This window comes from Atlantibacter subterraneus (assembly GCF_007570865.1).
Lineage (GTDB): Bacteria > Pseudomonadota > Gammaproteobacteria > Enterobacterales > Enterobacteriaceae > Atlantibacter > Atlantibacter subterraneus.
The window spans coordinates 1-115,343 of the sequence record NZ_VLPS01000006.1 but is presented as its reverse complement, the minus strand read 5'-3'; the positions used below and the strand labels follow the sequence as shown (position 1 = coordinate 115,343).

Annotated in this window: 99 protein-coding genes and 1 pseudogene; 50 read left to right on the top strand and 50 right to left on the bottom strand. The window is 55.2% G+C overall.

Going from position 1 to position 115,343, the window contains the following annotated elements; all coding sequences use genetic code 11:
• Positions 1-180 precede the first annotated feature (180 nt).
• Together FND52_RS12475 and FND52_RS12470 are read left to right on the top strand one after the other, a co-directional pair.
• Positions 181-516 carry a zinc ribbon domain-containing protein YjdM gene (locus tag FND52_RS12475; RefSeq protein ID WP_125294686.1) on the top strand — a complete coding sequence of 112 codons (336 nt, stop codon included), beginning with the start codon at positions 181-183 and terminating at the stop codon, positions 514-516.
• Between the two features lie 340 nt (positions 517-856).
• The gene (locus tag FND52_RS12470) at positions 857-2,401 is read left to right on the top strand and encodes a methyl-accepting chemotaxis protein (protein ID WP_144131128.1); all 1,545 of its coding nucleotides are present in this window, start codon (positions 857-859) and stop codon (positions 2,399-2,401) included.
• Here the strand turns inward: FND52_RS12470 and FND52_RS12465 are convergent.
• Entirely contained in the window at positions 2,398-3,606 is a 1,209-nt protein-coding gene (locus FND52_RS12465; protein ID WP_144131126.1) for a phospholipase effector Tle1 domain-containing protein, read from the bottom strand. The two genes, FND52_RS12470 and FND52_RS12465, sit on opposite strands and share 4 nt — an antisense overlap.
• Positions 3,607-4,014: 408 nt before the next feature.
• Here FND52_RS12465 and phnC point away from each other — a divergent pair, with 408 nt between their 5' ends.
• The 14 genes from phnC to phnP are packed head-to-tail and all read left to right on the top strand — an operon-like array spanning position 4,015 to position 14,706.
• Positions 4,015-4,803 (top strand): phosphonate ABC transporter ATP-binding protein, encoded by a 789-nt coding sequence (phnC, locus tag FND52_RS12460; protein ID WP_125294689.1) that lies wholly within the window; start codon positions 4,015-4,017, stop codon positions 4,801-4,803.
• A 17-nt stretch (positions 4,804-4,820) separates the two neighbouring features.
• On the top strand, positions 4,821-5,837 hold the full coding sequence (phnD, locus tag FND52_RS12455; protein WP_144131124.1) for a phosphonate ABC transporter substrate-binding protein: 1,017 nt from the start codon (positions 4,821-4,823) through the stop codon (positions 5,835-5,837).
• A gap of 49 nt (positions 5,838-5,886) precedes the next feature.
• Positions 5,887-6,666, top strand: a complete 780-nt coding sequence (gene phnE, locus FND52_RS12450; protein ID WP_125294691.1) for a phosphonate ABC transporter, permease protein PhnE — start codon at positions 5,887-5,889, stop codon at positions 6,664-6,666.
• 20 nt (positions 6,667-6,686) lie between these two features.
• Complete coding sequence (gene phnF / locus FND52_RS12445; RefSeq protein WP_144131122.1) at positions 6,687-7,412, top strand: phosphonate metabolism transcriptional regulator PhnF; 726 nt, start codon at positions 6,687-6,689, stop codon at positions 7,410-7,412.
• The gene (gene phnG / locus FND52_RS12440) at positions 7,412-7,873 is read left to right on the top strand and encodes a phosphonate C-P lyase system protein PhnG (RefSeq protein WP_125294693.1); all 462 of its coding nucleotides are present in this window, start codon (positions 7,412-7,414) and stop codon (positions 7,871-7,873) included. The genes phnF and phnG overlap by 1 nt, the downstream gene beginning before the upstream one ends.
• A complete protein-coding gene (gene phnH / locus FND52_RS12435; RefSeq protein ID WP_144131120.1) occupies positions 7,870-8,454 on the top strand; it encodes a phosphonate C-P lyase system protein PhnH in 585 nt (194 codons plus the stop codon). Before phnG ends, phnH begins: the two co-directional genes overlap by 4 nt.
• Entirely contained in the window at positions 8,454-9,524 is a 1,071-nt protein-coding gene (locus FND52_RS12430; protein WP_144131118.1) for a carbon-phosphorus lyase complex subunit, read from the top strand. The genes phnH and FND52_RS12430 overlap by 1 nt, the downstream gene beginning before the upstream one ends.
• Positions 9,517-10,362: an alpha-D-ribose 1-methylphosphonate 5-phosphate C-P-lyase PhnJ gene (locus tag FND52_RS12425; RefSeq protein WP_125294696.1), complete on the top strand. Its 846-nt coding sequence runs from the start codon at positions 9,517-9,519 to the stop codon at positions 10,360-10,362. Before FND52_RS12430 ends, FND52_RS12425 begins: the two co-directional genes overlap by 8 nt.
• Complete coding sequence (gene phnK / locus FND52_RS12420) at positions 10,359-11,117, top strand: phosphonate C-P lyase system protein PhnK (RefSeq protein WP_125294697.1); 759 nt, start codon at positions 10,359-10,361, stop codon at positions 11,115-11,117. Before FND52_RS12425 ends, phnK begins: the two co-directional genes overlap by 4 nt.
• Positions 11,118-11,126: 9 nt before the next feature.
• On the top strand, positions 11,127-11,825 hold the full coding sequence (phnL, locus tag FND52_RS12415) for a phosphonate C-P lyase system protein PhnL (RefSeq protein ID WP_125294698.1): 699 nt from the start codon (positions 11,127-11,129) through the stop codon (positions 11,823-11,825).
• Complete coding sequence (gene phnM, locus FND52_RS12410; RefSeq protein ID WP_144131116.1) at positions 11,812-12,948, top strand: alpha-D-ribose 1-methylphosphonate 5-triphosphate diphosphatase; 1,137 nt, start codon at positions 11,812-11,814, stop codon at positions 12,946-12,948. Before phnL ends, phnM begins: the two co-directional genes overlap by 14 nt.
• Complete coding sequence (gene phnN, locus FND52_RS12405) at positions 12,948-13,517, top strand: ribose 1,5-bisphosphokinase (protein WP_144131114.1); 570 nt, start codon at positions 12,948-12,950, stop codon at positions 13,515-13,517. The genes phnM and phnN overlap by 1 nt, the downstream gene beginning before the upstream one ends.
• Positions 13,507-13,938, top strand: coding sequence for an aminoalkylphosphonate N-acetyltransferase (gene phnO, locus FND52_RS12400; protein WP_144131112.1), 432 nt, complete (start codon positions 13,507-13,509; stop codon positions 13,936-13,938). Before phnN ends, phnO begins: the two co-directional genes overlap by 11 nt.
• A gap of 9 nt (positions 13,939-13,947) precedes the next feature.
• Positions 13,948-14,706 carry a phosphonate metabolism protein PhnP gene (phnP, locus tag FND52_RS12395; protein WP_144131110.1) on the top strand — a complete coding sequence of 253 codons (759 nt, stop codon included), beginning with the start codon at positions 13,948-13,950 and terminating at the stop codon, positions 14,704-14,706.
• On the opposite strand, the gene yjdP is transcribed toward phnP, so the two are convergent.
• Positions 14,703-15,026, bottom strand: a complete 324-nt coding sequence (yjdP, locus tag FND52_RS12390; RefSeq protein ID WP_144131108.1) for a DDRRRQL repeat protein YjdP — start codon at positions 15,024-15,026, stop codon at positions 14,703-14,705. The genes phnP and yjdP overlap by 4 nt on opposite strands.
• Positions 15,027-15,102: 76 nt before the next feature.
• Positions 15,103-17,673: an ATP-binding protein gene (locus FND52_RS12385; RefSeq protein WP_144131106.1), complete on the bottom strand. Its 2,571-nt coding sequence runs from the start codon at positions 17,671-17,673 to the stop codon at positions 15,103-15,105.
• Between the two features lie 182 nt (positions 17,674-17,855).
• Here FND52_RS12385 and FND52_RS12380 point away from each other — a divergent pair, with 182 nt between their 5' ends.
• The 11 genes from FND52_RS12380 to FND52_RS12330 all read left to right on the top strand — a co-directional run bounded on the left by FND52_RS12380 (position 17,856) and on the right by FND52_RS12330 (position 30,139).
• Positions 17,856-19,379, top strand: a complete 1,524-nt coding sequence (locus FND52_RS12380) for a sugar ABC transporter ATP-binding protein (protein ID WP_125294706.1) — start codon at positions 17,856-17,858, stop codon at positions 19,377-19,379.
• A gap of 22 nt (positions 19,380-19,401) precedes the next feature.
• Positions 19,402-20,391 carry an ABC transporter permease subunit gene (locus FND52_RS12375; protein WP_125294788.1) on the top strand — a complete coding sequence of 330 codons (990 nt, stop codon included), beginning with the start codon at positions 19,402-19,404 and terminating at the stop codon, positions 20,389-20,391.
• Between the two features lie 28 nt (positions 20,392-20,419).
• The gene (locus tag FND52_RS12370; RefSeq protein WP_144131104.1) at positions 20,420-21,361 is read left to right on the top strand and encodes an ABC transporter substrate-binding protein; all 942 of its coding nucleotides are present in this window, start codon (positions 20,420-20,422) and stop codon (positions 21,359-21,361) included.
• 80 nt (positions 21,362-21,441) lie between these two features.
• Complete coding sequence (locus FND52_RS12365) at positions 21,442-22,125, top strand: D-lyxose/D-mannose isomerase (protein ID WP_125294708.1); 684 nt, start codon at positions 21,442-21,444, stop codon at positions 22,123-22,125.
• A 15-nt stretch (positions 22,126-22,140) separates the two neighbouring features.
• The gene (locus tag FND52_RS12360; protein WP_144131102.1) at positions 22,141-23,001 is read left to right on the top strand and encodes a ketose 1,6-bisphosphate aldolase; all 861 of its coding nucleotides are present in this window, start codon (positions 22,141-22,143) and stop codon (positions 22,999-23,001) included.
• A 9-nt stretch (positions 23,002-23,010) separates the two neighbouring features.
• Positions 23,011-24,021: a carbohydrate kinase family protein gene (locus FND52_RS12355; RefSeq protein ID WP_144131100.1), complete on the top strand. Its 1,011-nt coding sequence runs from the start codon at positions 23,011-23,013 to the stop codon at positions 24,019-24,021.
• Between the two features lie 664 nt (positions 24,022-24,685).
• Positions 24,686-25,222 (top strand): fimbrial protein, encoded by a 537-nt coding sequence (locus FND52_RS12350; RefSeq protein ID WP_125294711.1) that lies wholly within the window; start codon positions 24,686-24,688, stop codon positions 25,220-25,222.
• Positions 25,223-25,311: 89 nt separating this feature from the next.
• Positions 25,312-26,022, top strand: a complete 711-nt coding sequence (locus FND52_RS12345; protein WP_144131098.1) for a fimbrial biogenesis chaperone — start codon at positions 25,312-25,314, stop codon at positions 26,020-26,022.
• 11 nt (positions 26,023-26,033) lie between these two features.
• Complete coding sequence (locus tag FND52_RS12340; RefSeq protein ID WP_144131096.1) at positions 26,034-28,523, top strand: fimbria/pilus outer membrane usher protein; 2,490 nt, start codon at positions 26,034-26,036, stop codon at positions 28,521-28,523.
• Positions 28,523-29,500 (top strand): fimbrial protein, encoded by a 978-nt coding sequence (locus tag FND52_RS12335; RefSeq protein ID WP_144131094.1) that lies wholly within the window; start codon positions 28,523-28,525, stop codon positions 29,498-29,500. The genes FND52_RS12340 and FND52_RS12335 overlap by 1 nt, the downstream gene beginning before the upstream one ends.
• Before the next feature lie 105 nt (positions 29,501-29,605).
• Positions 29,606-30,139: a fimbrial protein gene (locus FND52_RS12330; protein WP_167509354.1), complete on the top strand. Its 534-nt coding sequence runs from the start codon at positions 29,606-29,608 to the stop codon at positions 30,137-30,139.
• Between the two features lie 101 nt (positions 30,140-30,240).
• On the opposite strand, the gene FND52_RS12325 is transcribed toward FND52_RS12330, so the two are convergent.
• Together FND52_RS12325 and FND52_RS12320 are read right to left on the bottom strand one after the other, a co-directional pair.
• Entirely contained in the window at positions 30,241-30,972 is a 732-nt protein-coding gene (locus tag FND52_RS12325; protein ID WP_125294716.1) for a response regulator, read from the bottom strand.
• Positions 30,973-31,143: 171 nt separating this feature from the next.
• Entirely contained in the window at positions 31,144-32,247 is a 1,104-nt protein-coding gene (locus FND52_RS12320) for a glycerol dehydrogenase (RefSeq protein WP_144131091.1), read from the bottom strand.
• Positions 32,248-32,581: 334 nt separating this feature from the next.
• Here FND52_RS12320 and FND52_RS12315 point away from each other — a divergent pair, with 334 nt between their 5' ends.
• The 3 genes from FND52_RS12315 to FND52_RS12305 are packed head-to-tail and all read left to right on the top strand — an operon-like array spanning position 32,582 to position 36,581.
• Positions 32,582-33,913, top strand: a complete 1,332-nt coding sequence (locus tag FND52_RS12315) for an MFS transporter (protein WP_125294718.1) — start codon at positions 32,582-32,584, stop codon at positions 33,911-33,913.
• Positions 33,910-35,625 (top strand): dihydroxy-acid dehydratase, encoded by a 1,716-nt coding sequence (gene ilvD / locus FND52_RS12310; RefSeq protein ID WP_144131089.1) that lies wholly within the window; start codon positions 33,910-33,912, stop codon positions 35,623-35,625. Before FND52_RS12315 ends, ilvD begins: the two co-directional genes overlap by 4 nt.
• 50 nt (positions 35,626-35,675) lie before the next feature.
• Positions 35,676-36,581: a dihydrodipicolinate synthase family protein gene (locus FND52_RS12305; RefSeq protein ID WP_144131087.1), complete on the top strand. Its 906-nt coding sequence runs from the start codon at positions 35,676-35,678 to the stop codon at positions 36,579-36,581.
• Positions 36,582-36,621: 40 nt separating this feature from the next.
• Here the strand turns inward: FND52_RS12305 and FND52_RS12300 are convergent, their stop codons facing one another.
• The gene (locus FND52_RS12300; protein ID WP_144131085.1) at positions 36,622-37,377 is read right to left on the bottom strand and encodes an IclR family transcriptional regulator; all 756 of its coding nucleotides are present in this window, start codon (positions 37,375-37,377) and stop codon (positions 36,622-36,624) included.
• A 139-nt stretch (positions 37,378-37,516) separates the two neighbouring features.
• Positions 37,517-38,830 carry a glutamate/aspartate:proton symporter GltP gene (gene gltP / locus FND52_RS12295; RefSeq protein WP_125294722.1) on the bottom strand — a complete coding sequence of 438 codons (1,314 nt, stop codon included), beginning with the start codon at positions 38,828-38,830 and terminating at the stop codon, positions 37,517-37,519.
• Between the two features lie 424 nt (positions 38,831-39,254).
• Here gltP and acs point away from each other — a divergent pair, with 424 nt between their 5' ends.
• From acs to FND52_RS12265, 6 genes are all read left to right on the top strand, one after another.
• Complete coding sequence (acs, locus tag FND52_RS12290) at positions 39,255-41,213, top strand: acetate--CoA ligase (protein WP_144131083.1); 1,959 nt, start codon at positions 39,255-39,257, stop codon at positions 41,211-41,213.
• Between the two features lie 139 nt (positions 41,214-41,352).
• The gene (locus tag FND52_RS12285; protein ID WP_125294724.1) at positions 41,353-41,667 is read left to right on the top strand and encodes a DUF485 domain-containing protein; all 315 of its coding nucleotides are present in this window, start codon (positions 41,353-41,355) and stop codon (positions 41,665-41,667) included.
• A 17-nt stretch (positions 41,668-41,684) separates the two neighbouring features.
• Entirely contained in the window at positions 41,685-43,322 is a 1,638-nt protein-coding gene (gene actP, locus FND52_RS12280) for a cation/acetate symporter ActP (protein ID WP_125294789.1), read from the top strand.
• A 306-nt stretch (positions 43,323-43,628) separates the two neighbouring features.
• Positions 43,629-44,960 carry an SLC5/6 family protein gene (locus FND52_RS12275; RefSeq protein WP_144131081.1) on the top strand — a complete coding sequence of 444 codons (1,332 nt, stop codon included), beginning with the start codon at positions 43,629-43,631 and terminating at the stop codon, positions 44,958-44,960.
• A gap of 25 nt (positions 44,961-44,985) precedes the next feature.
• Positions 44,986-46,296 (top strand): L-cysteine desulfidase family protein, encoded by a 1,311-nt coding sequence (locus FND52_RS12270; protein WP_144131079.1) that lies wholly within the window; start codon positions 44,986-44,988, stop codon positions 46,294-46,296.
• A 130-nt stretch (positions 46,297-46,426) separates the two neighbouring features.
• Positions 46,427-47,320, top strand: a complete 894-nt coding sequence (locus tag FND52_RS12265) for a LysR family transcriptional regulator (RefSeq protein ID WP_125294727.1) — start codon at positions 46,427-46,429, stop codon at positions 47,318-47,320.
• 3 nt (positions 47,321-47,323) lie between these two features.
• Here FND52_RS12265 and FND52_RS12260 read toward each other — a convergent pair whose 3' ends face one another.
• The 4 genes from FND52_RS12260 to soxR form a co-directional block, all read right to left on the bottom strand.
• Positions 47,324-48,970, bottom strand: coding sequence for a Na+/H+ antiporter (locus FND52_RS12260; RefSeq protein WP_125294728.1), 1,647 nt, complete (start codon positions 48,968-48,970; stop codon positions 47,324-47,326).
• Between the two features lie 141 nt (positions 48,971-49,111).
• Complete coding sequence (locus FND52_RS12255; RefSeq protein ID WP_125294729.1) at positions 49,112-50,458, bottom strand: NCS2 family permease; 1,347 nt, start codon at positions 50,456-50,458, stop codon at positions 49,112-49,114.
• Between the two features lie 330 nt (positions 50,459-50,788).
• A complete protein-coding gene (locus tag FND52_RS12250) occupies positions 50,789-51,457 on the bottom strand; it encodes a glutathione S-transferase family protein (protein ID WP_144131077.1) in 669 nt (222 codons plus the stop codon).
• A gap of 266 nt (positions 51,458-51,723) precedes the next feature.
• The gene (gene soxR / locus FND52_RS12245) at positions 51,724-52,188 is read right to left on the bottom strand and encodes a redox-sensitive transcriptional activator SoxR (protein WP_125294731.1); all 465 of its coding nucleotides are present in this window, start codon (positions 52,186-52,188) and stop codon (positions 51,724-51,726) included.
• A gap of 83 nt (positions 52,189-52,271) precedes the next feature.
• Here soxR and soxS point away from each other — a divergent pair.
• A pseudogene (gene soxS, locus FND52_RS12240) lies at positions 52,272-52,589 on the top strand (superoxide response transcriptional regulator SoxS); the annotation flags it as partial.
• Here soxS and FND52_RS12235 read toward each other — a convergent pair.
• Positions 52,586-54,190 (bottom strand): EAL domain-containing protein, encoded by a 1,605-nt coding sequence (locus FND52_RS12235; protein ID WP_144131075.1) that lies wholly within the window; start codon positions 54,188-54,190, stop codon positions 52,586-52,588. The pseudogene soxS and the gene FND52_RS12235 sit on opposite strands and share 4 nt — an antisense overlap.
• A 288-nt stretch (positions 54,191-54,478) precedes the next feature.
• On the bottom strand, positions 54,479-55,876 hold the full coding sequence (locus tag FND52_RS22040; RefSeq protein WP_125294734.1) for a GGDEF domain-containing protein: 1,398 nt from the start codon (positions 55,874-55,876) through the stop codon (positions 54,479-54,481).
• A 569-nt stretch (positions 55,877-56,445) separates the two neighbouring features.
• On the opposite strand from FND52_RS22040, the gene FND52_RS12225 reads away from it, so the two are divergent.
• Complete coding sequence (locus FND52_RS12225; protein ID WP_125294735.1) at positions 56,446-56,724, top strand: YjcB family protein; 279 nt, start codon at positions 56,446-56,448, stop codon at positions 56,722-56,724.
• A gap of 32 nt (positions 56,725-56,756) precedes the next feature.
• Here FND52_RS12225 and FND52_RS12220 read toward each other — a convergent pair whose 3' ends face one another.
• Both FND52_RS12220 and ssb1 read right to left on the bottom strand, forming a co-directional pair.
• Complete coding sequence (locus FND52_RS12220; protein ID WP_144131073.1) at positions 56,757-57,101, bottom strand: hypothetical protein; 345 nt, start codon at positions 57,099-57,101, stop codon at positions 56,757-56,759.
• A 242-nt stretch (positions 57,102-57,343) separates the two neighbouring features.
• The gene (ssb1, locus tag FND52_RS12215) at positions 57,344-57,883 is read right to left on the bottom strand and encodes a single-stranded DNA-binding protein SSB1 (protein WP_144131071.1); all 540 of its coding nucleotides are present in this window, start codon (positions 57,881-57,883) and stop codon (positions 57,344-57,346) included.
• A gap of 260 nt (positions 57,884-58,143) precedes the next feature.
• Between ssb1 and uvrA the strand changes: the two genes are divergently transcribed.
• Positions 58,144-60,978, top strand: a complete 2,835-nt coding sequence (gene uvrA / locus FND52_RS12205) for an excinuclease ABC subunit UvrA (protein WP_125294738.1) — start codon at positions 58,144-58,146, stop codon at positions 60,976-60,978.
• Here uvrA and FND52_RS12200 read toward each other — a convergent pair whose 3' ends face one another.
• From FND52_RS12200 to dnaB, 5 genes are all read right to left on the bottom strand, one after another.
• Positions 60,979-61,332: an MmcQ/YjbR family DNA-binding protein gene (locus FND52_RS12200; RefSeq protein ID WP_144131069.1), complete on the bottom strand. Its 354-nt coding sequence runs from the start codon at positions 61,330-61,332 to the stop codon at positions 60,979-60,981.
• A 256-nt stretch (positions 61,333-61,588) separates the two neighbouring features.
• The gene (aphA, locus tag FND52_RS12190; RefSeq protein WP_125294740.1) at positions 61,589-62,302 is read right to left on the bottom strand and encodes an acid phosphatase AphA; all 714 of its coding nucleotides are present in this window, start codon (positions 62,300-62,302) and stop codon (positions 61,589-61,591) included.
• A 207-nt stretch (positions 62,303-62,509) separates the two neighbouring features.
• Positions 62,510-63,703 (bottom strand): aromatic amino acid transaminase, encoded by a 1,194-nt coding sequence (gene tyrB / locus FND52_RS12185; protein WP_144131067.1) that lies wholly within the window; start codon positions 63,701-63,703, stop codon positions 62,510-62,512.
• A gap of 113 nt (positions 63,704-63,816) precedes the next feature.
• Positions 63,817-64,896, bottom strand: a complete 1,080-nt coding sequence (gene alr, locus FND52_RS12180) for an alanine racemase (RefSeq protein ID WP_144131065.1) — start codon at positions 64,894-64,896, stop codon at positions 63,817-63,819.
• 153 nt (positions 64,897-65,049) lie between these two features.
• A complete protein-coding gene (gene dnaB / locus FND52_RS12175) occupies positions 65,050-66,456 on the bottom strand; it encodes a replicative DNA helicase (protein WP_125294743.1) in 1,407 nt (468 codons plus the stop codon).
• Between the two features lie 139 nt (positions 66,457-66,595).
• Between dnaB and FND52_RS12170 the strand changes: the two genes are divergently transcribed.
• Complete coding sequence (locus FND52_RS12170) at positions 66,596-67,579, top strand: quinone oxidoreductase (RefSeq protein ID WP_125294744.1); 984 nt, start codon at positions 66,596-66,598, stop codon at positions 67,577-67,579.
• Positions 67,580-67,756: 177 nt separating this feature from the next.
• Here FND52_RS12170 and pspG read toward each other — a convergent pair whose 3' ends face one another.
• From pspG to FND52_RS12155, 3 genes are all read right to left on the bottom strand, one after another.
• Entirely contained in the window at positions 67,757-67,999 is a 243-nt protein-coding gene (gene pspG / locus FND52_RS12165) for an envelope stress response protein PspG (RefSeq protein WP_144131063.1), read from the bottom strand.
• Between the two features lie 137 nt (positions 68,000-68,136).
• Positions 68,137-69,135 carry a tRNA dihydrouridine(20/20a) synthase DusA gene (gene dusA, locus FND52_RS12160; protein ID WP_125294745.1) on the bottom strand — a complete coding sequence of 333 codons (999 nt, stop codon included), beginning with the start codon at positions 69,133-69,135 and terminating at the stop codon, positions 68,137-68,139.
• 93 nt (positions 69,136-69,228) lie between these two features.
• A complete protein-coding gene (locus FND52_RS12155) occupies positions 69,229-70,521 on the bottom strand; it encodes a conjugal transfer protein TraF (protein WP_144131292.1) in 1,293 nt (430 codons plus the stop codon).
• A 275-nt stretch (positions 70,522-70,796) separates the two neighbouring features.
• Between FND52_RS12155 and zur the strand changes: the two genes are divergently transcribed.
• Positions 70,797-71,312, top strand: coding sequence for a zinc uptake transcriptional repressor Zur (gene zur / locus FND52_RS12150; RefSeq protein ID WP_125294747.1), 516 nt, complete (start codon positions 70,797-70,799; stop codon positions 71,310-71,312).
• A gap of 71 nt (positions 71,313-71,383) precedes the next feature.
• Here zur and FND52_RS12145 read toward each other — a convergent pair whose 3' ends face one another.
• The 4 genes from FND52_RS12145 to FND52_RS12130 form a co-directional block, all read right to left on the bottom strand.
• On the bottom strand, positions 71,384-71,593 hold the full coding sequence (locus FND52_RS12145; RefSeq protein WP_002438376.1) for a CsbD family protein: 210 nt from the start codon (positions 71,591-71,593) through the stop codon (positions 71,384-71,386).
• Between the two features lie 223 nt (positions 71,594-71,816).
• Positions 71,817-73,151, bottom strand: a complete 1,335-nt coding sequence (gene dinF / locus FND52_RS12140) for an MATE family efflux transporter DinF (protein WP_144131061.1) — start codon at positions 73,149-73,151, stop codon at positions 71,817-71,819.
• A gap of 86 nt (positions 73,152-73,237) precedes the next feature.
• Entirely contained in the window at positions 73,238-73,846 is a 609-nt protein-coding gene (lexA, locus tag FND52_RS12135) for a transcriptional repressor LexA (protein WP_125294750.1), read from the bottom strand.
• Between the two features lie 108 nt (positions 73,847-73,954).
• The gene (locus FND52_RS12130; protein ID WP_125294751.1) at positions 73,955-74,323 is read right to left on the bottom strand and encodes a diacylglycerol kinase; all 369 of its coding nucleotides are present in this window, start codon (positions 74,321-74,323) and stop codon (positions 73,955-73,957) included.
• 132 nt (positions 74,324-74,455) lie between these two features.
• On the opposite strand from FND52_RS12130, the gene plsB reads away from it, so the two are divergent.
• Entirely contained in the window at positions 74,456-76,885 is a 2,430-nt protein-coding gene (plsB, locus tag FND52_RS12125) for a glycerol-3-phosphate 1-O-acyltransferase PlsB (RefSeq protein WP_144131059.1), read from the top strand.
• A 33-nt stretch (positions 76,886-76,918) separates the two neighbouring features.
• On the opposite strand, the gene ubiA is transcribed toward plsB, so the two are convergent.
• The 5 genes from ubiA to malK form a co-directional block, all read right to left on the bottom strand.
• Positions 76,919-77,791, bottom strand: a complete 873-nt coding sequence (gene ubiA, locus FND52_RS12120) for a 4-hydroxybenzoate octaprenyltransferase (RefSeq protein WP_125294753.1) — start codon at positions 77,789-77,791, stop codon at positions 76,919-76,921.
• Positions 77,791-78,300 carry a chorismate lyase gene (ubiC, locus tag FND52_RS12115; RefSeq protein ID WP_125294755.1) on the bottom strand — a complete coding sequence of 170 codons (510 nt, stop codon included), beginning with the start codon at positions 78,298-78,300 and terminating at the stop codon, positions 77,791-77,793. Before ubiC ends, ubiA begins: the two co-directional genes overlap by 1 nt.
• 176 nt (positions 78,301-78,476) lie before the next feature.
• Positions 78,477-79,448: a maltose operon protein MalM gene (malM, locus tag FND52_RS12110; protein WP_144131057.1), complete on the bottom strand. Its 972-nt coding sequence runs from the start codon at positions 79,446-79,448 to the stop codon at positions 78,477-78,479.
• A 119-nt stretch (positions 79,449-79,567) separates the two neighbouring features.
• Complete coding sequence (locus tag FND52_RS12105) at positions 79,568-80,878, bottom strand: maltoporin (RefSeq protein ID WP_144131291.1); 1,311 nt, start codon at positions 80,876-80,878, stop codon at positions 79,568-79,570.
• 96 nt (positions 80,879-80,974) lie between these two features.
• Entirely contained in the window at positions 80,975-82,084 is a 1,110-nt protein-coding gene (gene malK, locus FND52_RS12100) for a maltose/maltodextrin ABC transporter ATP-binding protein MalK (RefSeq protein ID WP_125294758.1), read from the bottom strand.
• Between the two features lie 369 nt (positions 82,085-82,453).
• Here malK and malE point away from each other — a divergent pair, with 369 nt between their 5' ends.
• From malE to malG, 3 genes are all read left to right on the top strand, one after another.
• Positions 82,454-83,644 carry a maltose/maltodextrin ABC transporter substrate-binding protein MalE gene (gene malE / locus FND52_RS12095; protein ID WP_144131055.1) on the top strand — a complete coding sequence of 397 codons (1,191 nt, stop codon included), beginning with the start codon at positions 82,454-82,456 and terminating at the stop codon, positions 83,642-83,644.
• Between the two features lie 71 nt (positions 83,645-83,715).
• The gene (gene malF, locus FND52_RS12090) at positions 83,716-85,260 is read left to right on the top strand and encodes a maltose ABC transporter permease MalF (protein ID WP_144131053.1); all 1,545 of its coding nucleotides are present in this window, start codon (positions 83,716-83,718) and stop codon (positions 85,258-85,260) included.
• Between the two features lie 11 nt (positions 85,261-85,271).
• Entirely contained in the window at positions 85,272-86,162 is an 891-nt protein-coding gene (gene malG, locus FND52_RS12085) for a maltose ABC transporter permease MalG (protein ID WP_125294761.1), read from the top strand.
• Between the two features lie 93 nt (positions 86,163-86,255).
• Here the strand turns inward: malG and psiE are convergent, their stop codons facing one another.
• Positions 86,256-86,675, bottom strand: coding sequence for a phosphate-starvation-inducible protein PsiE (psiE, locus tag FND52_RS12080; protein ID WP_125294762.1), 420 nt, complete (start codon positions 86,673-86,675; stop codon positions 86,256-86,258).
• Between the two features lie 449 nt (positions 86,676-87,124).
• Between psiE and FND52_RS12075 the strand changes: the two genes are divergently transcribed.
• Positions 87,125-88,144, top strand: a complete 1,020-nt coding sequence (locus FND52_RS12075; protein ID WP_167509353.1) for a substrate-binding domain-containing protein — start codon at positions 87,125-87,127, stop codon at positions 88,142-88,144.
• Here the strand turns inward: FND52_RS12075 and FND52_RS12070 are convergent.
• The 8 genes from FND52_RS12070 to pgi all read right to left on the bottom strand — a co-directional run bounded on the left by FND52_RS12070 (position 88,141) and on the right by pgi (position 97,411).
• Positions 88,141-89,085 (bottom strand): isoaspartyl peptidase/L-asparaginase, encoded by a 945-nt coding sequence (locus FND52_RS12070; RefSeq protein WP_125294764.1) that lies wholly within the window; start codon positions 89,083-89,085, stop codon positions 88,141-88,143. The genes FND52_RS12075 and FND52_RS12070 overlap by 4 nt on opposite strands.
• Positions 89,070-89,822: a glucosamine-6-phosphate deaminase gene (locus FND52_RS12065; RefSeq protein ID WP_144131048.1), complete on the bottom strand. Its 753-nt coding sequence runs from the start codon at positions 89,820-89,822 to the stop codon at positions 89,070-89,072. Before FND52_RS12065 ends, FND52_RS12070 begins: the two co-directional genes overlap by 16 nt.
• A gap of 3 nt (positions 89,823-89,825) precedes the next feature.
• Positions 89,826-91,409, bottom strand: a complete 1,584-nt coding sequence (locus FND52_RS12060; RefSeq protein WP_144131046.1) for a PTS transporter subunit EIIC — start codon at positions 91,407-91,409, stop codon at positions 89,826-89,828.
• A 214-nt stretch (positions 91,410-91,623) separates the two neighbouring features.
• Positions 91,624-93,720: a YjbH domain-containing protein gene (locus FND52_RS12055; RefSeq protein WP_144131289.1), complete on the bottom strand. Its 2,097-nt coding sequence runs from the start codon at positions 93,718-93,720 to the stop codon at positions 91,624-91,626.
• Entirely contained in the window at positions 93,720-94,457 is a 738-nt protein-coding gene (locus tag FND52_RS12050) for a capsule biosynthesis GfcC family protein (protein WP_144131045.1), read from the bottom strand. Before FND52_RS12050 ends, FND52_RS12055 begins: the two co-directional genes overlap by 1 nt.
• Positions 94,454-95,092 carry a YjbF family lipoprotein gene (locus tag FND52_RS12045; RefSeq protein WP_144131043.1) on the bottom strand — a complete coding sequence of 213 codons (639 nt, stop codon included), beginning with the start codon at positions 95,090-95,092 and terminating at the stop codon, positions 94,454-94,456. Before FND52_RS12045 ends, FND52_RS12050 begins: the two co-directional genes overlap by 4 nt.
• Before the next feature lie 61 nt (positions 95,093-95,153).
• Positions 95,154-95,399, bottom strand: a complete 246-nt coding sequence (gene yjbE / locus FND52_RS12040) for an exopolysaccharide production protein YjbE (protein WP_144131041.1) — start codon at positions 95,397-95,399, stop codon at positions 95,154-95,156.
• A gap of 362 nt (positions 95,400-95,761) precedes the next feature.
• Positions 95,762-97,411 (bottom strand): glucose-6-phosphate isomerase, encoded by a 1,650-nt coding sequence (gene pgi / locus FND52_RS12035; protein ID WP_125294771.1) that lies wholly within the window; start codon positions 97,409-97,411, stop codon positions 95,762-95,764.
• A gap of 338 nt (positions 97,412-97,749) precedes the next feature.
• Here pgi and lysC point away from each other — a divergent pair, with 338 nt between their 5' ends.
• The 3 genes from lysC (at position 97,750) to FND52_RS12020 (ending at position 100,627) form a co-directional block, all read left to right on the top strand.
• On the top strand, positions 97,750-99,111 hold the full coding sequence (gene lysC / locus FND52_RS12030) for a lysine-sensitive aspartokinase 3 (protein ID WP_144131039.1): 1,362 nt from the start codon (positions 97,750-97,752) through the stop codon (positions 99,109-99,111).
• A gap of 190 nt (positions 99,112-99,301) precedes the next feature.
• Complete coding sequence (panS, locus tag FND52_RS12025) at positions 99,302-100,249, top strand: ketopantoate/pantoate/pantothenate transporter PanS (protein ID WP_144131037.1); 948 nt, start codon at positions 99,302-99,304, stop codon at positions 100,247-100,249.
• A 105-nt stretch (positions 100,250-100,354) separates the two neighbouring features.
• Positions 100,355-100,627 carry a YjbD family protein gene (locus FND52_RS12020; protein ID WP_125294774.1) on the top strand — a complete coding sequence of 91 codons (273 nt, stop codon included), beginning with the start codon at positions 100,355-100,357 and terminating at the stop codon, positions 100,625-100,627.
• A 1-nt stretch (position 100,628) separates the two neighbouring features.
• Here the strand turns inward: FND52_RS12020 and rluF are convergent, their stop codons facing one another.
• The 5 genes from rluF to metH form a co-directional block, all read right to left on the bottom strand.
• Positions 100,629-101,504: a 23S rRNA pseudouridine(2604) synthase RluF gene (gene rluF, locus FND52_RS12015; RefSeq protein WP_144131034.1), complete on the bottom strand. Its 876-nt coding sequence runs from the start codon at positions 101,502-101,504 to the stop codon at positions 100,629-100,631.
• 98 nt (positions 101,505-101,602) lie between these two features.
• The gene (locus FND52_RS12010; protein ID WP_144131032.1) at positions 101,603-101,920 is read right to left on the bottom strand and encodes a CcdB family protein; all 318 of its coding nucleotides are present in this window, start codon (positions 101,918-101,920) and stop codon (positions 101,603-101,605) included.
• Positions 101,920-102,213 carry a type II toxin-antitoxin system CcdA family antitoxin gene (locus FND52_RS12005; RefSeq protein ID WP_125294777.1) on the bottom strand — a complete coding sequence of 98 codons (294 nt, stop codon included), beginning with the start codon at positions 102,211-102,213 and terminating at the stop codon, positions 101,920-101,922. The genes FND52_RS12010 and FND52_RS12005 overlap by 1 nt, the downstream gene beginning before the upstream one ends.
• Before the next feature lie 152 nt (positions 102,214-102,365).
• Positions 102,366-103,994 carry a Na/Pi cotransporter family protein gene (locus FND52_RS12000; RefSeq protein ID WP_125294778.1) on the bottom strand — a complete coding sequence of 543 codons (1,629 nt, stop codon included), beginning with the start codon at positions 103,992-103,994 and terminating at the stop codon, positions 102,366-102,368.
• A gap of 336 nt (positions 103,995-104,330) precedes the next feature.
• Positions 104,331-108,014 carry a methionine synthase gene (metH, locus tag FND52_RS11995; protein ID WP_144131030.1) on the bottom strand — a complete coding sequence of 1,228 codons (3,684 nt, stop codon included), beginning with the start codon at positions 108,012-108,014 and terminating at the stop codon, positions 104,331-104,333.
• Positions 108,015-108,256: 242 nt separating this feature from the next.
• On the opposite strand from metH, the gene iclR reads away from it, so the two are divergent.
• The gene (iclR, locus tag FND52_RS11990; RefSeq protein WP_144131028.1) at positions 108,257-109,093 is read left to right on the top strand and encodes a glyoxylate bypass operon transcriptional repressor IclR; all 837 of its coding nucleotides are present in this window, start codon (positions 108,257-108,259) and stop codon (positions 109,091-109,093) included.
• A gap of 19 nt (positions 109,094-109,112) precedes the next feature.
• Here iclR and aceK read toward each other — a convergent pair whose 3' ends face one another.
• From aceK to metA, 4 genes are all read right to left on the bottom strand, one after another.
• Positions 109,113-110,864 carry a bifunctional isocitrate dehydrogenase kinase/phosphatase gene (gene aceK / locus FND52_RS11985; protein WP_144131026.1) on the bottom strand — a complete coding sequence of 584 codons (1,752 nt, stop codon included), beginning with the start codon at positions 110,862-110,864 and terminating at the stop codon, positions 109,113-109,115.
• A gap of 55 nt (positions 110,865-110,919) precedes the next feature.
• Positions 110,920-112,242, bottom strand: a complete 1,323-nt coding sequence (gene aceA / locus FND52_RS11980) for an isocitrate lyase (RefSeq protein WP_144131024.1) — start codon at positions 112,240-112,242, stop codon at positions 110,920-110,922.
• A 24-nt stretch (positions 112,243-112,266) separates the two neighbouring features.
• Positions 112,267-113,865, bottom strand: a complete 1,599-nt coding sequence (gene aceB / locus FND52_RS11975; protein WP_144131022.1) for a malate synthase A — start codon at positions 113,863-113,865, stop codon at positions 112,267-112,269.
• A gap of 249 nt (positions 113,866-114,114) precedes the next feature.
• Positions 114,115-115,044 (bottom strand): homoserine O-acetyltransferase MetA, encoded by a 930-nt coding sequence (gene metA, locus FND52_RS11970; RefSeq protein WP_144131020.1) that lies wholly within the window; start codon positions 115,042-115,044, stop codon positions 114,115-114,117.
• Positions 115,045-115,343 lie beyond the last annotated feature (299 nt).

Genomic DNA, 115,343 nt, shown 5'->3' with positions numbered 1-115,343 from the left:
TAGGTTATTGACAACCTTCGTGAAGTGCCACCACCGAAGTTACACTGAGTTGCGCCAGTGCCCGAATAATCCCTGATAAGCCCAGGGATTTAGGTTATAATCCTCGGTTTTTGCGGGTGACTACCCGTTTTTCACATTATTGCGGCTTACAGCACGCCACCGTTTTAAGAGGAAATCTCCATGCAACTTCCCCACTGCCCTCAGTGCCAGTCCGAATACACCTATGAAGATAACGGTATGTTCATTTGCCCGGAGTGCGCGCACGAATGGAACACCGCTGAAGAAGCGCCAGAAGCCGATACGCTGATCGTGAAAGATGCTAACGGCAATCTGCTGGCCGATGGCGACAGCGTTACCGTGATCAAAGACCTCAAAGTCAAAGGCAGCTCTTCGATGCTGAAAATCGGCACCAAAGTAAAAGGCATCCGCCTGGTAGAAGGCGACCATAACATTGATTGCAAAATCGATGGCTTCGGCCCGATGAAGTTAAAATCGGAATTCGTTAAAAAGAACTGATGCTGACTCTGCGCCACTATGCCGCGCAGAGTTTTTCTTTCCCTTTATTATGCATTACATCCGCTTATTGTCTCTCAGCATATTTTTGGCTGTCATAGCCATAACTGCCGTATTTTCAAGTCGCTTTTATAATATATTTAATCGCGTTGACGACAATCACAAATTTAAATTTATTCCTTTATTTATCAGTCAGTTAATAATTGTTCATTATTTGTATTATTTTAAAACTATGTATTTTTGGACATTACTTAAACGCATTTAAAACCTAAAGTTAATACTTCCCCCACCGATAAATATTAAATCCGTCCGAAAACCGTATCCGTTTATTAAGGGTAAGTTTATGCGTCATTCACCTCACACAACTGATAAAGAATATATTCTTGCTGATAATGATACGTTGATGTCCACCACCGACCTGCAAAGTTATATTACTTATACTAACGACAGTTTTATTAGCGCCAGCGGTTTTAGCAGCGATGAATTAGCCAATCATCCCCATAATGTTGTACGTCATCCTGATATGCCAAAACAGGTATTTGCCGACATGTGGCAGACGTTAAAACGCGGTGAACCCTGGACCGGGCTGGTGAAAAACCGCCGTAAGAATGGCGATTTTTATTGGGTGCGCGCCAACGCGATACCCATCGTGCGAAATAACCAAACGTGCGGTTATATGTCGATTCGTACTAAAGCCCACCCGGAAGAAATTGCCCATGCCGATGAGTTGTATAAAAAAATTACCCAAGGGAAATTAACCCGCTTCCGGTTTTACAGTGGATTACTGGTGCGCCGTGGCATGGGCCGAATATTTAATTTGTTTAAAACGCTGCCGCTGCGCTGGCGTATCCGCCTGCCGCTCTTAATGCTGTTGCCCTTTACTGCGCTGATGCTCTGGGCTCTCGCGCTGCCGCTGAATAGCGCGCTGACAGTGATGGGCTTTCAGGCCGTCTGCAGCCTGGTGATTTGCCTGTGGCTGGAGGCGCAGGTATCCCGTCCGATGGAAAAGGTTTGCAAACAGGCATTACAGGTGGCGACGGGGGCCAGCCATAGCGTGGATCATATGCAGCGCGCCGACGAAATCGGTACTACGCTGCGCGCGATTAGCCAGCTTGGGCTGATGTTTCGCTGGCTGGTTAACGATGTCAGCAGCCAGGTGGTTACCGTCCGCCAGGGCAGCGACGCGCTGGCGCAGGGCAATGACGATCTCAGCGAGCGCACCCGCCAGACGGCGGTCAACGTCCAGCAAACACTTGCCACCATGAATCAACTCGCCACCACGGTTCAGCACAATACCGCAACCGCCAGCGCCGCCGATAAGCTCTCGCTTTCAACCTGCCACGCGGCCACCCACGGCGGCGAAGTGATGGAAACCGTCATCGCCACCATGGATCAGATTGCGCAAAGTACCTCGCAAATCAGCAGCATTACCAGCCTGATCGACAGCATCGCCTTTCAGACCAATATTCTGGCGCTGAACGCCGCCGTCGAAGCGGCCCGGGCGGGGGAACAGGGGAAAGGTTTTGCCGTAGTGGCGGGGGAAGTTCGCAATCTCGCCAGCCGAAGCGCAACCGCCGCCAGCGACATTCGCAAGCTGATCGAGGCCAGCACCCGTAATGTAGAGTCGGGTTCAGAACAGGTGCAGGTAGCAGGTAAAACCATGCGGGAGATTGTGCAACAGGTAGAAAACGTCACCAGCCTGATTGCGCAAATCAGCGATGCCACGGCGCATCAGGCGCACGGGCTGACTGAATTAACCCGCGCCGTGGATGAGCTGGATAAAATCACCCAGCAAAATGCCAGCCTGGTTGAGGAAGGTGCCGAGGCGTCTGCTACCGTGAAACACCAGGCGACGCGGCTGGTGGATGCCGTGGCGGTTTTTCGCTAGTAAGCAATAGACCAGTTCTTCGGGATACCGCCAGCGGTCATATGTTTTCTCAATGACGCTGGCTGGTATTCACCGAGCTTCCATAGCCCATCGACTGGCGACTGAAACGGCAGCGCGCTGCCGCCATAGATCCGGTCAATCACCGACTGGTGGATCATCAGCGAAGCGTGCACCGGTGCAGAAAACCGCCGTGGCGCGATCTGCTGCCAGGGCGTCGGCGGGAACCAGTTACAGTGCAGCGGCCCTAAACCGTTGCTGATAATTGGTCGTTGATCCAGCGGCAACCCCAGATCGCTCAGCACATCACGCATCCAGCGTAATGTCGTATTGGCCAGCGCGCTTTCTTCGCTCTCCTGGTCGTAGCCGCCACCAATATCTTCATGGATACCGGCAAATAACACCTGCAAAATACGATCGCGGAAATCCCACAGTACCGGCTCAAATTCAATGCGTTCTTCATCTATCGCCAGCGCCTGTAAACCGTACTTTATCCGGGTACCTAACGCCGATGACTCGAAGCGAAACACATCGGTGCGGACATCCTCATAACAGGTGGGAATGCCCCTTTTCCCCACGGTTTCAAACGCAGCGACCGCTTCTACCGGGACATCGGTAATCAGCTCATCATGCCTGGGCGGCTCGCAAAAATAGCCCGGTAGATCGCCGATCACCTGCCCAAGCAACTCGCCATCCATATGAGCAGCATGGGCACGATACTGGGTCCAGACCGCCGCCGCACGCCGCCAGGCATCGGGTTTGTTATGCTCGTTCAAACGTAAACGCGCGCTGTCCAGCAAACCGCGGCTGAGGATCATGTCAGCCAGCGCCCGCACCGTATACGCGCCGCGGCTAAATCCGATCAGCCAGATCCGATCGCCTGGCTGATAATGACGGCTGATAAAGGTGTAACCCCTGACAACGGGAACGATAAGCCGGGCACCAAACGCCCCATCCAGACTGTTCGCAAACGGATTATTCGGGTCGCCCACCCCATGAATATACTTTGCGACCTGTAAGACTTCCCCGTCGGGATCCCGCCAGGTTTTCTCCTGTTCATTGGCCAGCAGCAGGCTGTGCTGATCCACTTCCCCCCGCAGCGCCACAAACAGCTGGTAAACATTGCCTGCCCGCACCGGGCTGTGTTGAACGTCAAGGTCCGGCCCGCCCCAGACCCCATCCGCACAAAAAACAATGTCTTTGCTCATCGTTGATTCCCGCTGCCAGAGGTTAATTTCGCGTCGTGTTATGTGAGGTTAATCGCCCGCATAAAGTACTCCCGCAGCCTTACCCGGAAAAAGCGCACAATCCGCACCCCATAAGCTAAGAAAATCCCATCCCACCTTGCACTACGACAAAAGTGGGTAGCTGAATGCATTCTCTAATATACCCGTCATACTTCAAGTTGCAGATGCGTTGGCTGCGCTCGCTCACCCCAGTCACTTACTTATGTAAGCTCCTGGGGATTCACTCCCTTGCCGCCTTCCTGCAACTCGAATTATTTAGGGTATAAATCCTTTGCATAACGGCCAATCTTCATCCGATTGCCATATCTCGTTAACAGAATCGTCACATTACCCGGTCAACATGAGGCCACTTTTCATGGAGACCGTGTAATGCAAACGATTATCCGCGTCGAAAATTTGACCCGAACTTTCCATAACCATCAGGCGCTGAATGGGGTGAGTCTGGAAGTCAATAATGGCGAAATGGTCGCCCTGCTGGGGCCGTCAGGCTCCGGGAAATCTACCCTGCTGCGCCATCTCAGCGGGCTGATTACCAGCGACAAATCCCCGGAAATTCATATCGAAATGCTGGGCCGCACCGTTCAGCGCGCAGGCCGTCTGGCCCGCGATATCCGCCAGACCCGTGCCCAGACCGGTTACATCTTCCAGCAGTTCAACCTGGTTAACCGCCTGACGGTAATAGAAAACGTGCTGATCGGCGCGCTCGGCGCAACCCCGTTCTGGCGCACCTGTTTCAGCTGGTTCAGCCGCGAGCAGAAGCAGCGCGCGCTGCACGCGCTGTCCCGCGTGGGCATGGCGCATCTGGCGTATCAGCGGGTTTCCACACTGTCCGGCGGCCAGCAGCAGCGCGTGGCGATTGCCCGCGCGTTGATGCAGCAGGCCAAAGTGATCCTCGCGGATGAACCGATTGCCTCGCTTGACCCGGAATCGGCGCGCATCGTGATGGAAACCCTGCGCGACATTAACCGTCAGGATGGCATCACCGTCGTGGTGACGCTGCATCAGGTGGATTACGCCCTGCGCTACTGCGAACGCATTGTGGCGCTGCGCCAGGGCAATGTCTTTTTCGATGGTGCCAGCAGCGCCTTCGACAGCGAACGTTCCGACCATCTCTACCGCAGCCTGAATCGCGTCGAGCAGAACGCGCAGGCCGCCTAACTTACTGAGGACTTTTCATGAATTACAAAGCGGTTGCCGCTCTGGCCTTTACTAGCATGTTCAGCGTGAGCGCCCTGTTAAGCCCGGCGCAGGCGCAGGAGCAGGAAAAGGCAATTAACTTTGGCATCATTTCGACCGAATCACAGCAAAACCTCAAGCCGCAGTGGGACCCGTTCCTCAAGGATATGGAGAAGAAACTGGGCGTGAAAGTGAATGCCTTCTTCGCGCCGGATTACGCGGGCATTATCCAGGGCATGCGCTTTAACAAAGTGGATGTGGCCTGGTACGGTAACCTCTCCGCCATGGAAGCGGTGGATCGCGCCAACGGCCAGGTGTTCGCCCAGACCGTGGCGGCAGACGGATCGCCGGGCTACTGGAGCGTATTGATCGTCAACAAAGACAATCCGATCAAGGACGTTAATGAGCTGCTGGCGAAGCGCAAAGATCTGACCTTCGGCAACGGCGATCCTAACTCGACGTCAGGTTTCCTGGTACCGGGCTACTACGTATTCGCGAAGAACAACATCGCGCCGACCGACTTCAAACGCACCCTCAACGCCAACCACGAAACCAACGCCCTGGCCGTCGCCAATAAGCAGGTGGATGTGGCGACCAATAACACCGAAAACCTCGATCGTCTGAAGGCCACCGCGCCGGAAAAATTCAGCCAGCTGAAAGTGATCTGGAAATCGCCGCTGATCCCAGGCGATCCGATCGTCTGGCGTAAAAACCTCTCCGACGCCACCAAAGACAAGATCTACGACTTCTTCACCACCTACGGCAAAACCGCCGAAGAGCAGCAGGTGTTGAAAGGCCTTTCATGGGCACCGTTCCGCCCGTCCAGCGATCTGCAACTGGTGCCGATCCGCCAGCTGGCGCTGTTTAAAGAGATGCAGAGCGTCAAAGCCAACAAGACCCTGAGCGAGCAGGATCGCGCGGCCAAAACCGCCGAACTGCAGGCGAAGCTCGACGATCTCGATCGCCTGAACGCGGCGCTCGGCGCGATGACCAACGTCACCACCGCCGCACAGTAATCCTCTGTCCTCACGGGTTCGCCCGTGAGGACGCATTACGGAGTTCCTTATGCAAACCATTACTGTTGCGCCCCCGAAGCGAAGCTGGTTCACCCTGCTGAGCTGGGCCGTGCTGCTGGCGGTGCTGATTGCCTCGTGGCAGGGCGCGGAGATGGCACCGCTTAACCTGTTCCGCGACGCGGGCAATATGGCGACCTTCGGCGCGGATTTCTTCCCGCCGGACTTCAGCCAGTGGCAGCACTATTTAGGCGAAATGCTGATTACCCTGCAAATCGCCGTCTGGGGCACCGCGCTGGCGGTGGTTCTGTCTGTTCCGTTTGGCCTGATGTGCGCCGATAACCTGGTTCCCTGGTGGATTTATCAGCCGATGCGCCGCCTGATGGACGCCTGCCGCGCCATCAACGAAATGGTGTTCGCCATGCTGTTCGTGGTGGCAGTGGGATTAGGGCCGTTCGCAGGCGTGCTGGCGCTGTTTATTCACACTACCGGCGTGCTCTCCAAGCTGCTGTCCGAAGCGGTGGAAGCCATCGAACCGGGTCCGGTTGAGGGCGTGCGCGCGACCGGTGCCAACAAAATCGAAGAAATTCTCTACGGCGTTCTGCCGCAGGTAATGCCGCTGCTGATTTCCTACTCCCTGTACCGTTTTGAATCCAACGTGCGTTCCGCCACGGTGGTCGGCATGGTCGGCGCGGGCGGGATTGGCGTGACCTTGTGGGAAGCGATTCGCGGGTTCCAGTTTCAGCAAACCTGCGCCCTGATGATTGTCATCATCATTACCGTCAGCCTGCTCGACTTCCTGTCGCAGCGCCTGCGTAAGCACTTCATCTGAGTTGCGAGGCTTTGATTGCTATGCACTTATCCAGACATCCGACCAGTTACCCCACCCGATATCAGGAAATTGCCGCAAAGCTTGAAGAGGAGCTGAAAAATCACTACCGCTGCGGTGATTATCTCCCGGCGGAACAGCAGCTGGCGGACCGCTTTGCGGTTAACCGCCACACCCTGCGCCGCGCCATCGACCAGTTAGTAGAGCGCGGCTGGGTGCAGCGCCGCCAGGGCGTCGGTGTGCTGGTGCTGATGCGTCCGTTCGATTACCCGCTCAACGCTCAGGCGCGCTTTAGCCAGAATCTGCTGGAACAGGGTAGCCATCCCACCAGCGAACGTCTGCTGGCGGTGCTGCGCCCGGCGTCAAATCAGGTCGCCCAGGCGCTGGACGTCACCGAAGGGCAGAACGTTGTCCACCTGCGCACCCTGCGCCGGGTCAACGGCATCGCCCTGTGCCTTATTGACCACTATTTTTCCGAGCTGGCCTGGTGGCCTGCGTTGCAGGGTTTTAGCCAGGGCTCGCTGCACGATTATCTCGACCAGCAGCTCGATATTCGCCTGCTGCGTACCCAGACGCGTATCAGCGCGCGCCGCGCCCAGGCCAAAGAGAGCAAATTGCTGGAGATCCCCAACATGGCGCCGCTGCTCTGCGTGCGCACCCTTAACCATCGCAACGACGTGGCGGCACCGGCGGAATACTCCGTCAGCCTGACCCGCGCCGACATGATTGAATTCACCATGGAGCACTAATGGACGCGGCACATTACACCCTCGCCCAACGCCAGCGCTGGATGGCCGTGCTGGCCCACAGCCTGCCGGAGGAACTGGCGCGCTACGTTGATACCCTGCATATCGCGCCGGAATACCAGACCCTGCGCCCGGCGGAAACCGGCCTGGTGCAAATCCAGGGCCGCATGGGCGGCACTGGCTCGCGCTTTTATACCGGTGACGCCACCCTGACCCGCGCCGTTATTCGCCTGAACAACGGGCTGTGCGGCTACAGCTGGGTGCTGGGGCGCAACAAACCCCACGCCGAACGCTGCGCGGTCATCGACGCCCTGATGCAGGACCCACAGCACTATCCGTCGCTGCTGGAAACCCTTATTGCCCCGCTGGAAGCCCACCGCGCTGCCCGTCTACAGATGCGTGCCGAACAGGTGAACGCCAGCCGGGTCGACTTTTTCACCCTGGTGCGTGGAGATAACGCATGACCTTAACAACCGCTTTCGCTACTCCGGTTCACGACGCCCAACACAGCTTTCGCCGCCTGCTTAAAGCCATGAGCGAGCCGGGCGTGATTGTGTCCCTGCATCAGCTGGCCCACGGCTGGCCGCCGTTCGGCCAGGCCACCACCAGCGTGCTGCTCACCCTTGCGGATAACGATACGTCGGTATGGCTGAGCGCCAGAATGAGCAACGATATTGTCCGTCAGAATCTGCGTTTCCATACCAACGCGCCGATCACTGACGATCTCGCCAGCGCGCTGTTCGCGGTGGCCGACGAAACGCTAACTTCCACGCAGTTGAATTTGCTGTCGCAGGGCAGCGCCGTTGCCCCGGAAACCAGCGCCACGCTGATTATGCAGGTCGCCAGCCTGAGCGGTGGGCGGATGCTGCGCCTCACCGGCGCGGGCATTCATGAGGAGCGCATGGTCGCGCCGCAGCTGCCGGAGTGCGTGATCCACGAACTGACCGAACGCCCGCATCCGTTCCCACTGGGCATCGATCTGATCCTTACCTGCGGCGATCGCCTGCTGGCGATCCCGCGCACCACCCACGTGGAGGTGTGCTGATGTACGTTGCGGTGAAAGGGGGCGAGAAAGCGATCGACGCCGCGCACGCCCTTCAGGAACACAAACGCCGGGGCGACAGTGCGATCCCGGAACTGAGCGTGGCGCAAATTGACGCCCAGCTGAATCTGGCCGTGGACCGCGTGATGACCGAAGGCGGCATCGCGGATCGCGAACTGGCCGCGCTGGCGCTCAAGCAGGCCAGCGGCGACAGCGTGGAGGCGATTTTCCTGCTGCGCGCCTATCGCACTACCCTGCCGCGCCTGGCGGTCAGCGAGCCGATAGATACCGCCGCCATGCGCCTGGAACGGCGGATTTCGGCGGTGTACAAAGACGTGCCCGGCGGACAGCTGCTCGGCCCGACCTACGATTACACCCATCGCCTGCTGGATTTCACTCTGCTGGCGAATGGCGAAGCGCCCACTCTGGCGCAGGCCGACGGCGAGCAGCCGCATGCGCCACATGTGTTTAGCCTGCTGGAATCGCAAAAGCTGGCGAAGCCGGAGCAGGACAGCGGCGCACAGCCAGATGACATCACCCGCCAGCCGCCGGTTTACCCGTGCTCCCGCGCCTCGCGACTCCAGCAGCTGGTGCGCGGCGACGAGGGTTACCTGCTGGCGCTGGCTTACTCCACCCAGCGCGGCTACGGGCGCAACCACCCGTTTGCCGGGGAAATCCGCAGCGGCTATGTTCCCGTGGAACTGGTCCCCGAAGAGCTGGGCTTTGCGGTTAACGTCGGCGAACTGCTGATGACCGAATGCGAAATGGTTAACGGCTTTGTCGATCCGCCAGAAGAGTCCCCGTACTTTACGCGCGGTTACGGGCTGGTATTCGGCCAGAGCGAGCGTAAAGCCATGGCGATGGCGCTGGTGGACCGCGCATTGCAGACAGTGGAATACGGCGAAAACATCGCCTCCCCCGCCCAGGACGAAGAGTTCGTGCTGGCCCATGCCGATAACGTTGAAGCCGCCGGGTTTGTCTCGCACCTGAAACTGCCCCACTACGTCGATTTCCAGGCCGAACTGGAACTGCTTAAGCGCCTGCAACGCGAACAGGAGACCCGTCGTGACTAATCTTGCCGGCTACAACTTCGCTTATCTGGACGAGCAAACCAAGCGCATGATCCGCCGCGCGATTTTAAAAGCGGTGGCAATCCCCGGTTACCAGGTGCCGTTCGGTGGCCGTGAAATGCCGATGCCTTACGGCTGGGGAACCGGCGGCATTCAGATCACCGCCAGCATCATCGGTGAAGCCGACGTGCTGAAAGTGATCGACCAGGGCGCGGACGACACCACCAACGCCGTGTCGATCCGCAATTTCTTTAAGCGCGTCACCAACGCCGCCACCACCGAATCCACCGAAAACGCCACCCTGATCCAGACCCGCCACCGCATCCCGGAACTGCCGCTGGTGGAGGATCAGATCCTGATTTACCAGGTGCCGATCCCGGAGCCGCTGCGCTTTATCGAGCCGCGCGAAACCGAAACCCGCACCATGCACGCCCTGGAAGAGTACGGCGTGATGCAGGTGAAGCTGTATGAAGATATCGCCCGCTTCGGCCATATCGCCACCACTTATGCCTATCCGGTGAAGGTCAATGACCGCTACGTCATGGACCCGTCGCCCATCCCGAAATTCGATAACCCGAAAATGGACCAAATGCCCGCGCTACAGCTGTTCGGGGCCGGGCGCGAAAAACGCATCTACGCGGTGCCGCCCTATACCCGCGTTGAGAGCCTGGACTTTGACGACCACCCATTCAGCGTCCAGCAGTGGGATCAGCCCTGCGCCATCTGCGGTTCCCATGACAGCTATCTTGACGAAGTGGTGCTGGATGACGCGGGCAACCGCATGTTCGTCTGTTCCGATACCGATTTCTGCCGCACGGTTTGCGAGGCCAACAACCCATGACTCAACCTCTGCTTTCGGTTAATCACCTGACCCACCTGTACGCGCCGGGCAAAGGCTTTAGCGACGTGTCCTTTGATTTATGGCCCGGTGAAGTGCTGGGGATTGTCGGGGAATCCGGCTCCGGTAAAACCACCCTGCTGAAGTCGATTTCTGCCCGGCTGGCCCCCCAGGCGGGCGACGTGATGTATCAGGATCGCTCGCTGTATGGCATGAGCGAAGCCGAGCGCCGCCGCCTGCTGCGCACCGAATGGGGCGTGGTGCATCAGCATCCGATGGACGGCCTGCGCCGCCAGGTCTCCGCCGGGGGCAATATCGGTGAACGCCTGATGGCCACCGGCGCGCGTCACTACGGCGAGATCCGCGCCACCGCCGCGCGCTGGCTGGAGGAAGTCGAAATCCCCGGCTCGCGCATTGACGATTTGCCTACCACCTTTTCCGGCGGGATGCAGCAGCGTCTGCAAATCGCCCGCAATCTGGTGACCCATCCCCGACTGGTGTTTATGGATGAGCCCACCGGCGGGCTGGACGTGTCGGTACAGGCGCGGTTGCTCGACCTGCTGCGCGGCCTGGTGGTGGAGCTGAACCTGGCGGTGGTGATTGTCACCCACGATCTGGGCGTGGCGCGACTGCTGGCCAATCGCCTGCTGGTGATGAAGCAGGGCCAGGTGGTGGAAAGTGGGCTAACTGACCGGGTGCTCGACGATCCGCACCATCCATACACCCAACTGTTGGTTTCATCAGTATTGCAAAACTAGAGGCGCGCCATGACGGTTTCATTACGGGTTGAACAAGTCAGTAAAACCTTCGTTCTTCATCATCAAAACGGCATTCGCCTGCCGGTGCTGGAAAGCGCCACCCTTGAGGTTAACGCGGGGGAATGCGTGGTGCTGCACGGCCACTCCGGCAGCGGTAAATCCACCCTGCTGCGCTCGCTGTACGCCAACTATCTGCCGGACCAGGGGCATATCTGGGTGAAACATGACGAGCAGTGGCTGGATATCGTCGCCGCCCCGGCGCGGGAGGTGATGGCGGTACGCCGCAAAACCATCGGCTGGGTGAGCCAGTTCCTGCGGGTAATCCCCCGCGTATCAGCATTAACGGTGGTGATGCAGCCGCTGCTGGATTTGGGCGTCGATCGCGAGGTGTGCCGCGCCAAAGCCGCCAGCCTGCTGACCCGCCTCAACGTCCCGGAGCGCCTGTGGCATCTCGCGCCATCGACCTTTTCCGGCGGCGAACAACAGCGCGTCAATATCGCCCGCGGGTTTATCGTCGATTACCCGATTCTGCTGCTCGACGAGCCTACCGCCTCGCTGGACGCCAATAACAGCGCCGCCGTGGTGGCGCTGATCGAAGAAGCCAAAGCGCGCGGCGCGGCCATTGTCGGCATTTTCCATGATGACGCCATTCGCCAGCGCGTGGCTGACCGTCTGCACCCAATGGGGAACACGCATGATCATCAATAACGTAAAACTGATCCTCGAAAACGAGGTGGTAGACGGCTCCATCGATATCAACGATGGGGTCATTACCCACTATGCCGACAGCCACAGCCGCCTGCCGGGCGCGCTGGACGGCGAAGGCGGCTGGCTGCTGCCAGGGCTTATTGAGCTGCATACCGACAATCTGGATAAGTTCTTCACCCCGCGCCCGAAAGTGGACTGGCCCGCCCACTCCGCCATGAGCAGCCACGATGCGCTGATGGTGGCGAGCGGCATCACGACGGTGCTGGACGCGGTGGCGCTGGGCGACGTGCGCGACGGCGGCGATCGGCTGGAGAATCTGGAAAAGATGATCAACGCGGTGGAGCACAGCCAGCGGCGCGGGGTCAATCGCGCCGAGCATCGTCTGCATCTGCGCTGCGAGCTGCCGCATCACACCACGCTGCCGCTGTTTGAACAGCTGATGCACCGCGAACCGGTAACCCTGGTGTCGCTGATGGACCATTCGCCGGGCCAGCGTCAGTTCGCCAACCGGGAAAAATATCGCGAATACTATCAGGGCAAATACCAGCTCAATGACCACGACATGGCGTGTTATGAAGAGGAACAGCTGGCGCTGGCCGAGCGCTGGTCGCAGCCGAACCGGGAAGCCATTGCCGCCCACTGTCGGGCGCGCAATATTGCGCTGGCGAGCCATGACGACGCCACGGCGGAGCACGTGCTGGAATCCCACCAGCTTGGCAGCGTGATTGCCGAATTCCCGACCACATTCGATGCGGCGCAGGCGTCGCGCCAGCACGGTATGAGCGTGCTGATGGGCGCGCCAAATATCGTGCGCGGCGGCTCGCATTCCGGCAACGTGGCGGCCCACTCGCTGGCCCAGGCCGGGCTGCTGGATATTCTTTCTTCCGACTATTATCCGGCGAGCCTGCTGGACGCGGCGTTTCGCGTGGCGCTGGACGAGGGCAACGCCTTTACTCTGCCCCAGGCGATTCATCTGGTGACGCGTAACCCGGCGTGGGCGCTGAATCTCGACGATCGCGGTGTGATTGGCGAGGGCAAACGCGCCGATCTGGTGCTGGCGCACTGGCACGGCGAGCACGTCCATATCGGCAACGTCTGGCGTCAGGGAAAACAGGTGTTCTGATGGGGCGCATCATCTGGTTAATGGGCGCTTCCGGGTCCGGTAAAGACAGTCTGTTAAACGCCCTGCGCGAGCGGGAGCGCCCGACGCTGCTGGTGGCGCATCGCTACATTACCCGCCCGTTTAACGCCGGCAACGAAAACCACATTGCGCTAAGCGAAGGCGAGTTTTTACAGCGCGAGGCTCAGGGACTGTTTGCCCTGAGCTGGCAGGCCAACGGCCATTACTACGGCATCGGCCAGGAGATCGATCTGTGGCTGGAAGCCGGATTCAACGTGGTGGTGAACGGCTCGCGTGCACACCTGAAACAGGCGCAAACGCGTTATCGGGAGCAGTTGCTGGCGGTGTGCCTGTACGTTTCCCGTGACGTCTTGCAGGCGCGTTTACAGGCGCGGGGACGGGAATCCGCCGGGCAAATCGCCGCCCGGCTGGCGCGCGCGGCGCAGTACGCCAGCCTGCCGCCCGGTTGCCAGGTGCTGAATAATGACGGGAGTCTGCTACAGTCAGTCGAGACATTATTAACGCTGGTCGATGAACACCCACAGCCACGGGAGCCGCAACATGCTTTATGACATTCAGCGCGCCGATATCACCCACAGCGACGCCATCTACGCGCTGGTTTGCGAACTGAAACAGGCCACGTTTGACCGCGCCGCGTTCGACGTTGGCCTTGCTGCGAATCTGCGCGACGCCAACTATCACCTGGCGCTGGCCTGGCTCGACGGCAAACCAGTAGGGCTGATTAGCCTGCATCTGCAATTTCATCTGCATCATGCCAACTGGATTGGCGAGATCCAGGAGCTGGTGGTGATGCCGGAAGCGCGCTGCGCGGGCGTGGGCAAGGGCTTGTTAAGCTGGGCGCAGACGGTGGCGCAGCAGCACGGCGCGGAAATGACCGAGCTATCCACCAATGTGAAACGCATCGACGCTCACCGCTTTTATCGTCGCGAAGGCTACGAGCCGAGCCACGTCCGGTTCACCAAACCGCTGTAAGGAGCCGCGATGACCTTAACGCTGACCCTCACCGGCACCGGCGGCGCGCAGCTGGTCCCGGCGTTTGGCTGTTGCTGCAAAGCCTGTGAACGGGCGCGCAGCGATGAGGCTTTTCGCCGCCGCCCCTGTAGCGCGGTGATAAACTGCAACGATGCCATTACGCTGCTGGATGCGGGAATTCCCGACCTGATGGATCGCTGGCCCGCCGGGAGTTTCCGCCAGTTTCTGCTGACCCATTACCATATGGACCATGTGCAGGGGCTTTTCCCGCTGCGCTGGGGCATGGGCGACAAAATCGCGGTGTACGGCCCGCCAGACCAACAGGGTTGCGACGATCTGTTTAAACATCCCGGCATTCTCGATTTCAGCCATACCGTCGAGCCGTTCGTGGTGTTTAGCCTCCAGGGGTTGCAGGTGACGCCGCTGCCGCTCAACCATTCAAAACTGACGTTTGGCTATCTGCTGGAAACCGCCCACAGCCGCGTGGCCTGGCTGTGCGACACCGCCGGTCTGCCGGAGAAAACGTTGAAGTTTTTGCAGGCGGGGCCGCCTGACGTGATGGTGATTGATTGCAGCCACGCGCCGCGCGACCAGACGCCGACTAACCATTGCGATTTAAACACGGTGGTGGCATTGAATGAGGTGATAAAAAGCCCGCGGGTAGTGCTGACCCATATCAGCCACCAGTTTGATGCATGGATGATGGAAAACCCGCTGCCGGAAGGGATTGAAGCGGGTTTTGACGGGCAGGCAATCACTTTTGCTTAGCGATCGTATTCATCTTCCAGCCGCCGTTCTTCCTCTTCCAACTGCTGGCGCTCGCGATCCAGTTGACGCTGACGCTCATCTAACTGACGGTGCCGGTCCTCAAGTTGCCTGCGCCGGTCATTATACTGGCGGCGCTGGTCGTCGGAACGTTGCCAGTCGCGATCGTCGCGCCGGTCATCACGTCGATCGTCATTTTGAGAATACGCGTCGTCAATCGCACGGGTAATCGACGTCACGGTATCGTCAATCACATCGGCGCGCACCGGTTGAGCAATCATCACTAACGCGCCGAGCGTCAGGAAAAGCGGCAAAGTTTTCATCAGGCAGCCCTCGAAAAGACAGAGTATTACTTTGCAAAGGCTGCGGAGAGTAGAGAAGAAGAGAATTCTCAAAGCGTCAGGGGTGGCATGCCCGTCGCAGCGCCTGCGCCAGTTGAACCTGAGTAAAGGGCTTACGCAATAATTCCACGTCTGGCTGCGCTGCCGGATCCTGCGCGGCGCGTAAGTCCTGGCCGCTGATCAGCAGCCGGGCGATATGCGGATGATTAATCGCCGCGTAGTGCAGCACTTCCGCGCCGCTGACTCCGCCGGGTAGCATCAGGTCGCTAATCAGGATGCCGATATCCTCAACGCTATCCAGTAAGGTGATGGCTTCTTCCACGGTCTGGGCTTCGAGGGTGATATAGCCCAGCTGATGCAGCTGTTCGCACAGCGTCTGGCGCACATCGGCTTCATCTTCCAGCAGCAACACCAGTTCGTCCTGTGATGTTACATCGGGGATATCGACCGGCAGCGCCAGCTCGCTGGCCGCCTGCGGCGCGCGCGGCAGTTGCAGGCGTACCGTGGTGCCCTGGCCGGGGGCGGTGTCGATTTGCACGCGTCCGCCGGACTGGCGCACAAAGCCATACACCATCGACAGGCCGAGGCCGCTGCCTTCGCCGGTTTGTTTGGTGGTAAAAAATGGCTCGAACACGTGGGCTTTAACGTCATCCGACATCCCGCAGCCGCCGTCGATCACTTCCAGCGTCACCATATCGTGCCGCCGCCCGTCACCCCGGGTCACGCGCTGATTCCAGCTACGCAGCTTAATGACTCCGCTGCGCCCTTCCATGGCGTCGCGGGCGTTCATCACCAGGTTAATGATGGCGTTTTCCAGCTGGTTAACGTCAATCCACGCGGGCCAGGCGGGCTGCTGCGCTTCCAGCTCCAGCGTCAGGGTCGCGGGCAGCGAATGGCGCATCAGTTCCACCAGGTTTTCCAGCAGCGGCTTGAGCTGTACGGCACGCGGATTCAGGGACTGCTTACGCGAAAACGCCAGCAGGCGCTGGGTAAGCTGCGCGCCGCGTTCGGCGGCTTTTAGCGCCCGGGCGATGCGCGGTGCGTCCGGCGTACCGGGCGCGGTCAGTTCCAGGCTGCCGATTATCACCGCCAGCAGGTTGTTGAAATCGTGGGCCAGGCCCCCGGTCAGTTGGCCGACGGCGTTCATTTTCTGACCGTGCACCAGCGCCTCTTCCAGCCCTTTACGCTCGGTGCGATCCAGCACCACGTTGACCATGCCGCGACCCGGCACCGGGCTAAAGCGCAGCTCTATGGTGCGGTTGTCAGCCAACCGTAACTCCTGAGGATGGGGCAGCGGCAGCGCGAGGTTTTCCTGGATATGGGCATCCTGCGGCGCAACCTGGCGCAACAGCTGGAGATAATGCTGGCCGCGCTGCACCCCTTCCGCATCCAGACCCAGCAACAAAGGGTATTGCGGGTTCCACACCACCAGCTCGCCGTGGCTGTCGAACAGCGCAAAACCGTCGCGCATGGCGTGAAAAGTGGTTTCCAGCTGGGTGCTTTTTTCTTTCAGCAACCGGGAGGTGTGTTCCAGCGACGCGGTATTGCGGGCAAACACGTTAAACGCGCGGGCCAGTTCACCCAATTCGTCGCGCCGCTGCTGCGCCGGGACGGTGACATCCCGCTCGCCGCGCGCCAGCCGCGCCATCGCCGTGGAGATCGCCGTCAGGTTCGAGCCGAGATTGCGGTAGATATACCACCCGGCAAACCCGGTGATAATCAGCGCCAGCGCGGCAAACACGGCGATAAACAGGATCATCGAGCGCAGCTCTTTATGGCTGGCGGCGGTGCGCAGCGCCGACTCCTCAGCTACGCGTTTCACATACTGGTTGATATCGGTGTTGAGAAACGCCACCAGCGCTTTGATGTGGTACATCGACCAGCTAATCGCGAGGTCGCTCTCCGCCAGCGCGGCGGAGAGCGGATCGAGCTGCTGTAACTGCTGCCTGAAATCCTGGTAGATGCCGTTGATCAGCGGATCGCCGAGCTGGCCGGGCAACTGCAGCATCACCGCGTCGATCTGCTCCACCGTCGGGCGCGGCGACGGGGTCTGGATCGCCGCGTCAATCAGTCGATCCATCTCGATCAGCATCCCGGGCGCGGGCGCGGTTTCCCCGGTGCGCTGATTCAGCGTCTGGATATGATGAAGATAACTTTGGTTTTGATACAGGGCGCTGAGCAGCGCGTTGCGCTCAAGATGGCGGCGATGGCCACGCTCCAGCATTTGGGTCACGCTTTGCTGCAACTGATTACTGCGTGAGATGATGTTACCCACCAGCTCCGGCTCCAGCGCGGCCAGCGGCGCTTTCGCCAGCAGCCGCAGCGAGCGCTGCAGCGCCAGTTGCGTCTGCTTTAGCCGATCCGCTTCACTTTGATATTCCAGCGCGCCCACCACCTGGCTTAACCGCACCGCCGCCGTGGCGACGTTGGCGGTATCGCGCGCCAGCGCCATGCTGCCGGTCATATCGCTGAGCGTCTGCTTCTGCACCTGTTCCTGCAACACGCTGGCGTGTCGAAATCCGACAATCGCCACCACGCTCACCATCAGGGTGACTGCCACCACCAGCAGATTAAAAAACAGTAACCGCCCGCGTGCGCTGGTCAGAAATCGGCTGGCTGACTGTGTCATAACCCACTCCACTGGCGAAAACAGAACAGTAGCGCCTCGCGCTGCTCCCCGGCACGGTTGCGTTGCGGGAATGTGATCAATGTTAACTATTCAGCAATATGACAAATATGAATGGGCTTTGACATCTTGCATTTATCTGACAGTGGTCAAGTGAGAGCACCTGACCCCGAATGGAGTGCGCCATGAACGCAACGCCTGTACTGGAGATGCGCGATATTGCCAAAGCGTTTGGCAAGTTTTACGCGCTTAAAGGCGTCAGCCTGACGGTGTATCCCGGCGAGATCCACGCGCTGATGGGCGAAAACGGCGCCGGGAAAAGCACCCTGATGAAAATCCTCGCCGGGGCGTATACCGCCACCAGCGGCGAGATCCTGATTGACGGGCAGCCTTACAGCATCAAAAGCCCGAAAGACGCGTTACAGGCGGGCATCACGCTGATTTATCAGGAGATGCAGCTCGCGCCCAATTTAACCGTCGCCGAGAATATTTTCCTCGGCAGCGAAATTTCCAGCGCCGGGCTGGTGAACCGCAAAGAGATGGTCACCCAGGCTCAGAAGGTCATTGACCGGCTGGGCGCACAGTTCCGCGCTACCGACCGGGTGATGCGCCTGACCATCGCCGAGCAGCAGCAGGTAGAAATTGCCCGCGCGCTGCACCGCAACAGCCGCATTCTGGTGATGGATGAACCCACCGCCGCCCTCTCTTCCCGCGAAACCCACCGCCTGTTCGAGCTGATTATGCGGCTGCGCAACGAAGGCATGGCGATTATCTACATCAGCCACCGCATGGCGGAAGTGTATGAGCTGTCCGACCGGGTCAGCGTGCTGCGCGACGGCCAGTACGTCGGCAGCCTGGAGCGCGACCAGCTGAATGCTCAGGAACTGGTGCGCATGATGGTGGGCCGCCCGCTGAGCGATCTGTTTAATAAAGAGCGCGATATCCCGCGCGGCGAGGTGCGTCTGGCGGTGCATCACCTCACCGACGGCGAGAAAATCCAGCCGGTTAGCCTGCAGGTGCGCGCCGGTGAAGTGGTGGCGCTGGCGGGCCTGGTGGGCGCGGGCCGTTCCGAACTGGCGCAGCTGATTTTCGGGGTGCGCAAAGCCACCGGCGGCAGCATTGAAATCGATGGCAACCCGGCGGTGATCCACTCCCCGCGCGACGCCATCGACCGCGGTATCGGTTTCTTAACCGAGAACCGTAAAGAGCAAGGGCTGTTTCTGGAAATGGCCGCTCAGGAAAATATCACCATGGCGACGCTGGAGCGCGATGCCATGTACGGACTGCTTAACCGCAAGAAAGCGCAGTCGATATCCGATGACGCTATCTCCACGCTCAATATCCGCGTGCCTCATGCTCAGGTGCGGGCGGGCGGATTGTCCGGCGGCAACCAGCAAAAACTGCTGATTTCCCGCTGGGTCGCTATCGGTCCGCGCATTCTGATCCTTGATGAACCGACGCGCGGCGTGGACGTCGGCGCAAAAAGCGAGATTTACCGCATCATGAACCAGATGGCGCGCCAGGGTGTGGCGATCCTGATGATTTCCAGCGAATTGCCGGAAGTGGTCGGTATGAGCGACCGGGTGTATGTGATGCGCGAAGGCAGTATCGCCGGGGAGCTGAACGGGCCTGACATCACTCAGGAAAATATCATGACGCTGGCTACCGGCGTGGACGAATCGCAGCAGAAGGCGGTACGCAATGACTAACTCTTCGCAAAAAGGCCCAACCATGACGCCATCCACTTCACCCGCCCCAAAATCCGCCTCCGTGAAAAAGATGCTGATGGGCGACATCATGCAAACGGTGGGGATTTTACCGATTCTGATCCTGATCGTGGCGGTATTTGGCTTTATCGCGCCTAACTTTTTTACCGAAAGTAACCTGCTGAATATTACCCGTCAGGCGTCGATTAACATCGTGCTGGCGGCGGGGATGACCTTCATTATTTTGACCGGCGGGATCGACCTGTCGGTGGGGTCGATTCTCGGCACCACGGCAGTGGCGGCGATGGTGGTGTCGCTCTCTCCGGAGCTGGCGATGCTGTCGATGCCTGCGGCACTGATGTTAGGGCTGGCGCTCGGTTTGTTTAACGGCGCGCTGGTGGCGTTTGCCGGGCTACCGCCGTTTATCGTCACGCTGGGAACCTACACGGCGCTACGCGGCGCGGCCTATCTGCTGGCGGACGGCACCACGGTCATCAACTCGAATATCAATTTTGAATGGATCGGAAACGCCTACCTTGGCCCAATCCCCTGGCTGGTGGTAATTGCGCTACTGGTGGTGGCGATTTGCTGGTTCATTCTGCGCCGCACCACGCTTGGCGTTCATATTTACGCGGTAGGCGGCAATATGCAGGCGGCGCGGCTGACCGGCATCAAAGTGTGGCTGGTGCTGCTGTTTGTTTACGGGATGAGCGGGCTGCTGTCCGGGCTCGGCGGGCTGATGAGCGCATCGCGGCTGTACAGCGCCAACGGCAACCTGGGGATGGGCTACGAGCTGGACGCGATTGCGGCGGTTATTCTCGGCGGCACTAGTTTTGTTGGGGGTATCGGCACCATCACCGGTACCCTGGTGGGGGCGTTAATCATCGCGACTCTCAACAACGGTATGACCCTGATGGGCGTTTCATACTTCTGGCAACTGGTGATCAAAGGGGCGGTGATCATCATTGCAGTGCTGATAGACAAGTACCGTACCCGTCACCATCAAAGTGCATAACAAAATACCCTACGTGAGGAAAAGAAATATGCGTTTGAAACCCCTTGTCACCGCGCTCTGTGCTGGCGCACTGCTTGCCGCCTCGCCGTTTGTGCAGGCCAAAGAGTTAAAATCTATCGGCGTCACCGTCGGTGACCTCGCCAACCCGTTCTTCGTGCAGATCACCAAGGGTGCGGAACTGGAAGCACGCAAGCTGGCGGGCGATAACGTGAAAGTCACGCTGGTGTCCAGCGGCTACGATCTCGGCCAGCAGGTTTCGCAGATCGACAACTTTATCGCCGCCAAAGTGGACATGATCATTCTTAACGCTGCGGATTCCAAAGGTATCGGCCCGGCGGTAAAACGGGCCAAAGATGCCGGGATCGTGGTCGTGGCGGTTGACGTGGCGGCTGACGGCGCTGACGCCACCATCACCTCGAACAACACCCAGGCCGGGGAGATCGCCTGTAAATACATTACCGATCGCCTGAAAGGCAAAGGCAATGTGGTGATCATCAACGGGCCGCCGGTGTCCGCCGTGCAGAACCGCGTGGAAGGCTGCCAGACCGAATTCAAACGCCATCCGGATATCAAAGTGCTTTCCTGGAACCAGAACGCCAAAGGCAGTCGCGAAGGCGGGCTGGAAGTGATGACCTCGCTGCTGGCGGCGAACCCGAAGATCGATGGCGTATTTGCCATCAACGATCCGACGGCAATCGGCGCGGATCTGGCGGCGAAGCAGGCGCAGCGTAATGAGTTCTTTATCGTCGGCGTGGACGGATCGCCAGACGCGGAAGAAGCCCTGAAGCGCGATAACTCGCTGTTCGTGGCGACACCCGCTCAGGATCCGCAGGTGATGGCGGCCAAAGCGGTGGAGATCGGTTATGACATCCTTCAGGGCAAACCTGCGCCGAAAGAGCCAGTGCTGATCCCGGTGACGATGATCGATAAGAACAACATCGGCACTTACAAAGGCTGGACGGTGAAATAACCTTCAGGTGAGGGTGAGGGGCGCGACTGCTCCTCACGCCTCTTCTTCAGGCAGAGCATCCACTCTACCAGGGAGATGCAATGAAACGTTCTGAAATCAATGAAATCCTCGGCCACACGCGCCAGTTCTTTTCCCGTCATGACGTGCATCTGCCGCCGTTCGCCAGCTTCGCCCCCACCAAATGGCGTGAACTGGATGAGACCAACTGGGCGGAAGTCTTCGAATTAAAACTCGGCTGGGATGTGACCGCCTTCGGCGGCAATAATTTTAGCGCCCAGGGGCTGACGCTGTTTACCCTGCGCAACGGCTCGGTGGATGGCGTCACCTGGCCGAAAAGCTATGCCGAAAAAATCATGCACGTCCGGGATGGTCAGGTGACGCCGATGCATTTTCACTGGCGCAAACGGGAAGACATCATTAACCGGGGCGGCGGCAATTTAATTATCGAAATCTGGAATGCCGACCAGTACGAACAACCTGAACAAAGCGATGTCACGGTGGTCATCGATGGTTGCCGACAGACGCACAGCGCCGGCAGCCAATTGCGCCTCGCACCAGGGGAAAGCATCTGCCTGACGCCCGGCATGTATCACAGCTTCTGGGCTGAAGCCGGGTTTGGCGATGTGCTGGCGGGTGAGGTCTCAACGGTAAACGACGACGACCGTGACAATCGCTTTCTTAAACCCCTTGAGCGGTTCAACGCCATTGATGAAGACGAGCCCGCTCAGCTGGTTTTGTGTAACGAATACCGCATGTTCCGATAATTTCAGGAGGCCAACATGGCATTGATTTCACTCGCAGACGGACTGGCGCATGCGCGTCAATACGGTTATGCGCTCGGGGCGTTTAACGTGCTGGACAGCCATTTCCTGCGTGCGCTTTTCGCGGCGGCAAAACAGGAGCGTTCACCGTTTATCATCAATATCGCGGAAGTGCATTTTAAATATGTATCGCTGGATTCGCTGGTGGAAGCCGTCAAATTCGAGGCGGCGCGTCACGACATTCCGGTGGTGCTCAATCTCGATCATGGCCTGCATTTTGAATCGGTGGTCCGGGCGCTGCGCCTCGGGTTTAGCTCAGTGATGTTTGATGGCTCAACCCTGAGTTATGACGAGAACGTCCGCCAGACCCGGGAAGTGGTGAAGATGTGCCATGCGGTCGGCGTATCGGTCGAAGCGGAGCTGGGCGCGGTAGGCGGCGATGAAGGCGGCGCGCTGTATGGCGAGGCGGACAGCGCGAAGTTCACCGATCCCGCCATTGCCCGGGAATTTGTCGACAGTACCGGCATCGATGCGCTGGCAGTGGCCATCGGCAACGCCCACGGCAAATATAAAGGCGAACCGAAGCTCGATTTCGACCGGCTGAGCGCCATCAGCCAGCAAACCGGCATTCCGCTGGTGCTGCACGGCGGCTCGGGGATTAGCGATGCCGACTTCCGGCGCGCCATCTCGCTGGGCATTCACAAAATCAACTTTTATACCGGGATGTCGCAGGCGGCGCTGGGCGCGGTGGAACAGCGCATGGCGGATCGTAAGCCGATGTATGACGAATTCGCCGAGCTGCTGCTGGGGATTGAAGAAGCCATTACCGACGTAGTGGCGGAACAGATGCGCACTTTTGGCAGCGCGGGGCACGCGTAAGGAGGCGTAATGAGCGAGCGTAAAGGCGTTATCACCGCTGGCAATATGCTGGTGGATCATGTTCATCAGATCGTGAAGTGGCCGGAGCCGGGCTGGTTAACCGAGATCACCCGCAGCGAGCGCTCCACCGGCGGCGCGCCGCTCAACGTATTGCTCACCCTCGCCAAAATGCGCACCGGCCTGCCGCTTCAGGCGGTGGGCCTGATTGGCGAAGATCATGACGGCGATTACATTATGGCGATGCTGGAGCAATACCATGTTAATCGCCAGCACGTGCAGCGCACCTCGTTCGCACCAACCTCAATGACCCAGGTGATGACCGACCCCAGCGGCCAACGCACCTTTTTCCACTCGCCCGGCGCGAACCGATTACTGGATTTACCCGCGTTCGATCGCCTCGACAGCAACATGAAGATTTTCCATCTCGGTTATTTATTGCTGCTCGATAGCCTGGATTTACCCGACACTGATTACGGCACGCGCAGCGCCCGACTGCTGGCGCAAATGCAGCAGCTCGGCTATCAAACCTCGCTGGATTTGGTGTCACGTCAGGGCGATCCGCGCTATCAACCGCTGGTGATGCCTGCCCTACCCTGGCTGGATTATCTGGTGATTAACGAACTGGAGGCCGGCGAGTTCAGCGGGCAGCCGATGCGCAAGGACGATCACACGCCAGACATCGACGCTATCGGCGACGTCGCGCGCAAACTGTTAGAGGCCGGCGTGCGCCAGCGGGTGGTGATCCACTGCCCGGAAGGCGCGTTTGGCGTCGAACATAGCGGCGAGGGTCTGTGGGTGCCATCAATGACGTTGAGCCAGGAAGAGATTGTCGGCAGCGTCGGCGCGGGCGATGCGTTCTGCGCGGGGCTGCTTTACGGTAGCCATGAAGCGTGGCCGCTTACCGACAGTATTCAGCTCGCTCATGCCTGCGCGCGAGCCAGTCTACTGTGCGCGAATGCGATAGACGGAGCGAAAACGTTAAGCGAATTATCCCTTGATATTAAGCAGAAAAATAAATAACGGCGACGCACGTAAGCAATCACGTTTAAATAATAACCGTTTTTAGCAAAAACGGTTATTATCAGAAAAATAAGAAAATAGCCTCTTAATAATTAACAGTTATATTATGTAACAGTCCGTAAATAAACCCATCATAAGATTTCACGTACTGCGTTTTTTCTTACGACGATTTCCTGCTCCATAATCAGAATATTAAAAGAATAATAAAATAAAAGATTATATTCTATGTAAAAATAACGCATATTTTCTCACCAAATCATACAATTAAGATATGATTTGTTTTTAACGCTTCAGGAAATGAATTAATAATACGATCGCAAACAAAAAAAATAGACAGATAAATCAGCGCATTGCAAAATAATAAATCAAATCAAGCCAAATAAAAAAATTAAAATTCATTTAGGATCTCTCAGAGTAATATTAACTCTGATGAAATTATTCAAATAATGAATGCAACCTTACAAAACAGAACACCAGTTAATAACTGGCCTGGCATTCCACTAATTGACAATAATTAAGGCGGGTATAGCCTATACGAAAATTTATTCGGGGTCCGTTTTCGTCGTTAACGTCCCATGACTCTTCTTTCCTCCTTTAACCATATCTGTAAAGGGCAGAGTCAGCGTCAGTATTGGATTTTTCACCAACAAAGGAGGGTCTTACAATGAGGAAAAAGGCGCTACTTCCCGTCATGGCGATGTTACTCGCCGCGGGAGTCGCACAGGCTACCACCAATAGTCCCGCAACGCTTTCTATTACAGGGAAAGTCTATGGGAACGGGTTTGGAGCGGCGCAAAGCTGTTCCGTCAGCCTGAGCAGAAGCAGCATCGATCTGGGTTCGAAAAAATCGATTCTGCTGCCAGTGCAGGGTGCTAATTATTCCGCCTCAAGCGGCTTAATTAGCGTGTCAAACAGCTGCTATCGCCCCGGCATAAATAATAATGCATTCGCGTATAAATTTATGGGGACGGCAGATTCCGTTGAACAAACGGTGTTAGCGAATACCTTAACCAGCGACGATGCGGCGAAAGGCATTGGTGTCGGCGTCTATACCCTGAAAGGGCAGCCGATCGCTATCAACAACGGTACGTTGATCGGCGGCAGCAATGCGTTCTATCTCAGCATGGTTAAGCTGAAAAACACGACGGTGACCGGTGGTAAAGTTCAATCCACCCTGACCGTTCAGGTGGAAAGGCTCTAAGCAGTCATAAAAACCTAATCCGCTCTCTTCATAACGCAGGCGAGCGGATTATATATTGCGTTAATACAGGAAAGTCGGTTCAAAGGAAAATGAAAAAGTTACTGGTTCTCATAATAACGATGTGTGTCGCATGGACATTTAACAGCTATGCGGCGCTGACATTAAATGTCAGCCGAGTGGTTTATAATGAAAAAGACGGCGACGCGCAACTCTCCGTTAATAACGATGAAAACCGTACCTATTTGATTCAGTCCTGGCTGGATGCGGGCGATCCCGTTAATGTCAAAAAGGCCTTACCTTTTGTCGTTACACCGCCGTTATTTCGGCTGGATGGTAATAGCGACAACGTCATTCGCGTGGTGTATTTAGGCACAGGATTACCAACAGACAAAGAAAGTCTGTTCTGGCTAAACGTAAAGGGGATCCCTGGGCTTAATGATGCGGAGAAGAAATTCGAAAACCGTATGGTCCTTGCGGTTGATAATCGTATAAAAGTGTTTTTCCGCCCCGCCTCGCTTAATGGCAACGCCAGCGACGCAATGAAAAATCTCAGCTGGACGCGTAATGGCAACAGGATCACGGTAGAGAATAAACAACCATACCATGTGGTATTGAATAAAATCACCGCAGGCAGTGAAGATATTACTGTCTCGGTATTGGATAACAATTCACTTATTGCGCCATTTGGCCAAAAAACCTTTACGTTAAAACATGCCCCCGCTCAGGGCGAGACCATTGCATGGACCGCAGTCAATGACTTCGGTTTGACATCCAAAAGTTTCTCGCAACGTTTTGAGTAGATTTATTCAGCATGAGAGCGACAGATTTAGCGTTGGCCGGGGTATTTGTTTTTTTTGAAATAGTGAATCAACGCGCTTATGCGGAGGAAGTTTATTTCGATCCTGGACTGCTGTCGCCGGTAAATGGGTCTGAAACCCTTGCGGATACCGCATTATTAGCTCAGGGGGCGCAACCGCCCGGCGAATATAGAGTACACATTTTTGTTAACGGCGAACCTGCGCTGACAAGCAGCGTGAGATTCGAACTGGATGAAAATAAAAAACTTTACCCGTGCCTTGGTTTTTCGGCATTCAGAAAACTGGGAGTGGACATGTCAAAAATAAAATCGACAAGCGGTGACAATGACGCCACAAAAGGTTGTGTTGCGATGCAGGAGTATTTCCCTGATGCCAGCGTAAAGTTTGATTTCGCCAACCTGAAACTGGATATCAAGCTGCCGCAAACCGTGTTGCTCGATGAAGCGCAGGAAGGCGTCCCGCAGGAAGAGTGGGATGACGGGGTTCCCGCGTTGATAACCAGCTATCAGATTTCCGGCCAGCAACAACTTAGCCAGCGTGATGATATCAACGGCAATCAGGCGTATGCCAATTTGACTAACGGCATCAACCTGGGCGCATGGCGCTTCAGAAATAATTCCACGCTGGACAGCGACAAGGGCTGGGAAACGCTCACCAATTATGTTGAAACCGTCATCAAACCGCTGAAAGCCGAACTTACGCTGGGCGATGCCACCACGCCGGGCGATATCTTCGACAGCCTGCTACTGCGTGGCGTGCAGTTAGGTTCCGATACCGACATGATCCCCGACCAGCAGAATGGTTTTGCGCCGGTTATTCATGGCATCGCGAAAAGCAACGCGCGCGTCACGATCAAAGATAAAGGATTTGTGATTTGGCAGCGTTCGGTGCCGCAGGGGCCTTTTACCATCGCCGATTTGGCGCCGATCTCCGACGGCGGACAGCTTGACGTCACGGTGACTGAAGCGGACGGGTCGGAAAGCCATTTCTCCGTGAATTACGCCAGCGTGCCACAGCTGTTACGCAGCGGCCAGGTGCAATTCAACCTTGCTGCAGGGAAGGTTATCGACGACAACGCATCGGGCGTCGATTTGCCGCAGGTGGCGCAGGCCACGATTTCATGGGGCCTGCCCCTGGATTTAACGCTTTACGGCGGCGTCCAGTTCAGCGATATCCATTCGGCGTTTAGCGCCGGGATGGGCGCGGATTTGAAAGCGGCGGGCGCGCTGGCGCTGGATGTCACCCAGGCCAAAATAGACCAGCCGCTCATGATGAATGGCAATACCGAAACCCGCCAACAGGGGAAAATGGTTCGTCTGACCTGGCATCATTCGCTGGGCGACTGGGGCACCAGTATGCAACTGACCAACCGCTGGTATCTGGAAAATTATTTGTCGCTGAAAGATGCGCTGTCTTCAGAATGGCTGTCCGACCACTCGCTTAAACATCGCGAAACCGACCTCAATATTAATCAAACCATTAATGATAGTAACAATTTCTATTTTTCGTTAAATGAAACCGAATACCGGGATAATAACGTTTCCCGTAATGCGCAGGTGAGCTGGAATACCTCTTTTGATTTATTTAGCCTGTCCCTTGCGTTCAGCATGAACCGACAAAGCATTCAAAACGAGTGGGACAAGCAGCTGTCGTTGACGTTAACCGTGCCTTTCGCCTCGCTTTATCCCGAAAGCCGTCCCTCTCTGAGCTATACCACCGGCAGCAATTTAAAGAACTCGCTCTCTAACCAGGTGGGGATGAACGGGACCTTTAGCAATAACCAAAGCCTCAACTGGAATACCCAGTTGAGTTATAACACGCAGCAGGGTCAGGACAGCAGCCAGTCCGCTTCTGCCGGTCTGGATTACCAGGGCAAATATGGCCAGCTTGGCGGCACGCTAATTTCCGATACCCGGCAGTACCTCTCGTGGAATGCGTCCGGAAGTCTTGTGGCCCATCGCCACGGCATTACCGCGGGCCCCTATTCCAACGGCGCGCTGGCGATTGTTACTGTCCCTGACGTCGCCGATTTGCCCTTTGAAAACGGCCTGAACAGCAGTACCGATGGTTCAGGGAATGTGCTGGTGCCGAATATTCGCAACTATCGCCGCAACGCGATCCGCATCGATACCCGCAACGCCGATAAAAATATCGAATTCCCGAGTACCTCGGTCTCTCTCGTGCCGACGCGCGACGCGGTCGTTGCCGCCGTGATTGAACCGCGGGTCGGACGAAAAGTGGTGGCGACCGTGAGCTATCGCGACGGTTTCCCGCCCTTTGGCGCTATCGCCAAAGTCAATAAAGAACAGGAAACCTTTTTTATGGGCGATCAGGGTCAGGTTTATCTGACCGCTATGCCTGATAAAGGGGTTATTCATGTGGAATGGGGAGATAACCAGCACTGCGACGCGCCATTCGTATTACCGCAGGTAGATCGCCAGAAGGCGCTTCCCGTTACGCTGGTTCCAGTGAGTTGTCAGTGATGAAAACTAAACTTCTGCCTTCACTCATTTTAGCCGCGCTTGCTTTTGCTCCCGCGACGTTTGTCCGGGCGGCGGAATGTGCCGCTCAAAACAAAGACAGCCCGGTGAATTTAACTATTCCCCTGACGGCGCAATTCCAGACGAATATTATTACCAGCCCACCTGGCAGCGTTCTCTGGCATAAAGAGGCGACGCTTTCGCAACTGGCGAATAGCCATCGCGAAATTAATATCGATTGCCTGCTGCAAGCCGGCGCGCAGTTCTCCGGGAAATTAAAAAATAATCAGCAAGGCCAGAACACTTACGCTACCTCTATTCCTGGCATTGGCATCCGGGTGAAATTAATTTACGCGGCTCCGGGCGCGGCGCGCAGGGAATGGATGTTACCGTTTAATGTTAGCGTCGCGTCGTTAAACAGCAAAAATATCAATACCGATGCTCTTTCACTGCGCATTGAATTGATTAAAACCGGCGAATTCGGCACCGCCTCCAGCGCGCCTTATATGATGCCCGCCATGCTAACGCTGGGAAATAATGCACTGGTGGTGAATTTAGCCGTGGCGATCGCGCCACCACACGCCCATTGCAATCTGAAGCTCAATTCCCCGCAAATTGTCATGCCGCCAATTGACGCGGGCATGTTACGGCAAAACGTGCATAGCGCGTTGACGCCTATAAACGCTGAATTGCAATGCATTAATGCTTCTCAGGTGGCATTAACCCTGGAAGGTGCAACCAGCCCGACTCGTGGCGTCTTTGAAAATCTGGTGAAAACCAACGGCGCGGGCGGTGTGGGTATGCAAATTATTTATGGCCAGGAGGTGATGTTGCCGAATAGCCCGAAAATTATTCTTGATTCTCCCGGCGCGCCGCAACGCATGCAATTACCGTTAAGCGCGCGCTATGCGAAAACCGGCGACCCTATTACCGCCGGGTCGGTACAGGCAAAGATTACATTAAAGATTAATTATCTATAAGGCGTATTTATTTAATCGTGTAAATACGGAAGGGTTTTTAGGCCATCAGGCCTGATAGCGCTTCGCTTATTTATCAACATGGAAATTAACATAAGAGGAAATATTATGAAAAAGGCATTAATGGCAGTTGCAGTTTCCGCAATGTTTGCAACCGGTGCATCTCTGGCAGATACCAATACACCTGCTACGTTGTCTATTACCGGTACAGTCACTGATAGCACCATTCCAGTAGCATGCGGCGTCTCTCTGAATACCGCCTCTGTTAACCTGACGGGTATGGTTTCCAGCATGAAAACTCAGGGCCAGAATGTATCAGGCGGTACACTTGTGAGCATGAGCGTAACTGGCGGCGCGCAGTGCGATCAGTTAGTTAATAATTACGGTCTTGCTTATAAGTTTGTTGGTACACCAGATAACGCTGACGGCACCGTGCTGGCAAATACCGCGACGGGTGATACTGCCGCAGCTGGCGTAGGCGTGGGTGTATTTAGCGTCACTGGCGCAACGTATTCTCTTGGCGCGAACCACAATGCTAAAGATACTCACGGCTTCTCTCTGGCCCTGGTGAAACTGAACGGCCAGACCGCAACCGCCGGTAACGTTCAGAGCACGCTGACTGTCCAGCTGGATCGTCTGTAATTATTGGCAAATCTGCAAGCATAACCGCCAGATAGACCTACGTTTATTGGCGCGGTAAGCAAGGCCTGGGCCTGAGATAATCCCGCTCAGGCCTTTTTGTTCTATGCCGCCCGCTCCGCCGTAATCACATCCGCAGAAAATACGTATCCCACCCCGCGAATGGTGCGGATTAACGCCGGTTGATGCGGGTTAGTCTCTATTTTGCGCCGCAGGCGCATCACCAGCACATCAATGGTGCGATCGAACACCTCGGTGGTTTCACTGTGGGTCAATTCCAGCAGTTGTTCGCGGCTGAGTACCCGCCGGGCATTTTGCACCAGCGCCAGCAACAGACCGTATTCGCCCTGGGTTAACTCCACCGGTTGCTGCCTGGCGTCAGTCAGCGTGCAACGCCCGGTATCCAGGCTCCAGCCGTTAAACACGATCCCCTTGCCCTGCACCGCCGGTGCCTCGGCATTCAGCACGCCGCTACGTCGCAACACCGCTTTCACGCGGGCGATCACTACCCGTGGGTTAAAGGGTTTGGCGATATAATCATCCGCCCCCATTTCCAGGCCGACCACCACATCAGACTCACTGCCCAGGCCGGTAAGCATAATCACCGGCAATGAAGGATGCTGGCGCTGGATCTGCTGCAGCACCATCAGGCCATTAATATCCGGCAGCATCATATCCAGCAGCACTAACGCGATGTCAGGCTGCGCCGCTAACGTCGCCAGCGCGCTGTTTCCGGTATAGCAGGCATGAACATCAAAAACATGCTCGCTAAATGCATCCCGTAACACATCGCAAATGGCGGGATCGTCATCCACCACCATGATGGCAGGTTTCATCTTTATTCTCCGCAGGGATGAATAGCTAACAATGAGTGTGGGCGATTGTACGGATCGATGCCTGAAAAAGCCCTGCAGGGATGTCGAAAATCTAATCAATATCACAGGGATGAATAATAAGCGGGCGTGATGAATTTACGGCACGCCCGCTTATCATGTCGGGGAGGGAAATTACTGACGTTGCGCTTTACGCGCCCGGCCTACGGCATCGGCGGCGCGCATGGCTGCCAGCACCGTTTCCGGCGTCACCTTATAAGGTTCGTTATGCATGGTTTCGCCTGGCATGCAGGAGGCTTTCGCGGCTTCCAGCAGATCGCTGTCGCTCACATCCGCGAGGCCGATATCCGCCAAGGTCACAGGCAGGCCAACGTCTTCGCAGAACTGATAAACCTGATCAATCAATTCAGGCGCGCGATCGGTGAGCATCAGCATCGCCAGGGTGCCAAACGCCACTTTCTCACCGTGCCAGTAGGCATGGGTTTGCGGCAGGACCGTCAAGCCGTTGTGAATGGCGTGCGCTGCCGCCAGGCCGCCGCTTTCAAAACCGAGGCCGGACAATAACGTATTGGCTTCGATCACATGCTCCAGCGCTGGCGTTACCTGATGCTGTTCGCAAGCCAGTTTCGCCAGGCGGCCATAGCGCATCAGCGTGTCATAGCAAAAACGCGCCAGCTCGAAGGCCGTCATCGGGCCGGGGCGCGCGGTCATGTTACCCGCCCCTTTGATACGGCAATCTTCTGCTTCAAACCACGTCGCCAACGCATCGCCCATGCCCGAAACCAGGAAGCGCACCGGCGCGGCGGCGATAATAGCGCTGTCCACCAGCACCAGATCGGGGTTACGCGGGACCATGAGATAGCGTTTAAATTCGCCTTCAGCGGTATAAATCACCACCAGCGAACTACAGGGCGCATCGGTAGAGGCTAAGGTCGGGACGATAGCAACAGGTGATTTCAAATTCGCGCCGGTGGCTTTGGCGGTATCCAGCGTTTTACCGCCGCCCATCCCGACAATCACGCTGGCGCCCATTCCCAACGCTTTATCAGAAATGCGCGCGATTTCTTCATCACTGCACTCGCTATTAAACACTTCGATTTCATACTCAATCACCCCGGCGAGCGCCGTTTCAACTGGCGCGCGGTGCAATTGATGCACGACCGGATCCATCAGGATCAGCGCCTTATGCCCGAGTAAAGCCAGTTCCTGAGGTAAATGAGACGTTAGTGCCCCTTTGCCTTGCACATAGCGCGCCGGGAAAATTGCCGTCGTTACCATAACTATTTCTCCATAATTTGTTCTTTATATAGAACTAATGTTCACCTAATAGAATTAAACACCGAAATAACCCTGACCGCAATATGGGCATGTCGCGAAACGCTATCCTGTGATCGGCGACTCAAAATCGGCTCAATCGCAGCAAAATGAGATTTCTTCTCATGCAGATAGCTAACGGCTTTCATTAACCGCCACTTTATGAAGCTAATCACAAAACAAGCCCTTCGTTTTTCCAGGGAATTGACGTTACTGATTCCCGGCGCGATGATATCCATATACAGAACAATAGTTCCACATATAGAACAATCATATCTCTTACCATAGGGAAGGAAAAATGAGTACAGAACTGAGTAAACCGACAACGAGGGGGCGCTGGCTGCATATCATCCCGGCCACCATTCTCGTGTACATCGTGGCCTACATGGACAGGACCAATATCGCCATCGGGATCGCAGGCGGTATGGAAGAAGATCTCGGCATGACCGCCTCGTTCGCCGGTCTGGTCGCCGGGATCTTCTTTATTGGTTATATCTTCCTGCAGATCCCCGGCGGGCAAATCGCCGAGCGCTTAAGTGCCAAAAAGCTTATCGCCTGGACTATCGTTGCCTGGGGCGGTTTTGCGCTATTAACGGGCTTTGTCCAGACTCCCACGCAGCTGCTGATGATTCGCTTTATCCTCGGCGTGGCAGAAGGCGCAGTTTACCCGGCAATTCTGGCGCTGATCGGCCACTGGTTCCCGAATGAAGAACGCGCCCGCGCCATCGCCTATTTCCAGATGAACCTGGCCGTTGCGTCAATTATCACCGGACCGCTTTCCGGCTGGTTGATCGAAGTCTACGGCTGGCGCGAAATGTTCATTATTGAAGGGCTACTGTCGCTCGGCCTGCTGTTTGTCTGGCTGCCGCTGGTGTCTGACCATCCGCATCAGGCGAAATGGCTGGATCCGCAGGAGCGCGCCTGGATCGAACGTAAACTGGAAGAAGATCGCGCGTTGAGTATTGCCGGCGAGAAAAGCAGTATCCGCAGCGTGCTGCGCAGCGTGAACCTGTGGAAACTGATCGGCATCTATTTCTTTGTGCAGGTGGGTTTCTACGGCTTCGCCCTGTGGATGCCGAAACTGATTAAAGAATTAACCGGCAGCGGCATGACCACCGTCGGCTTGCTCACCGCCGCGCCGTATATTTTGTGCATCGTCGGCCAGTTCTATATCGCCAAATGGTGCGATAAAACCATGAACCGCCGTCTGTATACTGCGATCCCGCTGATTGGTTTCGCCATCTGCCTCGCACTCTCCTTAATTCTCAAAGACAACGTCTGGCTGGCCTACGGCATGATGGTGATCTGCGGCTTCTTCCTGCAAGCCTACGCGGGCCCATTCTGGACGCTGCCGCCGCTGCTGTTCGCGCCGAATGTGTTGGGCGGCGTGCGCGGCACCATCAACGCCCTCGGCAACATCGGCGGCTTTATCGGGCCGTATCTGGTCGGGCTGCTGACCGTCACGTTCTCACAAACCGCCGGGATGACCGTACTGGTCGCCGCATTGCTTATCGCTGTTGCGTTGCTGTTCAGTTTGCCATCGGTGACCGCGCGTCCTGCCGGTACGCCAGGTTCCAATAGCAAACCGACCGCCACAGCGTCACTTAAACAGGAAGGAATCGCCAAATGAGCCAGAAATGCCAAACCGCCCGCGACCTGTGGTCGCAGCTGGACGCCCTGCGTCTGGGGATGAATTACACCAAAGAGGACGTTAATAAACTTCAGGTACTGGTGGATGACTGCTACGGGGAGAGCCATCCCGGCAGTTTCCATCTCAACCAGCTCGGCGACGAAGCGGTAATGGGCGTGCACGAAGCGGGCGGCCGCGCGGTGCGCCATCACGTGACCGATATTTGCGACGGCTGGGGCCAGGGCCATGACGGGATGAACTACATTCTGGCGTCCCGCGAGGCTATCGCCAATATGGTAGAAATCCACGCCTCGGTGGTGCCTTATGACGCTGGCGTGCTGATCTCCAGCTGCGATAAGTCGATTCCGGCGCATTTAATCGCCGCCGCGCGCCTGAATATGCCGCTGGTGCATATCCCCGGCGGGTCCATGCGCCCTGCGCCGAATATGAGCACGTCGGATCTTGGCGGCATCACCGCGAAGCTGAAAAAAGGCGAGATCGGCGTTCAGCAGGTTGAAGCCATGCAGCAGTGCGGCTGCCCGACGGCGGGAGCCTGCCAGTTTATGGGCACCGCCAGCACCATGCAGTGTATGTCGGAAGCGCTTGGTCTGGCTTTGCCGGGCAGCGCGCTGCAACCGTCAACCATGGCAGAAATCCGTCGCGGCGCGCGTGCGGCGGGTCATCAGGCGCTGCATCTGGCGTCTAAAAATATCACCACCCACAAAATCCTCACGCCTGCGGCGTTTGAGAACGCCATTAAGGTTCACGCGGCGATTGGCGGCAGCACCAATGCGATGATCCACCTGCCTGCGGTGGCGCACGAGCTGGGCTGGGAGTTAAAACCGGAGCTGTTCGATCACATCAATAATGAAATCCCGTACCTGACCAACATCCAGCCGAGCGGCCAGTATGTCACCGAGATGCTGTGGTTCGCGGGCGGTATTCCGCTGGTGCAGTGGTATCTGCGCGATTATCTGGATCTGGATGTGCTGACGGTGACGGGCCGCACCCTGGGCGATAACCTGGAAATGATGCACCAGTCCGGCTTCTTTACCCGCAACCACGGCTACCTGAACAACTACAAAGTCAGCCCGGACGACGTGCTGCGCAAGCCGGAGCAGGCCACCAAAAAAGGCTCGATTGCGGTACTGAAAGGCAATATCGCCCCGGAAGGCGCGGTGATCAAATACGCCGCCTGCTCCCCGGATATGCATCACCACGTCGGCCCGGCACGGGTATTTAACTCTGAAGAAGATGCCCAGCAGGCGATTATTCACAACCGTATCGAGCCCGGCGATGTGATTTTCATTCGCTACGAAGGGCCGAAAGGCTCCGGCGCGCCGGAAATGCTGATGACCACCGATGCCATCGTGTATGACCAACGGCTGGACGGCAAAGTGGCGCTGATCACCGATGGCCGTTTCTCCGGCGCGACCAGCGGCCCGTGCGTGGGGCATGTTTCACCGGAAGCGGCAGACGGCGGGCCGATTGCGCTGGTGGAAGATGGCGACCTGATCGAAATGGACGTCAAAGGCCGCAAGCTCAATATCGTCGGCATTAATGGCAAACGTAAAACTGAGCAGGAAGTCGCCGATTGTCTGAAAGAACGCCGCATTCACTGGACCAAACCGGATTACTCGAATCGCCGCGGCGTCTTTAAGCAATTCACCTCTCACGCCACCTCGCTGATGGCGGGTGCCTGGATTAAGTAACTCTTTCGGTGGGCCTGTTCGCAGGCCCCCCTACTTGCAAGGAATTTTTTATGACAAATACGAGCAAATTTCGCGGGGTGTTCCCGCCTGTCCCGACAATTGTTGATGCTCAGGGAGAACTGGATAAAGCGGGTATGGCGACATTACTGGATCATCTGATCGCCAGTAAGGTTGATGGCGTACTGCTGCTGGGCAGCGGCGGCGAATTCTGTCATATGACCCAAAAACAGCGGATGGAAACAGCTGAGTTTTGCGTGCGCCATATTAATGGCCGCATTCCGGTGTTATTGGGTATCAGCAGTACCTGCACGCAAGAGGTGATCGAACTGGGCCGCCATGCCGATAAGCTGGAAGTGGACGCGGTGCTGGTGTTGAACCCTTATTACGCCAAATTAACCGACGAGTATATTTATAACCATTTTAAAACCGTGGCGGAGAATATTCGCACCCCGGTATTAATTTATAATTTCCCGGCTTTAACCGGCCAGGATATTAGCGTGGATTTACTCACCAGACTGGCGCGCGATATACCCAATATTATTGGGATTAAAGATACCGTTGATAATATTAGCCACATCAGGGAAATCATTAATCACGTGCGTCCGGTGCGCGCCGATTTCGTCATATTCTCTGGTTATGACGAATACATGATGGACACGCTGATCATGGGCGGCAACGGCGGCATTCCGGCTACCGCTAACTTCGCGCCGCAAATTACCTGCGGGATTTACCGCGCCTGGTGCGCAAAAGAGTACGAAACCATGTTTGGTCTGCAGCGCCAGCTGTCGGCGCTGTCGACAATTTACAGCCTGGATACCCCGTTCTTCGGCATCATCAAGAAGGCGATCCAACTAAGCGGCGTGAATATCTCAACCCACGTGATGCCGCCGGTACTGCCTGCCAACGAAGGGCATATCGCGCAACTTGAAAAGGTACTGAAGCGCGCGGGGCTGTAACGGGTATAAAGAGCAAAGCGGGCTTGATGCCCGCTTTCGTTTAATGCAGTAAATGGGTCAGACGGCGGCTGGCGTCCATCATTAACGTCGCCAGGCTTTCCCGCTTATCGTCCGGGATCTGGAACGCGACGCCCGATGCGCTCAGCGCGGCAACCACCTTCCCCTGATGATTGAACACCGGCACCGCAATACAGCGCACGCCCTGGCAATCTTCTTCATTATCATACCCCCAACCGCGACGGCGAATGCCCGCCAGCTCCTGCTTCAGGATGTTGATATCGGTAATGGTGGTCTCGGTAAAGCGTGGCAGAAGCTGGTCTTCCGGCAGCAGCTCATCCAGATCTTCACTGTTCAGCCAGGCGATAAGCACTTTCCCCAACCCGGAGCTGTGCAGCGACAGGCGCTTGCCTTCCCAGCTGCGGATCACGATGGCCTGCGGGCTTTCCAGCTTCAGCAGGTAAATCGGCGACGCGCCTTCCAGCACGCCGAGATGGCAGGTTAAGCCGGTAGAATCGCGGATTTCTTCGAGGATCGGCAGGGCAATCTTTTTGATGTCGTACTGTTCCGATGCCTTGTTGCCCAGCTCATACAGGCGCAAGCCAAGGTAATACTTGTCTTTTTCCTGACGCAGCAAGCCGTGGGTCACCATGCCGTTGAGTAAGGATGACGTGCTGCTTTTGGCAATGCCGGAATGCTGATGGATTTGAGTAAACGTCGCGCCATCGCACTCCAGCAGGTAGTCGAACACGCGCATAATCTTGTCGAGGGCCGGAATCGATGTGGTTACTTTTTTCATAATATTATCAATTAATTATAAATAACTCTTTGAATATCATACACCACTCGCCCGGTTTATTTCCATACGAATGCCAGGCCTGTAAATGCAAAAAGGGCCAGCGTGGCGTTCGCTGGCCCTTTTAATTCAGCGTAATCCGTTAAGAATTCGCCGTTTCGTCAAATTTGCCCAGCATTTCCCGCTCATAGGCCTGGGCCTTTTTGCGGTCAAAGCGGTGTTCCCACTTGGCAATAACCAGTACCGCCAGCGCGTTGCCCACCACGTTCAGCGCGGTGCGCGCCATGTCGAGAATACGGTCGACGCCGGCAATAAACGCCAGCCCTTCCAGCGGAATGCCCACGCTGCCCAGCGTTGCCAGCAGCACCACGAACGAGACGCCCGGCACGCCTGCAATCCCTTTCGAGGTCACCATCAGGGTCAGCACCAGAATAATTTCCTGGCCGAGGGAGAGCTCAATGCCGTACAGCTGAGCGATAAAGATCGCGGCGATACTCTGGTACAGCGTCGAGCCATCAAGATTAAAGGAGTAGCCGGTCGGCACCACGAAGCTGGTGATCGACGCTGGCGCGCCATAGGCTTCCATCTTCTCAATAATACGTGGCAGTACGCTTTCGGAACTGGCGGTGGAGTACGCCAGAATCAGCTCATCCTTCAGGATGCGGATCAGGATCATGATGCGCAGCCCGCATATCCGCGCCACCGTGCCCAGCACCACCAGCGCGAAAAACAGGATGGCCATATAAACCAGGATCACCAGCTTGGCGAGCGGCCACAGCGAGGCGAAACCAAAGTTAGCCACCGTCACCGAAATCAGCGCGAACACCCCCACCGGCGCATAGCGCATTACCATGTGGGTCACTTTAAACATGGTTTCGGAGATGGAGCGGAACACGGTCACCAGCGGCTCACGATGCGTTGACGGCAGTGAGGAAAGCCCCAGACCAAACAGCACCGAGAAGAAAATAATCGGCAGCATATCGCCCTTCGCCATCGACGCCACAATATTGGTCGGGACCAGCGAAAGGATGGTGCCCATCAGGCCATGAGAGTGGCTCTGTACCTGTTCCGTGGTTTGTTGGTATTTGGAGATATCCACGGCGGCGAGCTGGGACATATCGATCCCATGGCCCGGCTGAAACACATTCGCCAGCGTGATCCCGAGGATAATCGCCACGGTGGTGATCACTTCAAAATAGATAATGGTTTTCGCGCCGATACGTCCGAGCTGTTTCGCATCGCCAACACCGGCAATACCCACCACCAGGGTGGAGATCACAATCGGCACGACAATCATTTTGATCAGGTGAATGAAGATATCACCTGCAGGAGAAAGCAGATTACTGACCAACCATTCGCGGCTATCGGCGTGGTAGTGCAGATAGCTGCCCAGAAGAATGCCTAGCACCAGCGCAAGCAAAATTTGCCAGGCCAGGCTTATCTTTTTGTTTTTCATAACACTTAACTTCCTGAATCAAGAGGGCCATTCCCATGTGTGTCAGTATGAGAAGGTCACAAACTGAAAGGGGTATGACAAACGTTGGGTCTGTTATGGGGTTTTTTAACGCGCATAATGAGTACCATTTGTACGCCATGCTACGCAACCCTTGAGGAACAGGCACATTCACTGATTTTTTGATTCAAACCATATTTTTATATCAGTATCCATTCATAACGTTTTGTTATAGATGAATTTTCCGAATCCCAATTTCCAAAAATATATTTCCTTAATTTTTTTCTCCCGCGGAATCGTTTGAGCAAATTTCGGCCATTTTTTTTATTCGTGATCTGCCGCGCAAATAATAAACAAAGCTGCTAAAGCCCCTACAATTAACGTTTGCGTGACATATTATTAACAACCTTCAAGGAGAAAAAAAGCCATGAGCCAAATACACAAACACGCTATTCCCGCAAACATTGCGGAACATTGCCTGATTAATCCGGAGCAGTACGAGGCTAAATATCAGCAATCTATTCACGATCCTGACGCGTTCTGGGGTGAACAGGGCAAAATCCTTGACTGGATCAAGCCTTATCAGAAAGTTAAAAACACCTCCTTCGCACCCGGCAACGTGTCGATTAAATGGTTTGAAGACGGCGCCCTGAATTTAGCGGCGAACTGCCTTGACCGTCACCTTGCGGAAAACGGCGATCGCACCGCGATTATCTGGGAAGGCGATGACGCTACCCAGAGCAAAAACATCACTTACCGCGAACTGCATCGCGACGTTTGTCGCTTCGCGAACACCCTTGTCGACCTGGGCATTAAGAAAGGCGATGTGGTAGCTATCTATATGCCGATGGTGCCGGAAGCTGCGGTGGCGATGCTGGCCTGCGCGCGCATTGGCGCGGTGCACTCGGTGATTTTCGGCGGTTTCTCCCCGGAAGCAGTAGCCGGACGTATTATCGATTCCAGTTCACGTCTGGTGATCACCGCCGATGAAGGCATTCGCGCGGGCCGCACTATCCCTCTGAAGAAAAATGTTGATGACGCGCTGAAAAATCCTGGCGTGAAAACCATTGAGCACGTGATTGTACTCAAGCGTACTGGCGCAAATATCGACTGGTCTGAAGGCCGCGACCTGTGGTGGAACGAGCTGGTTGAAAAAGCCAGCGCCCACCACCAGCCGGTAGAAGTGAACGCGGAAGATCCGCTGTTTATCCTTTATACCTCCGGCTCAACCGGTAAACCTAAAGGCGTATTGCACACCACCGGCGGTTACCTGGTGTACGCCGCCACCACCTTTAAATACGTGTTCGACTATAAGCCAGGCGACATTTACTGGTGTACGGCGGACGTGGGTTGGGTTACCGGTCACAGTTACCTGCTGTATGGCCCGCTGGCCTGCGGCGCGACCACGCTGATGTTTGAAGGCGTGCCGAACTGGCCCGCGCCGAACCGCATGGCGCAGGTGGTCGATAAGCATAAAGTCAATATTCTCTACACCGCGCCGACGGCGATCCGCGCCCTGATGGCGGAAGGCGATAAAGCAATTGAAGGCACCGATCGCTCCTCACTGCGCATTCTGGGTTCGGTTGGCGAGCCGATTAACCCGGAAGCCTGGGAGTGGTACTGGAAGAAAATCGGCAATGAGAAATGCCCGGTGGTAGACACCTGGTGGCAGACCGAAACCGGCGGCTTCATGATCACCCCGCTGCCTGGCGCGACCGAGCTGAAAGCCGGTTCGGCGACCCGCCCATTCTTTGGCGTGCAACCGGCGCTGGTGGATAACGAAGGCCAGCCGCTGACGGGCGCAACCGAAGGCAACCTGGTGATCACCGATTCCTGGCCGGGCCAGGCGCGTACCCTGTTTGGCGATCACGAGCGCTTCGAGCAGACCTATTTCTCGACCTTCAAAAATATGTACTTCAGCGGCGACGGCGCGCGTCGTGATGAGGACGGCTACTACTGGATCACCGGTCGCGTGGATGATGTGCTGAACGTATCCGGCCATCGCCTGGGCACCGCAGAGATCGAGTCGGCACTGGTGTCGCATCCGAAAATCGCCGAGGCCGCCGTAGTGGGCATTCCGCACAACATTAAAGGCCAGGCGATTTACGCTTACGTGACGCTGAATCACGGCGAAGAACCCACCGCACAACTGTATACCGAAGTGCGCAACTGGGTGCGTAAAGAGATTGGCCCGCTGGCGACGCCGGATATCCTGCACTGGACCGACTCGCTGCCGAAAACCCGCTCCGGCAAAATCATGCGCCGCATTCTGCGTAAGATCGCCGCGGGCGATACCAGTAACTTCGGCGATACCTCGACCCTCGCCGATCCGGGTGTGGTGGAAAAACTGCTCGAAGAGAAGCAGTCCATCACCATGCCGTCATAACGTCTCACCATAAACCCTCTCCCCGGCCGGGGAGAGGGAAACCATAACAACCTGTACCCTACCCCTCCCAAGGATTTCACGTTGCGGCCAGCACGCTGCGGCGCGAAAAACGCGGGGGAACACCTCTGGAGACTCTGTGATGAATGAACCAATTTATCAACGGATAGAAGGTAATGCGCATTTCAGGGAGTTAGTTGAAAAACGGCAACGGTTTGCCACCATTCTGTCCCTTATCGTGCTGGTGATTTACGTGAGCTTTATTCTGCTCATCGCCTTTGCGCCCGGCTGGCTGGGTACGCCGTTACATCCGGGCACCAGCGTCACGCGCGGGATCCCTATCGGCGTAGGCGTCATCCTGATCTCTTTCTTTTTGACGGGTGTGTATGTCTGGCGGGCAAACAGTGAATTTGACCGTCTCAATAAAGCCGTGATGCACGAGGTGAAGGCATTATGAAACGTTTTCATTCATTGATGGGGATGGCGCTGCTGGGGTTATCCACCAGCACACTGGCCGCCGATGCGCTAACCGGCGATGTTCAACGCCAGCCGACCAACTGGCAGGCGATTATCATGTTTATCGTGTTCGTGGCCTTTACGTTAGGGATCACCTACTGGGCCTCGAAACGTACCCGCACCCGTAGCGATTATTATACGGCGGGCGGCAACATCACCGGTTTCCAGAACGGCCTGGCGATTGCTGGCGACTATATGTCGGCGGCGTCGTTTCTCGGGATTTCGGCGCTGGTGTTTACCTCCGGCTACGACGGGCTGATCTACTCGCTGGGCTTCCTGGTAGGCTGGCCGATTATCCTGTTCCTGATTGCGGAACGCCTGCGTAACCTCGGTAAATACACCTTTGCCGACGTGGCTTCTTATCGTCTGAAGCAGGGGCCGATCCGCGTACTGTCGGCGTGCGGTTCGCTGGTGGTGGTGGCGCTGTATCTGATCGCCCAGATGGTGGGCGCAGGCAAGCTGATCGAACTGCTGTTCGGCCTGAACTACCACATCGCGGTGGTGCTGGTCGGCGTGCTGATGGTGATGTACGTGCTGTTTGGCGGCATGCTCGCTACCACGTGGGTGCAGATCATCAAAGCGGTACTGCTGCTGTTCGGCGCAAGTTTTATGGCCTTTATGGTGATGAAACACGTCGGCTTTAGCTTCAATAATCTGTTCAGCGAAGCCATGGCGGTGCATCCGAAAGGCGCAGCGATCATGAGCCCGGGCGGGCTGGTGAAAGACCCGATTTCCGCGCTGTCGCTGGGGCTGGGGCTGATGTTCGGTACCGCGGGTCTGCCACATATCCTGATGCGCTTCTTCACCGTGAGCGACGCCCGCGAAGCGCGTAAGAGCGTGTTCTACGCCACCGGCTTTATGGGTTACTTCTACATCCTGACCTTTATTATCGGCTTCGGCGCAATCATGTTAGTGGGTGCCAACCCGGTATTTAAAGATGCCACCGGCGCGCTGATCGGCGGCAACAACATGGCGGCGGTCCATCTGGCGAACGCCGTGGGCGGCAACTTGTTCCTCGGCTTTATCTCGGCGGTGGCCTTCGCCACGATTCTGGCGGTGGTCGCCGGGCTGACGCTGGCGGGCGCATCGGCGGTATCGCACGATCTGTACGCCAACGTGTTCCGTAAAGGCGCGACCGAGCGCGATGAACTGCGGGTCTCCAAAATCACGGTGCTGGTACTGGGCGTGATCGCTATCCTGCTGGGCATCCTGTTCGAGAAACAGAACATCGCCTTCATGGTGGGCCTGGCGTTCTCCATCGCGGCGAGCTGTAACTTCCCGATCATTCTGCTGTCGATGTACTGGTCGAAACTGACCACGCGCGGCGCGATGATTGGCGGCTGGCTGGGCCTGCTGACGGCGGTGATCCTGATGATCCTCGGCCCGACCATTTGGGTACAGGTTCTCGGCCACGCCGCACCGGTATTCCCGTATGAATACCCGGCGCTGTTCTCGATTCTGGTGGCGTTTGTCGGGATTTGGGTATTCTCGATTACCGATAACAGCGCAGAGGGCAATCTGGAACGCGAAAAATTCCGCGCCCAGTTTATCCGCTCGCAAACCGGTATTGGTATCGAGCAGGGGCGCGCGCACTGATATTGCGCACCTGGTAACCGAAGCAAGGGAGCCGCAAGGCTCCCTTCATGGTTACAGGCTGCAAAAAGGAACATAATTCATTTGTGATTCGCATCAAATTAAGAAAATCCTTCTCAAACCCTCCCTGAACAGAGAAAGATATTATTCGATACAGGATATTATCCGAATCAGTTTGCAAAGTTTTTCTCTGACGCCGCGCGTATTATTTCCTCATTCTAATGACTCGCCTGCAAATTACGTATCGCATATCGCCTCGATGCGACACGAACAATAAAAAACCCTACTTATCTGGTAAGCGAGTTCTCTATGGAAACGGCAACGAATAATAGCGTAATACGCGGAGTCACGAGTCCAGCGGCTCGGGCTGGAATGACCGAAAGTGAATGGAAAGCAGCCATAAAATTCGACAGCACGGACACCGGCTGGGTCATTATGAGCATCGGCATGGCTATTGGCGCTGGCATTGTTTTTCTTCCGGTTCAGGTGGGATTAATGGGCCTGTGGGTCTTTTTACTCTCTTCCGTTATTGGCTATCCGGCCATGTACTTATTTCAGCGGCTGTTTATTAACACCCTTGCTGAATCCCCGGAATGCAAAGACTACCCCAGCGTTATCAGCGGATATCTGGGTAAAAACTGGGGGATATTATTAGGTGCGCTTTATTTTTTGATGCTGGTGATTTGGATGTTCGTTTATTCCACGGCAATCACCAATGACAGCGCCTCTTATCTGCATACCTTTGGCGTCACCGAAGGGCTGATGTCGGACAACCCGTTTTATGGACTGGTGCTGATTTGTATTCTGGTCGCCATCTCATCGCGCGGTGAGAAGCTGTTGTTTAAGATTTCTACCGGCATGGTATTAACCAAGCTGCTGGTGGTGGCTGCACTGGGTATTTCTATGGTCGGCATGTGGCATTTATATAATATCGGCGCGTTACCGCCGGTCGCGCTGCTGATTAAAAATGCGATTATTACGCTCCCCTTTACGCTGACCTCGATTCTGTTTATTCAAACGTTAAGCCCGATGGTGATTTCCTATCGGTCACGCGAAAAGTCCATTGAGGTTGCGCGCCATAAAGCGCTGCGCGCGATGAATATCGCGTTTGGTATTCTGTTTGTCACCGTCTTTTTCTATGCCGTTTCATTCACTCTGGCGATGGGCCATGACGAAGCGGTAAAAGCCTATGAGCAAAATATTTCCGCGCTGGCGATTGCCGCCCAATTTATTAGCGGCGCAGGCGCAGGCTGGGTGAAAGGGGTCAGCGTGATCCTGAATATTTTCGCGGTAATGACGGCTTTCTTTGGTGTCTACCTGGGTTTTCGCGAAGCGACCCAGGGGATTGTGATGAATATTCTGCGTCGCAAAATGCCTGCTGAACGCATCAATGAAGATTTAGTGCAACGCGGCATTATGCTGTTCGCCATTTTACTGGCCTGGAGCGCAATTGTACTCAATGCGCCGGTGTTGAGCTTCACCTCTATCTGCAGCCCTATCTTCGGGATGGTGGGATGCCTGATCCCGGCCTGGCTGGTCTACAAAGTTCCCGCCCTGCATAAATATAAGGGGATATCGTTATATCTCATTATTGTCACCGGGCTGCTGCTTTGCGTTTCTCCGTTCCTGGCTTTCTCCTGATCGCGTGTAATTTAAGGTTGTTGTTATGTCTGAGATTTTATTAAACCCGTTATGGCAGCGTTTTATCGAGGTTGTGCAGGAAGAAGTGAAACCCGCACTGGGTTGTACGGAGCCGATCTCGCTGGCCCTGGCGGCAGCGGTCGCGGCGGCCAGGCTCGACGGGAAAGTTGAGCGCATTGAGGCGTGGGTTTCACCTAACCTGATGAAAAACGGTATGGGCGTCACGGTTCCCGGCACCGGTATGGTTGGGCTACCCATTGCGGCGGCGCTCGGGGCGCTGGGCGGTGACGGCAAGGCAGGGCTTGAAGTGCTTAAAGGCGCGTCAGCCGCGGCAATTGACGCAGCAAAAGCCATGTTGAACGCCGGTAACGTCGCCGTGAAGTTGCAGGAGCCGTGTCACGACATTCTCTTTGCGCGCGCTAAAGTCTACAGCGCAGACGCGTGGGCCTGTGTGACGATTGCCAGCGGGCATACCAATATTGTGCGCATCGAAACCCATCAGGGCGTGGCGTTTTCTCACGACACGCGGGTGCAGGACGACGATCGGGCGTCCGTGCTGGCGGTGCTGTCCACGACATCGCTGAAAGAGATACTGGCGTTTGTGAACCATGCGCCCTTCGAATCGATACGTTTTATTCTCGATGCGGCAAGGTTGAACGGTGCGTTATCCCAGGAAGGATTACGCAGCGCCTGGGGATTACACATCGGCGCAACGCTGAAAAAACAGTGCGCGCGCGGCCTGCTTTCTGACGATCTTTTGACGGCGATTCTGATCCGTACCAGCGCGGCTTCCGATGCCCGCATGGGCGGCGCAACTTTACCCGCGATGAGTAACTCCGGTTCGGGCAATCAGGGCATTACCGCTACCGTTCCCGTCATGGTGGTGGCCGAATATTTTGGCGCGGATGACGAGCGTTTAGCACGTGCGCTGATGCTCTCCCATCTCAGCGCCATTTATATTCACCATCAGTTGCCTCGCTTATCGGCGTTATGCGCCGCCACCACCGCGGCAATGGGCGCAGCGGCAGGCATGGCATGGCTGGCGGAGGGGAGCTATGACACCATCGCCATGGCGATCGGCAGCATGATTGGTGATGTCAGCGGAATGATTTGCGATGGTGCCTCCAACAGCTGTGCGATGAAGGTCTCCACCAGCGCCGCCGCTGCATGGAAAGCGGTACTGATGGCGCTGGACGGTACGGCGGTCACGGGCAACGAAGGCATTGTGGCGCAGGACGTTGAGCAATCCATCTCAAATCTGTGTGCGCTGGCCTGTCATTCCATGCAGCAAACCGACAAGCAGATTATTGAAATCATGGCGCATAAAGCGCATTAACCCCTGCAAGCCCCGCTGTCAACGGCGGGGCTTTTTCATTGCCCTCATGCGCCAGCGCTTGATACCCCTCCCATTCACGCGTTGATAAATAGCGTAAACTTAAGAAAAATCCCTAAAGGCCCGATCTTCTATGGATATCAAAACGCTGCGTTATTTTGTTGAAGTGGTGAGACAGCAAAGTTTTACCCGCGCGGCGCAGAATCTGTATGTTACCCAGCCAACCATCAGCAAAATGCTGCGCAATCTGGAAGATGAGCTTAGCTGCACGCTGCTGATCCGTGATGGCCGCAAGCTGCTGCTGACCGATACCGGTAAAGTGGTTTATGAACGAGGGATCGCCATTCTCGCGGAATTTCGCCAGCTGGAGGCCGAGCTTAGCGATATCCATCACCTCGATAAAGGTACGCTGCGCCTGGGTATTCCGCCCATGGTGGGTATGCTGATGGCGGGGCCAATCGGCTTGTATCGCCAGCGCTATCCCGGCGTGGAGCTGAAGATTTCCGAGTTCGGCAGTCTGACCGTTCAGCAGGCAGTGATGAACGGCGAACTGGATTTAGCCATGACTGCCCTGCCAGTTGAAGAAGAGCATCATTTCGCTACCCTGCCGCTGTTCAGCCATCCGCTGTGCGTGCTGGCTCCCCGCTCCGGCGAGTGGGTAAAGCGCGATTTTGTCGAGCCAAAAGCGCTGTCCGGCCATCCGCTGTTGATTTACAACGAAGACTTCTCGCTCAGCCGCCAGCTTATGCAGCTGTTCGCCACGCTCGGCATGAATCCCCATATCGCGGTACGCAGCGGGCAGTGGGATTTTTTGGCGGCGATGGTGCAGGCGGGCGTGGGGATTGCGATTTTACCGGAGCCGATCTGCCGCAAGCTGGACAGCACCCTCCTCACCTGGATGCCGCTGCGCAGCCCATTGCGCTGGGAGTTGGGGATGATTTGGCGTGAAGGGGTGTATCTTTCCCACAGCGCTCAGGCCTGGCTGCACTGCTGCAAAGAGTACTGGCCAGCCGCCGCTGGCCAGTAAGGTTTAATGCTTCTCGATAAGCAGGGCTTCCAGCAGATCGAGATCGTGCAGCAGTTTTTGCAGCGTATCGTTGCTGATTTGCCGGGTGGCGCGCAAATGGTACAGCTCCGCGCGTTCTGAACGCAGCGCGGCAAGGCGGAACCGGCGCTCCAGATTCTCTTCCAGCGCGCTGTTCTCGGCATCGCTGCGCCCGTCGGCCCGGCGGCGCAGATTACCAATCACCCGCGCACTCACCTCTTTCAGTAGCTGGGTATCGATGTTTTCATTGACGTCCGCCGCCATGCGCTCCTCTTTTTTCTGGATAGCGACAATCGCCACTTCCGCCGTCACTGAACGCGCCAGACGCTCCTCTTCCCGCGCTTTCGCCTGATCGGTCACTTCCACGTGCTGAAGCAGGATCGGCAGCATAATCACGCCGACAAACAGAGAAATCAGGATCACGCCCGCCGCCAGGAAAATCAGCTCATAACGCGCCGGGAACGGCGTGCCGTCGGCCAGCAACAGCGGAATTGACAGCACACCCGCCAGAGTGATGGCCCCGCGCACGCCCGCGAAAGCGGCAATCAGCAGATCGCGGGTTTTCCATGCGCCAAACTCCATCGGTTTTTTCTTCAGGAAGCGACGGCTGAAGTGCTTCATCACCCACAGCCAGGCGAAGCGCACCAGAATGAGCGCCGCGTAGATGATGAAGATATCAAGGAACAGCATCCACACTTCAACATTGGGATCGGCTTCGGCAGCAGTCAGCGAGGTCTCAAGAATGCCGGGCATTTGCAGGCCGAGCATCAGGAACACCATGCCGTTAAACACAAACTCCAGCATCGACCAGACGCTGTTGGCGCGCAGGCGCATCGCCAGCGGCGCACGGCGCATCACGCCGGAACGGGTGATGGTCATCCCGGCGGCCACGGCGGCCAGAATGCCAGATACGCCAATATGTTCGGCAATCAGATAAGAGGCAAACGGCAGCAGGAATAGCAGCACGATTTGCGTGGCGGGCTCATCGCCGCCCCAGCGGCTCAGCCAACGCAGCGAGCGACCATACAGCCAGGCGACAGCGATACCGGCCAACAGGCCGCCCACCGCCACTTTCATAAACTCAACCGTCGCGCCGCCCACGGTAAACACCATGGTGCCCATCGCCACCGCCACGGCAAACTTCAGGGCCACCAGGCCGGAGGCGTCGTTCATTAACGCTTCGCCCTGCAAAATCCCCATGATTTTTTTGGGTATTCGTCCTTCGCCAACGATGCCTGACAGCGCGACCGCATCGGTGGGCGACAGCACGGCGGCCAGCGCAAAAGCGGGTATCAGCGGGATGCCCGGCACCATCCAGTAAATCAGGAAACCGATCCCGACCACGGTGACCAGCACCAGCGCCAGCGCGAGGCCGATAATCTCCCGGCCATGGTCGAGAAATTCGCGGGTCGGCGTTTTCCAGCCGTCGGCAAACAGCAGCGGCGGGATAAACAGCACCAGAAACAGTTCCGGATTAAAGTCCACATGCAAACCAAACGTCGGCCAGGCGAGCAAGGCACCTATGGCGATTTGCATTAACGGAAGGGGAACCTGGAAGGGAAGTACCCGGGTAACGACCCCGGAGAGCGAGACCACAAGGGTCATGATAAGAATGGTAAAGAAAATTTCCATGCTGTCCTTGAATGCGGTGATGCCTGTCGAAAAAAGAGACTCCTCAGATAATAGAACATCGACACCAACAAAAAGGAAACAGGATGTGCCTTAAAAACAAAAACGGGCCAAATCAGGCCCGTTTGTCGGAAAGCATGAGGATTAAATCGCCCAGCCGCCCGCGTAGAACGCCACCAGCGCGATAGCAATAATCACGGTGCCGATATTGAGCTTGCGCCACTCGCCGGAGACCACACGACCAATCACCAGCGATGCGAAGCCAATCATGATGCCGGTTACGATGTTACAGGTCAGCACGATAAACACGGCGGTGATCAGGCCGGACATAGCGTCAACGAAATCGGCGAAATCGATTTTCGCCACGTTGCTCAGCATCAGCAGGCCGACATACATCAGCGCAGGCGCAGTCGCGTAAGCGGGCACCAGGTAAGAGAGCGGAGACAGGAACAGGATCAGCAGGAACAGCACGCCAACGGTGATTGCCGTCAGGCCGGTTTTGCCGCCCGCCGCGGTACCCGCTGCGGATTCGATATACACCGCGGCAGGCGCTGCGCCCACCAGACCGGAGAACACACTGCTCAGGGAGTCGGTGGTCAGTGCTTTGCCGCCATCGATAATCTGCCCGTCTTTATCCAGCAGGTTTGCCTGGCCGGCTACCGCGCGGATAGTCCCGGTAGCATCAAACACCGCCGTCATTACCAGCGCCAGTACGCTTGGGATCACTACCGGGTTCAGCGCGCCCATGATGTCCAGGCTGCCGATCAGCGAGTTGCCGTTTTCATCGCTCAGCGACGGCATGGCGAACAGGCCGGAGAACTTCACGCTCGGGTCGAAAATCAGGCCAACGATAGAAACGCCAATGATGGTCAGCAGAATGCCGCCCGGCACTTTCAGTTTCTCAAGACCAATGATCACCGCCAGGCCAATCAGCGACATGATCACCGGGAAGCTGGCGAAGTGGCCCAACGCTACCGGCAAGCCGTCCAGCGGGTTTTTGATCACCAGGCCCACGCCGTTCGCGGCAATCAGCAGCAGGAACAGGCCGATACCGATACCGGTACCGTGCGCGATGCCCTGCGGCAGGTTGCGTAAGATCCAGCTACGGATGCCGGTGGCGGAAATAATGGTAAACAGCACGCCCATCAGGAACACCGCGCCTAAGGCGACCGGCACGCTGATTTGCTGGCCAAGCACCAGGCTGAACGCGGTAAAGGCGGTTAAGGAGATGGCGCAACCGATAGCCAGCGGCAGGTTTGCCCACAGGCCCATCAGTAATGAACCGATACCGGCAACCAGACAGGTGGCAACGAAAACGGCGGCTGGCGGAAAGCCCGCTTTACCCAGCATGCCCGGAACCACGATAACGGAATAGACCATGGCCAAAAAGGTGGTGAGGCCTGCAACGATTTCCTGACGAACGGTACTGCCGCGTGCAGAAACCTTAAACCAGGCATCAAGCGAGCCGGTACGCGCAGATGGCGTAGACATAGAAACTTCCCCTGAGAATTTTTGTAGTTCGTTCTTATGCGCGGTGGACAACCCGCTGCCAGCTAAACGTCAGATCCCTGTGCTCAATGAGTGACAAATAGGAGGGGTCACAATAAGCAAACGTTTAGCTCCGCGCATAGAAAACGGTGCGTAAAGTTAAGGCAAACGATTATCCAGCCTTGTGACGGGGTTTTTCAACTTAACTTTGCCGCTTTTCGCGAAAAATTCATCCAGGTGATGATTTCTTCACCGACAAATGCGCAAACGTTATCGTCGATGCGCAAAGCCATAACAAAATCCGCTCAATATGTTATGGCCATGAATGCGGAATTAGCCGCCGGGCAGAGAAAAAGGCCCGCCTTTGGTGATGGCGCGCTGCCAGGCCGGTCGCTGTTCGAAACGCTGCTTCCAGCGCTGAAGGTTGGGCAAATTATCGATCCCGCCCCGGGTCAGCAGCGCAATGACGGGAAAACTCATCTGGATATCCGCCATGCTAAACCGATCCCCGGCAAACCATTCGCGGCCTTCAAGCGATTGCTCGATAAATTGCGCATGGGTAGCGAGCTGCTTATTCAGATAGCCTTTCTGCACCCCCTGCCCTAACAGCTTACCCACGGTACGAAAGCCAAACGGTACCGGCGGTTTACCAAGGCTGGCGAATACCAGTTTCATCATCAGCAGCGGCATCAGCGATCCCTCTGCGTAGTGCAGCCAGAAGCGGTAATCGATTTTTCCCTGCGCATCGGCAGGCTTGAGTTGCCCCTGGGTATCGTAGGTTTCCTGCAGGTATTCCAGGATTGCACCGGATTCCGCCAGCACAAAGCCTTCATCTTCCAGCACCGGTGATTTGCCCAGCGGGTGCACTTTTTTTAGCGCAGGCGGTGCCATCATCGTGGGTTCACGCTGATAGCGAACGATCTGGTAGGGCAAATTCAGCTCTTCCAGCGCGCAAAGGATACGCTGCGATCGGGAGTTATTCAGATGATGCACGGTTAGCATGGCAATTTCTCATCGCGAGTGGGTGAATTTAACTATAGAAAATTGCGGCAAGTTGTCGCAAAAGTTAGTGCGAAAAATCGCCAGAATGGCTGGAAGAAACAGGGACCGGGGATATACTGAAATTATCGGTGCAAGCCGGAACCTCCTGAAAGACTACGATTGAGGAGCGCCGACGTCGGGGGAAACCCTCCCGTGAGAAAGCGGGATACTGATAAAGACAAAGACCGGAACCAAACTAAAGCGCCGCAGTTGGCGCTTTAGTTTTTTTAGTGCTCGCTGTCCTCCAGCAATCGCGCGCCAGTCCCTTCCTGCCCCAGCCGATCCTCCGGGTTACGCAACGGGCAGTCGCTACGCGACAGGCAGCCGCAGCCGATACAACCATCCAGTTCATCGCGTAACGACGTTAGCGTCTGGATCCGTCGATCGAGTTCTTCCCGCCAGCGTGACGAAAGCTGTTGCCACTCTTTCGGACTGATGGAATGCCCTTCAGGCAATACGCTGAGCGCCTGGTTAATGGTGGCGAGCGGGATACCGATCCGCTGAGCAATTTTAATGATCGCCACATAGCGCAGCACGTCACGCTTATAGCGCCGCTGGTTTCCCGCATTGCGGGTACTTTTTATCAGCCCTTTGCTCTCATAAAAATGCAGCGCGGAAACCGCGACGCCGCTGCGTTTTGCCACTTCACCGGGCGTCAGAAAGGGTTTAATGCGCGGTTTTTTCTTCTCCATAACGCTTTACCTCAAGTTAACTTGAGGAATTATACTCGCCGACAATGAGAACGACTATCGATAACTTACGATAAGGGGCGCTTATGTCACATCCGGAAATTATCAGCACACTGATTGAATGGATCGATGAGCATATTGACCAACCGCTGAATATCGACGTGGTGGCGAAAAAATCAGGTTATTCAAAATGGTATTTACAGCGGATGTTTCGCACCGTGATGCGGCAGTCGCTCGGGGAGTATATTCGTCAACGCCGGTTATCGATGGCGGCAGAAGCGCTGCGTAATACGCGGCGGCCTATTTTTGATATCGCGATGGATCACGGTTACGTTTCACAGCAGACCTTTTCACGCGTTTTCCGTCGGGAATATGACATTACGCCGACCGACTACCGGCTTCAGACCAGAGTCGCGGGATTAGCTTCCCGTAATAACGTTTTAACTTCAGGCTCGTATACCCAGCTAATGAGCTCATGAGGCGACATCGCCTTCGCGAAATACCACCCCTGACAGAACTGCACGTTACGCTTTAACAGCCAGCTAATTTGCTCAGGGGTTTCCACCCCTTCGGCAATAATCTTCAGGCGCAGGCTTTGCGCCATTTCAATAATATGTTCCACGATCAAATGGCTGGTGCTGTTGGTGGTCAGCGTATCGATAAAGGTTTTATCGATTTTCAGCATATCGACATTCAGCGAGTACAGATTGTGAAGGTTGGAATAGCCGGTACCAAAATCATCGATGGCGATTTCAAAGCCTGAGCGGCGGAAGGCCTGCACCACCGGCGCGGTTTTGGTCACGTCAATGACGCCGCGCTCGGTGACTTCAATTTTGATTTGCTGGGCTTTAACGCCAAATTGACGGTTCTTTTGTTCAATCAGGGCAATCAGCCGCGCAGAGTGGAAATCGGATGCGGACAGGTTGATAGAAATGTAAAGCTCCGGATGGGCCGCCAGAAATGTGCCCAGATCCTGATACAACTCTTCAATAACGTAATCGGTGACCCGGGCAATCAGCCCCTCTTTTTCCGCCAGCGGAATAAATTCAACCGGGCTCATTACCGGGCCATTAAATCCCGGCCACCGCAATAGCGCTTCAGCGCCAACGCAGGTACCGTTTTTAATGTCGACTATTGGCTGATAATGAAGACAAAGCTGACGCTTTTGCAGTGCGCGCTGTAGCATACGGGCAGGCGAATTAAACTGCTGACGAGTACGTGACCACATCAGAAGAATAATCACGCTGCAGATTAACCCCAGCGGCAGTGTCAGGGTAATTTGATGATACCATTCCTGAAAAATACGTTGCGAACTGGTCGAGACAATAATAGCAATCGGGCGGACGCTGGATTGGGCAATCGTATAATAGCGATCGCCCACCTGAAAGTGACTGTCTTTATTACGGATTAGCTGGTCGAATAGTTTTGCGTCGGCTTGCTGGCTTAGCGAAAAGAATTGTTTCGTCACGGTGTCAAACAAGCCAAATTGCAAATGACTATCCGTGGACATGACTTCACTATAGGAAAGGGGATTCACTACCGCGACATAATTCCCTTTGCGCATATAAACCATTTTATGGCCGGAATAAAATGGCGTATCACGATAATAATAAATCGCAATATTGGTGCTACGTGTATAATTTGCGGCATCCATGATCCAGTGTTGCTTCATGGTCATGGCCGTCGAACATTGAAATTCATCTTCACTGGCATAAATCAAATCAGCCACATAAAGATGGCCCCGCACGATATTCAGCATATTCGCCCGATGGTCCGCAGTGCATATTAAACCAGGCCAGGTGAGCGCTTCTTCGCGAGCGGAATCAACGTCTTTGATAACAATTTCGGTTTTGTCGAGTACTAATTGCGCAAACGCGTGGAGGTGTTCACGGGTATCACTAATTGCGCGCAGATGAGCTAACCACAGGGCAAGCGCGACAGGAAGCAGCACCACGAGTGTAATGCCTGCCAGTCGTAACGCGTTTTTTCGTGCCCTGAAATTCATCGTGATCTCATATCCCTGCTGTTTGTGCCTGCCTGGTGATGAATAGACACTCTCCAAACAGGCGTTACGTTGCATGAATAACGGAACATTAGCAACAGGATTTTATTATCACAGAATATAATTTCTTAACCTGTTCAGGTTATTCACAGGTTTTACCGAAAAAAAAGCGTTAATTTATCTTAAGTGCGTTATTTTCGCTGTTTAACGGTAACCTTAATTACATCTAATTAAATTTTAATAATTAAAACACCTGAATTGTCTGTGGATTATCCACTACGGGCTGAGTGGTTAACAAATGTCTCCAGGCCGAACGCAAACTGTACGGCTGCGCCCGGTATGTTTAGCCTGGTAAAGGGCTTTGTCTGCTTCAGTAAGCACCTGCGAAAGGATCAACGTTTTCCCTTTTACAGCCAGCGCCCCTGCACTAAAAGACAACGTGACGGGTTGTTCATTAAGCAATAAGGGTGTCGTTATCAGCGTTTCACGAAGTTGTGTGGTAAACGTTACCGCATCATCACAATCTGCTTCTTTAAGTATCACCAGGAACTCTTCACCGCCTAAGCGGCCCACATAAAACTCCGGGAAACGGCAGGCGCGCATACAATCACAAAAATGGCGTAAGGCTTTGTCGCCTGCGGCATGCCCCCATGAATCATTAATTCGCTTAAAATAATCCAGGTCGATCATTAAAACGGCAAACGGATCGCCTGTCGTGGCGTCAAGTTCACTCTCTAACTTCTTAAGTATTTCTGCACGATTGAGACACTGAGTTAAATCGTCAATAGTGGCTTTTAGCGTCAATATTCTTTCGGCCTGCTTACGCGCGGTAATATCTAACCCGATATTCAGGACGCTATTATCAGGTAATAATATATTAGCCCAGAGCGTGGTTAACATCGTACCGTCACGTCGCAAAGGGTGCCATTCCTTCATCGCGGTCAGCGGGCTGGTATTAACGGATTCCCTCACGTCACTGCGAATCGCCGGGTCGGGATAAAACAGCGCTAACGGATCCTGGGCCTGGTTAATCTCATCTATTGTCCATCCAAACACTCTTTCACATTCACCGTTCCAGAGAGTGCAACGACCATTTCTGTCGAATGAATTCATCAGCACCGGCGCTCGCTCAAACAATATTTTATATTGTTCGGAAATTTGCTGGAGTTCCTGAAAGGCAAATTCACGAGCAGATTGCTCGAGTAAATAATCTCGCAGCTTGTCTGCCAGAATCGTCACGCCATGTTTGAGAATAGTAATCGACGGCAGGGTATGCTGATAAGCTAAAAAAAGCCAGGCGGTAGAGGCATAATCGCGCAGCGGCAATTTGCATAAAATTCCGGTTTGCAGTTGCCCGAAGGGCATATCCAGGCCCGGATAAAACAACTCTCCCACGCCTTGTGACCATGAAAGAATACGCCAGGCATAGGGATGCTCAATGATACGAGGGTGCAACAAGACCTGGCACGCCTGAGCATAGCCGTCTTCCCTCTCACCCGTATGGTGGACCTGAAGCTCCCCGTCACGCTCAATGGCAATCCAGGTAACAGAACTGCCCAACGCGTGTTGAATATCACCAACGATATCCTGTAATGAACGATGCGGTAAAAGTTGCGGAATGACCTGGGTCAGGATACGCAATACCTGTGCGCCATCGCCCAGAAGATTGTGTTTTTGTGCAGTATTCATTTTTTATCATTTTCACATGTTGTTGAAAATAAAAATAATAAACACTTATCTGCAATGAATAATTCAATTCAACGCAACGCGAAAGACAGAATTTAATGGGCGAAACAAACACACGTTGATGTGTAAAATTAAAATGACATCAATTATTAAAGCCCATTTAAATCAGGGAGTTGAATTATTTATTACACATAAAGACGAGTTTGCAGTCAAGCATAATGCACGACCACAGTTATGTAAATATTAAACAAATGTTATCTGCCATAACTTTATTCACTATTTCAGCCAGCAGTCAGGAAATAAATACGACAAAAGGGTGAGTTTTAATTACTGAATGGAATAACGCTTCGCTTAAGCCAACCCTTATTCCTTAATAATAACAGGGTTATTAAAGACTAAAAAAAGTTGCGCTTCGATCTGGCTAATAAAAGAACAAATGTGATATAGTTCACATATCAGATGCAACTTTGGCATTTGCGTTCATTGTTAAAAACCCCACGCTTTTTAGCCACCCTCCGGGAGCATTGCCTCCTGTGCTGAAAGCGTTGCCTTTATTTAAAGGAATCAGTGATATGGCTACCCTGACTACTGGCATCGTGATGATGCGCTGGCAAATTGTCAGCGCTGTGATGATGTTTCTTGCCAGCACCCTGAATATTCAATTTCGTAAATCTGATTATGCAGTGCTGGCGGTAATCAGCAGCGGAATAGGCATTGCCGCATCCTGTGCATTTGCCACGGGTTTGCTGGGTTTGTCTATTGATTTTGTGGCGACATGGACCCACGTCAAGGATGTCATGTGGGATGTCCTCAGTAAAACGCCGCCCGAGTGGCCGATGATCCTGACCTGATTTTCCAGCCTCTGCTTTGCAGAGGCTTTTTTTTACATGCAACCTGCACAGCTGGTACAACGCCAGTCCTGCTTGTTAACCGCTTTCCAGAAAGCCCGATAATTTTCTTCATCCAGTGGGATAGCGTTATCAAAAAAGCAATCCGTTAGCCATTCAACATTTTCGAGTATCCATTCATCTTCAGGCAACCCATCTGCGAAAGTTTCATCATCGGGATCGATAATGGAATAGATTCCCCGAGTGCCCATATCTTTTTCGCGGCGAGATTCAGGCAGTTCGACTGACCGCCCTTCAAAGGTAATTATCCAGTGGCCATGACAAAGCAAATTGCCGCGGCGGCTCCATTCTGCTTTAAATCGATTGGTAGCGATATTCATCCGGTCTCCCTGTGGCATTTAAATATATAAAGCCCTTTATTTTGTGGGAGTGAGTTTCGCATCAGATCATTAAGGCGAAAATCCTAACAAAGAGGTAGGCATTAACGGCAGGAGAGTAACAGAGATTTTTAAATAGCGGTGGGAAGACCAGGATTGAACATTATTATTGATGCATTTGCCTGAGAGAAATAAAAAACCCGCAATAAATATTGCGGGCCTGGTATTTGTTGCCTGATGTCACATCAGAACGGGATATCGTCGTCGAAATCCATCGGCGGTTCATTGTTAGACTGCGCCGGAGCCTGCTGCTGCGGACGAGATTGCGCGCCGCCGCTGAACTGGCCGCCCTGAGGCTGCTGCTGCTGCGGTTGCTGAGGCTGGCCCCAACCGCCCTGCTGCTGACCGCCACCTGCCGGTGCGCCGCCGCCCTGGCGTCCACCCAACATCTGCATAACGCCGCCAATTTGCGGAACGTTAATCTCGGTGGTGTAACGCTCCTGGCCGGACTGATCGGTCCATTTGCGGGTACGCAACTGGCCTTCAATATAGACCTGTGAGCCTTTACGCAGATATTCACCAGCGACTTCCGCCAGTTTGCCGAACATCACAACGCGGTGCCATTCGGTCTGCTCTTTCATCTCGCCGGTCTGCTTGTCGCGCCAGGAGTCGGAGGTAGCCAGCGTGAAGTTAGCGACTGCGCCGCCACTCGGCAAATAGCGTACTTCCGGGTCCTGACCCAGATTACCAACGAGAATAACCTTGTTTACGCCTCTGCTGGCCATGAATCACTCTCCTGAAGGGTTTCTAAATAGTGTAAACGCGCGATTGTACCATCACAAAGCCGCAGTTTGATAGCTGCGAGCATTGTTCCAGAAAAAATCGCCGGGGCGTCATTTTTGCACAAATCGCTGTAAGATGCATTCCAATACTGTATATCCATTCAGGTTAAATTGTGTCATAATTAGCCGTTTCTGACAGCCGGTTCTCTTTTCTTGCGCAACATGAAAGACCAGGCAAACAGCGTTTCTACCGGGAAAGGTGAATGGATAAGATAGAAGTACGGGGCGCCCGCACCCACAATCTCAAGAATATCAATCTCGTCATCCCCCGCGACAAGCTTATTGTCGTGACAGGGCTGTCGGGCTCAGGCAAATCCTCACTGGCTTTTGACACTTTGTATGCCGAAGGGCAGCGTCGCTACGTCGAATCGCTGTCGGCGTATGCGCGTCAATTCCTGTCGCTGATGGAAAAACCGGATGTCGACCATATCGAGGGGCTGTCCCCTGCGATTTCGATCGAGCAAAAATCGACGTCGCATAACCCGCGCTCCACGGTGGGTACCATCACTGAAATTCACGATTACCTGCGTCTGCTGTTTGCCCGCGTCGGCGAACCGCGCTGCCCGGACCACAACGTCCCGCTGGCGGCGCAAACCGTCAGCCAGATGGTGGATAACGTGCTGTCGCAACCGGAAGGCAAACGCCTGATGCTGCTGGCACCGGTGATCAAAGAGCGTAAAGGCGAACACACCAAAACCCTGGAAAACCTGGCGAGCCAGGGGTATATCCGCGCCCGTATTGACGGTGAGGTGTGCGATCTTTCCGATCCGCCAACTCTCGAACTGCATAAAAAGCACACCATTGAAGTGGTTATCGATCGATTCAAAGTGCGCGAAGATCTGGCGCAGCGTCTGGCGGAATCGTTTGAAACCGCGCTGGAACTCTCCGGCGGCACGGCGATGGTCGCAGATATGGACAACCCCGACGCGGAAGAGATGCTGTTTTCAGCTAACTTCGCCTGCCCGGTATGCGGCTACAGCATGCGCGAGCTGGAACCGCGCCTGTTTTCGTTCAACAACCCGGCGGGCGCATGCCCGACCTGCGATGGGCTGGGCGTGCAGCAATATTTCGACCCGGATCGCGTGGTGCAGAACGGCGAGCTGTCGCTGGCAGGCGGCGCTATCCGCGGCTGGGACCGCCGTAACTTTTACTACTTCACCATGCTGCGTTCCCTGGCCGATCACTACAAATTCGACGTGGAAACCCCGTGGAATGAACTGAGCGCGACCGTGAAGAACGTAGTGCTCAACGGTTCCGGCCGGGAAACCATCGAATTTAAATACATGAACGATCGCGGTGATACCTCCGTGCGCCGCCATCCGTTTGAAGGCGTGCTGCACAATATGGAGCGCCGCTATAAAGAAACCGAGTCCTCCGCCGTGCGTGAAGACCTGGCGAAATTTATCAGCAACCGCCCCTGCGCCACCTGCGAAGGCACCCGCCTGCGCCGTGAATCGCGCCACGTATTTGTTGAAAACACGGCGTTGCCGACCATCTCTGATATGAGCATCGGTCACGCCATGGACTTTTTCACCAATCTGAAACTGTCCGGCCAGCGCGCGAAAATTGCTGAAAAAGTACTGAAGGAGATTGGCGATCGTCTGAAATTCCTGGTGAACGTCGGCCTCAACTATTTAACGCTTTCCCGCTCGGCGGAAACCCTGTCCGGCGGCGAAGCCCAGCGTATTCGTCTGGCGAGCCAGATCGGCGCGGGCCTGGTGGGCGTCATGTACGTACTGGATGAGCCGTCAATCGGCCTGCACCAGCGCGATAACGAACGCCTGCTGGAAACGCTGATCCACCTGCGCGATCTCGGTAACACCGTGATTGTGGTGGAGCACGACGAAGATGCGATTCGCGCCGCCGACCATATTATTGATATCGGTCCCGGTGCGGGCGTGCACGGCGGCCAGGTCGTGGCTGAAGGCACCATGAAAGACATCATGGCGGTTAAGGAGTCGCTGACCGGCCAGTACCTGAGCGGCAAGCGGGAAATTTCGGTACCGAAGCAGCGCATACCGGCAGATCCGGCGAAAGTGCTTAAGCTCGTGGGCGCGAAAGGTAACAACCTGAAAGACGTGACGCTGACGCTGCCGGTGGGGCTGTTTACCTGTATTACCGGGGTATCCGGCTCGGGTAAATCGACGCTGATCAACGATACGCTGTTCCCGATTGCCCAGCGCCAGCTTAACGGCGCGACAATCGCTGAACCTGCGCCGTATCGCGAAATCCACGGTATGGAGCATTTCGATAAAGTTATCGATATCGATCAGAGCCCGATTGGCCGAACTCCACGATCCAACCCGGCGACCTATACCGGCGTGTTTACGCCGGTGCGCGAGCTGTTTGCCGGCGTGCCGGAATCGCGCTCTCGCGGCTATACGCCGGGGCGTTTCAGCTTTAACGTGCGTGGAGGCCGCTGCGAAGCCTGCCAGGGCGACGGGGTGATTAAGGTAGAGATGCACTTCCTGCCGGATATCTACGTGCCCTGCGACCAGTGCAAAGGCAAACGCTATAACCGCGAAACCCTGGAAATTAAGTACAAGGGCAAGAGCATTCATGAAGTGCTGGATATGACGATTGAAGACGCGCGTGCGTTCTTCGACGCGGTGCCCGCGCTGGCGCGTAAGCTGCAAACCCTGATGGACGTGGGGCTGTCCTACATCCGGCTTGGTCAGTCCGCCACCACGCTGTCCGGCGGCGAGGCCCAGCGCGTGAAGCTGGCGCGCGAGCTGTCGAAGCGCGGTACCGGCCAGACGCTGTATATCCTTGATGAACCCACTACCGGCCTGCATTTTGCCGACATCCAGCAGTTGCTTGACGTATTGCACCAGTTACGCGATCAAGGCAATACCATTGTGGTGATTGAACACAACCTGGACGTCATTAAAACCGCAGACTGGATTGTGGATCTGGGGCCGGAAGGCGGCAGCGGAGGCGGCGAAATTCTGGTGTCAGGCACGCCGGAAACCGTTGCTGAATGCGAAGCCTCTTATACGGCGCGCTTCCTGAAACCGATGCTTCCAAAATCTCGCTAGTTATACTGACAATTGCTGCCTGACCTGTTCAGGCAGCAACGTCACCGCCTGCTGATAGGATGCGTCAATCAGATAGTAAATTTGCGACGCGGGCAGGCTGCCATCCAGATATACCGTGCTCCAGTGCGCCTTATTAAGGTGGGCGCTGGGAAACACGTCTTCATGTTTTTGACGCAGCAGCTCGGCCAGTTCCGGGCTGGTTTTTAACGAAACCGCTGGCCGCTGATTCACATCGTGAACCATAGCGAACAGCACATCCACCAGCTTGATTTGTGTTGCTTTCCAGTCGCTATGAACGCTCTGCTCCGCGCCCGCTTTCTTCATGCAATAATCCAGTAAATCCGAGTTCGTCATTGTGGTTCCCCTAACCAAATTCCCTGCCATGTACCGAGTTGTACACGCCCATTGTTAACTGGCAGCAGGGGTTTAGCCCGTAACGTTAGCGTTTGCTGCCACCACATCCACCCTCGCCTTAATTAATTCAGGCTCTGTTAAGTGTGCAGCAAGGTGCCAAAAGGTAAACCTGGAATGGCGCATTTGATGAAAAAAACAGCAAAAAAACCATGAGATCCCTTTCCGCAACCATAGCGGCGCTGATGCGGCAGAAAATTCAATATTCAGAATTCACGATCACTTCTTCACCGAAAGAGCCTGCGGCTGGTGCAGGACGATAGGTGGAGTTAGAAGCGCGCAAGATGCGAATGGCGCGGATGCCGCTTTCGCGCGCGGCGGAGATATCGTTATCGGAGTCACCGTAAAACATTTTGATCTGCTTATCGTGTATCCACTGCGTTTTGGTGTTTTGTCCCTTCTTCTCCCCGGCAAAAATGACAGGATGCATATTTGCGCCAGGAATATGAAAAATATCCTGTAAAGTTTTGCTCAGGGTTTCCGTTTTAGTCTGACTACGGCCAGTAATAAAGTAGATACTGTCACCGCGTTTTATATGAAGGGAAATCAGTTCACGCGCCACTTCTTTCGGAATGCTGAATTCATCCCAGCCGTTGTTCATCTTTTCCCAGAATGCAGGATTTTTTAGATAGGCCTGGCTACCTGGAGAATACAGACGTTGTCCGCGCCAGAATCCGGGGCTGGAGAACAGCACGGTATCATCGATATCAAAACCAACGGCGAACGGCTCACGGCCTAACAGGCTATTTTCAATTTGCGCGATCGATACCCAATGAATCGGTGCCTGATGCGCGAGTTTAGTGACATTCGTCCCGGGATAAAGCGGCGACGGCACGGAGGCTCGCGTCACGACGGACTGGCTTAGCGTCAGCGCGGCGAGCGCGAGGCTAACGATCAGTGTGAGCTTGCGCATACCTTTCCCTTTGTTATCAGGTTGTTATTGTGTGATCGGAGCAGTTGCTCAAAATAGTAGCGACCATAACCGCCAATGCGCGCAGCGCCAAGATTTATTTCACGAAGATGTTCGGGAAAAAGGCGAGGATCACAAACTAAAAAGGACAGACGGAAACCGTGCTGTCCTTTTAACGGATACGTAACGTATCAAATAAATAGTGAGTACTTACATTACGGCGGCAAAGGCCTTAGCGACGCGTTGCACGTTACGGGTATTTAATCCGGCAACGCACATGCGGCCACTGGCAATCAGGTAAATACCGAATTCATCGCGCAGGCGATCCACCTGGGCCGCGCTTAGCCCGGTATAGCTGAACATACCGCGTTGTTGCAGCAGGTAATCAAAATTACGGGCTGGCATGGCGTCTTTCAGTACGTCTACCAGCGCCTGGCGCATTGCCAGGATGCGGATGCGCATCGCTTCCACTTCCGACAGCCAGTTAGCTTTCAGTTCGTCATCGCCCAGCACCATCGCCACCACCTGCGCGCCGAAATTCGGTGGGCTGGAATAGTTGCGGCGCACGGTGGCTTTCAGCTGGCCCAGCACGCGTCCGGCGGTTTCTGCATCTTCACAAACAATCGACAGGCCGCCCACGCGTTCGCCATACAGTGAGAAGATTTTGGAAAACGAATTGCTGACCAGTGCCGGCAAACCCGCGCTGGCGATGGCGCGAATCGCATAAGCATCCTGCTCCATACCTGCACCAAAGCCCTGATAAGCGATATCGAGGAAGGGGATCACTTCGCGGGCTTTCAGTACCTCAACCACGGCATCCCACTGCTCATTATTCAGATCGGAACCGGTCGGGTTATGGCAGCACGGGTGCAACAGCACAATGCTGCGCGCAGGTAGCGTGCTCAGTTTTTCCAGTAGCGCGTCGAAACGTACGCCTTTGGTGTCGTTATTAAACCAAGGGTAAGTACTTACTTCGAATCCCACGCCTTCAAAGATGGCGACGTGGTTTTCCCAGGTTGGGTCACTCACCCATACGCCAGAATCAGGAAAGTAGCGTTTCAGGAAATCCGCGCCGACTTTCAGCGCGCCGGAACCGCCCAGGGTCTGAATGGTCGCCACGCGCTGTTGCTGAAGCACCGGATGGTCTGCGCCAAACAGCAGCGGTGCGATGGTGTGACGATAGCTGTTCAGCCCTTCCATTGGCAGATACAGCGATGCGCCATGCGGTTGCGCGTTCAGGCGCTCCTCAGCTTTGGCGACAGCCTGCAACTGCGGAATGATGCCTTCTTCATTGTAATAAAGCCCGATGCTCAGGTTCACTTTATCGGCACGAGGATCTTCTTTGAAACGCTCCATCAAAGAGAGAATGGGGTCGCCCGCATAGGCGTCAACTTTTTGAAACACGCTGAGGTACTCCTGGTTTACGGTGTGGTCGCTTTACACAATAAACCGGAGGCTACGGGAGATCGAGAGGAAGTTTGCAAAGCCGTTTCCCTGTATAGAAACGGCCTGGCGTATTAATCGAGATAGCGCGTCGCCATGCGCGGCGTCAGACGGGTAATAAGTTCGTAAGCACTTACATTTGTCATTGCGGCGATGCGTTCGACGGGCAATCCCTCACCCCACATCACCACGCCATCACCAACCTGGTCCTGCGCATCAGGGCCGAGATCGACGCAAATCATATCCATCGCCACGCGCCCGACGATGGGTACTTCACGACCGTTAACCAGCACAGGCGTACCGGACGGGGCGCTGCGCGGATAGCCATCGCCGTAGCCCAGCGCAATCACCCCCAGCCGGGTATCGCGCTCGCTAACCCAGGTACCGCCGTAGCCTACCGGTTCGCCCGCTTTATGCTGGCGCACGGCGATCAGGCTGGAGGTGAGCGTCATCACCGGTTTAAATCCGAAGTCTTCGCCCCAGGGTTTGTTATCCAGCGGCGAGACGCCGTAAAGAATAATGCCCGGACGCACCCACTCAAGATGGGATTGCGGCCACAGCAGGATACCGCCCGACGCGCCAATCGAGCGCTGGCCCGGCTTTCCTTCGGTAAAATGGTTAAAGATGGCAAGCTGCTTTTCGGTCGCGCCGCATTCCGGTTCATCGGCACGGGCGAAATGGCTGGCGATATTCACCGGCTGGCGCACGTTTTTACAGGCGCAAAGCCGGGCATAGAATGCCTCGGCATCTTCCGGCAACACGCCCAGACGATGCATTCCGGTGTCCAGTTTCATCCAGACGGTGACGGGTTCATCCAGCGCCGCCTGTTCCAGCGCCGCCAGCTGCGCGTCGTTATGCACCACCGTGTGGAAGCCTTCGCGGGAGATAGCCGGCAGATCGTCGGCATTGAAGAAGCCTTCCAGCAGCAGGACAGGCTGTTTGATGCCCCCTTCCCGCAAGCGCAGCGCTTCTTCCAGACGGGCAACGCCAAATGCATCGGCGTCAGTTAGGGTGCGCGCGGTCTCCAGCAGACCGTGGCCATAGGCGTTTGCTTTCACAACCGCCACCATGCGACTGTCCGGAGCCAGTTCGCGCAGGCGTTGCAGGTTGTGTCGCAGAGCGCGGCGGTTAATCACTACGGTTGCCGCTTGCATGTTTATTCCTTTTTTCAGTCAACCCGGCAATTTGGCGTTATCGGCGCAGCGAGTTTGGGTGCGGCCAGCGCGCAGCCACCGGAGCGTACTGTAGTACGTGAGGATGGCGAGCACTGCCCAAGCCCAAAATCGCAAGCAAGATAGCCAAATTATTCATTCGTCGTCGTATTGGGGGCCCGCATAATTATCAAACCGCGACCACTGCCCGTTAAACGTCAGCCGCACCGTACCAATTGGCCCGTTACGCTGCTTACCAATAATGATTTCCGCGATCCCTTTCAGGTCGCTGTTCTCGTGATACACCTCATCACGATAGATAAACATAATTAAGTCGGCGTCCTGTTCGATGGAGCCGGATTCACGCAGGTCGGAGTTAACCGGGCGTTTATCGGCGCGCTGCTCCAGCGAGCGGTTAAGCTGGGAGAGCGCCACCACCGGCACCTGTAACTCTTTCGCCAGCGCTTTCAGCGAGCGGGAGATTTCGGCGATTTCCAGGGTACGGTTGTCGGACAGCGACGGCACGCGCATCAATTGCAGGTAGTCGATCATGATCATGCTTAACCCGCCGTGTTCGCGAAAAATACGCCGCGCGCGGGAGCGCACTTCGGTGGGCGTCAGGCCGGAGGAGTCATCAATATACATATTGCGCTTCTCAAGCAGAATGCCCATGGTGCCGGAAATCCGCGCCCAGTCCTCGTCATCCAGCTGGCCGGTACGGATGCGCGTTTGGTCCACGCGCGACAGCGATGCCAGCATACGCATCATAATCTGCTCGCCGGGCATCTCCAGGCTGAAAATCAGCACCGGTTTATCCTGCAACATAGCTGCGTTTTCACACAGGTTCATGGCGAACGTGGTTTTACCCATTGAAGGACGCGCCGCCACGATAATCAGGTCGGAACGCTGCAACCCGGCGGTTTTCTTATTCAGATCCTGATAGCCGGTATCCACCCCGGTCACGCCGTCATGCGGCTGCTGGTAGAGCGTTTCGATACGCGCCACCGTTGCCTCAAGGATCTGATCGATGCTTTTCGGGCCTTCGTCTTTATTGGCGCGGTTTTCGGCAATCTGGAACACTCGCGACTCCGCCAGGTCCAGCAGATCTTCACTGCTGCGCCCTTGCGGATCAAAACCGGCGTCGGCAATTTCATTAGCGACGGAAATCATGTCGCGCACCACCGCACGTTCACGCACGATGTCGGCATAAGCGCTGATGTTCGCGGCGCTCGGCGTGTTTTTCGATAACTCCGCCAGATAGGCGAAGCCGCCGACGCTATCGAGCTGCCCCTGCTGCTCTAACGATTCGGACAGCGTAATCAGGTCGATGGGCTTGCCCATCTCCTGCAAACGGTGCATTTCGGTAAAAATATGGCGGTGCGGACGGGTATAGAAATCCTCTGCCACGACGCGTTCGGCCACGTCATCCCAGCGTTCGTTATCCAGCATTAAACCACCCAACACCGACTGTTCCGCTTCAATCGAATGCGGGGGGATTTTCAACCCGGCGACTTGCGGGTCGCGAGGCTCAGTAGGTTTGTTGAAGGGTTTATTTCCTGCCATAGTGAATGGAGTTACCGAGTTAGATTAGGGGGACGGGCATTATATACCCTGGGGGAACAAGTTGCATCGCGCGCGCACCTGCGATGCTGCCTGATTTCACGGGATACCCGCGCCCAAACGATATGACAGCGGAGGATACATGGCAATACGCATTGAGTTTCAAAAGCATGGCGGCCCCGACGTGCTCAAAGCGGTTGAGTTCACCCCTGGCGACCCGGCGGAAAATGAGGTCCAGGTCGAGAATAAAGCCATCGGCATTAACTACATCGATACTTATATCCGTAGCGGATTGTATCCGCCGCCAGCGTTGCCCAGCGGGCTGGGAACCGAAGCCGCTGGCGTAGTGAGTAAAGTTGGTAAAGGCGTAACCCATATCAAAGCGGGGGATCGGGTGGTGTATGCCCAGTCGTCCCTTGGAGCCTACAGCGAAGTGCACAACGTGCCGGCGGATAAAGTCGCCCTGCTGCCCGACGCCATCTCTTATGAGCAGGCTGCCGCATCGTTCCTGAAAGGACTGACAGTGTTCTATCTGCTGCGCAAAACCTATGAAATCAAACCGGACGAGCCGTTCCTGTTCCATGCGGCAGCAGGCGGCGTAGGGCTGATTGCCTGCCAGTGGGCTAAAGCGCTGGGTTCAAAACTGATCGGCACCGTGGGTTCCGCACAAAAAGCGGAACGCGCCAAACAGGCGGGTGCCTGGCAGGTGATTAACTACAAGGAAGAGAGCATTGTCGAGCGGGTGCGCGAAATCACCGGCGGCAAAAAGGTGCGGGTGGTTTACGACTCGGTGGGCAAAGAGACCTGGGAAGCCTCGCTGGATTGCTTACAGCGCCGCGGCCTGATGGTCAGCTTCGGCAACGCTTCGGGGCCGGTAACCGGCGTCAATCTCGGCATTCTCAACCAGAAGGGTTCACTGTTTGTCACCCGCCCTTCGCTGAACGGCTACGTTACCAGCCGCGCCGAACTGGAAGAAGCCAGCAACGAGCTGTTCTCGCTGATCGCTAGCGGCGTGATTAAAGTGGATGTCGCGCCGGAACAGCGCTTTGCATTGAAGGATGCGCAGAAAGCCCATGAGACGCTGGAAAGCCGGGCAACCCAGGGTTCCAGTTTATTGATCCCTTAGAAAGAATTAGGGCTTCCCGCAGGAAGCCCTTTCTTTTTATAGTTCGCGCCGTATGTAGGGTACAGCTGCGATGAATTCATTAACCCGTGCATACTGACAGATTAACCCAGCAATTCCTACGCAGCATCCCGAATAAATCCTCACGGGATCATCAGGTTGTGACCCATGCCGCAAACCTTAGTAACGCCAACGGTTGTTGCGCTGATAAAGCGGAAGCTTCGGCTGTTTTATCGTCCGTACCACCCATACAATGGCGACCGCCAGTAATAACCAGGGTAACACTTTAAAAATGATGGCGAATAAACCGCCAACAAACATTAATGCCGTCGCCACTGCCAGCGCCGCCAGGATACCGAGCAGCGATACCCCGGTTACCAGCAGCATCACAAAAAACCCCAGCACGAACAGAATTTCCAGCATGGCTTTCTCTCCCAATCAGATATATTCCTGAGAGAGCTATTACAAGAAACATGCCAGAATTAACTTATTGATTTTAAAAAGCTACGCCCCGTCGCGATGGACGGGGCGTAGCGAATTTGACCATTTTTTAGCGAAACTTACAGCGGGTTGGCGACTTTCTGCAACGCGCGCTCCAGCACCTCGATATCCGCCCCGGCCTTGTGGGCGTTTTCACTTAAATAGCGACGCCACTGGCGCGCGCCAGGCACCCCCTGGAACAGCCCAAGCATATGACGGGTGATATGGCCCAGATACGCGCCCTGGCTCAATTCGCGTTCGATATAAGGATACATGGCGCGCACCACCGCAACCGGATCGGCTAACGCGCTATCCACGCCAAAAATTTCCTTATCCACCGCCGCCAGCATCCCCGGATTTTGATACGCCTCGCGCCCAACCATCACGCCATCCATATGTTCCAGATGCGCTTTCGCCTGTTCAAGCGAAGTAATACCGCCGTTGATCGACATCGTCAGATGCGGGAAGTCACGCTTCAGTTGATACACGCGCGGATAATCGAGCGGCGGGATTTCGCGGTTTTCCTTCGGGCTCAGGCCAGAGAGCCAGGCCTTACGGGCATGGATGATAAACATCTCACACTCGCCCTTGCCGGATACGGTGTTGATAAAATCACACAGGAATTCGTAGCTATCCTGGTCGTCTATGCCGATGCGGGTTTTAACGGTGACGGGAATAGACACCACATCGCGCATCGCCTTAATGCAGTCCGCCACCAGTTGCGCATTACCCATCAGGCACGCACCGAACATGCCGTTCTGTACGCGGTCAGACGGGCAACCAACGTTAAGGTTGATCTCATCGTAGCCGCGCGCTTCCGCCAGTTTTGCACACTGCGCAAGGGCCGCCGGATCGCTGCCGCCGAGCTGCAGCGCCACCGGATGCTCTTCCTCGCTGAATGCCAGATAGTCGCCTTTACCGTGGATAATCGCCCCGGTGGTCACCATTTCGGTATACAGCAGCGTATGGCGCGACAGCAGACGTAAGAAATAACGGCAGTGCCTGTCGGTCCAGTCGAGCATCGGCGCGATGGAAAAGCGGTGAGCGGCAAAAGCGGTGGGTTGAGATTCTGGCAGCATAGTCAAACGATGGCGTATCAGGTTAAAAAAGGGGCGACACTATACCACACTCTGTGAAAATGGGCGGAACGTCGCCACTCCGCCCTGTGATTTTTAGAAGGTCACTTTAAGTTGCGCCCCTGCGCCCCAGGTCTCTTTCTCGCCGACAATGCCGGTTAAATCGATATGCACCCGGTTTAGTGGCGAGAAGCCCAGGCCAGCGGTAAAGACGTCATTATCGTTGCCTTTGATATCCGCACGATAACCGGCGCGCACCGCCAGCCAGGAGAGCGGCCGCACTTCCGCGCCCACACCAGCGTACTGGCTGTTTTCCTCGCTTTTGAATCCTTTAGTTTCAGTGAGATCGCCATCAGCGGTTAAGGTTAATCTCTCTGTATTCCAGGCGACGCCTGCCGTGACCAACGGTGCAATCTGATAAGTATCGCGATAACCGTTAACCACTTTTGTATCGATATCACGGGAAACGAGGTTTTGGCCGCTTAAACCGACGGTAAAGTTTTCGCCGAAGTCGGCGGCTAAACCGGCGTCGATGTTAAAACCCGTATCATCAGTACGGTAACGGCTGTTATTCCAGTCGCTGCTTTCATAAGCGTAGATCGGCACGGTGTAGTTATACAGCCAGGTTTTTTGCAGCTTTGGCGTAACGCCAAACGATACCGGCACGTCGCCGATTTCAAACTGTTTGGCAAAGGCGATGCCGTAATCCGAAACAATCGCCGCACGCCCAAATCCGGTGGAATTGAGATTATCGGTAATGCGATCGGTACCGTTAATAATGGCGTCTGTCGCCACCGCTGCGGCCCGTAAATCGCTGCCCTCAATACCACGCAGGTAGGAGATATCGTTAGGATCTATCCAGGAGCTTACCCTGGCATGGGCATAACCCTTAGCCATAAAGGCCACTGACAGCACATCGTTGGGAATACTGACGGCAAAGCCTACTCCAGCACGCGCGGTAGCGACTTTTCCGTCCAGATCTTCAAGTTGGTCCGCCAGTTCGCCAGCAGCATTCTGGAATTGTTGTAGTGACTGATTAATGTTCAGGAGGTCTTCCGGGCCAAAATCATCAATGACATCCTGGTAGTAATTAATGCGATCGCTGATGTCATCTATCTGATCCTGAAGATTATCTTTATCGCTAATTTGCGCACCCACCGTGGGGAAAATAACGGTGATGTCATCTTCAGGTTTTGCCTTTGCCAGTAATGCCGGGTTGATCAACACGCCACTGCCATAATGCGCTGAGGCGACCCCCGTTCCCCCCATCGCGTCTCCGCGAGCTTCCGTCCAGGTATTGGCCGCGCTGGCCTCATTTGCCACCAGCAGCGAAACCGCTGCGGTCACCATCGATAGTTTTATTTTTTTCACAGTAGTCCGTCTCGTCATAGTTTGCATAACAGATGCTGTGTCCCTGCACAGCGGAGAACGATTGCTGCGTATATCTCGATGAGAAACGGGCCTTTGGCCCATGAATAGTGATGCCGCCTTCTGGCAGCTCGTGTTAATTATTTGTAAGCCCTAATACTTATAGATGAGATTTATGCTTAGCGAGTTAATATTATTAAAATGAATTTAAGGCGTGCTCTGTAGCCGCCAGCAAGCAGTCGGCGTTTTGAGCGGTTCATGGTAAAATAGTGGTTTTACGAGCCCTGGGGATGCTGATGGACACGACGACGTCACAACATATGCTTGCCCTGGCGGAAGACCTCTGCCAGCAACGAAACGTACGCCTGACTCCGCAGCGCCTGGAAGTGTTGCGTTTAATGACCTTACAAAAAGGCGCAATCAGCGCTTATGATTTGTTGGATTTGCTGCGCGAAACCGAGCCGCAGGCTAAACCGCCAACGGTATACCGGGCGCTGGATTTCTTACTGGAGCAGGGTTTTGTCCATAAGGTTGAATCCACCAACAGCTATGTACTGTGTCATTTATTCGATCAGCCGACACATACTTCTGCGATGTTCATTTGTGACCGCTGCGGCGTGGTGAAAGAGCAGAGCGCACAGGGCGTGGAAACGATTATGGATGCGCTAGCCGCAGAAATGGGCTTTACGCTACGTCATAACGTGATTGAAGCGCACGGATTGTGCTCAAGCTGCAAAGAAGTAGAAGCGTGCCGTCATCCGGAGCATTGCGGCCACGATCATTCTGTTCAGGTGAAAAAGCGCGGGAAGTAAAGCGATAAACGGTACATCCTTGTACCTGGGCAGGGTAGCCATGAGGGTGGCTGAGTAGAGAGATGAAAGGATTACCAGCGGTAATCGTTACGGGTTTCCCAGTCTTTCACTTCGTTCTCTGCCTGATCTTTCTCGTATCCATAGCGTTCCTGGATTTTCCCTACGAGCTGATCGCGTTTACCTTCGATAACGGTCATATCGTCGTCAGTGAGTTTACCCCACTGCTCTTTCATTTTACCTTTGAACTGTTTCCAGTTACCGCCGACTTCGTCTTTATTCATGATGTAGTCCTCATCGTTCGGTTATAAACGCTAAATGTTTATCGTCCGTGTTTAACAGTTATTATCTGCTGGACGTGATAATTAGTTTAGTCGACCATTCCGACTCGTTTGATACATTCAGAATCTTTAACCAGGCGAGAGACGCAAACGGCGGCAGTACTGATATAAATATTTTATATATCAGGGCGATAACGGTTAATTAAATCACGGTCAGCAGATGTAACTAACCATGACCCGGCTGGTTGAACCAGCTGTTACGCCTCCAGTGACGCCGCCAGATCAGCCATAGCGACACGCCACGCAGCGCCAGAAATACCGCCAGCGCCAGCCACAGCCCGTGATTCCCCAGCCAGGGTAAAGTCATTAACGTTACGCCAAAACCCAGCGCCGCCACGGCCATGCTGTTACGCATTTCTGCGCCACGGGTGGCACCAATAAACATACCGTCTAACAGATAGCACCACACGCCGACCAGCGGCAGCACCACCTGCCAGGCCAGATAGCGATCGGCCTGCTGTTGCAGAACCGGCAGCGAGGTGAGCAGCGCAACAATGTGCTCGCCCCACAGCGCATAAATCGCGGCGAACATCAGCGCAACCAGGCCCGCCTGCCGACAGGCTGCATGCCAGACCTTGATAAGCTGGCTGCTGCTGCCTGCGCCGTAAGCCTGCCCGGAATGGGCTTCCACCGCATAGGCAAAACCGTCCAGCGCATAGGCCGTAAAGGTCAGTAGCGTCATCAATACGGCATTCACCGCCACGACATCGCTGCCCATCCGCGCGCCTAAAATCGTCACGCTGGCGAAGCAGATTTGCAGTAGCAGCGAGCGCAGCATAATGTCGCGATTTAACGCCAGTAAACGCCAGATGTCCCCCCGCCAGGCGGAGAGCAGCATCGTCGGGTCAACGCCCCGCAGCTTCATCACATGCCAGGCCATCATCAGCCCAACAATTAAGGTAATGTACTCTGCCACCAGCGTAGCCAGCGCTGCGCCCTGCACGTTCATATCCAGGCCAACGACCAGCCACAAATCGAGCACAATATTCAGCACGTTGCCGACGACCAGCAGGATCACCGGGGCTCGCGCGTATTGCACGCCCAGCAGCCAGCCTAACAGCACCAGATTTGCCAGGGTCGCAGGCGCGCTTAGCCAGCGGATTTCAAGAAAACGCCGCGCCTGATGCAATACCTCTTCGCTACCGCCCACAATATGCAGCGCCAGTTCGATAAGCGGCGTGCGCAACAGCATAATGGCAGCCCCTGCCAGCAACGCCAGCAGCAGCGGCTGCACCAGCGCGCGGGCCATCGCCTGGGGATTTTTTGCGCCAAATGCCTGGGCGGTTAGCCCGGTAGTGCTCATGCGTAAAAACAGCAGCAGCATAAACAGGAAGCTGGTTGCGGTCGCGCCAATGGCGACTCCGGCTAAATAAACGGGGCTATCGAGATGGCCGATAACGGCGGTATCCACCAGGCCAAGCAGCGGCACGGTGATATTGGAAAAGATCATTGGCAGCGCCAGGCGCCACAATGCTTTATCAGCAGACGTGAAAAATGGCATGACGCAATCCGTAGCGGTAACGCGAATCTGTAAAAAGCAAAAAGCCGTAACGCGGCGCGCTACGGCTTCAAATCAGGCAAAAGGACTTACAGCCACTCGCCGTTGCGGATGACGCCTACGGCAAGCCCTTCGATAGAAAAAGCCTGCTGGCGCAGGTCAACAACGATCGGGGAGAATTCGCTGTTTTCTGGCAGCAACTGCACCGTATTGCCCTGTTTGTTCAGGCGCTTAACGGTAACTTCGTCGTCAATGCGCGCCACCACCACCTGGCCGTTACGTACATCCTGGGTTTTATGCACAGCCAGTAAATCACCGTCCATAATCCCGATATCTTTCATGGACATCCCGCTAACGCGCAGCAGGAAATCCGCGCTGGGCTTAAACAGACCCGGATCGACCTGATAATGCCCTTCGATATGCTGTTGAGCCAACAGCGGCTCGCCCGCAGCGACACGCCCAACCAGAGGTAAGCCTTCTTCCTCTTCTACCAGCAAACGCAGACCGCGCGATGCGCCGGAGACGATTTCAATCACCCCTTTACGTGCCAGGGCTTTTAAGTGTTCTTCTGCAGCGTTAGGAGAACGAAAGCCCAGACGCTGTGCAATCTCCGCACGAGTGGGAGGCATGCCGGTTTGGCTGATGTGATCGCGAATAAGATCAAACACCTCTTGCTGTCTGGCCGTTAAACTTTTCATTCCGCCCCCTGGGTGCATATACAGTAATGCTGTGAGTATATACAGCTAACGGTGTTTTTGAAACCACAAAATGAGCAAATATCCGCATGTTAGCCGCATCTGGAAGAGTTATCGCAAATTTGACCAGAGCAATGTGCCCCAGGTGATCATCGCCAGTAAAATAGCGAACAGTACCGCCGCCGAGCCCATGTCTTTGGCGCGCCCGGAAAGCTCATGAAATTCCGGGCCAATGCGATCGACCACCGCTTCGATGGCGCTGTTGAGGATCTCGACGATCATCACCAGGATAACGGAGCCAATCAGCAGCACCCGGGTAATGGGATCAACGTCCAGCCAGCAGGCGATGGCGATGGCGGCAATCGCCGCGACGCCTTCCTGACGAAACGCGGCTTCGTTCTTCCAGGCGGCGCGGATGCCTTTCCAGGAGTAACCTGCTGCTTTTATTATTCGTATCAACCCAGTGGTGTTATTCGCCATGAAAAGAAACCTTTTTAAAAAACGCGCATCAATAGCATTGAGCAACGAAACGTAAGCACCACAGATATTCCCGGTAGTTTCTGATATTCTTGCGGTGCAATTGCATTATTAACCAGAGGCTTTACATCGTTTATGTCCGGCTGGCCACGAATTTACTACAAATTACTTAATTTACCATTACGCGTACTGGTAAAAAGCAAATCCATTCCGGCGGATCCGTGCGCCGAACTGGGGCTCGATACCTCGCGCCCGATTATGTACGTTCTCCCGTACAACTCGAAAGCGGACTTGCTGACGCTGCGTCAACAGTGCCTGGCGCATGATTTGCCCGACCCGCTGGAGCCGATTGAAATCGACGGCACGCTGTTGCCGCGCCATGTGTTTATTCACGGCGGGCCGCGGGTATTCACCTATTACACCCCAAAAGAAGAGTCGATTAAGCTGTTCCACGACTATCTCGATCTGCATCGCAGCAATCCACTGCTTGATGTCCAGATGGTGCCGGTATCGGTGATGTTCGGGCGCGCCCCGGGCCGCGAAAAAGGCGAAGTAAACCCGCCGCTGCGCATGCTCAACGGCGTGCAGAAATTTTTTGCCGTGTCCTGGTTAGGGCGCGACAGCTTTGTGCGCTTTTCGCCGTCGGTGTCGCTGCGCCGTATGGCGGATGAGCACGGCACCGATAAAACCATCGCCCAGAAGCTGGCGCGGGTGGCGCGGATGCATTTCGCCCGTCAGCGTCTGGCTGCCGTCGGGCCGCGTTTGCCGGCGCGTCAGGATCTGTTTAATAAGCTGCTGGCCTCCAAAGCCATCGCCCGCGCGGTAGAAGACGAAGCGCGCAGCAAAAAAATCTCCCATGAAAAGGCCCAGCAGAATGCCGTGGCGTTGATGGAAGAGATTGCGGCGAACTTCTCCTACGAAACTATTCGTCTGATGGACCGCATTCTGGGCTTTACCTGGAACCGCCTCTATCAGGGCATTAACGTGCACAACGCCGAGCGGGTGCGCCAGCTGGCGCATGATGGCCACGAGCTGGTGTACGTTCCCTGCCACCGCAGCCATATGGACTATATGCTGCTCTCCTACGTGCTGTATCACCAGGGGCTGGTGCCGCCGCATATTGCTGCGGGCATTAACCTGAACTTCTGGCCAGCAGGCCCGATGTTCCGTCGCCTGGGCGCGTTCTTTATCCGCCGCACGTTCAAGGGCAACAAGCTCTACTCCACGGTGTTCCGCGAGTATCTGGGCGAACTGTTCAGCCGCGGCTATTCAGTGGAGTATTTTGTTGAAGGGGGCCGTTCCCGTACTGGCCGCCTGCTGGACCCAAAAACCGGCACCCTGTCGATGACCATCCAGGCCATGCTGCGCGGCGGTACGCGCCCGATTACGCTGATTCCGATCTACATCGGCTATGAACACGTAATGGAAGTCGGCACGTACGCTAAAGAGCTGCGCGGCGCGACCAAAGAGAAAGAGAACTTCGCGAAAATGGTTAGGGGGCTGAGCAAGCTGCGCAACCTGGGCCAGGGTTACGTGAACTTCGGCGAGCCGATACCGCTGACGACCTACCTCAACCAGCACGTCCCGGAATGGCGCGACTCCATCGACCCGATCGAAGCGATTCGCCCTGCCTGGCTAACGCCGACGGTGAACGCCATCGCCGCCGATCTGATGGTGCGCATCAACAACGCGGGCGCGGCAAACGCCATGAACCTGTGCTGTACCGCGCTGCTGGCATCGCGTCAGCGTTCACTCACCCGCGAACAGTTGACCGAACAGCTCGGCTGCTACCTGAGCCTGCTGCGCAACGTGCCCTACTCGCCGGATGCAACTACCCCTGCCCAGTCCGCTAACGAGCTGATTGAGCACGCGCTGCAAATGAATAAGTTTGAAGTCGAGAAAGACACCATCGGCGACATCATTATTCTGCCGCGCGAACAGGCGGTATTGATGACCTACTACCGCAACAACATTCACCATATGCTGGTGTTGCCGTCGCTGCTGGCGGCGATGATCGCTCAGCATCGTCACATCACCCGTGAAGAGTTGCTGCGCCAGGTCGACGTGCTGTATCCGATGCTCAAGGCAGAGCTGTTCCTGCGCTGGGAAAAAAGCGAACTCGGCGCAGTAATTGATGCGCTGGTGAATGAGCTGTTGCAGCAGCAGTTGATCGTTGAGAACGGCGATAAATTGCAGCTTAACCCGGCCCGTTCACGCACGCTGCAACTGCTGGCGGCAGGGGTGCGCGAAACATTGCAACGCTACGCAATCACCTTCTGGTTGCTGAGCGCTAATCCGTCCATCAACCGCGGTACGCTGGAGAAAGAGAGCCGCACCGTGGCGCAGCGTCTGTCGGTGCTGCACGGGATTAACGCACCGGAATTCTTCGATAAAGCGGTGTTCAGTACCCTGGTGTCCACCTTGCGTGATGAAGGCTTTATCAGTGATACCGGTGATGCCGAACCGGCCCGCACCATGAAGGTCTACGAACTTCTGGCGGACCTGATTACCTCGGATATTCGGTTGACCATCGAAAGCGCGGCGGCTCAGACGAGCGACGCGTAAAGACAAAACAGGCGGGATTTCCCGCCTGTTTTTTTAGATAGGCTGATAACTGAAAACCAGCCCGATAAACAACACTAAACCCACGTAGTTGTTGTTCATAAACGCCTGGAAACAGGCCGCCCGCTCGCGATGGGCAATCAGCTTTTGTTGATAAGCAAACAGCCCGCCGGCAATCAGGATCGCCGCGTAAAATACCACACCCAGCCCGTTCAGCCAGCCTACCAGCGCCATCAGGCCCATCACCACCACCTGCAAAATGCCGATAATCAGCTTGTCGTGGCGGCCAAACAGGATCGCCGTAGATTTAATGCCGATTTTTACATCATCGTCGCGATCGACCATGGCGTACTGGGTATCGTAAGCCACGGCCCAGCAGATATTGGCGATAAACAGCAGCCAGCAGCTAAGCGGCACGCTTTCGCTCACGGCGGCGAACGCCATGGGGATCGACCAGCCGAACGCCGCGCCGAGCACCACCTGCGGCAGATGGGTATAGCGCTTCATAAACGGATAGACCCATGCCAGCGCCAGCGCTGCCACCGACAGCAAAATGGTCATGGTGTTAAGCGTCAATACCAGCAGGAACGACAGCAGCACCAGCCCGACAAACAGATTGCGCGCCTCTTTTTCCGTTACCGCGCCGCTGGGCAACGGACGGTTGGCGGTACGCTTCACATGGCCGTCGAATTTGCGATCGGCATAATCATTCACCACGCAGCCCGCTGCGCGCATCAGCCAGACGCCGGCGACAAACACCGCCAGGATCCACAGCGGCGGCAGGCCGGGTGTAGCAACCCACAGCGCCCACAGAGTCGGCCATAACAGTAACAGTGCGCCGATGGGTTTATCTGTACGCATCAGCCGGTGATAAGCCAGCAGCTTATTTTGCCTAAGGCTCCACTCCATTATCTTTCCTCCTGGTACAACGGCGACGCAGCCAGAAATAATTCAGTCAATAATAGCGGCTTACCGGATAACCGCAGGCGAGAACGACGTCCCCACAAATTTTCGCTGCGCCCCACCTCAATATAGTCGCGCGTGAGCGTCGACTGGGTAAAAAGATAGCGGCCAAGCGGGGTTTCGCCCAGGTGCTGCAACGCCAGTTCCGGCCCGCACAGCGTCGACTCCGGCACCACGGTGCGGCCAATCAGCCAGGGTTCGCCATCGCCGCACAGCACGATTTCACGCAGCCAGTAGCGTGATTCCTGCGGCAGGCAGGCACGTTCGTCATCGGGCAATTCCGGCCCGATAAAGCCTTCATTGATGATATCGACATGCACTTTACGGCAAAATTGCTCGAAGCGTTTGGTCATCGAGTCTTCAAGCAGCAGCCAGTCGCGCAATTCGCTATCCAGCTCGGGAAGGGTGTCGAAAAAGGTCAGCGCACGCAGTGACGTGAGCGCAGGATGGGACATGTCTTGCTCTCCGGAACCAAGTCTTCCGGCATTGTAGCGCAGAAAGGCGCGAAGTTGGCGGAGGAAACGTCACCAATAACGATTTAGCGCAACAAATGTGCAACAAACGCGGCGGCAAATAAAAAAAGGTGCGCCGAAGCGCACCAACCTTACAAGCATCAACAATGCGGAGTGGATCACCCCTTGCCTTTTACACTGCTGATAAACGTTGAACGGGCGGAGGTTGAACCCAGACGCTCGGCTTCATTCAGCAGTTTCAGGGCTTTGTCGATATCCCCGCTGTTAACGGCCTGCTTAATGGCCTGATTGAAATAGTTTTCGGTGTCGTTTAATACCGGTTCGCTTTTCGCGGCAGGCGCAGGTGCCGGAGCGGCATGGGCCATGGCGGGTGCGGTGACCGGTGCCGGGGCTGGCGCGGCATAGGCGGTTGCCGGTGCGGCGGTATTACCGACGGTAACCGGGCCTGGACCAGAAGAGCCGAACAGCGGCCCCACCAGGATGCTGGAGCCGGAAGAGGTTTTCACCTTCAGTTTTAGCGTGCCGTCAGTGGTATGACGGGCAATCGGGTCAGGAATATCCGGAATCGCGTTGCCGGTGCCTTTGGCATAAGACTTGGCCGGGTCGAGTAATTTTGTGGTTTGTTGCAGGTCTTTATCCGTGGTGAACACCAGTAAATAGAGTTTTTGCTGCCCCAGCGCCGGGGTCAGTTTAATCACGCCTTCAAGACGATCGGCGGACAGCACGCCCGGCTCCTGATAGGTAAAGTAACTGCTGGGGAAAAAGGCCGCAGGTGTTAAATTTTGATCCAGGACCAGCACGTTCGGCGCAAAGACCGACGTTTGCTTATCGACTTCACTGGTCAGGGTGATAGTCAGTTCGCCGATATTCGCCGGTACGCTGTACGCAGCAACCGGTCCGGCAATGCCCGGCGCGTTCAGCGATTGGCCGCTGGTTGCCAGGGTGGTGGTTTGGGTTTTGGACTGGTCGACGGGCGTCCATTGCAGTTGCTGCAATGACTGAGCCGGAATAGCGGGCGCAGCAGAAACGTCCTGTGGAACCAGATTCACCGCTGCGAGGGTGGTGGCCGGTAGGCTTGCCAGTAAACCCGCAGAGAGACACAACGCGATTAAACTTTTATTCATTTTCATTGTTATAACCTCAAACGTGCGGGTAAGCGGGAGCCAGGCAATAGCGCGCTCACCCAGGACAGGCATGGTCAGACAGAGGGGCTTACGCCCCTCTTTGCTTTATGAATTAACTTGCTGTATTACCACCAGATTTCCATCTGAGCGCCGAAGGTCCACTCATCGTTATCACCACGGCTGAAGGTGCGCGCGGAGGTATCCTGATAAGCGTAACCTGCGGTGTAGCCAGCGCCGGAATCGTTGTTAGCGTAGCCGAAGGACTCATCCCATTTGGCATAGGTCGCGAACACGCGGATTGCCGGACGGGACCAGATGCTGTCGCCAGCCTGCCACTGTTGCGCCAGGGTCACTTTAACCTGGTCGTTGGTGGAGTCGGTGCGCTGGGACTTGACGTTGTCATAGCCCACTTCAAGCAGGGTGCTCATGATCGGCGTCCATTTGAACATCGGACGCACGCCCACGGTCCACCAGCGGGTACCGTTGTTGTTGTCCAGATCGATGTCCTGATACATACCGACGTACATCAGGTCCCAACGGTCGCCCAGGGAGATAGCACCGTGGTCGATAAAGCGCAGCAGGTGGCCGTCATTATTGAGGCTGGCGCCCTGCGGGATGCCTTTACCGTTAGAGGTCATGGAATCCAGGCCGTACTGAACGACGAACTTGTTAAAGCCTTTCAGCATGCTCTGGGTATGCTCAGCGGTGAACAACCAACCGTCTTTCGATGCGCCAGGCTGCAGGTAGTAGTCATCAGGAATGTTGGTGTGACCGTAGTCGACGCCCAGTTCCAGGGTACCGCCCGGGTTGATTTCGATGCCGGCTAAACGCACATCGAACACATCGTTCGGCACGACGTTGTCATAAATACGGTTGCCGTCGGAATCGAAATCAGAGAATGCGGAGGAGCCGCCGGATTCTGAAGAACGGGTGGCAGCCAGAGAGAGCTTACCAAAGCCGAGATCGATGTTTTCCAGACCTGCGCCCGGGCCGGAGATATCCCAGTAGTAGAAGTCGATCATGTGGACGTCATGACGCTGGTAGAAGCGTTTACCGGCCCAAATAGTGGCACCCGGCAGCGCGTCGATCAGGTTTTTACCCTGAACGTTGGCTTCACGGAAAGCCGGGCTGGTGGATTCCCAGTCATTACGCTGTGATACGGAGTACGCCACGTTAGTGTCGAAGTAGAAGCTCTTATCGCCCTCTTTCCACACTTCCTGACCCAGTTTGAGTTCTGCGTAGGTTTCGCATTCGTTACCCAGACGATATTTACTTTGAGCGCCGGTAGCCTGGAAACACTCCTGCTCGCCGCCGCTGCCTGTCCAGCCGATACCGGAACGGGCGTAGCCTTTAAAATCGACGGCACCCGCCTGGGCAGACAGGATGCCTGCCATGACGGCAACCGCCAGTGGAACTTTGCGCAGAGTAATCATTATTCTATCTCCTGAGATCATTGCTTTTCTTTGTACACATCGCCTTTCAGGTTGCTGCAACGCAGCGCGAAGGGTTTTGTGTCGTTTTTTATGGAATGCTTAAACGCCGGGCTCGTGGTGCAGACGACGACAGGCCGTACCATCCTCTCGGAACAAATGGCAACGCTCTGGCGGCAAGCCGATGGCGAATGTGGCACCCTCTTCTACCAACACCACGTCAGACTGGCGGTAGACCAGGTTCTGACGAATGGCCGGAATTTGGATATGAATTTGCGTTTCGTGACCGAGCTGCTCAATGACCTGCACCTCACCTTCCAGGGTGACGTCGGCGATTTCACTCGGCAGCAGATGCTCCGGACGAATGCCCAGCGACATATTGGTCCCTACCTGCACGCCCGCGCTGTCCACCGGCAGCCAGATTTGCTGGCGGTTCGGCAGCTCTACCTGCACCTGATCGATGGCGGTGGCAGTGACTTTCACCGGTAAGAAATTCATCTTCGGCGAGCCGATAAATCCGGCCACGAAGCGATCGGCGGGGTAGTGATACAACTCGAGCGGTTTACCCACCTGGGCGACGCGCCCGGCGTCCAGCACCACGATTTTGTCGGCGAGGGTCATGGCCTCAACCTGGTCGTGGGTGACGTAAATCATGGTGCGCTTCAGGCGCTTATGCAGACGGGAGATTTCGATACGCATCTGCACGCGCAGTGCGGCATCCAGGTTAGAGAGCGGTTCATCCAGCAGAAACACGCGCGGTTCCGCCACCAGGGTACGGCCAATCGCCACGCGCTGGCGCTGCCCGCCGGACAACGCCTTCGGACGGCGATCCAACAGATGCGCCAGTTGCAGTGTTTCAGCGACCTGATTCACCCGCTGGTTGATCACCTCTTTCTTCGCCCCGGCCAGCTTCAGGCCGAAAGACATGTTCTCAGCCACCGACAGATGCGGATAAAGCGCATAGGACTGAAACACCATGCCCACGCCGCGTTCGGCGGGCGGCACGTCGTTAACGCGTTTATCGCCAATCAATAAATCACCGCTGGTAACCGTTTCCAGCCCGGCAATCATTCGCAGCAATGTCGATTTACCGCAGCCTGAGGGGCCGACGAACACCACAAACTCACCTTCGGTGATATCAAGGTTGATATCCTTTGAGACCACCACATCACCCCAGGCTTTCGTTACATTACGCAGCTGAACGCTTGCCATCCCCTTCTCCCTCAACAACTTGTCGCAATACCGCAGAACGTCTGTATTGACCGACTATCCGTCATTAGCTGCGTGGGTAAATCCTCCACCCCCGCGCTTTTTAATGGGGGAGGAGACGGGAGGATGAGAGGAGCAGGTCTGCCACCGCAGGCACGGCTCGCCTGAGAAAATCGTGATCGTGGCGTCAAAAAAGCGGGCTTTTTTGTGTGCGCCAGCCCACATAACCCGCGCTTATGTAACGCAGATCACACAAGTGAGCCCAGGGGCGTAGCGTAAAGGAGGATGAGAAGCGCTTGTCAGATGCGCAGACTAAGCAGGGTAAAGCCACTACGTGTATCCACGTGCACATCACCAAAAAGGATGGGACATATGAAACTCAACACTGGCGCACGCATCCTCGCGTTGTCTGCACTGACAACGATGATGTTCTCCGCCTCTGCTCTCGCCAAGATAGAAGAAGGCAAACTGGTAATCTGGATCAACGGTGATAAAGGCTATAACGGCCTTGCCGAAGTGGGTAAGAAGTTCGAAAAAGACACCGGCATTAAAGTGACCGTTGAGCATCCGGATAAGCTGGAAGAGAAATATCCGCAGGTTGCGGCCACCGGTGACGGCCCGGATATCATTTTCTGGGCGCATGACCGTTTCGGGGGTTACGCGCAGTCTGGCCTACTGGCTGAAATCACGCCGGACAAAGCCTTCCAGGACAAACTGGTGCCATTCGCCTGGGACGCGGTGCGTTATGACGGCAAGCTGATTGCTTACCCGGTAGCGGTTGAATCGCTTTCTCTTATCTACAACAAAGATTTAGTCCCTAACCCGCCGAAAACCTGGGAAGAGATCCCGGCGCTGGATAAAGAACTCAAGGCCAAAGGTAAGAGCGCCCTGATGTTCAACCTGCAAGAGCCGTACTTCACCTGGCCGTTGATCGCAGCAGACGGCGGATACGCGTTTAAATTCGCCAACGGCAAATACGATGTGAAAGATGTCGGCGTGGACAGCGCGGGCGCGAAAGCGGGCCTGACCTTCCTGGTCGATATGATCAAAAACAAACAGATGAACGCCGATACTGATTACTCCATCGCCGAAGCCGCCTTTAACAAAGGCGAAACTGCCATGACCATTAACGGTCCGTGGGCGTGGACCAACATCGATAAGAGCAAAATCAACTACGGCGTCGCACAGCTGCCGACCTTCAAAGGCAAGCCGTCGAAACCGTTCGTTGGGGTACTGAGCGCGGGCATTAACGCCGCCAGCCCGAACAAAGAACTGGCGAAAGAGTTCCTGGAAAACTACCTGCTGACCGACGAAGGTCTGGCGGAAGTGAACAAGGATAAACCGCTGGGTGCCGTGGCGCTGAAATCCTACCAGGATCAGTTGGCGAAGGATCCGCGCATCGCCGCGACTATGGCCAACGCCGAGACCGGTGAAATCATGCCGAACATCCCGCAAATGTCCGCCTTCTGGTATGCCGTTCGCACCGCGGTGATCAACGCCGTGAGCGGTCGTCAGACCGTGGACGAAGCGATGAAAGATGCGCAGGGCCGTATCACCAAGTAATAAGCAATCGCGGGCAGCGTTGGGCTGCCCGCGTTGAGTTGCCGATCTAATACGCTGTGAAAGGAAACCCCATGGATGTAGTTAAAAAGAAACCCTGGTGGCAAAGCGATATGCTGAAGTGGTCAGCCGTCGCCCTGCTCGGCCTGCTGGTGGGTTATCTTGTGGTATTGATGTATGCCCAGGGGGAGTATCTGTTCGCCATTGTGACGCTGATCTTAAGCTCCGTTGGCCTGTACATCTTCGCTAACCGTCGCGCTTACGCATGGCGCTACGTCTACCCTGGCCTCGCCGGCATGGGGCTGTTCGTTCTGTTCCCGCTGATCTGCACCATCGCCATCGCGTTTACCAACTACAGCAGCACCAACCAGCTGACCTTTGAACGCGCGCAGCAGGTGCTGATGGACCGCCAGTATCAGGCGGGTAAAACGTTCGGCTTCGGCCTTTATCCGGATAACGAAAAATGGCGGCTCGCGCTTACCGATGGCGAAAGCGGCAAAAACTACGTCTCCGACGCCTTTACCTTTGGCGACGAGCAAACCCTGAAGCTGAAGGAAGCCGACGCGCTGCCGACCGGTGAACGCGCCACGCTGCGCATCATTACCCAGAATCGCCAGGCGCTGACCCGGATCACCGCCGAACTGCCGGATGAAAGCCAGCTGGTGATGAGCTCATTACGCCAGTTCTCGGGCACCCGCCCGCTGTACACCCTGGCGAATGACGGCAAGTTGACCAACAACCAGAGCGGCGCGGTCTATGCGCCGAATCCCGATGTCGGTTTCTATCAGGCGGTTAACGCCGACGGCAGCTGGGGCAGCGAAAAACTCAGCCCTGGCTACACGGTGACCACCGGCTGGGACAACTTTATGCGCGTCTTCACTGACGAAGGTATTCAGAAACCGTTCTTCGCCATCTTCGTCTGGACGGTGGTGTTCTCGGTGCTGACGGTGGTGCTGACCGTGGCGGTCGGCATGGTGTTGGCCTGCGTGGTGCAGTGGGAAGCATTAAAGGGCAAAGCGATTTACCGGGTACTGCTGATTCTACCGTATGCGGTGCCGTCGTTTATCTCGATCCTGATTTTCAAAGGGTTGTTTAACCAGAGCTTTGGTGAAATCAACATGATGCTCAGCGCGGTGTTCGGCATCCGCCCTGCGTGGTTTACTGACCCCACTACCGCCCGCGCCATGATTATTATCGTCAATACCTGGCTGGGTTACCCGTACATGATGATCCTGTGCATGGGGCTACTGAAGGCGATTCCCGACGATCTCTATGAAGCGTCGGCGATGGACGGCGCTACGCCATTCCAGAACTTCTTTAAAATCACGTTCCCGCTGCTGATCAAGCCGCTCACGCCGCTGATGATTGCCAGCTTCGCATTCAACTTTAATAACTTCGTGCTGATCCTGCTGTTGACCAACGGCGGTCCGGACCGTCTCGGCACGACGACCCCGGCAGGCTATACCGACCTGCTGGTGAGCTATACCTACCGCATCGCCTTTGAAGGCGGCGGCGGTCAGGATTTCGGCCTCGCCGCCGCTATCGCCACGCTGATCTTCCTGCTGGTAGGCGCGCTCGCGATTGTTAACCTCAAAGCCACGCGCATCAAGTTTGATTAAGGAGACGACACATGGCTATGGTGCAACCGAAATCTCAAAAGCTGCGTTTGTTTATCACGCACCTGTTATTGCTGATGTTTATCGCAGCGATTATGTTCCCGCTGCTGATGGTCGTGGCGATCTCGCTGCGTTCCGGCAACTTCGCCACCGGCAGCCTGATCCCGGAGCAAATCTCCTGGGAGCACTGGAAGCTGGCGCTGGGCTTTAACGTGGTGCATGCCAACGGCAGCGTCACCCCGCCGCCGTTCCCGGTACTGCTGTGGCTGTGGAACTCGGTGAAAATCGCGGGCATTACCGCGGTTGGCATAGTGGCGCTTTCCACCACTTGCGCCTACGCTTTTGCGCGTATGCGTTTTCCCGGCAAGGCTACCTTGCTGAAAGGCATGCTGATTTTCCAGATGTTCCCGGCGGTGCTGTCGCTGGTGGCGCTGTATGCGTTGTTCGATCGCCTCGGGCAGTACATTCCGTTTATCGGTCTGAACACCCACGGCGGGGTGATCTTCGCCTACCTCGGCGGCATTGCGCTGCACGTCTGGACCATTAAAGGCTATTTCGAAACCATCGACGGCTCGCTGGAAGAAGCCGCCGCGCTGGATGGCGCAACGCCGTGGCAGGCGTTCCGCTTAGTACTGTTGCCGCTGTCGGTGCCGATTCTGGCGGTGGTGTTTATTCTGTCGTTTATCGCCGCGATTACTGAAGTGCCGGTCGCGTCGTTGCTGTTGCGTGATGTGAACAGCTACACCCTGGCCGTGGGCATGCAGCAATACCTCAACCCGCAAAACTACCTGTGGGGCGACTTTGCTGCGGCTGCGGTACTTTCCGCTATCCCGATCACCCTGGTGTTCCTGCTGGCCCAGCGCTGGCTGGTCAGCGGGCTGACGGCGGGCGGCGTGAAAGGCTAAGTTTCATCGTTATATGCCACTGTTATTATCCTCAATTGCCGTTGTGACTTTCCTTATCTGTGACTCCCTTCGGCGGCCTTCGGGCCGCCATTTTTATTCGCGCTTCAGCCGTTTCGAGTTGCACAGCCACAGCGTGATCACCAGCAGCAGGATCGCCCCGGAATAGATCAGCACGTCCATCGGCGCTTTATGATCGACGATGATCAACCGCACGATAGCCGTGATGCCGATGTAAATGAAATAGCGCAGCGGGAAGTGGTAGCCGGACTGGAAGTACTTGACGATCAGGGCGATGAATTCGAAGTAGAGGAAATAAACCACCAGCCCTTCCACCAGCTCGTATTTGCTGGCCTGAATGGGTGAGAAGAGCACATCGGCCAGATGCAGGGTCTCTTTACCGAGAAAGATAACCAGGATCAGGCCAAGGCTGAGCAAGCCAAGGTTCAGCACCGTTTGCAGGATGGAAGAAACCCATTCCCCGCGCGCACGTGACGAAGCGGATAGCGTGGACATAACAGCGTCCTCATCTCAGGAGTGAGGAATCGTTATACGTCAGAAATGTGATCCAGATCTAGTTTTATTTGCTTATGTTTTAATCAAAAACCAGCGCATTTCAGTATCACTGATGTACCGGGAACCTTTACAACACGCCAGGCTGATAATAGCTGATACTTGCCATATATATTAAAGCTATGAATAGCGCTTGTTTTAAGAATCAATGACGTTAATCGGCTCATGTTTTCTGAGGCAATCTCATGGCATATCAACCAGTCGTAAAACATGGTTATGTCTTAAAAGGGATTTTTGCGTATTAAAAGTTTCGCAGACTCAGCAAAAATTTACATTCGCGAAGGACTTTAGCCTGTTTAGGGCTTGATAAGGTTCTAATTAGGATTAGAATTGTTACCCGCAACCATCTTTAAAGCAGAAACAACAATTTCTAATTCAAAATTGAATCAATGATGACAAAAAAAAAGCCCACTATTTCAGATGTTGCTAAACTCGCTGATGTTTCTCCTGCAGCTGTATCAATGGCCCTTTCTGGTAAAGGGAGGATATCAACATGGACAGCACAGCGTATCAATGATGCTATCGACCAACTAGGCTATGTAAGAAATAATAATGCTGCAGCGTTAAGAAGCGGCAAAACAGGACTTATCGCCGTGATGATGCATGGTTTGGAGCGGCGGTTTAACCTTGAAGTCTTGCAAGGGCTAAATGCTAAAATTGATTGCGATAATAAGGTTGCTTTCATTCTTATTTATGAAACCGCGCTTGATCTGGATAACAGGCTAAATATTGCGTTAAATTATAATGTTGATGGTATTATTATCGTCAGTCCAACTCAAATTAGTAAAAGCATAGAGTTAAGATTGCAAAATCAAACTATTCCTTTTGCTACCATTGCCTTCACTAACCAGTTAAGCGATCACAATCATTTCTGTGTCGATGCGGCAAGCGTCAGTGCGCTAGCGACGCAATATCTTATTGATAACGGTCATATTCACATTGCTTTTGTAGGCGGCAACATGAAGTCATATGATCGTGCTGAAAAACTAGCGGGATATTTTTCAACCTTACGGAAAAATAACATTAAAGACGACAAATCATTAATCCTTCCTGAAGGAGACAACCTTCAAAACACTGCAGAAGGCGTTGAAAAGCTTATTTCCTCACATCCCTGGCTCACTGCGATTCTTTGCTATGATGAGTTAGCGACGAAAGGAACCGTAACGGGAATAAATAACCGGGGAAGAACAGTCGGTAAAGATAATTATATAGAAAGAGATATTTCATTAGTTGCTTTAGAAAAAATTGACGAAGCTGAGTATGGTGCTCCGTCAATCACATGTGTTGATTACTCCGCCTTTCAGATGGGCTGGAACGCGGCGCATATATTAATTCAAAAAATTGATAACCATCAAGAAGTAATTACCCTGTCTCATCCGGGACCCACACTTATACTCAGAAATTCAGCTTAATTCCCTGACCCCTGATTTAACCTCAACAGGTAATTGCTTAGCCATTCCTCGGAAGCTAATTCAACTGAAACAGTATTATTTCGACAGTGAGCAAGCCAAACTTGTACAGGCTTCCATGGTTGCCCAATAACAAAAGAAAATTCTTCTTTATTGGTAGCGGCTCCCCATTCACCTTTATTATTTATAGCAATCAGGGAGATACTTCCGCACTCTCCTTTCCGGGACATGAGTTTAGCAGTATGTTCAGCCACCACTTTTTCACAGGCATACTGAGGAGAATATTCCTGCATTAAACGTACCGCTTCCCACGAAAGACACCCTTTCATGATGTCTTCGCCAACGCCTGTTGCCGCTGCCGCCCCAATAGCGCTATCGGCGAAACATCCCGAACCGATGACAGGCGAATCGCCAATACGCCCGGAATTTTTAAGAAATAAACCTGATGTTGACACACCCGCGCACACTTTTCCCGCCGGTGAGCAGCCAAGAACACATACTGTGTCATGGCCGTCGTAGGCTTCTAATTGTTCACTGGCTGGCAAGTCCTGTAGGGTATTACGCCACTTCAGTTGTGAAAGAGGGTATCGATTATCACGTGCTTCAAACCCATTTTGTACCGCGAACTCAAAGGCGCCATGCCCTGTTAATACATTATTTCGTTGATACCGGCTTAATGTTTTTGCAACAAGAATGGGATTTTTAATATGCTGAACGGCAGCCACCGCACCATAGTTTAATGTATCTCCATCCATAAAAGCGGCGTCCAGTTCAACCTCGCCTTTACTGTTTGGCAATCCACCATATCCTACTGAGTGAAAGAGAGGATTATCTTCAACATTGATGACTACATGCGTAACGGCGTCTTCGAGACTATCAATATCCATGGCTTTTATTATGCCATCCTGGGCCATGCGCCAGGTGGCGATCAACGTGTTATGCATGCGAGAGTTTCCTTACTCAGTAAAGATGCAGCATCATGATCAATAACAAACGTAAATGAAGGATGATTTCGTAAACAGGAGGCCGGGCAGTCTTCATTTATTGGATCTTCCAGAACTCGCTTCACCGCCTGCGCCTTACTTTTCCCACTGGCAATTAACAGAGGGATTTTAGCGTCCATAATTTCTTTAAACCCTAACGTAAACATTTCGGTTGGGGCTTGTTCACGTGTAATACCATAGAGATTCATTGTGCTTTCAATAGTAGATTCTTTATGCTGGGCACAAAAGGCCGATGCATTAAAAGGCGTGCCTGGCTCACAAGCCCCTATATGACCATTCACCCCCAAACCTAACAATTGTAAATCTCGCGGGTAAGTGTTCATAATATGCTTATAACGCAGAATTTCATATTGCTTATTGTGGTTGCCTGCATTAAACATATCAAAATACTTAGGAGGATATTTAAGCTGGTCATAAAAATGTTTAAACATGAATGTATGAACAGTATAAACATCATTCTGCCCACCGACATATTCATCAACGTTCAAAAAAACCGCTTCGGAGATATCAATCGTTTTTTCATTTACTGCGTTGGTTAAATGCCTGAACAACCCTGTCGGTGATGCACCGGTTGTCATGGAAATGACAGGATGAGGATTGTTATTAATAACATCAGCGATAATTTCATAGGCCCGCCATGACATGGCATCATAGTCTTTAACTAAATAAACTTTCATAATTTATCCTTGTGCTAATAATTTACGTACGGCGTTGCGAATTGTATCTACGGTTGTGCCATAAACAATCTGCACGTTATTTTGATCGACCGGAACAAAACCTAAAGAACCTGTAGCCTGAATGATTTTCTCATCGATAAGAGAGATATCTTTAATCGTCACTCTTAACCGACTATAGCAACAATCAACTTGCTCAATATTACTGTCCCCTCCTAACCCTTTGATAATTGCGGATGCCTTAAGCTTTAGCGGATCGCCAGCTATTTGGTCCGTTTGCTGTTGAATCCCCAATATATCAATCGTTTGTTCATAATCGCTCCCGCGCCCCGGTGTTTTTAAATTAAAATGGATGATCCAGAATTTAAATAGCCCGTAGCCTACTATCGACATGCCTAAACCAATTACAATGTTGATCCAGAACTTTGATTCAGGACGTAAGAAACCGTATAGTACCAGGCCAATAATATTAGCCTCTGTTCCTCCCAGTTGACTGTGGAACATATAGCAGAGCATCCAACTCAAACCATTTAGCAACGAATAAATCAAATACCAGACCGGGGAGACGAAAAGAAATGTGAACTCAAGAGGTTCGGTTACGCCAGCAATAATAGAGGTAAAAGCCCCGGTTAATAACAGCGGTTTGATCTTAACCCGTTGCTCAGGTTTCGCTGTCTGGTACATTGCCAACGCCATCATGGGTAGCGTGAACATTGTGATCGGAATTTGACCACCCCGCAAAAATTTCACAATGTCCGGCAGCGACATATTCGTTGGCAATATATTGGTTTTCAGATATTCCGCAAATATAGCCCGGGCTCCTTCAATCGTATGGCCGTCAGGGAAAGTAGCTACACCAGAAACCATGGTGTCACGAATGACAGTATTCCATATCTGATGTAACCCGGTTGGCAGCAACAACCTCTCGCCAAAACCATAAATGAATGGAGCAAATATCCCGGCGTGGGAAACACCTAAGGCTGCATGATTAATGACATTCGACATCAATATCCATACATAAGGGAAGCATTGGCCGAATACAACAAAAAACATCACGTTGGCAAGTGGAACAAACCTTACGCCGCCAAAGAATGCCAGCGCAACCGGAAATTTAACCTGATACACTTTATTATGAAGGATACCGGATAATATCCCTGTAATTATGCCACCAACAACCCCCGTATTAACAGTTTCGATACCTAATATGGTGGCTAAGGCATTAGCAGGAAACATGCTTCTGACTTCAGGGCGAGACATTAATAATGCATGCATGCCCATATTTAACGCCAGATAGCCGCATATCGCACCTAACGCTGCATATTCTTTCTCACTTTTAGCCAGGGTAAAAGCAAGCGAAACCGCGAATAAAAACGGCAGGTTGTCCATGATGACAGCCCCTACCGTATTGAGTAAGTTTGCTATGTATTGAAATATAAATGAGTTTAGAAAAGGAAGCATTTCTCTGATTTTTTCATGCCACAGAAAGAGAGATGCGACACCTAATAATAAAGAAGCAAACGACAAAAGTGCTATTGGGGTAATAAAAGCACGCGATAACTTCTGAAAGAAGTTTATCATTTCCTTTTTCATAGGATTTCCAACCTATTTTATGGATGAAAACCATTTTTAAATGGCATCGTAGTTATACCACTCAATTAACTGATTTGATGCTAAATGATTAAACGTTTAATCAATGTGCCACAGATCACATAAATACTTATAATTGTTTAATCCACAATTTATAAGAATATGTCCATAAAGGAAGGAACCGGGAGGCGCATATACGCTTTCTCCCGGTAAAGTTTTAACGGAAATTAATGCTGCGATCGCTGGTCATGCTATAGAGATCGAACTTGCGTCCCAGCATCTGTCCACCGTCGCGGGTGAGCGGCGTCCAGCCGATGGCCGCGCGGCTACGGGTCGGGCCAGACGAGAACAGATCGAGCGGCACGGAAACGTACACGCCTTTGGTGAAATCCCCTTCCCCGTATTCATCTGGCGACACGTTGGTGAGGGTAGCGTAGCCGCCCACCACCACGCCGCTGTCGAAGCGTTTGGAGACTTCCAGCGTGCCGCCTTTGTCTCCGGCCAGATACTGCCCGACGCTGGCTTTGATCAGCACATCCTGGGCAAATGGCGGCGTCCAGTATGCCGACAGGTGCCCGGTTTTCACGCTGTAGTCAGTGAATTTCATCATATCCTGGGCGCTGCGCCAGTCGCGCTGCTTCACGTAGTTGGCATCAACGCCGAATGCCCAGTTGCTGTCTACCGGGCGATACAGCACTTCTGCCCCTGCGCCGCCGTACATGGTTTCCAGATAGCCGCCGTAAACCTGGCCGTAAAAACCGTTGCCGAAATACTGGAAGTAGTTGGCTTGCAGGTTATTCACATAGACATCGTTTTCCACGTAATCACGCACGTGGGTGCGCACCCGCGGCAGGGAAGAATCCTTCGGCGGATTGGTGTAGTTAAATTTGTCGTAGTTATTGGCGATGTTGGCGAACAGGCTGCCGGTGGTCAGCAGATGGTCGGTGACCCACCAGTCGGCGGTGCCCATCACCCCCACCTGATACATATAAAAACTTTCCGGCCCGCCGATGGACTGATTCAACACCGGGTCAAGATGGAAGCTGAAGCGCGAAGGCTCGATATACCAGCCCTGTTCCGGGTTCTCCAGGGTTACCGGTTCGATGCGCTTTTGTGCCAGCGCGGTTTCCTGGCCTAACGGCTCGCCTTCCAGATGGCGTTGCAGGCTGGCGACGTTGGTTTCGGTGGTAACCTGCGGCATTCTGGCGCGCGTCTCGGTAACACGGATAGTTCGAATGCCGTCGGGCAGGTCGTTCATCACGATCCGGTTGGCGCGCTCAATGCCCTCCTGTGAGTCGCGGTATTTCACCTGCTCGCCGGTGACGTAAAGCGTGTCGCCGTGGGTCTGAATCTGTGGGTCATTCAGCCCGGCGTTGTATTTCAGCAGCGTTAGCTGGTTGGCCGCCACGCTGTGCTGAATAATCGCTTCCTGCGGCTCCGGCTGGTATTCCGGGCGGCGGTTATCGTTATAGCGCGGACGCAGGTCGTTGAAATTGGTGCGCAGGGTCACGCCGAACATAAAGGTATTGCCGCGCTCATAGCTCAGGTTAACGTCGGCCCAATCGGTCGCACGATAAATAGCGCCAACGTTAAACTTGCTCTTCTGCTCAAGCTTCCCGGCGAAGTCCTGGGTGTAGTTATTGCCCTCATATTCCAGCTTCAGGCGCAGCGGCTGCCACGGGGTCTGGTATTCCACCCCGCCGAACAGCGATGCCGGGCCGTGGAACATCTGCCCGGCATCTACCGAACCCGCTTTGTTATAGCTGTTGTCGCGCGCGCAGTATTTGTCGCTGTACGAGCAGAACGGGTTTTTGACGTTGCCGCTGGTGCCCAGATAGCCCCAGCCTAATCCCAGCGAGAAATCGAACGGACCCCAGGCTTTATTCGCCACAATGTATTCAGCATCGAACAGCCCGGTGCCGCCGATATCCCGCGCGCCGACGGCAACCTGCGGCATCCAGTAACTCTCTTCCCACAGCCGCAGTTTGAGATCGAAGGCTTTGTCTTTGTAGGTTTGATCGCCGGAAAATGCCTCGACGCTGCTGTAGCGCCGGGTGCGCGCATCGGTGTAACGCAGCGTGGTTTCCAGCCACGGGAACAGTTGCACCGAGGCAGAGTAATAGCGGTACTGATCGTTATCGCGGTAGTTGAGGCTTAATTCACCTTCGCGCGCCATCCGCGCCGTGGGCGTTTGCATCAGGCCCACGCCGCCGAAATCCGATTGCGACGGGCCGACCGGCGCGGGCCAGCTCTCCGCCTGGCATGCCGACGTCACGGCCAGCGCCACGAGGCTATACAGGTAGCGTTTTTTTATCATTGCGGTATCCGGTGCGTCAGGGAGTCGACAAGCTGCGCGTTGAGGTCGTCATAAGCCGATGAAAAGAGCCGTTCTGAAAATCCGACCAGGATGGCGCTGCCCGGCATGGGCTCAACGTGGCGTTTATTCCAGTACGCCACCGGTGCTTTTTGCACCCGTCCATCCGGATAAATTACCCAGGCATAACTGCGCTCCGCCCCGCTGAGCAACGCGGTTTCGCCGAGATACTCCGCCACGCTTTTACCCGGCGTGAACGGCCTGTTCCCCGCGCCGCTCACCAGGCCGTACAGAGTGATATAGCCAGGCATTTTGCCGGTCCACAGGGTGTAATCACCGGCCAGCGGTTTATTGGTGGCAGTCCTGACTCTCAGCACGTCAGGATCGAGATCGACAAACTGACGGTCCGTGACCTTAAGCGCCGCCATTTGCTGCTGAAGCTGGCGAATGGCGGCGGCATCATCACCCGACTCCTGCGCGGCGAGAGAGGCCAGCCTGGCCAGCAGTTGCTGATGGCGCGCCTGTTGATCGCGGGTTTTCCCCGTTACACCAATCACGGCCCCCGGCCACCAGCTTTGTGCCAGCGCGGGTTGGCTAACCACATCGGATAAGCGTTGGGCATTCTGAATTTTCAGCGTTTCGCCGCTGTCGGTGCGATGTACCGTTACCGTGCCCGCCGCGTAAAGGCTCTGGCTTAACAGGCTCAGCATGAAAGCGCTGAAAGGAAGCATTCTCATGATTTCGCCGCCTTGATGAGTTGCGTGGTGACCGGGTAATAGTCGGCACCGAGAGTCTGTTCAGAGCGGCGAATTTGTCCGTCGCTGTCGATCCAGTAGCGGTTGGTCCAGCTTGCCCGATCGGTGGTTACCGTTTCTTCCAGCACCCGAACGGCGGTGATATCACTGCCGGTTTTCAGGCTGTCACTGCTCTGCCAGCGAAACTGCGAGCGCGCGGTGGCGTAACGCACCTGCTGATGCTCGGTCCAGCCCATCACCCGCGTCCAGCCTGCGCCGTCACGGATTTGCCCCGGCGCTTTTAGCGGATCGGCATCCAGATTGCCTACCTGGAGCAGGTTGTCACCCAGGCCGGTGGTTTTAATCATTCGTCCGTGTTGGGTAATTAACACCGCCTGATCCTGTGTCACCCATTTCTGCTGCCCGTCTTCCGAGAAGGCGAGCACCACAAACAGCTGCGGGCCGTGGTTGAGCGTCATGTACTGGCTGGCATAGGGCATGTTGTGGATTTCGTCATCGGTGAGAGTGACGCCGTCCCGCCCTGCCATATTGTTCCAGAGCGCCTTACCCATGCCGGTGAGATTGGCTGAACACGCCTGCAGCAGCAGGCACACTGTGATGATCGCGACTCGCTTCACGCGTTTCCCCAGGTCAAAATAACCACACCGCAGTGTGGTTATGGTTAAAACACCCGCTACGTTACTGGGTGGTACTGGTTGTGGTGGTTGTGGTGGTCCCGGTGTTTGAACCGTCGCCTCCGCCCGTTGCGGCAAGCGCCACACCGACTACCGATCCAACCGTACTGGCGCTGGTCGCAGTAGACGTTCCTGCTGAGACCGATGTCGCGGCGCTACCCGCCGCTTCACCCACTTCCACCGAAGCGGCGAAGGCAGACGATGCGGCAAGCAGAGACACGGCAAATACGCCATAGGTTATTTTCTTCATACAGGTTCCTTTCATTAAATGAATGGATATATGCCTGAACAATCCAGGCGGAACCGAGTATACATAACCTGACAGAGGGAGTTGACGTGCTGGGGAAATAGCCTGGCGGCTTTCGGACAATTAAACCCGGCGGGATAAAATCACAAAATAAAATATAAAATAAACACTAAAAACAATTATTTATCAAAAAATACGCAAGAAACAACCCCCGGTTATTCCTAATTATCTCGGTTTCTGAAAGGATGCCTTAATTTATTTTCAGATAAACCTCAGCGGTCATGTTTTAAATAATGCTGAGGCAACGGGATAAATCTGATAAAAAAATGCCGGCATTTCGCCGGCATTTTAAAGGTTATCGCTAATTATCCGCGCCAGGATTTATAACGGTTAATTAAGCCGTTGGTGGAGCTATCGTGGCTGCTAATATCGCTGTTATCGTTCAGCTCCGGCAGAATACGGTTCGCCAGCTGTTTACCCAACTCCACACCCCACTGATCGAAGGTGAAGATGTTCAGGATTGCGCCCTGAGTAAAGATTTTGTGCTCATACAGCGCAATAAGCGCGCCCAGGCTGAACGGCGTGATTTCACGCAGCAGGATGGAGTTGGTCGGGCGATTGCCTTCGAACACTTTGAACGGCACCACGTGATCGAGAGTTTTCGGATCTTTACCCTGATCGGCGAACTCCTGTTCAACCACATCGCGGGATTTACCAAAGGCCAGCGCTTCGGTCTGCGCGAAGAAGTTCGACAGCAGCTTCGGATGGTGATCGGACAGCGGGTTATGGGTGATCGCCGGGGCGATAAAGTCGCACGGCACCAGCTTGGTGCCCTGGTGGATCAGCTGATAAAACGCGTGCTGGCCGTTGGTGCCCGGCTCGCCCCAGATGATAGGGCCGGTCTGGTAATCCACCGCGTTGCCGTTACGGTCAACGAATTTGCCGTTGGATTCCATGTTGCCCTGCTGGAAGTAGGCCGCAAAACGGTGCATGTACTGGTCGTACGGCAGGATCGCTTCGGTTTCCGCACCAAAGAAGTTGTTGTACCAGATGCCGATTAGCGCCAGCAGCACCGGCAGGTTTTTGTCCAGCTCGGTGGTGGAAAAGTGCTGATCCATGGCGTGCGCGCCGGACAGCAGTTCAACGAAGTTGTCGTAACCCACTGACAGAATGATCGACAGGCCAATCGCCGACCACAAGGAGTAACGGCCACCAACCCAGTCCCAGAATTCAAACATGTTGGCGGTATCAATACCGAACTCGCCAACCGCTTTGCCATTCGTCGACAAGGCAGCGAAGTGCTTCGCCACGTGTTGTTCATCACCCGCCGCTTTCAGGAACCAGTCGCGCGCGCTGTGGGCGTTGGTCATGGTTTCCTGGGTGGTGAAGGTTTTGGATGCGACCAGGAACAGCGTGGTCTCCGGGTTCACTTTCTTCAGCACTTCGGCGATGTGCGTTCCGTCAACGTTGGAAACGAAATGCATATTGAGATGATTTTTGTACGGACGCAGCGCTTCGGTCACCATAAACGGACCGAGGTCGGAGCCGCCGATACCGATGTTAACCACGTCGGTAATCGCTTTGCCGGTGTAGCCTTTCCAGCTGCCGGAGATAATCGCTTCCGAGAAGGATTTCATCTTTTCCAGCACCGCGTTCACTTCCGGCATGACGTCTTTGCCATCCACCAGAATCGGGGTGTTGCTGCGGTTGCGCAGCGCCACATGCAGCACCGCACGATCTTCGGTACGGTTGATTTTCTCGCCGGAGAACATCGATTTAATCGCGCCCTGCAAATCGGTCTCTTTGGCCAGCGCTAACAGTTTATCCAGCGTCTCCTGAGTGATGCGGTTTTTGGAGTAATCCACCAGCATCTGATCGTTGAAGGTCGCGGAAAATTTAGCGAAACGGTCAGCATCGTCGGCGAAAAGCGACGCGATGGTGACATCTTTCATTTCAGCGTAATGGTTTTGTAGTGCCTGCCAGGCAGAGGTCTGCGTTGGATTGATGTTTTTCATAGCAATACTCATGTGGATTTGAAAAATGTGACTGCCGTCGATTGTAGCGCTACTCCAGGCAATTGCGATGACTTTTGTGCCCTGCCCGTATCACTCGACGAATACGCCGCCGCCAGATTGCTGAATCGAGCTTCCCGGCAAAGTATAGCGGTTATAAGTTATTTTCCTGGACCATCCCGGAACATGAAAAATCCCCATAATCCCAGCGTTGACAAGGGCCCGGTGGAAACTTTATTTATAAAAGCGAGCGTTAAAAAATTATTACTTAGCATTCCCAACTCAAACGACCCAACGCAACTACAACGTGAAAGGCGAAGGGAATCTCACACGAGGTAGTTATGTCGCACACAACATCCCCTATCGTCGTCGCGAAATTCGGCGGCACCAGCGTCGCCAGCTTCGACGCCATGAACCGCAGCGCCGATGTGGTGCTTTCCGATCCCAACGTGCGCCTGGTGGTGCTTTCCGCCTCTGCGGGCGTGACCAATCTGCTGGTTGCGCTGGCCGAAGGCCTGGAAGCCACGGAACGCTTCGTGAAGCTGGATGCCATCCGCAAAATCCAGCACGATATTTTAGGCAATCTGGCGAATCCGCAGGTGATCCGCGAAGAGATCGACCGCCTGCTGGAAAATATTACCACCCTGGCGGAAGCCGCCTCGCTGGCGACCTCGAATGCCCTGACTGACGAACTGGTCAGCCACGGCGAACTGATGTCTACGTTGCTGTTTGTTGAGATCCTGCGCGAGCGCGGTGTAGTGGCCCAGTGGTTTGACGTGCGTAAAGTGATGCGCACCAGCGACCGCTTTGGCCGTGCCGAGCCGGACGTGAGCGCCCTTGCCGAACTGAGTAACCTGCAACTGGCTCCGCGCCTGGCGGAAGGGCTGGTCATTACCCAGGGCTTTATCGGCAGCGAATCCAAAGGCCGCACCACCACCCTGGGCCGTGGCGGCAGCGACTATACCGCCGCACTGCTGGGCGAAGCGTTAAAAGCCAGCCGCGTGGATATCTGGACCGATGTGCCGGGCATCTACACCACTGACCCGCGCGTGGTGCCTGCCGCAAAACGCATCGATGAAATCGCCTTTGAAGAAGCCGCTGAAATGGCGACTTTTGGCGCGAAAGTGCTGCATCCGGCGACGCTGCTGCCTGCGGTGCGCAGCGATATCCCGGTGTTTGTCGGCTCCAGCAAAGACCCAAAAGCGGGCGGGACGCTGGTGTGCAATCAAACCCATAATCCGCCGCTATTCCGGGCGCTGGCCCTGCGCCGCAAACAAACCCTGCTGACGCTGCACAGCCTGAATATGCTGCACTCACGCGGCTTCCTGGCCGAAGTGTTCAGCATCCTGGCGCGCCATAATATCTCGGTGGATTTGATTACCACCTCTGAAGTGAGCGTGGCGCTGACGCTGGATACTACCGGCTCTACCTCGACCGGCGATACCCTGCTGACCCAGGCGCTGTTGACCGAGCTTTCTTCCCTGTGCCGCGTGGAAGTCGAGCAGGACCTGGCGCTGGTGGCGCTGATCGGCAACAACCTGTCGAAAGCCTGCGGCGTGGGCAAAGAGGTGTTCGGCGTGCTGGAGCCGTTCAACATCCGCATGATTTGCTATGGCGCATCCAGCTATAACCTGTGCTTCCTGGTGCCGGGCAGCGACGCGGAACAAGTTGTCCAGAAACTGCATCACAATTTATTCGAGTGATATTCGATCTTCCCTTCTGAGGCACAGCGTCCTCAGAAGGGGTAGATGACCATAATTCAATTGAATAAAACTTCCCCACACGATACACAATGCTTATGGCTCTCGTTCGGGCCTTTTCCCCTACAGCGATAACGCACCGCCGCGATCACAGTGGCAGGGGAACACACCAACACACTTAAAGGAAAACAACATGCTGGCATTACTGACGCGGCTGTTCCCGCTCTGGGCGCTGCTGCTCTCGGTTATCGCGTATTACACGCCCTCCACCTTCACGCCGATTGGTCCCTGGGTCGCCACCCTGCTGATGCTGATTATGTTTGGCATGGGCGTGCACCTGAAACTCGATGATTTTAAACGGGTGCTGTCGCGCCCCGCGCCGGTGGCCGCCGGGATTTTCCTGCACTATCTGGTGATGCCGCTCGCGGCGTGGCTGCTGGCGATGTTATTTAAGATGCCGCCCGATCTTTCCGCCGGGATGGTGCTGGTGGGCAGCGTGGCCAGCGGCACCGCGTCAAACGTGATGATTTATCTGGCAAAAGGTGATGTGGCGCTGTCCGTCACTATCTCTTCCGTCTCTACGCTGGTGGGCGTGGTCGCCACGCCGCTGCTGACTCGCCTGTATGTGGATGCGCATATTCAGGTCGACGTCATGGGGATGCTGCTGAGCATCCTTCAGATTGTGGTGATCCCAATTGGCCTGGGTCTGATTGTCCATCACCTGTTCCCCCGGCTGGTGAAAGCCGTGGAGCCTTACCTGCCGGCGTTTTCGATGGTGTGCATTCTGGCCATTATCAGCGCCGTGGTGGCCGGTTCCGCCGCGCATATCGCTTCGGTCGGCCTGGTGGTGATTGTGGCGGTGATCCTGCATAACACCATCGGTTTGCTGGGCGGCTACTGGGGCGGACGCCTGTTTGGCTTCGACGAATCCACCTGCCGTACCCTGGCGATTGAAGTCGGGATGCAGAACTCCGGCCTCGCCGCCGCGCTGGGGAAAATCTACTTCTCCCCGCTCGCGGCGCTGCCGGGCGCGCTGTTCTCGGTATGGCACAACCTGTCGGGCTCGCTGCTGGCGGGTTACTGGTCGGGCAAACCGGTTGACGACACGCCAGCTAAGCGCCTGAAAAAGCGTAAAGCATGAATAATTCAGCCCGCTCGCCGGGCTGTTTTTTTATCGGCTGGCGGATTGTGGTGAACGCCTGGGGGCAGTAGTCTACAGACAGACTCCCGTATTGAGAGGTTTACCATGGCAACGCCCCGACTGACCCAAAAAGAGATGACCGAAAGCGAGCAGCGCGAACTGAAAACCCTGCTCGACCGCGCCAGAATCGCCCACGGCAGACCGCTGACCAACTCAGAAGCCAACCACGTCAAAAAAGAGTACATCGACAAGCTGATGGCCGAACGCGAAAAAGCGGCCAAACAGGCGCGCGCCGTTAAGAAGAAGCAGGCGCTAAAACCTGATACCACCAGCACCTTTTCCTGGAGCGCCAGCACCCATACCCGCGGTAAACGCTAAATTAGCGGCCCTTCTTCTTACGACCGGGCTGCGTAAAGCGCTTACGCTGCCCAAGCTCTGCCGGAGTTTTCGCGCCACTCTTATTAGCAGGTTTCGCCGCCGGGCTTTTGGCAGGGGCGGCTTTCGGTTTTGCTTTCTTCGCCGGTTTGGCTTCCGAGGAGGAGTTCTCAATCAGCTTAAACAGCTCGATTAACTCGTCGTCGGTTAAATCACGCCACTCTCCCGGCGGTAGCCCTTTCAGGCTCACGTTCATGATGCGCACGCGCTCAAGTTTTGTGACTTCAAAACCGAAGTGCTCGCACATCCGGCGGATCTGGCGGTTGAGCCCCTGAATCAGGGTGATACGAAACACAAACGGCGCTTCACGCTTCACTTTGCACTTTTTAGTTACCGTGCCCAGCATCGGCACGCCCGCGCCCATACCGCGAATAAACTCGTCGGTGACCGGTTTATTCACCGTCACCAGGTACTCTTTTTCGTGATCGTTACCGGCGCGCAGGATTTTATTCACCAGGTCGCCGTGGTTAGTCAGGAAGATCAGTCCCTGGGAGTCTTTATCCAGGCGGCCAATCGGGAAGATACGGGTGCTGTGGTTAACGAAATCAACAATGTTGTCTTTCTCGCCGTCCTCGGTGGTGCTCACCACGCCGACCGGTTTGTTGAGCGCGATAAACACCAGATCTTCTTCATTGCGCGGCTCAATCAGCTGCCCATTCACTTTTACCACGTCTCCGGCAACAACCTGATCGCCAATCCCGGCGCGCTTACCGTTGATAAAAACGTTTCCCTGTTCGATATAGCGATCGGCTTCGCGACGCGAGCAGATGCCGCTCTCGCTGATGTATTTATTAAGACGGGTTGATGAGTTTGGCAGCATGGTTCCTCCGAAAAAAACGGACTATACCTTACCTGACGTCAGTTTCGTACAGCGAGAATCACATCTCAGGCTCAATGGACCTGGCCGATAAAGTGGGTTTAATAGCCGTTCAGCAAAAATTCAACGGCGTCACGTAACACAGGGCGGTAATGGCCAAGATCGGCAACCGCGTCGCCCACCTCTTTTGCCGGAAGCCCAGCCATCATATGGGTCATGGCAATGTATTGTTGACCGGCAATCGAGACTACCGGACATACCTTCGCTGGCGGCGAAGAGGCATTGAGCCGGGCGAGCTCAATAACGGGAATGACCAGCACATGCTTCAGAACGTTCGCCACGGGATGCTGCATGGCAATCAAAAAAGGGTAACTCTCCTTCCCTGCGCCCCGGTTTTGATATGCGACGTATTGATCCATCAGAACGTCCTTTGAAAATCACTGAACGAACCGTTGTCATCCACCAGTTGGTTAAGCGCGTCGATAGCTTGCTGGTTCTCTTGCAGCCATGTGCGACGTTGGTTTTCACGGAATTTTTCAAGCAACGCCTCCGTCAACAAGGCGGAAAGATTGATGTTTTGCTTTCTGGCTTCGTCGAGTAATTCCGGCGCTAAAGAGACATTAACCGATTTTTTTGTGGTCGCAGAAGTGCGCATATTAACCCCCACTGGAATGCGCATGAAGTGCCTCATTGTATGAAAATAACCGATCATTTTCTAGCCGCTCCGTGGTTGTATTTCGCCAGACGGTAACGCGTACAGACTGGCTTTTCATCCACGGAATGTTGTTCTTTCGCGCTGGTTTCCAGATTAATTAAACAACAACCCCGCATTGCGCGGGGTTGTTGAATCTGTCTCGCAAAACCTTACTCATCACGTTCATCATCATCATCCGGTTGCTCCAGCACGCTGTAGGCCACCGAACAAAACAGCGAATTCAGACGCTTCATATCGCCCAGCAGACCGAGATGCAGCGAGCTGGTTTCGATACTTTGCACGTTTTGCTGATGCAGGCGATTAACGTGCGCATGGGCGTAGCGCCGGTTCATGATCCGGAAGCGGTGCTTGTTGCGCCGCAGGCGACGGGCGCTGGCGACATCGGCGGAGAAAAATACCGACAGCGCCAGTTTCAGGTTGCTGGTCAGTTGCCCCAGCAGGTTGTCCAGTTCTTCCAGCCCGGCAGGGGAAAACGCGCGCCGTGCCGCCAGGGATTTATCCGCCACTTCGCTGCCCATACGCTCGAGGATTTCAGCGGCCTGCTGAAGGTTAAGCGACATTTCGATGATTTCCGCCCAGCGCTTCGACTCCTCTTCGGCAAGATCTTCCTTCGGCATTTGCGCCAGGTAGAGCTTGATGGCGATATGCAGCACTTCCACGTCGTCCGCCAGCTTACGCAGCTCTTTTTCCTGACGCGGCTCGCCGTGCATCACCTTGCTCCACAGTTCCAGCATCTGCTCAAGGGCATCACCCATGCGCAGGGTTTCACGCGCGGCATTCGCCAGGCCCAGCGCCGGCGTGTCCAGCGCGGTGCGGTCGAGGTGTTTCGGCTTTAAGCGCATATCCAGTTCCGGCGCATCGGCAATCACCCGGCGGCAGAAGCGCGCCATCGGCCCGGTAAAGGGCACCATCACGATGCAGCGGATCAGGTTGTAAAAGACGTGGAAGTAGATCACCAGTTCCGAATCCGGCAGCGGCAGTTTCTGCATCGCGTCCGCCAGAAGGTGAACAAATGGCAGCACCAGCAGGCTGCCCACCAGCTTAAACAGCAGGCTTCCCAGCGCCACGCGGCGGGCGTTAGGCGTCGCGGTGCCATTGTTGAGCATCGCCAGAATGCCGGAGCCGAGGTTGGCACCAATCACCAGGCACAGCGCCACGTCGAAGGAGATCGCGCCGGTTGCGGCGAAGGTGGCGGTAAGCAGGACTGCGGCGAGGCTGGAGTAACTGATCACCGCGAACATCGCGCCAATCAGCGCATCCAGCAGGATATCGCCGGTCAGCGACGCGAAGATGACCTTAACGCCGGACGCCTCGGTGATTGGCGTCATGGCCTGGACGATCAGTTCCAGCGCCAGCAAAATCAGGCCAAGACCGATGGAGACCCGCCCCAGTTGCCCGACGCGGCTCTGTTTGCGGCTTAAGAAGAACACCACCCCGAGAAAGATCAGTAGCGGCGAAACCCATGACAGGTCGAAGGTCAGGATACGCGCCATTAAGGCGGTCCCCACATCGGCCCCCAGCACAATCACCAACGCGGGTGCCAGCGCCACCAGATCCTGGGCAACGAACGAGGTCACCAGCATAGTGGTGGCATTACTGCTCTGAACCAGCGCGGTGACACCAATGCCCGCGCAGAAGGCGAGCGGTTTTTTCTCGACACTCCGGCTGAGTACGCTACGAAGCCGCGCACCGTACACGCGCATTACGCCGGTGCGCACGATATGCGTGCCCCACACCAGCAGCGCCACTGCCGAAAGCAGGTGCAAAAGTGTTAACACAGTTTCTCCTTCTCGTTATGGTTCCCTGGGGCCGCCCCGCTTGCCTGCCGTACTGCCTGCGAATGGGCATCACAAAAGGGCTAACCCCTAACTCAGTATAAGGGGATAAACGTAAGAAAGAGACAAGGCGCCGTGACGGCGCCCTGTATGTTGTAAATAAAAATGACATTTTGATGACAGCGACAGGTTTTACTTCAAACCAGCCGATTGACTGACCGTCGCCGGCGCAGCCAGTTTGAACACGGACAGCGCGCAGTGACAGGAGCGTACACGCAGTACGTGACTGTCACGAGCACTGCCCAGGTTCAAACTGGCAAGTAAGCCAGGCCAGCCAGGTCAGTCGGCGTCGTAGCCGAGGTTCGGCGCCAACCACCGCTCTACCTCACTCACGCTCATCCCTTTACGCCGCGCGTAGTCCTCAATTTGATCCTTTTGCAGCTGCGCCACCGCGAAGTACTTGCTGTCGGGATGACTAAAGTACCACCCGGAAACCGACGCCCCAGGCCACATGGCGTAGGATTCGGTGAGCTTCATGCCGATGCGGGTTTCCACATCCAGTAACTGCCAGATAGTGGCCTTCTCGGTATGCTCCGGGCAGGCCGGATAGCCTGGCGCTGGACGGATGCCCTGGTAATTCTCGCGGATCAGCTCTTCGTTGCTGAGGTTTTCATTGGCGGCGTACCCCCAGTAAACCTTACGCACCCGCTCGTGCAGATACTCGGCAAAGGCTTCGGCCAGACGGTCGGCCACCGCTTTGACCATAATTTTGTTGTAGTCATCGTGCCGCGCGTCAAACGCCCCGGCGAGGGCGTCTTCTTCCAGCCCGCCGGTTACCGCAAACGCGCCCAGATAGTCCGCTTTGCCGCTCAGTTTCGGCGCGACGAAATCCGCCAGGCAGTAGTTAGCAAAGCCCACTTTTTCGGTTTGCTGACGCAGATGGCGGCTGACCGCCAGCACGTGGGTGCGGGTTTCATCGCGATAGACTTCAACGTCGTCGCCCACGCGGTTGGCCGGGAACAACCCCACCACGCCACGCGGATTCAGCGACTTGTCGGCGCTGAGCTGGTCGAGCATATCATTGGCGTCTTTGAACAGGCGTTTCGCCTCTTCGCCAACGATTTCATCTTCCATAATGCGCGGATATTTACCGGCCAGCGACCAGGTCATAAAGAACGGCGTCCAGTCGATATAGTTACGCAGGGTTTCGATGCTCGCCGTCACTTCCTGTACGCCCAGTCGATGGGCCACCGGCGGCGTGTAGCTTTCCCAGTCGAACGCCAGGTCATTCTCGCGCGCGGCCTGCAACGTGACCGGCGGGGTGCGTGGTTTTTTACGGCCATGCTGAATTCGCACGGTGTCGTACTCTTTACGCGTTCGCGCCACAAAATCGTCGCGCAGCGTATCGGATAACAGCGACGACACCACGCCTACGGTACGCGAGGCATTCTGCACGTAAACCGTCGGGCCGCTGTAGTTCTGTTCAATTTTCACCGCAGTATGCGCTTTGGACGTGGTCGCGCCGCCGATCAGCAGCGGCAGCGTAAAGCCCTGGCGCTCCATCTCTTTAGCAACGTTGACCATCTCATCCAGCGACGGCGTGATCAGCCCGGACAGGCCGATAATATCGGCATTCACTTCGCGCGCGGTTTTGAGAATTTTATCGGTCGGCACCATTACGCCAAGGTCGATGATTTCATAGTTGTTACACTGCAATACCACGCCGACGATGTTTTTACCGATGTCGTGAACATCGCCTTTCACCGTCGCCAGCACGATTTTGCCGTTGCTTTTGCCCTGCTCTTTGCTGGCATTAATAAAGGGTTCGAGGTAGGCCACCGCCTGCTTCATCACGCGCGCGGATTTCACCACCTGCGGCAGGAACATTTTCCCTTCACCAAACAGATCGCCCACCACGTTCATGCCCGCCATCAGCGGCCCTTCGATAACCTCAATCGGGCGCGCCGCCTGCTGGCGCGCCTGCTCGGTATCATCTTCAATAAATTCGGTGATGCCTTTTACCAGCGAGTATTCGAGACGCTTTGCCACGTCCCAGCTGCGCCACTCGGCCTGCTGGGCGTTTGCGGCATCGTCGCCTTTGCTGCCGCGGTATTTTTCTGCCAGTTCCAGCAAACGCTCGGTGCCGTCTTCGCGACGGTTAAGGATCACGTCTTCCACCGCGTCACGCAGTTCTGCGGGCAGATCGTCATAAATCGCCAGCTGCCCGGCGTTAACGATCCCCATATCCATGCCGTTGCGAATGGCGTAGTAAAGGAACACGGCGTGAATAGCTTCACGCACCGGGTCGTTGCCACGGAACGAGAACGACACGTTCGATACGCCGCCGGAGATCATCGCATGCGGCAGTTCGCGCTTGATGTCTTCACACGCGCCGATAAAGTCCTGAGCGTAGTTATTGTGCTCTTCAATCCCCGTCGCCACGGCGAAGATATTTGGGTCGAAAATGATGTCTTCCGGCGGGAAGCCCACTTCTTCAGTGAGGATCTTGTAGGCCCGGCGGCAGATCTCAATTTTGCGCTCGCGGGTGTCGGCCTGGCCGACTTCATCGAACGCCATCACCACCATGGCCGCGCCGTAGCGGCGCACCAGCTTCGCGTGGTGGATAAAGGTCTCAACCCCCTCTTTCATGGAGATTGAGTTCACGATGCCTTTGCCCTGGATGCACTGTAAGCCTTTCTCAATCACGTCCCATTTCGAGGAGTCGATCATGATCGGCACGCGGGCGATATCCGGCTCACCGGCAATCAGATTCAGGAAACGCACCATCGCCGCTTCGGCGTCGAGCATCCCTTCATCCATGTTGATATCGATGATTTGCGCGCCGCTTTCTACCTGTTGTAACGCCACTTCCAGCGCTTCGTTATATTTTTCTTCTTTAATCAGACGCTTGAATTTGGCGGAGCCGGTAACGTTGGTACGTTCGCCCACGTTGACGAACAGACTGTCTGCGCCGATGTTGAGCGGCTCAAGACCGGCAAGACGGCAGGCCACCGGGAGCTCCGGCAGTTTACGCGGCGCAACGCCTTCCACGGCTTTGCTCATGGCGGCAATGTGCGCTGGCGTGGTGCCGCAACAGCCGCCGACGATGTTTAAGAAGCCCGCCTGCGCCCACTCGCCGATTTGCGCCGCCATCACGTCGGCATCTAAATCGTATTCCCCGAAGGCGTTTGGCAGACCGGCGTTGGGGTGCGCGGTGACATAGCATTCAGCCACGCGCGACAGCTCCGCCACGTACTGGCGCAGCTCATCCGGGCCCAGCGCGCAGTTCAGGCCAAACGACAGCGCATCGGCATGGCGCAGGGAGTTATAGAACGCCTCGGTGGTTTGCCCGGACAAGGTACGACCTGACGCATCGGTAATGGTACCGGAAATCATGATCGGCAAATCAACGCCCAGCGCTTCGAATTCGCTTTTCACCGCGAAAATCGCCGCCTTGGCGTTCAGGGTGTCGAACACGGTTTCGATCAGGATCAGATCTGAGCCGCCTTCCACCAGCGCGCGGGTCGACTCGCGATAGGCTTCCACCAGTTGGTTAAAGCTGACGTTGCGATACGCCGGATCGTTAACGTCCGGAGAAATCGACGCAGTGCGGTTAGTCGGGCCAAGCACCCCGGCGACATAGCGCGGTTTTTCTGGCGTGCGCGCGGTCCACTCATCGGCGCAGGCGCGCGCCAGCTTCGCGGCCTCGTAGTTGATCTCCGCCGACAGCGATTCCATATGGTAATCGGCCATGGCGATGGTGGTGGCGTTAAAGGTATTGGTTTCAACAATGTCCGCGCCCGCTTCGAAATAGGCGTAGTGGATTGCGGCAATGGTTTCCGGTTTCGTGAGGACCAGCAGGTCGTTGTTGCCTTTTAAATCGGATGCCCAGTCGGCGAAGCGCTCGCCGCGATAGTCCGCCTCCTCCAGGCGGTAGCTCTGGATCATGGTCCCCATACCACCGTCCAGCACCAGAATACGTTCATTCAACTGCTGTAGCAGTTTTTCTCTGTTGTTAGTCACTCTTACTCCCGGATCGTTATTCAGCCCTGTCAGGCCATGCGCCCATACTGGCACACTCGGCCACAGGCGAAAAGTCACAGGATGGCAACATGAGAGATGTTCATTCATAAAACGCGCCAACTGCGCTGATTTCCGGAAATTTAGTGCTTTCCAGCGGAACTCATCCGATCAGTTTTTCCAGGGTTGCATTATACTCAAATAAAACGAAAACTATTTCCACGATACAGAAAAAGGAGACACCCATGGTTGCCGCCGTTCCCGTTAAACGTGGAAAAAAACCTCGCACCGCCGCTGCGGCTCCAGCGCCCCAGGCTACCGGCCAGGTACAATCGCTGACGCGCGGGCTGAAGCTCCTTGAATGGATTTCCGAATCGCACGGCAGCGTGGCGCTGACCGAGCTGGCTCAGCAAGCCGGGCTGCCCAACTCAACGACTCACCGCCTGCTTACCACCATGCAACAGCTTGGATTTGTCCGCCAGGTGGGGGATTTAGGCCACTGGTCGATTGGCGCGCATGCGTTTATTGTTGGCAGCAGCTTTCTGCAAAGCCGCAATTTACTGGCGATTGTGCACCCAATGCTGCGCAAACTGATGGAAGCCTCCGGTGAGACCGTCAACCTGGCGGTGCTGGATCAGAGCGATCATCAGGCGATTATTATCGACCAGGTACAGTGTACTCAACTGATGCGCATGTCCGCCCCCATCGGCGGCAAACTGCCTATGCATGCTTCCGGCGCGGGTAAAGCGTTTCTGGCGCAGCTTCCTGAAGATGACGTTACCGCGCTGCTGCACCGTAAAGGGCTGCACGCCTACACCCACGCCACGCTGGTTTCTCCGGCCCATCTGAAAGAAGACCTGGCGCAAACCCGCAAGCGCGGTTATTCGTTTGATGATGAAGAACATGCGCTGGGCTTACGCTGCGTGGCGTCGTGCATTTATGACGAGCACCACCAGCCGTTTGCCGCGATTTCTATCTCCGGCCCGGTATCCCGTATCACCGACGATCGGGTCACCGAGCTGGGCGCGATGGCCATCAAAGCGGCGAAAGAAGTGACGCTGGCTTACGGCGGCGTGCGTTAAAAGCGATACCGCCTCCTGTTCAGGAGGCGGCAATATCGGCAGACTGGCGCGCATAGCGCTGGCAAAAGCGCTGCCGCCGTCGATAGGCATACACATCTTCCACGTGACCGTGACGAATCCGCGCCTGTAACGCCCGCCAGTACTCAGCCTGGAACAGATCGGCGTGCATCTCTTCAAACAGCGGTTTGATGCGCGGATCGGCGCACAGCCAGTGGCGAAACTCCTCCGGAAACACATCCCCCGGCGCGACGCTGTACCACGGTTCCGACGCCATTTCGTCTTCCGGGTAGCGCGGCGGCGGAATATCGCGGAAATTCACTTCGGTCATGTAGCAAATTTCGTCGTAATCGTAAAACACCACCCGGCCATGACGGGTAACGCCAAAGTTTTTAAACAGCATATCGCCGGGGAAAATATTGGCGGCAGCCAGCTGGCGGATAGCGTTGCCGTACTCTTCGATGGCGTCGCGCAGCTGTTGGCCCTGCACTTGCTCCAGCCAGATATTCAGCGGCACCATGCGCCGTTCAATATACAGGTGGCGAATAGCGATTTTGTCGCCCAGATCGGTGATTTTCTGCGGCGCTTCCTGCATCAGCAGGGCCATCAGCGCCGGGTCGATCTGGCGTTTTTCCAGCACGAAGTTTTCGAATTCCTGGGTATCCGCCATGCGCCCGACGCGGTCGTGCTCCTTCACCAGCTGATAGCAGGCGCGCACGTGAGCTTCGTCCATCTCTTTCTGCGGGGCGAATTTATCTTTAATCACTTTGAATACCCGGTCGAAGCCTGGCAGCGTGAACACCAGCATCACCATGCCGCGAATGCCCGGCGCTTCGATAAACTGCTCATTACTCTGGGCGAGGTAGTTCAGGTATTCGCGGTAGCTTTCAGTTTTGCCGTGCTTCTGGCAGCCAATCGCCATATACAGTTCGGCGGTGGTTTTGCCAGGTAAGATCTCGCGCAGCCACTCCACCAGCGCAGCGGGCAGCGGCGCGTACACCATAAAATAGGAGCGCGCGAAGCCAAACACGATGCTGGCTTCCGCCGCACGGGTTAAGCAGGTATCGATAAACAGCTCGCCTTCATTGCTACGGTGGATCGGCAGCAGAAACGGCAGCGTGCCGGAAGGCAGCACCAGTTTCGCCACCAGCCAGGCCGCTTTATTGCGGTAAAACAGTTCGTTGGCGACCTGTAAATGCACTTTATCCAGCATCTCCGCGCCCAGCGTTTCGGTGAGGTGATTGAGGATGTAACCCACATCGCGATCCAGATCCTGCCAGGGCAGACGCAGCGGCAAATCTTTTAATAACCGGGTCAGCAGGGCGGGCCAGCCCTGCTTCGGGTAAAAGTCTTTCGCCAGCGGACGGGGAATGGTGCGAAACCGCCGCTCCGGCTGGGAGCTGAAAATAAACAGCCGTTCCGGCGTCAGGGACTGATGATCGAACAGCCGACAGTAAACGGAGTTAAAGAAGCTTTCGGCAATCTCGAAACGGGGATAGTCGGGCAGCAGCTCGGTATAGTGCTTTTTGACTTGCAATAAAAAGTCGGCGTCGGTGCTTCTGCCATTGGTGATGCAGCGCAGCTGTTCAACCACCAGGCCGACGTGATGGTCGTACAGATGAATACGCTTTTTCATGGCCTGCTGGACAGCCTGCCAGTCCGCCTGCTCGAAACGCTGCTGTGCCCCGGAGGTCACTTCCAGAAAACGGCCATACTGCGCGTCAAACCCTTGCAGGATGGTTTGCGCGATCAACAGTTCCAGCCCACGCGGCATAGCACTCTCCATCAGGTAGATGCCCTCTCCCGTCGGGAAGAGGGCGTCGGGCTTATCAGAATTGCGACTCTTCCGTCGAACCGGTCAGGGCCGTGACGGATGAGGTTCCGCCCTGGATGATGGTGGTGACTTTATCGAAGTAGCCGGTGCCCACTTCCTGCTGATGGGAAACGAAGGTGTAACCTTCTTTCGCGGCGGCGAATTCCGGCTCCTGAACGCGCTCCACGTAGTGCTTCATACCTTCGCCCTGCGCGTAGGCATGCGCCAGGTTGAACATGTTGAACCACATGCTGTGGATGCCCGCCAGCGTGATGAACTGGTATTTGTAGCCCATATCCGACAGTTCCTGCTGGAAGGAGGCGATGGTGTTGTCATCGAGGTTTTTCTTCCAGTTAAACGACGGCGAACAGTTGTAGGCCAGCAGCTTGCCAGGGAATTTGGCGTGGATTGCCTCGGCAAAGCGACGTGCCTGGTCCAGGTCCGGCTTCGAGGTTTCGCACCACACCAGATCGGCATACGGCGCGTAGGCCAGGCCGCGGCTGATGGCCTGTTCAATGCCCGCATGGGTACGGAAGAAGCCTTCCGAGGTGCGCTCGCCGGAGATAAATTCACGGTCGTATTCGTCGCAGTCAGAGGTGATCAGGTCTGCGGCATCGGCGTCGGTACGGGCGATCAGCAGCGTCGGCACGCCCATCACGTCGGCAGCCAGACGCGCGGCAACCAGCTTCTGGATGGCTTCCTGAGTCGGCACCAGCACTTTACCGCCCATGTGCCCGCACTTCTTAACCGAGGCCAGCTGATCTTCGAAGTGAACAGCCGCTGCACCGGCTTCAATCATCGATTTCATCAGCTCAAACGCGTTCAACACGCCGCCAAAGCCGGCTTCGGCATCCGCCACGATCGGCAGGAAGTAATCCACATAGCGCGGATCGCCCGGCTCGATATTGGAAGCCCACTGGATCTGATCCGCGCGGCGGAACGTGTTGTTGATCCGCTCCACCACCGCCGGGACCGAGTTGGCCGGATACAGAGATTGATCCGGGTACATGCTGGAGGCCAGGTTAGCATCCGCGGCTACCTGCCAACCGGAGAGATAAACCGCCTCGATGCCCGCCTTCGCCTGCTGCAACGCCTGGCCGCCGGTCAGCGCGCCGAGGCTGTTCACGTAGCCTTTTTTCGATTCGCCATGCAGCAGACGCCACATTTTGGCTGCGCCCAGCTGCGCCAGGGTGCATTCCGGGTTAACCGAACCGCGCAGTTTCACCACCTCTTCCGCGCTGTACGGGCGCGTGATCCCTTCCCAACGCGCCTGTTTCCACTCTTGTTCTAATTGTTCAATTTGTTGGGTACGAGTTGTAGTCATGTGCAGATGCTCCATAGGGTAGTTGTTATTAAGGGTTGATTACGCCAGCAAGCGGTAGCCCGGCAGGGTCAGGAAGTCGACCAGCTCGTCGGAGGTGGTGATCTGCTCCATCAGGCGCGCCGCGTCGTCAAAGCGCCCCTGGCTGAAGCGGTGCTCACCGAGCTCTTCCTGAATCACCTGCATCTCTTCGGCCAGCATCTGACGGAACAGCGCTTTGGTGACGGGTTTGCCGTTGCTGAGCGTTTTCTGGTGGTGGATCCATTGCCAGATAGAGGTACGGGAAATTTCGGCGGTGGCGGCGTCTTCCATCAGGCCGTAAATCGGTACGCAGCCGTTGCCGGAGATCCAGGCTTCGATGTACTGCACCGCGACGCGAATGTTAGCGCGCATGCCCTCTTCGGTACGCTCGCCGGGGCAAGGCTCCAGCAGGTCAGCGGCGGTAATCGGCGCATCTTGTTCACGGGTGACGTCGAGCTGGTTTTTATGAGTGCCGAGCGCCTTATTGAAAACCTCCATAACGGTATCGCCCAGGCCCGGATGGGCAATCCAGGTGCCATCGTGGCCGTTAGTGGCTTCCAGTTCTTTATCCGCTTTGACTTTATTCAACACCCAGTTGTTGCGCTCCGCGTCTTTGCTGGGAATAAACGCCGCCATGCCGCCCATGGCAAAAGCGCCGCGACGATGGCAGGTTCTGATCAACAGGCGCGAGTAGGCGTTGAGGAATGGCTTTTCCATCGTGACGCTCTGGCGATCGGGTAAAACGCGGTCAGGGTGATTTTTTAACGTTTTGATATAGCTAAAGATGTAGTCCCAGCGGCCACAGTTCAGCCCAACGATATGGTCACGCAGGGCGTGAAGGATTTCATCCATCTGGAATACCGCTGGCAGGGTTTCGATCAGCAGAGTGGCTTTGATGGTGCCGCGCGGCAGTTCAAAACGGTCTTCCGCAAAGCTAAATACTTCGCTCCACCAGGCGGCTTCCTGCCATGACTGGGTTTTCGGCAGATAGAAGTAAGGGCCGCTGCCTTTCGCCAGCAGGGCATCCACGTTGTGGAAGAAGTAGAGCGCGAAGTCAAACAGGCTGCCAGGGATGGCTTCACCGCGCCAGGTCACATGTTTTTCCGGCAGGTGCAGACCGCGAACGCGACAAATCAGCACGGCGGGATCGGGCTTCAACTGGTAGATTTTACCGGCTTCGTTAGTCCAGGAGATGGTGCCGCGAATGGCATCGCGCAGGTTGATTTGCCCGTCGATGACTTTACCCCAGCTCGGTGCCAGCGAGTCTTCGAAATCCGCCATAAAAACTTTGACGTTAGCGTTGAGGGCGTTGATCACCATCTTACGCTCGACCGGCCCGGTGATCTCAACGCGACGATCCTGTAAATCCTCAGGAATTCCGCGGATCGTCCAGTCTGAATTTCGAATGGAAGCTGTTTCCGAAATAAAATCTGGCAACTTCCCGTTGTCGATTTCTGACTGGACCTTCACGCGTTCGGCCAGCAGCTGGTTGCGTTTGCCCGTAAAGCGGCTGACCAGTTCAGAAAGAAACTCCACCGCATCCGGCGTTAAAATTTCCCGCTCCTGCTCGCCAAAAGGCTGCTCGAAAGTCAGATCGGTCGTCGTTGCCTGTTGTGTCATGCTCTTGATCCTCAATGTTGATCCAGTCCAGAAACTGCGCATTGCGAACGCGATCCCCCGTGGGTATTTTTCGTTCAGCACAGTTAAGACTACTCAAACATTTTCCAAAATCAAAAACAATTTCCATTTTCAAAATAAAAACATGTTAACTATTTGTTTTATAATTGAAAAAAGTTAAATCATACAAAGAAGCAGTTTTCAGAAACAAAAAAGGCACCCGAAGGTGCCTGCGATAAGGTGCTGAAACGCTTAATCGAGCGTTGGATTCATATGGCGAAGATCGTATGGCGTGATCTGATAAACGTAATAGTTGAGCCAGTTGGTGAACAGCAAATTGCCATGGCTGCGCCAGGTCGCGCGCGGTTTTTTTTGCGGATCGTTGCCCGGGAAATAGTTATAGGGCACCTCGGGCGTTAGCCCGGCATCCACGTCCCGGAAGTATTCCCCAGCCAGGGTATTGGCATCGTATTCAGGATGGCCGGTAACAAATGCGATGCGTTTGTCCTTACTGCCGAACAGATAGGCATCTCCACCTTCTGTTTCCGCCAGGATCTCTAAATCGGTGTAGTCACGAATCAACGCTGCCGGGAAATCAGCGTAGCGAGAATGCGGCGCAAGGAAAGTATCATCAAAACCTTTGGTGAGCAGCGCGTGGGGTTGCGTGATGTAGTGCTCATAAACGCCTGACAGCTTTTCCTGACGCGTTTGTTTGGGGATTCCGTACAGAATGTTCAACGCAGCCTGTACCGCCCAACAGACAAATAGCGTAGACGTGACGTGCTCTTTCGCCCATTCCAGCACCTGCTTGATCTGCGGCCAGTAGGCGACGTCATTAAACTCTACCAGGCCCAGCGGCGCACCCGTCACGATCAGACCGTCAAAGTTCTCATGGCAGATATCTTCGAAATTACAGTAGAAGTTATTTAAATGCTCAGCTGGGGTGTTGCGAGACTCACGAGAATCGATGCGTAACAGCTGGATATCGAGCTGCAGCGGAGAGTTCGACAGTAATCTTAAGAACTGATTTTCGGTCTCAATTTTCTTTGGCATTAAGTTGAGAATCAATACCTTAAGCGGACGAATCTCCTGAACACTGGCGCGCGACGTGGTCATCACGAAGACGTTCTCCGCGCGCAAAAAATTCACTGCTGGCAACTCATCAGGTACCCGAATTGGCATAACCTTATATCCTCACTGCATACGTTTAAACGTTTAGACATCCAGATGCCTGACAATAACCAGGATTAACCAAAATGTCGAGCTTGCAGGTGAAAGGTGAAAAAGTTTCACGAACGGGAAAGCTTAGAACAAAAACGCAATTGGACGTGATGGAGTTATAGAAGGGACAAACCATATTTGTGAAACGACAAAAGGCCCAGTCTTGCGACTGGGCCTTTGTCCTGTTTGATGCCTGGCAGTTCCCTACTCTCGCATGGGGAGACCCCACACTACCATCGGCGCTACGGCGTTTCACTTCT

Bases quoted from the DNA above. Each gene is read 5' to 3' on its own strand.
- FND52_RS12475 (WP_125294686.1), top strand. From the start codon at position 181: ATGCAACTTCCCCACTGCCCTCAGTGCCAGTCCGAATACACCTATGAA.
- FND52_RS12470 (WP_144131128.1), top strand. From the start codon at position 857: ATGCGTCATTCACCTCACACAACTGATAAAGAATATATTCTTGCTGAT.
- FND52_RS12465 (WP_144131126.1), bottom strand. From the start codon at position 3,606: ATGAGCAAAGACATTGTTTTTTGTGCGGATGGGGTCTGGGGCGGGCCG.
- phnC (WP_125294689.1), top strand. From the start codon at position 4,015: ATGCAAACGATTATCCGCGTCGAAAATTTGACCCGAACTTTCCATAAC.
- phnD (WP_144131124.1), top strand. From the start codon at position 4,821: ATGAATTACAAAGCGGTTGCCGCTCTGGCCTTTACTAGCATGTTCAGC.
- phnE (WP_125294691.1), top strand. From the start codon at position 5,887: ATGCAAACCATTACTGTTGCGCCCCCGAAGCGAAGCTGGTTCACCCTG.
- phnF (WP_144131122.1), top strand. From the start codon at position 6,687: ATGCACTTATCCAGACATCCGACCAGTTACCCCACCCGATATCAGGAA.
- phnG (WP_125294693.1), top strand. From the start codon at position 7,412: ATGGACGCGGCACATTACACCCTCGCCCAACGCCAGCGCTGGATGGCC.
- phnH (WP_144131120.1), top strand. From the start codon at position 7,870: ATGACCTTAACAACCGCTTTCGCTACTCCGGTTCACGACGCCCAACAC.
- FND52_RS12430 (WP_144131118.1), top strand. From the start codon at position 8,454: ATGTACGTTGCGGTGAAAGGGGGCGAGAAAGCGATCGACGCCGCGCAC.
- phnK (WP_125294697.1), top strand. From the start codon at position 10,359: ATGACTCAACCTCTGCTTTCGGTTAATCACCTGACCCACCTGTACGCG.
- phnL (WP_125294698.1), top strand. From the start codon at position 11,127: ATGACGGTTTCATTACGGGTTGAACAAGTCAGTAAAACCTTCGTTCTT.
- phnM (WP_144131116.1), top strand. From the start codon at position 11,812: ATGATCATCAATAACGTAAAACTGATCCTCGAAAACGAGGTGGTAGAC.
- phnN (WP_144131114.1), top strand. From the start codon at position 12,948: ATGGGGCGCATCATCTGGTTAATGGGCGCTTCCGGGTCCGGTAAAGAC.
- phnO (WP_144131112.1), top strand. From the start codon at position 13,507: ATGCTTTATGACATTCAGCGCGCCGATATCACCCACAGCGACGCCATC.
- phnP (WP_144131110.1), top strand. From the start codon at position 13,948: ATGACCTTAACGCTGACCCTCACCGGCACCGGCGGCGCGCAGCTGGTC.
- yjdP (WP_144131108.1), bottom strand. From the start codon at position 15,026: ATGAAAACTTTGCCGCTTTTCCTGACGCTCGGCGCGTTAGTGATGATT.
- FND52_RS12385 (WP_144131106.1), bottom strand. From the start codon at position 17,673: ATGACACAGTCAGCCAGCCGATTTCTGACCAGCGCACGCGGGCGGTTA.
- FND52_RS12380 (WP_125294706.1), top strand. From the start codon at position 17,856: ATGAACGCAACGCCTGTACTGGAGATGCGCGATATTGCCAAAGCGTTT.
- FND52_RS12375 (WP_125294788.1), top strand. From the start codon at position 19,402: ATGACGCCATCCACTTCACCCGCCCCAAAATCCGCCTCCGTGAAAAAG.
- FND52_RS12370 (WP_144131104.1), top strand. From the start codon at position 20,420: ATGCGTTTGAAACCCCTTGTCACCGCGCTCTGTGCTGGCGCACTGCTT.
- FND52_RS12365 (WP_125294708.1), top strand. From the start codon at position 21,442: ATGAAACGTTCTGAAATCAATGAAATCCTCGGCCACACGCGCCAGTTC.
- FND52_RS12360 (WP_144131102.1), top strand. From the start codon at position 22,141: ATGGCATTGATTTCACTCGCAGACGGACTGGCGCATGCGCGTCAATAC.
- FND52_RS12355 (WP_144131100.1), top strand. From the start codon at position 23,011: ATGAGCGAGCGTAAAGGCGTTATCACCGCTGGCAATATGCTGGTGGAT.
- FND52_RS12350 (WP_125294711.1), top strand. From the start codon at position 24,686: ATGAGGAAAAAGGCGCTACTTCCCGTCATGGCGATGTTACTCGCCGCG.
- FND52_RS12345 (WP_144131098.1), top strand. From the start codon at position 25,312: ATGAAAAAGTTACTGGTTCTCATAATAACGATGTGTGTCGCATGGACA.
- FND52_RS12340 (WP_144131096.1), top strand. From the start codon at position 26,034: ATGAGAGCGACAGATTTAGCGTTGGCCGGGGTATTTGTTTTTTTTGAA.
- FND52_RS12335 (WP_144131094.1), top strand. From the start codon at position 28,523: ATGAAAACTAAACTTCTGCCTTCACTCATTTTAGCCGCGCTTGCTTTT.
- FND52_RS12330 (WP_167509354.1), top strand. From the start codon at position 29,606: ATGAAAAAGGCATTAATGGCAGTTGCAGTTTCCGCAATGTTTGCAACC.
- FND52_RS12325 (WP_125294716.1), bottom strand. From the start codon at position 30,972: ATGAAACCTGCCATCATGGTGGTGGATGACGATCCCGCCATTTGCGAT.
- FND52_RS12320 (WP_144131091.1), bottom strand. From the start codon at position 32,247: ATGGTAACGACGGCAATTTTCCCGGCGCGCTATGTGCAAGGCAAAGGG.
- FND52_RS12315 (WP_125294718.1), top strand. From the start codon at position 32,582: ATGAGTACAGAACTGAGTAAACCGACAACGAGGGGGCGCTGGCTGCAT.
- ilvD (WP_144131089.1), top strand. From the start codon at position 33,910: ATGAGCCAGAAATGCCAAACCGCCCGCGACCTGTGGTCGCAGCTGGAC.
- FND52_RS12305 (WP_144131087.1), top strand. From the start codon at position 35,676: ATGACAAATACGAGCAAATTTCGCGGGGTGTTCCCGCCTGTCCCGACA.
- FND52_RS12300 (WP_144131085.1), bottom strand. From the start codon at position 37,377: ATGAAAAAAGTAACCACATCGATTCCGGCCCTCGACAAGATTATGCGC.
- gltP (WP_125294722.1), bottom strand. From the start codon at position 38,830: ATGAAAAACAAAAAGATAAGCCTGGCCTGGCAAATTTTGCTTGCGCTG.
- acs (WP_144131083.1), top strand. From the start codon at position 39,255: ATGAGCCAAATACACAAACACGCTATTCCCGCAAACATTGCGGAACAT.
- FND52_RS12285 (WP_125294724.1), top strand. From the start codon at position 41,353: ATGAATGAACCAATTTATCAACGGATAGAAGGTAATGCGCATTTCAGG.
- actP (WP_125294789.1), top strand. From the start codon at position 41,685: ATGGGGATGGCGCTGCTGGGGTTATCCACCAGCACACTGGCCGCCGAT.
- FND52_RS12275 (WP_144131081.1), top strand. From the start codon at position 43,629: ATGGAAACGGCAACGAATAATAGCGTAATACGCGGAGTCACGAGTCCA.
- FND52_RS12270 (WP_144131079.1), top strand. From the start codon at position 44,986: ATGTCTGAGATTTTATTAAACCCGTTATGGCAGCGTTTTATCGAGGTT.
- FND52_RS12265 (WP_125294727.1), top strand. From the start codon at position 46,427: ATGGATATCAAAACGCTGCGTTATTTTGTTGAAGTGGTGAGACAGCAA.
- FND52_RS12260 (WP_125294728.1), bottom strand. From the start codon at position 48,970: ATGGAAATTTTCTTTACCATTCTTATCATGACCCTTGTGGTCTCGCTC.
- FND52_RS12255 (WP_125294729.1), bottom strand. From the start codon at position 50,458: ATGTCTACGCCATCTGCGCGTACCGGCTCGCTTGATGCCTGGTTTAAG.
- FND52_RS12250 (WP_144131077.1), bottom strand. From the start codon at position 51,457: ATGCTAACCGTGCATCATCTGAATAACTCCCGATCGCAGCGTATCCTT.
- soxR (WP_125294731.1), bottom strand. From the start codon at position 52,188: ATGGAGAAGAAAAAACCGCGCATTAAACCCTTTCTGACGCCCGGTGAA.
- FND52_RS12235 (WP_144131075.1), bottom strand. From the start codon at position 54,190: ATGAATTTCAGGGCACGAAAAAACGCGTTACGACTGGCAGGCATTACA.
- FND52_RS22040 (WP_125294734.1), bottom strand. From the start codon at position 55,876: ATGAATACTGCACAAAAACACAATCTTCTGGGCGATGGCGCACAGGTA.
- FND52_RS12225 (WP_125294735.1), top strand. From the start codon at position 56,446: ATGGCTACCCTGACTACTGGCATCGTGATGATGCGCTGGCAAATTGTC.
- FND52_RS12220 (WP_144131073.1), bottom strand. From the start codon at position 57,101: ATGAATATCGCTACCAATCGATTTAAAGCAGAATGGAGCCGCCGCGGC.
- ssb1 (WP_144131071.1), bottom strand. From the start codon at position 57,883: ATGGCCAGCAGAGGCGTAAACAAGGTTATTCTCGTTGGTAATCTGGGT.
- uvrA (WP_125294738.1), top strand. From the start codon at position 58,144: ATGGATAAGATAGAAGTACGGGGCGCCCGCACCCACAATCTCAAGAAT.
- FND52_RS12200 (WP_144131069.1), bottom strand. From the start codon at position 61,332: ATGACGAACTCGGATTTACTGGATTATTGCATGAAGAAAGCGGGCGCG.
- aphA (WP_125294740.1), bottom strand. From the start codon at position 62,302: ATGCGCAAGCTCACACTGATCGTTAGCCTCGCGCTCGCCGCGCTGACG.
- alr (WP_144131065.1), bottom strand. From the start codon at position 64,896: ATGCAAGCGGCAACCGTAGTGATTAACCGCCGCGCTCTGCGACACAAC.
- dnaB (WP_125294743.1), bottom strand. From the start codon at position 66,456: ATGGCAGGAAATAAACCCTTCAACAAACCTACTGAGCCTCGCGACCCG.
- FND52_RS12170 (WP_125294744.1), top strand. From the start codon at position 66,596: ATGGCAATACGCATTGAGTTTCAAAAGCATGGCGGCCCCGACGTGCTC.
- pspG (WP_144131063.1), bottom strand. From the start codon at position 67,999: ATGCTGGAAATTCTGTTCGTGCTGGGGTTTTTTGTGATGCTGCTGGTA.
- dusA (WP_125294745.1), bottom strand. From the start codon at position 69,135: ATGCTGCCAGAATCTCAACCCACCGCTTTTGCCGCTCACCGCTTTTCC.
- FND52_RS12155 (WP_144131292.1), bottom strand. From the start codon at position 70,521: ATGACGAGACGGACTACTGTGAAAAAAATAAAACTATCGATGGTGACC.
- zur (WP_125294747.1), top strand. From the start codon at position 70,797: ATGGACACGACGACGTCACAACATATGCTTGCCCTGGCGGAAGACCTC.
- FND52_RS12145 (WP_002438376.1), bottom strand. From the start codon at position 71,593: ATGAATAAAGACGAAGTCGGCGGTAACTGGAAACAGTTCAAAGGTAAA.
- dinF (WP_144131061.1), bottom strand. From the start codon at position 73,151: ATGCCATTTTTCACGTCTGCTGATAAAGCATTGTGGCGCCTGGCGCTG.
- lexA (WP_125294750.1), bottom strand. From the start codon at position 73,846: ATGAAAAGTTTAACGGCCAGACAGCAAGAGGTGTTTGATCTTATTCGC.
- FND52_RS12130 (WP_125294751.1), bottom strand. From the start codon at position 74,323: ATGGCGAATAACACCACTGGGTTGATACGAATAATAAAAGCAGCAGGT.
- plsB (WP_144131059.1), top strand. From the start codon at position 74,456: ATGTCCGGCTGGCCACGAATTTACTACAAATTACTTAATTTACCATTA.
- ubiA (WP_125294753.1), bottom strand. From the start codon at position 77,791: ATGGAGTGGAGCCTTAGGCAAAATAAGCTGCTGGCTTATCACCGGCTG.
- ubiC (WP_125294755.1), bottom strand. From the start codon at position 78,300: ATGTCCCATCCTGCGCTCACGTCACTGCGTGCGCTGACCTTTTTCGAC.
- malM (WP_144131057.1), bottom strand. From the start codon at position 79,448: ATGAAAATGAATAAAAGTTTAATCGCGTTGTGTCTCTCTGCGGGTTTA.
- malK (WP_125294758.1), bottom strand. From the start codon at position 82,084: ATGGCAAGCGTTCAGCTGCGTAATGTAACGAAAGCCTGGGGTGATGTG.
- malE (WP_144131055.1), top strand. From the start codon at position 82,454: ATGAAACTCAACACTGGCGCACGCATCCTCGCGTTGTCTGCACTGACA.
- malF (WP_144131053.1), top strand. From the start codon at position 83,716: ATGGATGTAGTTAAAAAGAAACCCTGGTGGCAAAGCGATATGCTGAAG.
- malG (WP_125294761.1), top strand. From the start codon at position 85,272: ATGGCTATGGTGCAACCGAAATCTCAAAAGCTGCGTTTGTTTATCACG.
- psiE (WP_125294762.1), bottom strand. From the start codon at position 86,675: ATGTCCACGCTATCCGCTTCGTCACGTGCGCGCGGGGAATGGGTTTCT.
- FND52_RS12075 (WP_167509353.1), top strand. From the start codon at position 87,125: ATGACAAAAAAAAAGCCCACTATTTCAGATGTTGCTAAACTCGCTGAT.
- FND52_RS12070 (WP_125294764.1), bottom strand. From the start codon at position 89,085: ATGCATAACACGTTGATCGCCACCTGGCGCATGGCCCAGGATGGCATA.
- FND52_RS12065 (WP_144131048.1), bottom strand. From the start codon at position 89,822: ATGAAAGTTTATTTAGTTAAAGACTATGATGCCATGTCATGGCGGGCC.
- FND52_RS12060 (WP_144131046.1), bottom strand. From the start codon at position 91,409: ATGAAAAAGGAAATGATAAACTTCTTTCAGAAGTTATCGCGTGCTTTT.
- FND52_RS12050 (WP_144131045.1), bottom strand. From the start codon at position 94,457: ATGAGAATGCTTCCTTTCAGCGCTTTCATGCTGAGCCTGTTAAGCCAG.
- yjbE (WP_144131041.1), bottom strand. From the start codon at position 95,399: ATGAAGAAAATAACCTATGGCGTATTTGCCGTGTCTCTGCTTGCCGCA.
- pgi (WP_125294771.1), bottom strand. From the start codon at position 97,411: ATGAAAAACATCAATCCAACGCAGACCTCTGCCTGGCAGGCACTACAA.
- lysC (WP_144131039.1), top strand. From the start codon at position 97,750: ATGTCGCACACAACATCCCCTATCGTCGTCGCGAAATTCGGCGGCACC.
- panS (WP_144131037.1), top strand. From the start codon at position 99,302: ATGCTGGCATTACTGACGCGGCTGTTCCCGCTCTGGGCGCTGCTGCTC.
- FND52_RS12020 (WP_125294774.1), top strand. From the start codon at position 100,355: ATGGCAACGCCCCGACTGACCCAAAAAGAGATGACCGAAAGCGAGCAG.
- rluF (WP_144131034.1), bottom strand. From the start codon at position 101,504: ATGCTGCCAAACTCATCAACCCGTCTTAATAAATACATCAGCGAGAGC.
- FND52_RS12010 (WP_144131032.1), bottom strand. From the start codon at position 101,920: ATGGATCAATACGTCGCATATCAAAACCGGGGCGCAGGGAAGGAGAGT.
- FND52_RS12005 (WP_125294777.1), bottom strand. From the start codon at position 102,213: ATGATCGGTTATTTTCATACAATGAGGCACTTCATGCGCATTCCAGTG.
- iclR (WP_144131028.1), top strand. From the start codon at position 108,257: ATGGTTGCCGCCGTTCCCGTTAAACGTGGAAAAAAACCTCGCACCGCC.
- aceK (WP_144131026.1), bottom strand. From the start codon at position 110,864: ATGCCGCGTGGGCTGGAACTGTTGATCGCGCAAACCATCCTGCAAGGG.
- aceA (WP_144131024.1), bottom strand. From the start codon at position 112,242: ATGGAGCATCTGCACATGACTACAACTCGTACCCAACAAATTGAACAA.
- aceB (WP_144131022.1), bottom strand. From the start codon at position 113,865: ATGACACAACAGGCAACGACGACCGATCTGACTTTCGAGCAGCCTTTT.
- metA (WP_144131020.1), bottom strand. From the start codon at position 115,044: ATGCCAATTCGGGTACCTGATGAGTTGCCAGCAGTGAATTTTTTGCGC.